The following is a 115,343-nucleotide window of genomic DNA, read 5'->3' on the forward strand; positions in this document are numbered from 1 at the left end:
CTCAATCACGGCAATGTGCTTACGCTGCCGCCGGCGGAAGGGGTCAAGTTGGCAACGGTATGCCTGACGATCGGCCCAATTATACTTGTCTATCCAATGGTTCAGAAGTATTTTGTCAAAGGTCTGACGCTCGGTTCGGTGAAAGGTTGAATATAAGAGGTTGTTCAAAAAGCCGTCTTTGCATGACGAAGCAGGATCATGAAGCGGATTCGACGTCGAATCTTGAATTCAGCCGGGCCAAAGCGTATGTTCCCGAAGCATGTTTCCTGCGGAAACCTTTCAGTTGCTCACGTAGCCTCCAGTAAGCTAACGGACACCATAAACGCTATTAGCCCGCTATGTGGTAGTTCCTGATTCTAACGGACCGAGGAGACCTTATTTCGGTCAAAAGCGGCTAAATGGCCGCCATGAGGGACCAATAAGGCCTCTGGAGTCCGTTACAGCGGGAAATAGCCGGGAAATGGGCAAATAAGGTCATTACGGTCCGTTACGCTGCCGCGCTACCGGGCGTCCCTAGCTTCATCCAATCTTCTTGGTCCTGAAAACCTGACTTTTTGGCACGCACTAAAGATGATGATTTGAAGGGAGTAATTTACATGGCCAAATCAAAACGCAAGTTCTTGGCGACGACGCTGCTCGGACTAGCCATCGCATTGTCCGGGTGCTCCGGATCCGGCGGGGACGCCTCCGCGCCGGGCGATTCCGGGGAAACCGGCGATCCGTCCCTTGAACCGGTCACTTTGGAGGTTGTCATTCCGGGGGCAAAGGGGGCTAACTATGACGAGGTGCTGACCGAAGTCAACAAGCGACTAAAAGCCGAAATCAATACGCAGGTTAAATTTACATTTGTCGACTTTGCCGATCTGAATCAGAAGACCAACGTCATGCTGGCTTCGGGAGAGAGCGTGGATTTGATGTTTGATGCCCCGTGGCTGCATTTGGACACGATGGCTTCCCAGGGCTATTACGAAGAATTAAGCGAACTGCTGGAGCAATACGGCCCCAACGTAAAAAAGACGAGGCCGCAACAAATGTGGGACGCCAACAAAATTAACGGCAACATCTACGGCGTTCCCTTGGGAAGCGCCTATACTCAACAGAGAGCGGTCTTCATCCGAAAGGACCTGAGGGAGCAGTTCAACTTGCCGCCCGTAAAGACGTATGAGGATCTTAAAACTTATCTCTATGCCGTTCGTGACGGTAAGTCCGGTATTACACCGCTACTCGCAGGCGCAGACGACGTCACCTACAGCTGGGTCAACTGGCTGATCCGTGACGATACCAGCATCAACATTCGTCCAACGAATTTTGCTGGAGCCAGTCTGATGCTGTATTACAAGGGCAACGATGGGAAGGTCTACAACTTCTTTGAAACCCAGGAACCTAAAATCTGGTCCGGCATCCAGGATGTCCGCAAGCTGTTCGTGGACAAAGTCATGTCGCAGGACGTTTTGACGAATAAAAGCAGTCCGGCAGAAATGCAGCTTCAGAATAAAGTGGCGGCTACGCCCCAAATGGCCTTTGGGGTTCCCCAATCGTTCAACGACCAACTGAAACAGGTCGTTCCGAGCGGCGAGCTGGAAGCCGTGCGTCTGTTTGACCTTACCCAAGGGAAAAACCTTTCCAATTTCAAGATGGATAACTTCATCTGCATTGTGAAGACAAGCAAGCATAAAGACCGCGCGATGATGTTCCTCGATTGGGCGAACAAGCAGGAGAATTATGATTTGCTGGAGCACGGCATCGAAGGCGTGAACTGGAAATCAACCGGCGAGCATCAATACGAAACGCTGAACAACGATGGCGGTATCATCTCGTTTCAGCTCATGTTGAATCCTACGTTAGAGCGGGAGTGGGCTGGTACGGACGAAGAGACTCAGAAGTACAGTCAATTCATTATGAAAGCCGACAACTTCACGAAGGACATCCTCACCGGCTTCACTTTCGATCCGACTCCGGTGAAGAACGAAGTGGCCCAGTTTGCGACTATTCAGGCCAAATACTATAGTGGATTATTTAACGGCGCGCTTGATCCGGACGAATACTTCGCCAGATTCAAAACGGAAGGCGAAGCGGTGCTCAAGCCAATCCAGACGGAGCTGCAGAATCAGGTCGATGCCTTCTTGGCAAAATAAAAGGGTTGCTTCCATTGAGACTAGCGACCCGTAAAAAAAGGACCGCTTCCAATAGGAAGTAGTCAGCCTGTTGAAAATCTTCAACAGGCTCTTTTATTATTTACGAAATGATGTGGAGTTCGTTTTATGTGGATTCCGGTTCGAGAACGATGCCTCTGTTCCCGATTTTGGTATCCTTACATCAATGGGGAGTGTCCCATGTGGAGCGAAAGCAGCTCAAAATGGCGAATAATGAACAAAAAGAAACGGACTAGCGTATGACTTTACGCTAGTCCGTTTCTTTCTGCATCGACTCGCAAAATATATCGAAAGTGATTACGAGGCATGTATAGATATTTTGACGAAATCGTCCTTGATAAGATTGGACCGCTTCGCATAGGAAGCGGTTCTTTTTGCGGGTCGTTGTTATTTTCTAACGGCTTCCGGTAAACGGGGCAGGACCGGAAATAACCTGACGGATCGTCGCGGCCAGGTGTTCGGCCATTTGCCGATGCTTCTTGACGGAGGGATGACCGCAGCCTCCCATGCCGTCTTCCGGCCGTTTAATGAGCGGGAATTCGACAAAATGAATATTGTCGTCGCCTTCTTCGTTGAGGCTTTTGACGAGAGCCTTCAAATGGGGAGCGGGATCCAGCGTCATCGGACCGATTGCGCAGAACAAAGGGGCCGATGGATATCTATCGCGAATAAAACCCGTCAATTTGCGATATTGTTCAAGGTAATCCGCAGGCTCGATGGGCGCGGACCAATCATTGGTTCCGAGATTAACAACTACCATTTCAGGATGAAACGGATCCATGGCTTGTTGATCGAGATCAGGACAGATGGTTTCCATGAAATAATCCGACATGCGGCCTTCTTGGCCACCGCCGAAATTCTGATAGCATCCCGTGCCGGACGCGCCCACAATCAAAGTTTCGGCATTCAAAAGTTGACCGGTCAGCGAGCTGTAAGCAAGCGCGATATTTTCGCGTGAAGCATCGCAGTCGCAGGGAATCTGCGCTTCGTTGCCAAAGCCGCACGTGATCGAATCACCAATGATGAGCATCCGATGGGGCAGAGGGGACGGCGGACTTAGAAAGGTCCCGTTCTCCGTAGTTAAATCAGTAAATTTAATGCTGCCGAATGCCGCTTCCGTACGTTTCTGCAGCGTTATGGTATGTGGCGAGTCCTCAAGGTCATCCGCAAGCTGGTACAGCCGGTTATCCGGATCGATTCTCATCACCCTTACCGGAAGATCGTCGATATAGACGTTAAGCCAGCTTTTCCCCTCTCCGTTGACATCCTCGATCTCGGCCGTTATTTCCCGTCCTTGAAAGCGCACGGTTATCGCACTTCCGGGAAGAAAACAGGAGATGCCATCCGGTTCTTGATGAAAGAGCCCGTGCCTGAGACTGGAAGACGCAAAGTCGAATTTCATAACGCATTCCTTCCTTTCATTGATTTATTTGAGCTGACAACGTTACCCGTAAGGATTCTCGCATGTAGACTCCCGAATCACCAAAGAAACGCCAGACAATATTTTCGTGTTTCCTCCAAGAGTTTTGCCTTGAATAACTTGGTGGAGTATATGCGCAGCGTTTCTGCCGATTTCCTCGAAATCTTGCCGGACGGTAGACAATCCGATCGAGAGGTTGCTGGAATGGTCCCAATCGTCGAATCCCATAATGGAAACATCCTGCGGAATTCTAATGCCGCGGTCCGTCAGCTTCTCGATCATTTCTATGGCAAGTTTGTCATTGCAGCAAAACAAAGCAGTAACATTCCGCTTCAAAATACTGTCGGCTAGTGCGTCATAGTCCACGCGGGTCAGCAAGTTATCGTCGGTTAACGGAAACTCTGCGTGACGCATGGCGCTGCAATAGCCGGCGAACCGCTCCTGCTCGGAATGAAGAAAGAAGTGATAGCTTGCGAACTTTATTTTGGTGTGCTTCAGACGGATCAGCTCCCGGGTAGCCAGGATCGCTCCGTCATAATTGTTGCATCCGGAAAAATAGCTGGGATGATCCACATTGTACCGGTCTACCAATAGATAGGGGATGTTATTTTGTTCGATGAATAGGTAGTTATCCTTGCTCTGGATCGGATCGAACGGATAAATCAAGAAGCCGTCGACTTTCCGGTCCAGCATTTTCTGAATGGATGCTTGTTCAACGGCCAAATTTTCGTTGCTCCATTCCACGATTAAGGAGTAATTGAATTCGGCGGCCACTTGCTGGGCGCCTTTGATGATTTTCATATACGATACATCGTAATTGTCCTCCGCCGATAAAATGAACGCGATCAAGTGACTCGAATGGTCTGCGGCTTGATCTCCATTTACAAAAGAGCCCTTTCTTTTGATTCTGGTGATTACGCCCTCGTTGGCTAGTTCCGTCATTGCTTTTCGAATCGTTATTCCGCTTACATGAAATTGTTTCATAAGATCTTCTTCATTCGGCAGCTTATCGCCAGAGCGAAGCTTGCCGACTTGAATCTGATGCAGCAGCGCTTGTTTTACCTTCATGTACTTCGGCTCGTTCACAAAAATTCTCCTCTTTTACAGACTGGTGCTTAATCACGGTACTTCAAATGATTTTATAAAAGTATACTTTATTAATGCATTGAAATCAAGGCTGATCTTGAACTTTATGCACATGTATACGTTATAAATTAAGGGAGTTTCATTGCTTTTGTAATTGACTGAAAGTATATCGATTGATAATATAAATATAGTTATTTACTAAATAAAGTATACTTTAATTTGCACTATAAGGATTTCGTTTGTCTATGCAAAAGCTGAAGGGAGGAATTATGTTGGAGTTTAGTTTTATCAAATATGCCAGGCTGATGGGGAGATTCGATCTGACCGAGAAAGAGAAGCCGAAATGCGGATGGGTCAACAGCGCGGTTTTTGTTGCCTTCCGAGGTACGGCCATCTCGATGACGGCTGAGGATTCCGACGGCCAGGATTATGTTGAAATCGTAGTGGACGGTGTCGCTCGTAATTGGATCAATTTGAAGAAGGGGGTACATGAATACATAATCGAACAGGGGCTGCCGGAGGGTGAACACACTTTAGAGATCCACAAGCGAACGGGGATCCTCACCGGAAGTATAGCATTTCATCATTTTTCTCTGCCTGACGGCGGAAGCTTCCTTGCCCCGCCCGCGGTAAAACCTGTCCGGCTTGAATACTTTGGGGATTCCATTACGGATGGAGCAGGGATCGGTCATCCGCATGTGCTCGCTGAAGCTCCGCATCTTGACGACGGATACATGTCCTATGTCGGGATCAGCGCCAGAATGTTGAATGCGGAATATCATACGATGGCCATATGCGGAATTGGCGTTTGGCAGGATGCGGTAGGGAACAAGCAAGGATTGCCGGAACATTTTTCGGGGACGCACGGCAAAGGGACGGCGCCATGGGACTTTTCCCGGTATATGCCTGATGGAATCGTCATTAATTTGGGCCAGAACGATTATTCTACGCCAATTGACGATGAGGCGTATATTGCCGCTTATATTGAATTCATTCAGGTAATCCAGGAAAAGTATAACAATCCCTACGTCTTTTGCTGTGTCGGAACCATGAATAACAACTATCTTGCGAGCGTGAATAAGGTCGTGTCCTATTTCAATCAAAGCGGAAACGGGAAGGTATTCGTAGTTGATCTGGGGTTGATTCATCCGGAGGTGGAAGGATGGGGCGGCCGATATCATCCCGGCTATCAGACGCATTACCGAATGGGATGGGAACTAGCCTCTTTTATATCCGCCAAGACCGGATGGGAATTGCTTAAGCGCCCGTCGATCGCCACGGAATGCGTGTTTTGAAATCGCTCGTTTATTGGGAAGGAAACTTGTGATATACGGCTGCAACAAAAAATATATTGAGTTCAATAGACTTGCCCCGCTGCTTTGCTATTACAAGAACCGGATCCCATAATGTCCGGTTCTTGTATGTAATGAATTGCCCATATTATTTTCTTCGGACAACAAAGGTTCGTGGCGTTAAACGTCATGAACCTTTTCTATTTTCGCTAATGATCCTTGATGACTCCTCATAATCCCAGACCAAAATGTATCCTACCCTTACAAAAATGATCGGACCATACAAAAAAGTGCGTACTACAAGCATATAAGAGCCTGATAACCTACATATAGGATTTTGCTGAGCGGTACGATCGAAATCGAATGTTACTGTTAACAATCCCGTATAGAATAATGATCACTCCTATCCACTGAGGCCAGCTTATGGCTTCTCCCAGCACTAAAGAGGACATGGTAACGACAACCGGCAATTCGGATGACGTAAGAATGGTTCCCAATCCCGAACCAACAAAACTTATTTCCATCGCATTGCTTCTGGTTGGTTCCGTGTTGGCTGCCAATATCCTATTTCAGGAACCCTTGGCGTTGTCATGGCAGGGAAGCTTTTGGGGAATGCTTGCGGCATTATCCTTTTCCACATTCGTTTTTTTGAGTGGGTCGATTGAAAAGGAGACCCCTCCCTCCTATTTTAAAAAGCGCACTTCTTTCCACGGGAGGCGCATTGACCGTATTTATCGTATTTCCGCCAACGTTGTTGTTTGACTTGGATGTACTTATGGGAATCATTCCTTATGGATTAGCTCTGGGCATATTCGGCGGTGTCCTTCCACCACTTCTGTATTCAATTGGAATGCGCTGCAAACGGATCATCGTATAACATTAGCGGTTTTTCGGTAAGATTTGGCCGGATAAGAACGACTCCATTCATTTAGGTATTGACTTTCTCGCAAGGTTAAGGATTATGATTCTAAAGGAAAGAGGGGATTATGAGCTGTTAGGAGGGGAATACGTGTCGAATATTTGCGAAAAATGCAGTGCCCATCTACCTATGGGGAATACATGTCAATCGATTTTTAACGAATTTATGGCACTTGAATTCACCGATCCTAGCTATGGACAGGTTCACTTTCTTACTGTTGCATCTTACATGGTTCAACATGAAGGCTATAGCGATGAAATGTATGTCTGGGTCCAAACCGCATTACGGAAACATCTGGAAGAAGGCTACGCGACGGAGTTGATTCGCCAAGATATGGCCAGAGGACCAGGGAGCACCAAGGGGATTCGAAGGCCAGTGAATGCGTCGCCTCTCCCCAAGGTGGCTTGGACCATGACGATTGCCGACGTGGCTGCACAGATGCATGACGCCGAAAGCTATTGTAAGCTCATTGAGCAGTGGGGGCGTACGACGCTTAAAGAGATGGGAGCACTTGTTTTATATGATGAATGATGCGAATCAGAACCAAGTCAAACGGCGTGCGGCTCTTTTGAGCAAAACCGATTGGTCAGCGCTGCCAGCATCTATTCTTGGAAGAATGCGCAAATTGCGGATTGCGGCGTACTGACTCTGACGCCTTTTAGGGGAAATACTCTCGATCGCGAAGTGGTGCGTTCAATCCGCAAGTATGCCTCTGATCAGGGATACGAACTTCAGTATCAATGTCTGCTCGATAACCAGGCGTCTACTACATCCAACATGCATTTTACGACCAAAGACTCTTCCGGCACCGGTGGGGTCTTTTTTGCGCTTATTTCTTGATTTTTTTAGTAGAGTTATATTGCACAAACTAAATGTAACATCCGGGGAATTGTGTATTTCAAGGAATATTGGATATAAGCGGCCAATCTAGGTTAAGGTCCTCATTAGTGTGATTACACTTGTGGGAAGCTGATTGTTGTTTTACATGCTGATTTGGTGTAAGACTAGTGTATGAAATGTGAGATATAGGAGAAGGTGACAATGGCAAATATTAATGATATCGCAAAGCGTGCAGGAGTATCCGTATCAACCGTATCAAGGGTGCTGAATCAACATCCTTATGTATCTGAATCGAAGCGGGCAGCTGTGCAGCGTGTGATTGATGAAATGGACTATACGCCAAATCGCTTAGCTGTCGATTTAATCCGAAAGGAAACAAGAAGTATCGGTGTGATCATGCCGTACAACAACAATCAAGCCTTTGATCAACTGCTTCATGGTGTACTTAATCGATCGGTTGAACGTGATTATTCCGTGATGGTTCTCCCTACAAAGTACGATCCTGAAAAAGAGCTTAGCTGCTTAAATATGCTGAAAAATAAACAACTGGATGGAATTATCATTACCTCTCGTTCGAACACTTGGGATGCCATTATGCCATATACCAAGTATGGGACGATCGTCGCATGCGAGTTTACGGATCATCCGGAGATTGGCTGTGCTTACATGGATCGATATGCATCTTATGTAGACACGTTTCAACTGTTAAAGGATAGAGGGCATTCACGAGTCGCTTTTACGACAGCAAGAGGAGAAGAGAGTAATAGTACACAGCTGACAATAAAAGCGTATCAGTATATATTTGGTGATCTGTCGCCAGCATACCATATCACGGATTGCTACAGCATTGATGACGGGGTAAGAGCAGCACAACAACTACTTAATATGGATCTTAGACCAACCGCTGTTTATGCGAACGGCGATGAGGTTGCGACAGGCATTTATCAGTATGCAAGGAGCATACAACTGGGGGTGCCAGAGGATCTGGCGATCATTGGCCAAGAGAATCAGCCCGTTGGAATTGGGCTGCACCTGTCTACGGTTGATCATCAATTGGTGAAAGTCGGTGAACAAGCCTTTGATCTTACAATTGAGAAATCAAAGGATAAGGTAGAGATTCCTTACCACATCATTATACGTCAATCGATATAGTTAGGAGCTCATCTTTAATAATGCTGATGGAATGGCGACAAATCCAAGGTTTTAGAAGAGTTTTAAAGCTTTGTCGATGGGCAAAACATGGTTCCATTGAAAGCCGCTATTTTAGCGGCTTTTTAATTTTTATCGATGCAGTTGCCAATATTCAACGGAAGTTAATTTAGTCTGATTTGATTTGATTTCGATATTCGAGAGGACTCATTTCATAAATCTCTTTAAAAGCAGCCCCGAATTTACTCTGACTTTTGTACCCCACCGCCAAGGCAATATCCCCGATGCTTTTTGAAGTCTTATGTAACATGGAAGCAGCCTGCCTGATCCGATATTCTTTCATATATGCCGCAATGGAAACGCCGTATACTCCTTTGAAAGTAGTCTTTAGTACAGTAGGACTGATACAGTATTGCTGAGCTAGTTCCTCAATCGTAAATCTTCGTTCAAAATCTTCTGTCATTCTCTTTTGAATCTGTTTGATAATATCAACTTGCTGCCTTGCATAAATCGTCTTTTGTGTCTCACTGGCTATATCAAAGTAATAAAGATATATTAACATTTCTAGTACTTTAAGCCGGAAATAAGTGGATTTGGCCTCGATAGGAACCGTGTACATACCACAGAAGATATGCTGAATCTCTTCCTTGGCCTGTATAAAAAAGCACTCATCGTTTACAAAAAAACGAGTAGCCATTCCTTGAACATCAATTGGAAGATCGGGCAAATAATCTGACAACTGTTCTGCCAACTTTTCCAAATCAATCGTAATGTTTATCCCTTTATAGTAGCCCAATGGAAGCTCAATGCAATCACTGTGGTTGCTCATTGTGTTCATGAACAAATCACCTTCGCCTATATATTGCAGGCACCCGTCCTTCATTTTACACTCGGCTCGTCCTTCTTGACAGTGATTTAGTTCCAGAATGTTACGTTTGGAGTGAAGTGTTGGTATAAAACGGCTCGCCTGAAAGTTTAAGCTAATGACTTCAACACCAGGCATTACAGCATAGACTGAGGCGGTACCTTTCCCATGCTTAGGATCCAGCTGGTAAACGATGTGGTCATGGTTCCGTGCTACAATCGTGCCTGTACTAAAATGTGAAAAAGCAGATGCTCCCATAGGTTGGCTTCTCCTCTGATTTTTATTTCTATACCCCATCTTAATATATACGAATTCAAATAGACAATTTCCTAGAGTCTTGGGTTTCCATTGGGAATCCATAGGCAGTAGGAGTTCGTTCAACCCAGTATCGCTAAAAATTATTCCAAAACGTCGAACTTTTAGCCCCAATAGATTCACTTTCCAAATTTTATTGAAAAAAACATTGGAGAGAGTATACTTTTAAACAATCAAACGATCATTTGATTGATATATAGTTTGATTGTTATAAAAAATTCGATATTTGAAGGGAGTAGTTTTTTTATGAAAAAAACTTATAAACTGAGCAATCTGGATTGTGCGAATTGCGCGGCGAAGATCGAAAATGGTATTCGCAAGCTGGCTGATGTGACCGAGGTTAAAGTTAACTTTATGGGGCAGAGGATGATTCTGGAGGCTCCGGATGATAAATTTAATGCCGTTCTTGAGGAATCCAAGAAGGTTATAAAAAAACTTGAACCGGATGTATCCATTGAGGCTTAAGCGATAGATGCAAGTTTCTCGATATGGTCCATAACGAATGAACAACGTTAGCCACATTCAAATTGCGCTATTTGATTCAGCAGTGGTTGTGATGATACAGCCGCTGCTTTTTCAAATAGGAGGAGGATAGAGACATGTCAAAAAAGGAAGTAAAACAGTTGGTGCGTATCCTTATTGCATCTGTTGGTTTCGTAGCGGCACTACTCCTAAAGTTAGAGGGCATCGCTGAATTTCTGCTATATCTCGCCACATATCTCATCGTTGGAGGAGACATCATCTGGAAAGCGATGAGAAATATTTCTCGAGGACAGGTCTTCGACGAGAACTTCTTGATGTCAGTGGCCACGATCGGGGCATTCTGTCTTGGCGAGTATTCGGAAGGGATCGCTGTTATGCTGTTTTATCAGGTCGGCGAACTGTTTCAATCCTATGCCGTTTCCAAATCCCGCAGGTCCATATCCGAACTGATGGATATTCGTCCCGACTATGCCAATGTGCTAAGAAATGGGGAATTGATACAGGTCGACCCGGAAGAAGTACAGGTTAATGAAATCGTTGTGGTGAAGCCTGGAGAGCGTATCCCTCTGGACGGTGTTGTTACAGACGGTTTCTCCGCAATCGATACATCAGCTCTTACGGGAGAGTCTGTTCCACGGGAAGTACATGCCGGAGAAAATGTGATTAGCGGCTGCATCAACCAAACCGGTAAACTGACAATCCAAGTAAACAAAGAATACGGCCAGTCTACGGTAGCGAAAATACTGGAGCTAGTTGAGAATTCTTCCGACAAAAAGAGCAAGAGTGAAAACTTTATCACAAAATTCGCTCGATACTATACGCCGATCGTTGTTTTCGCGGCGGTCATTTTGGCCATCATTCCACCGCTTATCACAGGTCAGTCATTTGGTATGTGGGTTGAACGAGCGCTGACCTTCCTTGTCATTTCCTGTCCCTGTGCTTTGGTTATTTCGGTACCGCTCAGCTTTTTTGGCGGAATCGGCGGGGCATCCAAATCCGGCGTTTTAGTGAAGGGAAGCAACTATCTTGAGGCGATGGCCAGAACAGAGATGGTCGTGTTTGATAAAACCGGTACACTGACAAAAGGCAGCTTCGCGGTCAGTGAGATGCATTCCGACAAAATGACAAGTCAGGAGCTATTGGAATTGGCAGCCTATGCGGAGGATTACTCCAACCATCCTATCGCACAGAGTATCAAGAAGGCATTTGGTAGAACCATTGACTCCACCCGGATCAAAGATATCGAAGAAATCGCCGGTCATGGTGTGAAATCTGTGATCGATGGCAAGGTCGTGTTGGCAGGCAATGCCAAGCTCATGAAACGTGAACGCATCTCCTTCAAAGAAAAGAATCTTGTAGGTACCGTAGTTCATCTGGCTGTAAACAAGGAATATATAGGATATATCCTCATTGAGGATGAAATTAAGGAGGACGCTGCGCGCGCTATCGCAGCTTTGAGATCGGCAGGAATCAAGCAGACCGTTATGCTGACCGGTGATGCCGATGCCGTGGGGAAAAAGGTTGCCGCAACGCTCAAACTAGACAAAGCCTATACCGAGTTGTTGCCAGCGGATAAAGTTGAACGAATGGAAGAATTAATGAAGGAGAAAAGCGCCAACGGAAAACTGGCTTTTGTCGGTGACGGCATCAATGACGCACCTGTTCTTGCTCGCGCCGATATCGGCATAGCCATGGGCGGCTTGGGTTCCGATGCGGCGATTGAAGCTGCGGATGTTGTGATCATGACCGATGAGCCATCCAAAATCGCCACCGTGATGAAGATAAGCAAAAAGACGCTCCGTATCGTCAAACAAAACATCATTTTTGCTCTGGGTGTCAAGGGAATTGTACTGGTTCTGGGAGCGCTTGGCATCACAACCATGTGGGGAGCAGTATTTGCTGATGTTGGAGTATCCGTCATTGCAATTATCAACGCAATCCGGGCACTCAACGTGAAAAAACTCAATACGCAAAAAACAGTAGCCCGAGAGCAAGGGGAGAGAGCGCTGGCTTAATGTTGAGGGGGGTGTTACCGGATAGATTCTGTGAGTAACACGCCTCCTTTTTTATCGATTGAGGTTGTGATCTGCAATTCCTTTCTTTGGACAAGTCATTTGAAAAAAATCATCGATCATTTGATGAACCAGTCGTGCTCTTTCATTGTCGGCGAGTGAATAATAAACTTCTTTCCCCGCACGTCTGCTTTTGATCAGTCCGTGAAGCTTCAGCAATTTCAAGTGATGAGAAACGGAAGCGGCACTTATGCCAAGAGCGGCTGAAATATTGTTCCCGCACTCCTCGCAATGACAGAGCAACCAAAGGATTCGCAAACGTGTGCCGTCGCAAAGCTGTTGAAAGACGGTGGCTCCGTCCAGAAAATATTCCACATCAGGCATTTGCTTTAAAGCATGGCTCATATCTTGTCCGTGGTCGTGAAGTATTTCCTTGTCTTTTTTCATGGACACTCCTTCAAATAAGTATTCATTTGATGAAACGATCAGTGTGCTCATTCTATTTTAGCCTATGGATTACCTGATATCTAGTCAAGGAATCCCGGGACTTTTACTTTCCATCACCGGTATATTCACGGTTATTCTCAAAAATATAGTTGACAATGAGAATCATTATCAACTATTATGTTAACTAGTAAACAAAATATGATCAACACATATGAAAAGGAGTGGCGATGAAATGACAGTGAGTCTGCGAATAGAACAATTGAAGGCGGCAGTTGAGGGTAAGGAAATCTTGAAAGGTCTGAGCCTTACGGTAAACGGGGGAGAAATTCATGTCGTGATGGGACCGAATGGAACAGGGAAGAGTACATTGGCCTCCGCTTTGATGGGGCATCCCAAGTACGAAGTAACAGAGGGGAGGGTTACGCTGAACGGAGAAGATCTGCTGGAGATGGAAGTGGATGAAAGGGCACGGGCAGGATTGTTTCTGGCCATGCAATATCCGAGTGAGATCACGGGAGTCACGAATTCCGATTTCATGCGTAGTGCGATCAATGCAACACGTGAAGAAGGCCAGGAAATCTCGTTGATCAAATTAGTGCGCATGATGGAAGCAAGCATGCAGACGTTGGAGATGAACCCTGAATTTATGCATCGTTACTTGAACGAGGGCTTTTCCGGGGGGGAGAAAAAGCGAAATGAAATTTTGCAAATGATAATGCTCGAGCCGTCATTAGTCATTCTGGATGAAATCGACTCCGGTCTGGACATCGATGCTCTGCGCATCGTTGCTGAAGGGGTCAATGCTTTGCGCAGTGCAGACCGAGGATTCTTAATTATTACGCACTATCAGCGACTCCTTAATTATATTAAGCCGGACTTTGTACATGTGATGATGCAAGGAACCATCGTAAAGTCTGGAGGGCCGGAATTAGCGGAGCGGTTAGAAGCAGACGGTTATGAGTGGATCAAAGAAGAGCTGGGTATTACAGAAGAAGCGGCGACGCCGGATGAAGAAGAGCCGTTTCGAATTCCGATGCAAACCAAGTCACCGCGTATCTGAAAGGGGAGAGCCGTAACATGACAATGAACAGTGCAGAAAACCAGGTATCAGGACAGCTTCAATATGAAGCAGAGCCGGATTGGTTGATCATGTCGAGGAAGAGAGGCATCAATGCCGTCAGCACCCTGCAACTGCCCAAGCTGGAAAAGACGAATCTGCAGCGGTGGCCATTACAGCAGTTAGGGATTTGCCGTAAGCCAGAGCAGGTGAGATCTTTCGATGAATTGCCGGAATCCATCAGGAAATGGGTGTACACGGACAATATGTTGGTACAGCGGAATTCGGGCCCATTAATTAAGTGCTTGTCAAAAGAACTTCAGAAGCAGGGAATTATTCTGACCGATCTGGAAACAGCAGCAAGGCAGTATCCGGAACTTGTAAAGCCTCATTTCATGCAAGCCGTGCAGACTGAAGAGAATCTGCTTACTGCGCAGCATGCCGCGCACTGGAGCGGCGGAGCCTTTATTTACATTCCTGAGGGGGTTCATGTAGAGACCCCGCTGCAGACGCTATTTTTTGTAGACGAATCCGATACGCTCTTTATGCCGCATGTTTTGGTGGTAGCCGAGAAGCGTAGTTCCGTAACGCTGGTGGAGAATACCATGTCCTCATTAGATAAGAGTGTGGCAGTGAATCAAGCCATTATGGAAGTATTCGTTGGCGAAGGTGCAGCAGTCAATGTCGTGTCATTGCACCAACTGGAAAGAGACGTGATCGACCTGACTTATCGGCGCGCAATCGTTGAACAAGACGGAAGTGTGAATTGGTTGAATGGCGAAATGAATTGGGGCAAGTCGATGAGCGATACGGCATCCATACTCAAAGGCGAAGGGGCACGTTCGGATATAAAATCAATCTTGGTAGGATCCGGCAATCAGACTATGAATATCACAGCCCGGACGGTCCATTTTGGCAAGAATTCGCCAAGCGATATGGTAATCAGAGCAGTGATGAGAGAGCAGTCAACCGCAATATTGAACGGGATCACCAAAATTGAGAAGGGAGCAAGCGGGGCGAACGGACAGCAGACGGAAAAAATATTGATGCTGCATCCCGAAGCGCGCGGCGACGCCAATCCGATCCTGTTGATTGATGAAGACGATGTGAAAGCCGGACACGCCGCCAGCGTCGGACAAGTCAATCCGGAACAGCTGTATTATATGATGTCCAGAGGCATTAGCCGCGTAGAGGCCGAGCGGCTAATCGTGTATGGTTTCCTCGCTCCCGTCGTGGCCGAAGTACCGCTGGAAGGTGTAGCCACTCAGATGCGAGCACTCGTGGAACATAAGCTGGGGCAAATCAAGGAACTAGATCAAGCAAGCATATCTGAATAAGGAGGATGACAATAAATGGCCAAGGAATTGATGGAGCTGGGAGAATATCAGTATGGCTTCAAAGATGCGCATCAAGCGGTGTTCCAATCCGGGAAGGGACTGACGCGTGAGATTGTTTCCACCATATCGGAGATGAAGGGAGAACCGGGCTGGATGCTCGACTTTCGTCTGAAATCGCTGGAATTGTTCCAAAGTATGCCGATGCCAGCATGGGGCGGCGATCTGCGAGCACTGGACTTCAATGATATTCAATATTATGTCAAGCCTTCCGAGAAGCAGGGGAAGACCTGGGAGGAAGTGCCGATTGAGATTAAGCAAACCTTTGACAAGCTGGGTATACCGGAAGCGGAACAGAAGTTTCTTGCCGGCGTGTCCGCCCAATATGAATCCGAAGTCGTGTATCACAGCATCCAGAAAGAGTTAGAGGAGCAAGGGGTCATCTTCACAGACACGGATACGGCGCTCCGCGAGCACCCGGATCTGCTGCGCCAGTATTTTGGCACCATTATTCCGCCGAGCGATAACAAATTTGCCGCACTTAACAGCGCGGTATGGTCCGGAGGAAGCTTTGTTTATGTTCCAAAAGGGATAAAATGCGAAGTCCCATTGCAAGCTTACTTCCGCATCAATTCGGAGAACATGGGACAATTCGAAAGGACGCTCATCATTACGGAAGAGGACAGCTTTGTGCATTATGTAGAAGGCTGCACGGCACCGATTTACAGCACGAATTCGCTACATAGTGCCGTTGTGGAAATCATCTGTAAGCGAAATTCCCGTGCGCGATATACAACCATTCAGAATTGGGCGCCCAATATTTACAACATGGTGACAAAGCGGGCGGTAGCCGAAGAAAATGCAACAATGGAATGGGTGGACGGCAATATTGGTTCGAAACTGACCATGAAATACCCTTCCGTATTGTTAAAAGGCCGCGGAGCCAGGGGTTCGGTACTCTCGATTGCAGTCGCTGGCAAAGGACAGCATCAAGATGCCGGGGCCAAAATGATTCACCTGGCTCCGGATACGACCTCGACTATCATATCAAAATCGATCAGCAAGCATGGTGGTAAAGTCACGTATCGCGGTCTGGCTTCCTTTGGACGCAAAGCTTCAGGAGCCAAATCGAACATCAAATGCGACACGCTCATTCTTGATAATGAGTCCACGTCGGATACGATCCCTTATAACGAGATCAAGAACGACAATGTCACGCTTGAGCACGAGGCGACCGTTTCCAAGGTATCCGAGGACCAGCTCTTTTACTTGATGAGTCGAGGCCTGTCTGAAGATGAAGCAACCCAGATGATTGTGATGGGCTTCATCGAACCGTTTACGAAAGAACTGCCTATGGAATATGCGGTTGAAATGAACAGGCTCATCAAGCTGGAAATGGAAGGCAGCATAGGGTAAGCTCTATCATCTATCCAGAATTATGGTTGCAACTGAGTTCATCAGAAAGGATGGGAGAGAGATGCATAAATTGGTTTTGATTAGACATGGAGAAAGTCTGTGGAACAAAGCGAATTTATTTACAGGCTGGATGGATGTAAACTTGTCGGATAAAGGCATTCAGGAGGGTTTACATGCCGGCAAATTACTTAAGGAAGAACAGTTCGTATTTGATGTAGCCTATACCTCATATTTAAAGCGAGCGATTAAAACACTAGATTATGTGCTGGAAGAAATGGATTTGCTGTGGATTCCTGTATATAAAACATGGCAGCTTAATGAGCGCCATTATGGTGCGCTTCAAGGTTTAAGCAAAACAACAACCGCTGAGAAATATGGAGAAGCGCAGGTTCAATTATGGCGCAGAAGCTATGATGTGCTGCCTCCTGCTTTGACAAAGGACGATGCCCGTTATCCAAGATACGATATTAAATATCGCGACATGGATGACGAGCTTATCCCGTTAACGGAAAGCCTCAAGGAAACGGTTGTTCGGGTTAGGGATTATTGGGATAAGGAAATTGCACCGCAGATTAAAGCGGGTAAAAATGTCATTATCGCTGCACATGGCAATAGTCTACGGGCATTAATCATGTTTCTGGAAAATCTCAGCTCAAAAGAGATTATTGATTTGAACGTCCCAACGGGTATTCCGCTTGTATATAATCTTGATGACCGACTATATCCGGTCGAGAGATATTACCTTGGAAGCGAGGAGCATCTCGAGAGTAAGATCAAGCAGGTTGCCGAGCCAGATAAGATTATGGAATAAGGGCAAGAATTGGATTGAAACTGTCGCTGATGTTGATCACGTTGTCGCAAGGCTCCGGTTGGGGATGGGGCTCGGCCCGTACACTGCTTTGTCTGGGAGGCGGGCTATTGGCGCTAGCACTGTTTCTTTGGCGCGAGATGTCAATCGACACGCCGCTTCTACAGCTCAAAGTATTTCTGAATCGGCGATTCACGTCGACGGTGATATTGCTGTGTATCGTGATGATCAACTTTTTTTCGGGCATGCTCCTCGTTCCCGTTTTCTTACAAAATGTTCAGGGACATTCGCCACTTGATTCGGGGATGATTCTGTTACCAGCTACATGTGCCATGGCGATTATGTCCTTGGTAGTCGGTCGGCTGTACAAAGTGGTTGGCCCCATGCCGCTACTGCTTGTTGGCGTACTGTTGATGGCCGCAGGAAATTTGCCGCTAGCGTGGCTGAAAATCGACAGCTCATCTGCATATACGCTCTTGTGGATGACGGTCCGCAGTCTAGGTCTCGCCCTGGTGCTGATGCCGGCGACGACGGCCGGGATGGAGGAGATTTCCCGCGAATATATCGGACACGCCTCCTCCATTCAGAACTGGCTGCGGAATGTATTCGTATCGTTCGGTGTGGCTCTATTCACCACGCTGCTATCTTCACGTACGGCTGACCACGCCGCAAGGCTGACCGATGGGGAAGTCGGACCGAACTTGGCCCACCTGTCCACAACGATGGGCATCAACGATTTGAACATTTTATCAACGCTTATTGTCGTGCTGGCACTACCATTTGTTTTTGCAATTCGCAAAGCGCGGCAGAAGGAACGGGGAATCGACAGAGCCTAAAGGAATCCCGTGCGTTAACCATCTCGTATCTTTGGTAGAGGAACGTTGCTCCCTGGTATCGGAACATGATACGATTGTTTCTCGATTAAGAATAATTTCTGTTACGGAAGGTGCGAGATGATGAATTCATTGGAGACGATCAAATGGCTGGTCCAGGATCAGGTTGTTCATATTGTGCATCTGAGCGAGCAAAGGATCGAATCGGAGCAGGACAAGATTTTTCGTTATGCACAAGAGCAGCAATTGGAGTCGATCCCGCGTCATTTGACTAGCGTACACGTGATCGACTGCATCGGCAACAACGAGCCGATTAACAATACGGCGCTTGCAGAGAAGATGAAATTGTCCAAGGCCGGCATTACGAAGATCAGCGCGAAGCTGTTGGAGGAAGGCTATATCCATCGAAGGCAACTGAATGATAATAAGAAGGAAGTCTACTTCAGTTTAACGGAGAAGGGCAGACGGGTTTTTGAGCTTCATCAACAACTTCACAAGCTGGAGGAGGAGAGGTTTATGCAGCTGCTTGAGCCGTTTAAGGAAGCGGAATTACACGTTATTCTGCGATTTCTGCAAAGCGTATCCTCGCATCGGGCTAACAAAGAGCAGGAGTAGGCGAGCGGCCACCTGGCGTTGGTAAGTGCCAGTGCCAATCGCAGGGCCACTGATCAATGGGAGCGTGATTGTCATGAGTATCGCCAACACATATTTAACTGTTGAATGAGATTTCTAGTCCTCCGACAGCCCGGATGTCTAATGATACAAAAGTGTTCACATTCCTATCGGACGACAAGAGCATGATATCTTGAAAGTCACATGAAATGTGGCTTTTTTTGTATTTAAGCATATCTTCAACAGACTTTAATCCGTATTTAAGTGCTATTAGGATGCAAAACGACGTGCAAAAGCCACGTGAAAGATTTTTTTAAAAAAAATTAAATGCTCGAACCGTACGTGAAATACTAAATTTGACTGATATGGAAGAGTCAACATTTGGACAAATAGCATCTTAATTCGGATTAGCGGAATGTCGGGGTGCCCAAGAGATCATCGGTGCAAAAACGGATTCTGAACTTAGGGATTGAACGGAGCGTGCACATTCGATTTCTTCCTATCACGAAGCATGTCGTTCCATTCGAAAACTAGGATGAAAGAACATGAATGGATTGACGAAATCCATCGTAAGCGTTGAAGAACCGAAGAAGATATGATATTCAACATTTGAACCAATGCCGGCCAATCTAAGGCCGGCATTGTAGTGTTCAAAAGTCGTCAGAATGTTTCTGTTTAGGCAGAAACACGCGGAAGTTAGCTATTTACAGAATCAATAACGCTGGCTAAAATGATCTTACTGATGCATCAGTTTAGCCATAAATCCCACTTAACCTATTTGAATTATAATTTTACTTGGAAACTAGGTTTTAAAAAAAGACAAAGGTGGTTTCTATGAGAAAACAACGATATTCCGGTTTTTTATGGTTAGGGTTATTGACGCTATTCCTAATTCTGTCTGCTTGCTCATCCGCATCTACCAACAACGAGCCGGAGGCATCGCCGCCGTCAACTCCCCCAGCGACTGCCTCCAGTGAGCCGGCTGAGGAGGGGACGGAGGGGCATTTACTAGAAGAGTCCTTGGCCGCAACCGATTTAAACAAGCTCCCGGACAGGGCGAAGCAGCGCAATGATGCGATTATCGTGACACTGGTGAATCCGAGCGGGGCCTTCACACCATACTTCACCCAAGTGGGCTATGACGGAAACGTTAACTCTGTCCTGTACACCCCACTGGTCCGTGTCGACACCGACGGTTTGCCGGTTCCGGGTCTCGCGGAGAAATGGGACATTTCCGAGGATAAGCTGACTTATACATATTATCTTCGCGAAGGACTGAAGTACAGCGATGGTTCCCCCATGACAACCGAGGATGTGGAATTTACATGGACCTTGCTTCATGATCCGTCTTATGACGGCCTCAACAGCGTGGTGGAGACGAAGATCAAAGGTGGTCAAGCCTACAAGGACGGTAAGGCGGATTCCATTGAAGGCATTCAAATTATCGATGAGCGAACCATTTCCGTGACGCTGGAAGAGACCAACGCAACGGCGTTGACAGTACTTGGTGGACCGATATTGTCCAAAGCGTACTATGGAAAGGATTATCGGTTCGGCAACCTGGATTATATTAAGAACCTGCACGCCAATCCGATCACGAACGGACCTTACAAGCTGGAGAAGTTCATTCCAGGCCAAGAAGTGCGTTTTGTCGCCAATGAACACTATGTGTTAGGCAAACCGAAGACCGAATACTTCATCTACAAGACCACGGAGGGAGACACTTGGCAGTTTATCGAAACCGGGGAAGTCGACTATGGCAGCTTTTCAGCTACGACAGATAACATCGAGAAACTGAAATCCCTTGGCTTCATAAACCTGATTCCATCCACGGCCAGTAACTACGGCTATAATCAATTCAATCTGGAGAGGGATCAATTGAAAGACAAGCGGGTTCGCCAAGCCTTGACTTACGGTCTGAATCGTCAGCTGATTTACGTGGATTCCAGGCAAGGGGCAGCGTCGATCGCCAACATTCCATCATCTCCGATTCTGTGGTCTTATACCGAGGAAGGCATCAACCCGTATCCGTATGATCCGGAGAAAGCAAAACAATTGCTGGACGAAGCGGGCTGGACGGTCGGCGCAGACGGCATTCGGGAGAAGGACGGGGTCAAGCTCCGTATCAACTATTTGGGATCGAAGAGCCCGAATACCGATATTTTCATTGCCGTCGCCAAAGAGAACTATAAAGAAATCGGAGTTGATTTCGTGCCTGAGCAATTCCCGGATTTCAACACGCTTGTATCCAAGGTCAATAACGGCGATTATGACATGGCTTCGTTCTCGACGACGATTATCAGTGATCCTTCGCAAGGGGTGGAGCGGTTCATCAAAGGAGAAACGAAGGGCTACGACAATCCACGCATCGAAGAGCTTTACGCCCAGGGTCTTGCGACTGGCGACGTCGAAGAGCGTAAAGCGATTTACCACGAAATGTTCAAAATATTGAATGACGAATTGCCGATCATGTTTACCAACTATACGAAATCAGTCATCGCAATCAACGGACGCATCGACGGTTTTGAGTTGAACCCGCTCGCGGGTATCGCATACAGTTTGCCGGGTTGGCATTTGCAATAAGCGAGCTGGCAGCTGGAGGGAAGATTAGACAGCTCTATCAAAGAAGGCATCTCCTGCCTGAACCCATCAGGCAAGGAGATGACTGATGAAGGAGAGAACATGAGAACCTATTTGCTCCGAAGATGCTTGTACATGCTCTTGATATTAATTGGCGCGTCCTTGTTAATCTTTATCTTGTATTCCTTAACGCCAGGCGACTATGTAGACAACAACTTGAGTTTGAGCGAGGAGCGCAAGGCGGAACTAAGGGAAATTCACGGGTTGAACAAGCCTGTCATTGAACGATACGTGAACTGGATGGCCAACATTTTCAAAGGCGATTTCGGTTATTCTTTGGCCCAGCAGCGCCCCGTCCTGGACCTGTTTCAGGATTACATATGGAACTCCTTTCTGCTGGCGGTGGTTTCGACGTTCTTCACCTGGTTCATTGCGGTCGTCGTGGGTGTTCTCACGGCCTATAAGCAATACTCGCTGCTGGATACCCTGGTGATGATCGGCATCTTCGCCGCGATGTCGATTCCTTCGTTCTTCATCGGGTTATTCCTTATCAAAGTATTCGCCGTCGATTTAAAGATTCTCCCGCCGGGTGGAATGATCACGACAGGGAGCCGGGCCGAGGGCTGGGACTATGTCGTCGAGGTGCTGCACCATATGCTGCTTCCGGCAGCCGTCATGATTTTGCTTGGCGTCGGGTCGCTCACCCGTTATTTCCGGAGCAACATGCTGGAGGTGATCCGGCAGGATTATGTCCGCACCGCCCGTGCAAAAGGGTTGAAGGAAAGAACGGTGCTGTTCCGCCACGCATTGAAAAACGCGATGCTGCCCGCGATTACGTTGATTGGCTTCGAATTGCCGGGCCTTTTCGGCGGCTCCATCATCATTGAGAAGATATTCAATTGGCCGGGCATCGGCCAGTTGTACATGCAATCTTTCACGGTGCGGGATTATCCGCTCCTCATGGGCTTTACCATGTTTTTGGCTATCTTGACGGTCGTCGGGACGCTCATATCCGATATCCTCTACCACGCTTCCGATCCCCGGGTCAGGCTTTAAAGAAAGGAGGAACTGCCTTTGTCGATTCCAACGACGGCAAGTCAAGCCGGAAAAGCCAGCCGAGGAATGGAGGTTTCAGACTCCTTATGGAAGCAATCCACTCGGAAGCTCAAGAAAAACAAGCTGGCCGTAACTGGCTTCGCCTTCATCGTGTTGATGTTTGTTGCTTGCTTTATCGGTCCCTTGTTCTCCCCATATGCGGATGGCAAAATCAATCCCGCCATGATGCACCAGCCCCCAAGCGGCAAGCATTGGCTGGGAACGGACCTGCTTGGCCGCGATGTGCTGACCCGGCTCTTGCAAGCAGGCCGAATTTCGCTCACGGTCGGCCTTGCGTCCATGGCGTTATCCATGACAATCGGGACGGTTCTCGGCGTCATTTCGGGTTATTATCGTGAAGTAGTCGATCAGTTGATCATGCGAACCGCCGATTTGTTGTTTACGATCCCGGGGCTTCCGATTCTCTTCATCATGGGGGCGTTGATGTCGGATTGGAAGGTTCCGACCGACTATCGGCTGTATCTGGTCATGCTCATGCTCAGCGTCATCGGCTGGCCCGGCGTGGCGCGGCTCGTCCGCAGCCAAATGCTGACCTTGCGGGAACGGGAGTATATGATAGCTGCCGACGTGCTGGGCCTCAGCGATAAGCGCAAGCTGTTTCGCCATCTACTGCCCAATGTCTTCCCGCTTCTGATCGTCATCGCCACACTTAGCATCGGAGGAGCGATACTGTCGGAATCGGTGCTCAGCTTCTTCGGGCTCGGGGTCATGCCCCCGACGCCCACTTGGGGAAATATGATCGATGCGGCCAACAACGTCATCGATTTTGAGAAACGGCCCTGGCTGTGGATTCCGCCAGGTCTGGCGATTTTTTTGACGGTCATTGCCATCAACATTTTCGGTGACGGATTGCGGGACGTTCTCGATCCTAAACAGAATACAAGCAGGTGAACGGATAATGAATTCATTAATCGAGGTCAATCATTTAAGCACTTATTTCGAATCCGGAACCGGAACGGTCAAAGCGGTGGACGATATCAGCTTTCGCATCCGCGAAGGCGAAACGGTATGCGTCGTGGGCGAATCCGGCTGCGGCAAGAGCATCACGGCCATGTCCATCATGGGATTGGTCGAAGGGCCGCACGGGAAAGTGGTGAACGGCCGGATCCAATTCGGGGACAAGGATCTTCTAAAGGTCAGCAAAGAAGAGATGCGCCGAATTCGGGGCAACGACATCTCGATTATATTCCAGGAACCGATGTCTTCCCTGAACCCGGTCATTACGATCGGCAAGCAAATCATGGAGCCGCTTATGCTCCATCGCCAAATGAACAAAAAACAAGCCAATACGCGGGCGCTCGAGCTGATCGAGCTGGTTGGCATTTCCCGAGGGGAACAAATCGCGGCTTCCTATCCCCATCAATTGTCGGGAGGGATGCTGCAGCGGATCATGATTGCGATTGCGATCTCGTGCAGCCCCAAGCTGTTGATCGCCGACGAACCGACGACGGCATTGGACGTTACCATCCAGGCGCAGGTACTGGAAACGCTGAGGGAAAGCAAAGAGCAATCCAATATGTCGATTCTGCTGATTACGCACGATCTTGGTGTGGTAGCCGAGATGGCGGATTATGTCATCGTCATGTACGCGGGGAAAATCGTCGAGGAGGGAGACGTCGAGGAAATCTTCGACCGTCCGAAACATCCTTACACGAAGGGATTGCTGAAATCCAAACCGATCCTCGGCCAGCGCTCGGACCTGTTGCACTCCATCCCAGGCCAGGTACCCAATCCGCTTGAACTGACGGAATCCTGCTATTTTCATGATCGCTGTGAAAGCTGCATGGCCATCTGCCGATCCCGGCAGCCGTCACTAAGAGAAGTGGAACCCGGTCACAGAACGGCCTGTTGGTTGTATGAAGAGGAGGTGCGGCATGAGTGAAGCATTGCTGGAAGTACGACATTTAAAAAAATATTTTCCCATTACCGCCGGGCTGCTTAATCGTAACGTAGGTCACGTCAAAGCGGTCGATGATATCAGTTTGACAATTCGGGCTGGAGAAACGTTCGGCCTGGTCGGCGAATCCGGCAGCGGCAAAAGCACGGTTGGGCGCACGATACTCCGGCTTCATGAGAAAACCAGCGGGGACATCCTGTACAAAGGTATCCCGTTTCACGACCTGCCCAAATCGGAGATGCGAAAGCTCAGGCCTAAAATGCAGCTTATCTTTCAGGACCCCTACAGCTCGCTTAACCCGCGTGTCCGCATCGGAGACGCAATCGGCGAAGCGCTGCTTGAACACGATTTGGCCGAAAAAGCCGAGGTTCGTGGTCAGGTGCTGGATGTACTGGAAGCTTGCGGCCTGTCTGCCTATCACTACAATCGGTTTCCGCACGAGTTTTCAGGCGGCCAGCGGCAGCGGATCGGCATTGCCCGCGCTCTGGTGCTGAATCCTGATTTCATAATCGCCGATGAGCCGGTGTCCGCGCTTGATGTGTCCATCCAGGCACAAATCATCAATTTGTTTCAAAAACTTCAGCATAACCGCGGATTAACCTATTTGTTCATTTCGCATGACTTAAGCGTCGTGGAGCATTTGTGCAATCGCATCGGGGTGATGTATCTCGGTTCCATGATGGAAATGGCTTCGCGTGACGAACTGTTCAGCCGTCCGCTGCATCCATATACCCAAGCATTGCTATCGGCGATCCCTGTCCCGGTACCAAGGCTGAAGCGGGAGAGGATCGTTCTCAAAGGGGACATTCCAAGTCCGGCTCAACCGCCTTCTGGCTGCAAGTTCCATACACGCTGCCCTTATGCCTTGGCGCAGTGTAAGGAAGTCGTGCCCGAGTTCCGCAACGTGGGGGATGATCATTACGTGGCATGTCATCTCGTTTGAAGCGGCACGCCATCTTCGGATCCTTATGTAACATATTGAGGATATGCCCGGGGGGCGTGTTCGGATGATGCGGAATGTTGTAAAATATGAGCGAAATGGCTGCTAGATACCGGCAGCCAGTCAATCATAAGAGGTCAAAGAAGGAGTGCAGCCCGGCAATATCTTTTATTCGTACAGAAGCCTGACCCTCTGCCATTATGCATCCAGGATCGAGCCGTATGCTGAGGCAGACGATGAGCCGTGACTTCATTTATACCGGCTTCTTCGCAGTCTGAGCGAGAAGAGCCGTTTGCGGATTGTGCACTTTTTGCGCAGCGAACCGCATACTTTTATCGAAGTGGTTCGACATCTTGGCATATCCAAAGGCATAACGCATAATCATATTTTCAATTTGCGCAGTGCGGGACTGCTCAACGTTCATTTCTTTTTTTCGTTAAAAATATCAAAATTGTAAAGGAGCGAGATAGCATGACTACATTAAATGAATATTTAGCACAAAAAAAAGCGGCGGCAGAGGCCCTGCGTTCTCAAGCGGAGAAAGACCCCAAGCCGAATACCTATTCGGCCAAGGTACAGGCGAAAGGCCGCAGTGGCGTTCGAGAAATACGTATACGCGACTTCCAAATTATCAGCGACAGCCCTGAGAATTATGCCGGATATAGCCTCGGTCCCTCATCACCTGAAATTCAGCTTGGTGTATTAGGCAGCTGCCTGACTCATATTACGTTGATTAAAGCTGCGGAACGGGGCATATCGCTGGAATCCCTTGAAGTCGAAGTCACGGGTCAGTTGCACCCGCTTGCCGGCAAACCGGGATACGAGGACATTCCCATATATCCGCATAATATCGAATATAACATTCACATCGTATCCGAAGAATCCGCCGAAACCATCGCCGAGCTTCATCAAGTGGTTGAGCGCGCATGCCCGATATACAACCTCCTAAAGTATCCGCAATCCATCTCCGGTGGATTAGTGCATCGCTCGCCTGCTAGCCAGCCAGAAGGTTCTTCCTTATAGAAATGAAGGGATAGATACATAGTCTTGACAAGTGGACACACAATTTGGATTGTGTGTCCTTTTATGCTATAACAGGGCACAGAAGACGATAGTTCAATAAAGACAAGAAGACAGCGCTAACGGGCAGTTATGTATAATAAAAAGACTTCAAGGTTTCATAATACAATTTTCCAAAGATGGTAGTATAATGGAGGAGAGTTGTTATTATTTCTTACCGCGTGCCTCTTCTGGCGTGCGGTATAATGATGGCTGCTGCAAGTGACACGGAGTCCACGCTAAGCCAACGGGCCCTGTCCATCGGAGGTGGCGTTAGATGAAAGATGTGGAAACAAGCGTAAGTAAAAAATACGTTTTATTATTGCTTATGCTTTCGCTGATAGTAGATTCAACATTGCTTTTAGTTAGTCTTAAACAATACTACTTAATCTTTGATACTTCTGGATTGAATAGTTTTATCGTATTTAATATAGTAGTACTAACTTTAATGTTATTAATATCAAAAAAAAGATTATATGGCTTCCTATTGTCATATTATTCTTTTTATTAATAGGTTATCGGATTGCTTTTTTATTTATGGAATGGGAATACGACTATGTGGATTCACCTAAAGGAACGGAAACTCTAATAATAAAGCACCGAGTAGCAACCTTAGGCGAAAGCCATTATTCATACGAATTTTATCAAAAGTCGTTTCCTTTTCTAATGAAAAAACTACCTGAAGAAGATGTAGGAATTACGGTTTATGATCATGATTCACATCCAAATGCTGAGAGAACATTAGGATTTGATCGTCCTGTATGGCTGAATGAAAAGGAAGTAGTCTTTGAATCAAAAGATGGTCGAAAGAAGATTACACTAAACAAATAATGAACAGGGTATTAATTAAGCGTTATTTTTCATCTGCCGAAAAAAAGAATACATGACATACGTTGATAAATTGTAAGATATTTATACGGCGGTGAAACGTATCATAAGTAGAATTGCTGATCATTATGCTAACGGGAGAGGTTAGTTCAATAGAAGACAAGAGAAGGCAGCCGTTTACGAGATCGGCTGCCTTTGTTCAACTAATGGGCAGGATGGTGCAGTAAAGGACACGAAGATGGTCCGATTACCGATTAGATAATGATCTAAATAGGTTTGCACAATAGTGATTTTAATGAACAGCATGAAAACCTGAAAATGGTAACAGAAACGCTGCCGGATGGAACGGCGATTTGTTACAGTTATGACGTGGTAGGTAAATCGTACGCAGAAGGTGGCACCAGCAGTGGGCAAGAGCAAACAACAACGTACACGCATAATAACGCAAATATGATAGTTCAGACTTAACTTAAAGCTTACTGCTTGGCATAATTCAGCCCTAAGTGATGAGCTTGGTTAAGCAGCATCTCATAATGCCTGGGATTGGAATCCAAAGTCTCGTATAAAAATTCTACCTTGGAATTGGATACACCGCAATAATCTGCAATTCCCACATTGAGAAGATGCGTCATCATTTCATCATAGTTACGCTTTTTCATCTGTTCTTTCGAAACGCCCGCCAAACCAATCCACAAGACATGCTGATGATGAAGCTGGTTCGAACCGTACGCAAACCCATTGTTCCATACCCGGTCAATATAACCTTTTAACATAGCTGGCAAATGCCACCACCAAATTGGAAAAATAAATGCCAAGGCATCATGCTCCTTCATTCGCCTTATTTCCATTTCTACCTGAGGGGAAAAGGACTGTTCCTCGGCTGACCAATCAGGTTCATCTACGCCTTTTAAAACAGGGTCAAAGCCAATCCCGTGTAAATCCAATATCTCATAGTCGTGGCCAGCCTCGGCAAGACCTTTTACAAAACGATCGGCAACCTTAAAAGTCAGGGAATCCTTTCTTGGGTGCGAAACAACGCTCAATACTCTCATGCCTGGATGTTCACTACCTTTCTTCACAGCTAACTCGTAGCCACGATCAATGGCTGATGCTATTATAAACAGTAACAAAATACTCTGGAAGTACGCACTTTCAAGTTCTATAGGATGATAGAGGTGCCATAGAAACATGGAAGTGCCCTAGAAAGATGCCCTAGAAACTTACCTGAATAACGGACTGAAATGAAAGAATCTTATGCTCCTAGCAAAAATACAGCCTTTTAACGGAGGAATAAGAGATGACTGAAAAGAGCAAAAATAACGTTCAAAAGAAGTATAAAGTTGGAGTGGAGGCGGCATTAGAAGTAATGGGGGGAAAATGGAAGCCTTTAATCATCTATCATTTGATGACTGGCCGGAAACGGACGTCTGAGCTTCGACGGTTAATACCCGACATTACTCAAAAAATGCTGACCACTCAACTAAGAGGCCTGGAAAAGGATGAGATTGTTGCAAGAAAGGTTTATAAAGAGATCCCACCTAAAGTGGAGTATGAGTTAACGGCCTACGGGTGGGGATTAAAGCCCGCGCTAGACTATTTATGCTATTGGGGAGAGGATCACCTGGAAAGGGTTTATGGTGACAAATCCAAGGTTTTGGAAGAGTTTTAAGGCTGTACAAAGCAGTGGTGAAAAAATAACATTGGACTGACCCCATGGAGTGGGATCAATCAAAACACCTTCAAGGGAATGCTTCAATAGAGACAACCTTGGAGGTGTTTTGATTTTTACAACAAGAGTGAGCTAATCGTTGAGCAGACCAAATTGTTCGGTCAGTGGATGTTAGATAGGAGTTTAGATTATTAAAACCAATATTTTGTGCATTAAGGGGTAGTACCAGCCTATTAGCTAAATGACTTTAGTCAATTTGATGTCCATCCAATGTACCCAATTCTTACCGTCGTTTGACAGCTCCCAACTACCTGTTAAGGTGTTGCTATCTTCACTAAACATTCCTGTGAATCGCTCCGATTTGCCCAAAATTGTCCAGGCACGGTCGATTAGGTTCGCTTGGTATGCACTGAAATTGCCTTGGTTGTCATATGAGTGTGTGGTGTACTTCTGACTGGAAGCATCATAGCCAATGATCTCAATAGCCTTAACCTCTTCTTTCCCCATATGACCATCAACATGATGAATAAGAAAATGACCCCCGGGCAACCATTCATAGGTATCTATTGCTTTCAACTGATCAGCTGGCCCAGACGGACTCGCTTTAATCACACCCTCTGTATTCCATTTCCCTACGAAGACATTCAAGCGTGCCATTGCAGGATCTGGTTTAGACGAATTTTGTGAAGTAAGGGCATCATCATTCTCTGGTTCACTGATATTGTTTGTTGCCATTTTGATTCTCCTTTCATGCTATGTTTCTTATATCATAGCATGTAACAAATGTTATGATTTCTTATCAATTGCTCATTTAATTACTCAGGGATAACAAATTACATATTAACCAGAACTGCCCTTTAGAATGCACAAAAGCGACCATTTTGTAGGAATTTCGCATAATCGTGACCACCTGCATGCCGCGTATCTTCTCCACCAAATGCCAAATCGGCGAAAAGTCTCGGCTAAACGGCCGGGGATTGTTTTACACTGCAACATAACCCAATGGCTCCTTTGGGCACAGCACCAACCACAAACAAAGAAAGGACATGGAATAAAACGGTTGCATCTTTCGTAATTTATATATTGAACATATTGAATGAAATGTGGTGATTCGGATGAGCTCTACGGAAAGAATACCTTTATATCAGAGGGTTCAAGAGTATATACGCAACTTGATAACGTCAAAAGTACTGAAGATTGGAGACCGTATACCAACGGAAAAGGAACTCATGGAGCGTTTCGGCGTAAGCAAGATTACTGTCGTTAATGCCTTGGCCGGTTTGGTTAACGAAAGAATCATAACCAGGGTGCCCGGAAAGGGGACTTTTGTAAGTGAGCCTGAATATGAAATGCCGGAAACATCTCCTAAAATTGCCGTAAAGCCTATCCATAAAACCAGTGGAGAAATGGGGACGCGGTTGATAGGCCTAATTCTGCCCAGCATTTATGACTATTTTACGATTAGACTTATACAAGGTATTCAGCAAGCGCTAAATGAAAACGGTTACCGTTGCGTTATTTATTTATCAGAGGGCAATCTTGATAAGGAAAAAGAGGCTATTAAGACATGTAGTAAAATCGGAGTGGAAGGGTTACTGATTTTCCCGGTTGACGAGGAATTATTCAACGAGGAAATATTAAGCATGAAATTTGCGGGGTTTCCGTTTGTTCTCATCGACCGTTACCTTCCTGGGGTGGAAACTCATTATATAGCATCAGACGGTAGGCTTGGCGTTAATATGGCTGTAAATTACCTGTGGGAACTGGGGCATCGCGAAATCGCCATATGCTCCGATTCGCCCATACAAACCGTCACCGTTCAAGAGCGGATCGATGGATATATGAATGCCTTCAAAGAAAAGGGATCACTCATAAACCCTGCCCACATCGTGACCGGTTTTGAAATCGGAAGTCTTGAGCAAGCTGAAACACATCCACTGTACCGCTATATCCAAAATCGAATGGCAACGGCCTATATTACGCTAAATGGAAGTCTTGGAGTGAAAATCAATCAGATTGCGCGTCAAGTTGGATTGAAGGTGCCTGAGGACATATCCATCATCAGTTTTGACGATCCGACTTCAATCATCGAAGGATACAGCACCTTCACACATGTTAAACAGTTTGAACGAGACATGGGCTACCGCGCGGCTTACACGCTGGTTGAGGTCATTAACAATGATGACGGGCAACAAGGAAAATACTTTAAAACCCTAGTGGAGCCGGAATTGGTGATTGGCGAGACGACGGGAAAAAACGTTTTCTCCACTTCGTGATATCAACACCCGTTTCCCCCTATATAGTAACCTAATTACGAGTCCGACGCGCTTTCTATTCAAAACCTGACAATGGAAGCGACGGTTCCCCGGGCTCTTCTATTACGTCAACTGCAACTTCCTCTCATGAAATCCTCCCATAATAAGTCCCAAATCCATAAAGAAATCCAGCAGAAGCTCTTCAAATCATTCACAGGTTGCTTTATTTCAATAAACATTTTTATCAAACAATTTCATAAGTATATATTGAATATAATGTATTTTTTCCAAGGAATAAACACACCTGAATATGGCCGACAGCCATCGATCATGCCCCAAACGACGCATCGTACGCCCAGGGAGCAGTGCACACGATGTACAAAATAAAATTATGGAATGATTCCTACACCATATTGAATATATTTAAACTGTAGAAATGAAACCGCTTGCAATGAAGGAGGGGAGACAGTCGCTATATACCGTCGAAACATCGAAAATTGGCTCTGTTCCTAAGCTATCGGGAATGGATTCGTAAAAATCCGATACGACGAAGTAGGAGGTGTACGGAGAATGGTACCAAAGGGTGTGGTTATCCACGGATTTGAGCAATTAAAGAAGAACAAGAAACTGAGTAGAATATGGTATTTCAGGCATATATATTTATTTTTGCTCCCTGCCATCATCTGGTTTCTGGTTTTTGCTTACTATCCGATGTACGGCATTTTAATAGCGTTCAAAGATTACAAATTCAATCTGGGAATATTGGGGAGTCCGTGGGTAGGCTTTAAATATTTCGAACAGTTTTTAAACGATTCCAGTTTTTACGATGTACTCCGAAATACGTTATCCATTAGTGCCCTTAAACTTTTTTTCGGATTTCCAGCTCCATTGATTCTAGCCTTAATGCTCAATGCCGTCATGCACAAAAAATTCAAAAGAGTGTTTCAAACGATTTCCTACCTGCCGCACTTCGTTTCGTGGGTCGTTGTTGTTACCTTACTTCAAAAAATCCTGTCTCCGAACGTAGGGCTTATCAATGACATTCGGTACCAAATGGGTTTGGATCCGATTTTTTTTATGGGAAAGCCGGAATTATTCTATCCACTGGTCATCATTTCTGACATCTGGAAAGGTATAGGCTGGGGTTCGATCATTTATTTAGCCGCGTTAACGAATATCGATCCGCACTTGTATGAAGCTGCGGAAATCGACGGGGCAGGTCGATGGAGCAAACTATTTAAGATTACGCTTCCATGCCTTGTTCCAACGATAGCCATACTGCTCATATTCTCCCTCAGCGGAATACTGAACGCGGGTTTTGACCAAATCTGGCTGATGCAGTCCCCGGCAACATTAAGCGTCTCGGAGATATTGGACACCTATGTCTTAAAAACAGGCCTCCAACAGGGGCAATTAGCCTATTCTACGGCCATTGGTTTATTCAAGTCTGCGATCTCGCTGCTGCTCATTGTTGCTGTCAATAATATATCCAGGCGCGTGAGCGACGTATCGTTATGGTAATCAGCTAGCGCTGAAGATGAGGAGGTGTGTGTATGGGTGCGAGAAGGCTGACGACAGCAGATAAAATGTATATGACGCTTAACTATTCGGTGCTGTTGTTATTCTGCGCTACAGCACTATATCCATTTATCTATTTTCTAGCCCTTTCCTTCAATGACGGCTACGATGCGATGAAGGGTGGAATCTATTTTTTTCCTAGAGTTTTTACATTAGAGAACTATGCGAAAGCTTTTAGCAACTCTTTAATCTTAAATTCGTTTTATATTTCCATTACCCGAACCCTTGTGGTAACGGTTGCCTCTGTGTTTTTGACGGCCTTATTAGCCTACGCACTTTCACGGAAAGGTTTGCCTGGAAGAAAATATATTGTATTCTTCTTTTTCTTTACCACCTTGTTCAGCGGAGGACTTATTCCGACTTTTATCCTGTTCCGGCAATTACACATCCTGGATACGTTTTGGGTGTTGGTGTTGCCGTCCCTATATAGTTTTTTCAATGCGATTATCATGAAAACCTTCTTCGACGGGATTCCTGAAGCTCTGTCGGAATCGGCCCGAATCGACGGAGCAAGTGAGTTGGCGGTATTTGCAAGAATCATATTGCCTCTTTCGATGCCGGTGCTTGCTACCATTGCCTTGTTTGTCGGAGTGGGCGTGTGGAATGACTGGTTTACCGGTCAGTTTTTCATCCAGAATGAAAAACTGCAGCCTGCAGCTACGTTCCTTAATAAGATGATCAGCGAAGCTTCTTTCCAGTCAATGACGTCGGGAAATAGCGGATCTGCTATTCAAAACATGACCCAGACTCAGATGGAACTGCGAGGAGTAACGCCGGAAGCCTTGAGGATGACTTTCGTCATCATTATTACGACCCCGATTATCTGTGTGTATCCATTTCTACAGAAATATTTTGTAAAAGGCGTATTGGTAGGCTCTCTTAAGGAGTAGTTGGTATAAAAGGTAAAGCCTTTTATATAAAAACTTCCAGTGGAAGGGGATTGTAGTATGAGGAGGAACAAGCGTAGGAGTGTTCTTGTTATGACACTAATCGCTTTACTGCTTTTAGTGACCATGACGGCATGCACGGGAAAAGGCGGAGGGGAAGATGCAGGCACGGTTGACACAGGTCCGAAGGAGCAAGGTAGTGAAGAAATAAAACCGGTAACCTTGACTTTTCTCAGTGCTTGGAACGGTGGCGGAGCCGGTTTCCCGCAGGATCAGAAGAATAATCCTGTAGCCCAAAAAATTAGGGAGAAAACCGGAGTAACGTTAAAACTGGAATCCATCACAACAAGCGAAGTAGAAAAACTAAACACCATATTTGCTTCCGGTACGGTTCCGGATATTGTTAACGCACCATTCTGGTCGACTACAGGAGGAGAAGGACAAGTCATCAAGAAAGCGGCCATGGAAGGACAGCTTCTGGATTTAACACCATATCTCGATAAATACCCGAATATTAAGAGACTTGTGACTACCGGGATTGCAAAGGATTTTGCCGAGTTCGATCTCAATAGTCCCGATTTTGAAGGCAAGACTTATCTCATTCCTACGGAGACCCCGGACGGCACCCCTGAGAGCATTCATAATTGGAATTACGGTCTTTTTGCCAGGGGGGATATCCTGAAAGCTTTAAATGTAAAAGCGGAGGATATTGATACGCAAGAAGAACTATATGATCTATTGGTCAAGATCAGAGATGGAGGTTTTAAGGATATTGGCGGGAAACCGGTCATCCCGGCCGGAACGATGTGGAATGGATGGGATTCCGGCCAATTCCTTGCCGGGTGGTCGGATTACACGATTTCGGACTTCCATCAAGTGGATGGAAAACTGATTCACTGGACGCAATCCAAGGACCATGAAGCTAAGTTGTTATACATGAGGAAGTTATTAACGGAAGGTTTATTTGATCTTGAAGCCTTTAACAATACGAGTACAACAGCGAATGAAAAGCTTACGACGGGTAAACTTGCCGTATTTGGAGCCCAGCCGATGTTAGATGATTTACAAAAAACGCTTTATAAGACGAATCCGGAAATGCAATATGAACTACTCGGGCCTATGAAGAATAAGAGAGGAGACATTCGAACGCAAGTGGAAAAACCCGGCCGTTCCGGTTTCCCTGCCCTATTCTTAAGCGCGAACATCAAAGATCCTGATGCGGCATTACGTTACATTGATTATGTCAACAGCGAAGAAGGCCGATTGCTTGCTTATTTCGGGATCGAAGGAACGCACTACACCATGGAAAACGGGTTACCCCGGTGGATTCCTGATGTGAAAAAACAATTCGATGATAACCCGGATCTGAAAAGAGACGCAGGGCTCAATTATCTTCCAGGAAGATTCATCGGGGCATTCTCCAATGATATTACTTGGCCTATGCCCGAGGATCAAAAAACGAAGTGGAAAAAGTTGGAGGAGAGTCTCTCAGCAAAAATGCCTATCAAAATTATAGACAAAGTAAGCGCCAACTACCTTGCAAGAGAGTGGCCCAAATATCAGGAATTTATAAGCAAAACCAGCAGTTTGAATTTCGATGAGGAATTTAAGAGAGCGTATTTTGCGGCGTCAGATCAAGAAGCTCTAGATATGCTTCATAGTGTTCAAGAAAAATTTAGAGCTGCCGGCGTGGAAGAAATGGCGGAGTTTGTGGCTCAAAAAGCTGCAGAACGAGATGATGTAGGGTTCTAAGTGAAGGAAGTTTATCCATGGGATGGTGTCACTGCCATCCCAGATCACTTTGATTAAAAGAATACGGAGGGAAGACGAATGTTGAACGTTGCGATGTTAAGTAAGTGGCATGTACATGCAGATGATTACGCAAGAAGGTTACAATCTCACGGTAACGTTAAACTCACAGCAGTCTGGGACGAGCAGCCTGAACGCGGAAGCGAATGGGCTGCCCAATTGGGAACGGATTTTGAAGCGGATTTGGACACGCTGCTAGAGCGGGAAGACATCGATGGCGTCGTGGTGGATGCCCCTACAAGCATGCATGCAGACGTCATGGTAGCAGCTGCTGAGGCCGGCAAACACATCTTTACCGAGAAAGCCATGGCTCTTACCGTAGCAGAATGCGACCTTATTTCTGCAGCGGTACGCAAAGCAGGCGTCAAGTTCTGCATTTCATTTCCCGCTCGCACAAGGCCTCACCAATTGTTTGCGAAGCAGCTGATCGATGACCATGTATTAGGGGACGTCACGCTTTTGCGCATCCGGAACGGCCACGACGGCGCATTGAACAATTGGCTTCCGGAATACTGGTACGATGAGAAGCAAACCGGCGGTGGAGCGATGATGGATTTGGGATGTCATCCGATGTACTTAGCCAGTTGGATGTTGGGTCAGCCCAAACGAATCACCTCCATGTTTCATTATTTCACCCATCGTGCAGTGGAAGATAATGCGCAGTGCTCCATTGAGTTCGTAAACAACGCGGTCGCACTGGTCGAAACAAGCCTTGTTACCTACAAAACTCCTTCTGCCCTTGAGATTTACGGTACGGAGGGCACCCTGATGATCTCAGATGATACCGTTAGAGTCATCTCGAAGAACCTCGATTTACCTTTTTCCGGATGGATTTCACCCAATCAACTCCCTAAAGAGCAGCCGCTTCCGATTATCCAATGGGCAGATGCATTGATTCATGACAAGCCAATGCCCTTTGGATTGGAGGACGGGACGAAATTGACGGAGCTATTGGAAGCGGCTTACATCGCGCATAAGGAAAACCGAACGGTAGAGTTTAAATAACGCGGGGGAGGGAATGCGATGAGAACCGTAAAAGTAGGGATCATCGGTTGCGGAATGATTGCGAACGGCAAACATATGCCGTGTTTGTCCAAGTTAGATAACGTACAGATGGTGGCCTTCTGCGACTTGAAGCCGGAAAGAGCCGAGGAAGCCGCGGAAAAATACGGCACGCAAGGCGCTAAGGTGTTTACCAATTACAAGGATCTGCTTGCTATGGAGGAGATTGAGGTCGTACATGTGCTAACACCGAACAGCTCCCACGCGACGATTTCTATTGATGCTCTTGAATGCGGCAAACATGTCATGTGCGAAAAACCAATGGCCGTCACAGGTGCGGAGGCCAAAGCGATGTACGAAGCCCACTCGCGAACAGGCAAGAAACTAACCGTCGGGTACCAGAATCGTTCCAACGCCAAAAGCCAGCTGTTAAAAAAGATGATCGCCGATGGGGAACTTGGAGATATCTATTTTGCAAAAGCTGTCGCTACCCGAAGACGAGGCGTACCTACATGGGGCGTGTTTCTAGATAAAGAGAAACAAGGGGGCGGTCCTATGATCGATATTGGAACCCACTCCCTTGATCTGGTCCTATGGTTGATGGATAACTATGAACCGGAGAGTGTCGTCGGCAGTGTCTTCCATAAACTGAAGCATACCGAAAATGCCGCGAACGAATGGGGAGCCTGGGATCCCAACGAATTCGAGGTAGAAGATTCGGCGTTCGGGTATGTGAAATTTAAAAACGGAGCTACGGTCATCATTGAAACAAGTTGGGCCCTTAACATTGCGGAAGGTGGTGGCAACCTGCTTTGCGGAACGAAGGGGGGAGCGGATTTTGCTAAAAATGAACTGCGAATCAATGGCGAGAGGGACGGGAGCTTGTTCCTGAATAAAATTGAGGTGAATCCGAATGCAAGAGAACTGTTCAGGGGAGATGAAATGACCGATTTCGAGTATGAAGCTAAACAATGGATTCACAGTATCGTGAACGATACCGAACCCTTGGTTAAACCGAGGGAAGCTATGATTGTTTCACAAATATTAGAAGCCGTGTATATATCCGCAGATACAGGCAAAACCGTTTATTTTGATTAGGAATAAGGACGTGAAATATAAAATCAGCCCCTTCATTTGTATGATTTACATTGTACCATCATAAAACAAATCTTGTGTCCGATGACAAGAACATATAGACATTGAAAGTCGCTAATTTAGCGGCTTTTTTGTTTTGCCGGTTTGATGGATCTAATCATTTTCCAATCGCGATTTCATTAAGCTAACTGGTAGGAAGAGGTAATAAATGAATATATCTATAATCCACCTTTCATCGTTGTCTTCTTTTCCAATATGATGATTATGTATGGCACAAGCAAATCAGAAACTGTATAACGGACAAATCGACAGGGGTGTTTACCTTAACCATTCACCTTGTAAAAAAACGATTGGAGGACTTCATAATGTGCGAAATAACAGCCGAAACGTTGACACCGATCATAAGTAAAATGCTCGGTACACCAATAATCTCCACCGATTTCCAAACCAAACCATTACATGGTGGTACAGTGGGGAATGTCCAGCTTGTAACAGGCAATGCCAAAACCACTGACGGCGGGACGTTGCCCTATAAAATCGTTTTAAAAACGCAGAAAAAATTTGAACGTTACGACGATCCCGATTCCTGGCGCAGGGAATATGATTTTTATAAATCCAATTTCGGCGCTCTGTTTTCTGAATCATTTCGTTGGCCTGAGTGCTATCACATCGAAATGAACGAAGAAGAAAACGAAACGCAGATATGGATGGAATATATCGACGGCATATCGGGTTTAGATTTGACTGGCGATATGTATGAACGCGTAGCCGAAGAATTAGGGCGGTTCCAAGGCAAGTTATATACTGAACAGCCAATCATTTTACAGAACTTGAAAAACCTGAGCAAAGTGGATTATATGAAGAACTTCTATCTTCGCTACCGGTCATGGAATAAAGTGTACGATTACATACGCTCCGACGATTGCGAAATCCCGAAACACCTATGTAACATGCTCATCGACATTGATGAAAACGCAGACGAAATTTTCAACCGTATAGAAAAGCTGCCCATCGTGCTGTGTCACAGGGATTTTTGGGTAACAAACATATTCTATTCAGACGGTAAAACCATACTCATCGACTGGGATACCACAGGGTGGGGCTATTTAGGTGAAGATATGGCAAGTCTTATCGCGGACGAAGCCGATATTGAAAACATGGTTGAATACTACCATAGATGTATCCCGGCGTATTACAAGGGCTTTTCGGAATATGCGGATATTTCACACATAACGGATAACTGCGTTTATGAGTTGATTCTACTTATGTTCGGATACAGGCTTGTTGAGTGGTATATGGACGCAGGATCGGGAAACAAACTTCAAGAAACGGAGGATGAAAGAACGCTGCACATTCATACCCTGCAAAAAATCTTTGAGATAAGGAATGAACAATGAGAATTGGAGGTATCATGAATCTAACAGACTATGGCTTTCTACCGCAAAATTATTCAATAGACATAGAGGGGACTTATGCAAGAGTTACCGCTGTGCATAAAGGGAGCTACAGCCTTGTTACCGAGTATGGTGAATGCACCGCAAAACTAAAATCGAGTGTTTATTTCAACAACTGTACTGAGGAATTCCCCACTACTGGTGACTTTGTAGAAATTCAATACAACACAGAGGGTGAAAGCCTTATTATAAAAACGTTAAAACGCAAATCCAAATTTGCGAGAAATGATTTATCCGGTCATGGGTCTGAGTATGTCAAAACCATTAAAGAGCAGACGGTTGCTGCTAATTTCGACTATGTATTCATCATGCAATCCCTTAATCACGATTTGAATCTAAAGCGATTAGAACGCTATTTAACTCTATCATGGCAGTCGGGCGCAGTACCTGTTGTGGTGCTGACGAAATCAGATTTAATAGAAGACTACTCTGCACAACTTACTTCAGTCAAACAAATTGCGATTGGCGTGGATGTTCACGCGATCAGTGCAAAAACGGGCTATGGCATTGACGGACTTGCAGACTATTTTAAAAAAGGAAAGACCGTTGTTTTTCTCGGATCGTCGGGTGCGGGAAAATCCAGTCTTGTCAATGCTTTGGCAGGCCAGAAGGTGATGTCTGTCAAAGAAATTCGAGAAGATGATAGCAAAGGAAGACACACCACCACGCATCGTCAGCTGATTAGATTGGACAGCGGCGTGATGGTTATTGATACCCCTGGCATGCGTGAGCTTGGTATGTGGAATGTTTCTGAAGGCTTGAGAGAGAGTTTTTCTGATGTAAAACAGTTTTTAGGACGATGCAAATTTTCAGATTGTAAGCACCAAAGCGAGCCTGGTTGTGCGATAAAAATGGCGATTGAGGACGGAAACCTTGCCTATGAACGGTGGGAAAGTTATCTAACTCTTAAAAAGGAAGCTGCGTTTGTTGATGATAAAGCTACTTATTTACGCAGTAAAGACCATCAGCAAGTAACTATGAAAGTATGGGAAAGGCAGAAGAGTAAGGAGACTCGTCGTACTAACGATAAACATTGATTTTACTGATAAGCAATACGAACCAAGTGAGAAAAAAGAGAGGGCCATCCCACAAAAGGATGGCCCTAAAATTTTACAGCTACAGTCAGGTGGAGACCCCTATCACAAGTAACATTATTGGATTAGGGCAATGCAGAAGTAAGAACGGTACCTCATTGAGATATTATTTGGCTGATACGGTGTCATATCCTTGACGGCGGGTAACCAGTATTTCCGGAAGTTTATACATCAAACTGGGTACGGTATCGACCTAGTGCAAACTCAATGCCTCCCATTACCAGTCCAATGAGCCAAGGGATCAAATAGTACATCAAACGAAATAATACAAGAACCGCAGCGTTTGTTTCAGGAGGGTATCCAAGGGCCTGAAGACCAAGCAGGGTAATGAGATCAAAACCGCCAATGCCGCCAGGTGTCATACTGACAAGACCAGTCGCTACGGCGACGGTATAAATGCCTAATGCCGTTCGAAGAGGAAATTCCGGAAGTAGAGTCGCCGCAATCGCCCAGAAGGCAACGCCTGCTAATAGCCACTCCACGACAGAGACACCTACAGCTGCAACGATTATGGACAGATTCATCTGGGGCAGATTGCGGTTCAGCCATTTGCTATAGAAGGGAGTCCGCTGAAAGAGCAGGTACCCCGGCAGATAAAGCGCGATCGCCCAGACAGCATACAAGGTCCAGCGATGAGATTGAATCACCGCATCGATCGGAAACAGCCCGGTCAAATCCCCCCAAGCCAGCAGCGAAACTCCCGTAATTGTAATAGTAGCCAGAAAGGCAATACAAGCTGTTATGGTTGGTATCGAAACTCCTCGCCCTCGGTATAGGAAGGTACGAAGCGCGGCACCAACGATCCCGGCAAATCCTATAACATTGTTTGACGTGTTAGCAATCCATGCATAGCGGAAAGTCGCCCAAATCCCGAGAGGAAGCTTGAAATGATGCCGAAGCAAAAACTCATAGACGCTAACCGATGCGACTGCGACTAGGGATAGAGACAATAGAAGGAAGATTCGTGTAAGGTCGAGATGCTTAAGGATATCCAGCGTGGTAGCCCAGTCAATCCGGCCCAGCTCAGACTTTCCCGCCCAAACAATCATTCCGAGGATGATCATAGGAATCAAGATCTTCACAATTTTCATGCGATATAATGTTGAGATGAGTTTTAAATTCCCCAATCGTGCAAACTGCTTTTTCACCTTTGCCATTTGCATTCTTCCCCTTACGTTTATCGTATATCTAGTATGCCCATAAGGACTCTCATTTAAAATCCGAAGCTAAGTATCAATTATCAATTCATACTTTTCTTTTAAAGCAAATGGGGTACACCGAAACTTAACTAAGGTCATCACGCTATATGAATAGCCGCTTTCAAGCAGCGTTTTTCTGGTTTTTAAATTTGCTGATAAGATTCCCCTAAAACAGTATCATTTTTTGACATAATTTAAAGTTATTATTTACCCATCAAGCGAAATGACAAATCATTGAAAACTCTAAGAAAAGGAAGGGATTGAATATGGCAAATTATACGCTAGAGGAAAAAGACAGCTTTATCGTTTTAGGAATTGGAACGGGACTCGTTTTTGTAATTAATAGAAATGAGGAGGGAAACAAATGAGTAAGATGATCGGTGTGGAAACGACCATGAAAGTAAATACCCAGCCCCACGGAAAAATGGTTGCTTATTGGTCAGTCACATTACTACTCGCAGCAGCTATTATGCTAAGTGGTATCGGACAACTGATGCAATTTGGAGGCAACCTCGATTTAGTTACGAATCTGGGCTACCCATTATACATATTGACTATTCTCGGGATATGGAAAGTGCTTGGAGCCATCACTCTCGTCGTGCCAGGTTTACCTCGACTTAAAGAATGGGTTCACGCAGGAATCTTCTTTTTGATGACGGGTGCGGCATTGTCTCATGCATTTGCTAACGATTATGGTGATTACGGTTTTAATCTTATCCTTCCGCTTTCATATGCTGCACTAAATATCTTTTCGTGGGCTCTACGACCAGCAAAGAGCCGCTTACACTAAAATACAATTGCAACATTTTGAATATTGCGATGTTACCACATGGTTGAATCAGTGGTCATGTCAGCCCTCCGGTAGAAAACCGGGGGGCTCTTTTTTGTTTCCAAAAAAGCAGGCAACAAGGCGCTCTATTCTTATCATAGACGTAAATAGGGCTGGCTGCGTGCGTCGTTCCTTTATGAAAGAGCTGGGCGGTCTGATCGTTGGCAGCGTGTTCGGGGGTGTCCTGACGGACAATCTTGAGAAAAACAACTCCCCCGCACCGGCCAGCAGCAAGCCGGAAGCTTCGTTGCAGGATGCGCTAATGTTCTTTAATCAGGAGCAGTTTAAAATGACCGAAGCGGCGGTCGAACGGATTTATCCCGAAGATGAGAACGGTCCTGGAGCCAAGGCGCTGGGCGTAGCCTTTTTTATTGATCATCAGCTTGCAGGTCCTTGGGGATATAATGCGCGGGACTATATGATGGGTCCTTTCGTCCAAGCCCAGGCAACGCAGGGAGAGCAGTCGCGCCTGAAACGCAACGAAATGTTCACGTTGGGTCTGGAGGGACTTAAGAGTTACTGCCAGCAAAAGTATAAAAAGGTTTTTACGGAACTTGAGGCTCAGCAGCAGGATGAAGTGCTGACCGTCATGGAAAAGGAGGATAAATTTCCCATGCGCGGGGTGACGAGCAGCAGTTTCTTCAAGATGCTGAGAAATTTGACGATCGAAGGGGTCTACGCGGATCCGCTCTATGGCGGCAACCGGAATATGAACGGGTGGAAGATGCGGAATTTTCCGGGCAACCAGATGAGTTATGCCCAGCAGATTACGAAGGAAGGGCTGGTTCAGATGAAGCCGAAGAGCCTGCAGGCTCACATGAGCGAATAAATTTCACAGATATAAGGGGACATCAGACGTGGGCAAATTACCTAAAGTACCAGTGGTTATTGTTGGAATGGGTTGGGTCGGCGGCATTATTGCGGCCGAACTGACCAAAGCGGGCATCCAGGTAGTCGGATTGGAGCGCGGAAAGAGCCGAAGCACAGAGGATTATTTCATGGATCATGACGAGCTCCGGTACGCGCGGCGTTTTGAACTAATGCAGGATCTATCCAAGGAAACGATCACCTTCCGCAATTCGGAGTCAATGAGGGCGCTGCCGATGCGCAGCTATGGCTCCTTTCTGCTGGGAGACGGGCTCGGCGGTGCCGGATCGCACTGGAACGGGCAGACGCACCGCTTCCTGCCGTATGACTTTGAAATCTACAGCCAGACGGTCGATCGGTATGGAAAAGGCAAAATTCCCACGGGCATGCAGCTGCAGGACTGGGGAATCACTTATGACGAAATCGAACCGTACTACGACAAGTTTGAGCAGGTAGCCGGCATTTCGGGGGAATCGGAAGCCAATCCGATGCTTGGCAAACGGTCCCATCCGTTTCCGACCCCGCCGATGAAGAAAACGCCGATTTTGCAGCGGTTCGAAGAGGCGTCGAAGAAACTCGGATACCATCCGTACATGATCCCTTCGGCAAACCTGAGCGAGAACTACAAAAATCCCGACGGCATATCCCGGGCAGCCTGCCAGTACTGCGGATTTTGTGAGCGGTTCGGCTGCGAGTACGGTGCCAAGGCGGATCCTGTCGTTACCGTCATTCCGACGGCGATGGCCACCGGCAAGCTGGAGGTGCGCACCTTCTCGAACGTGACCGAAATTCTCCATGACGGCAAAAAAGCGACCGGCGTGGTGTACATCAACACAGTGACCGGGGAAGAGGTGACCCAGCCGGCGGACGTGGTCGTTCTCGGCAGCTTCATGCTGAACAATGCGCGCCTGCTGTTGAACTCCAAGCTCGGGACGCCTTACAACCGGAAGACCGGACGGGGGACCATCGGCCGAAATTATGCGTATCAGGTCAACTCCGGACATGCGGTCGGCTTTTACGATGACGAAGAGTTCAGCACGTTCATGGGCGCCGGGGCGCTCGGGATGGAGTTCGACGACTTCAACGGGGATAATTTCGACCATTCCGATTTGAAGTTTCTGCACGGGGCTGGAATCCGGATCAGCCAGAACGGCCTACGTCCGATCGAGAACAATCCGGCGCCGCAGGGTACGCCGACCTGGGGCAAGAAGTGGAAGGAGACCACACTAAAGTATGCCAACCGGGTGCTGACTGTGGCGACGCAAGGGGCTAGCCTGCCCTGGAAGCACCATTACCTGGATCTGGATCCGACTTATAAGGACATTTACGGCAAACCGCTGCTGCGGATTACGTTTGATTTCGAAGATCAGGACCGAGAGCTGACGAAGTTTCTGGCAGCCAAGGCGGGCGAGGTTATGAAGGAAATGGGGCCTTCCCATGTGGAGATCAAGGACAAGCTGGACCCGTATAATATCGTTCCTTACCAGTCCACCCACAATACCGGAGGCGTCATTATGGGAGCGGACCCGGAAACGTCGGCCGTGAACAGTTACCTGCAGATGTGGGAAGCGGAAAATGTGTTTGTGGTGGGTGCTTCGGCATTCCCGCATAATAGTGGATACAATCCGACCGATACCGTCGGCGCGCTCTCCTACAGGGCGGCGGAAGGGATCCAGAAATATTTGAAACAGGGAGACATGCTTGTCTGAACGGGCAAGTCCTTCCATGCTTATGCGATTAACATGCTACTTCATGAGACTTCATGGGAAGGGAGGGATCGGCTATGCTTTCGACGATTGGAATACCGGGGCTGCTGCTGTTGCTGCTGCTCGCCCTGCTGCTGTTCGGACCGTCCAAGCTGCCTCAGCTTGGCAGGGCGGTGGGAGCGACACTTCACGAATTCCGCAACTCCGCTCGTCATCTGACGGAAGAGGACGAAGAGAAGCAGGACGCGGGGCGCCGCCAGGAAGATCACTAGGAATGGTTTGTTTGGTTCGAAGATGGCAACTTAATTATTTTATCTGGAGGGATTTGACATGAAAAAATGGATGTTGATTGGACTTACCTTGCTGCTGGTTGTGGTGCTGAGCGCATGCGGAGGCGGCGGCAGCTCGTCGGACGAGTCCTCGTCTTCAGACGGATCGGATGGTGTAAAAGAAATTAAGGTGACGGCGTCAAACTTTAAGTTCGAGCCTACCGAGATTAAAGTCAAAAAGGGCGAAAAAGTCAAAATTACGCTGGAGAACAAAGATGGAAATCACGGCCTGGCCATTCCCGATTTCAACGTTGACCTACAGCAGCCTGGCTCGACCGAATTTACCGCCGATCAAGTTGGTGAGCATGAATTCCACTGCTCCGTCATGTGCGGAGCCGGTCACAGCGATATGAAGGGGACCTTGATTGTTGAATAAATATGTATGCGGTTGAGACCGCCGGATTGCCGCCTGGATGACTGCGGGAGGCAGATCAAGAAAGCGTTGACCAGCCGGACCATAAAGGTTCGCGCTGGCGGCGCTTTTTTTGCATATTGTGAATTCAGCAATCTATGAGAATTGTCTGAATCGATGACATGATAGTTTTTAGGAAGAGATAATAAATGAATATATCTATAGTCGACATATCATCGTTGTCTTCTTTTCAAATATAATGTTTGTGTATTATTCAATAAATCGTCCACGCTCAGGACTGTGGTTGGATTCATGTTAGAAGATAATAAGTTCTTGACTATGACGTTAGGTCATAGTGCATAGTTCTCTATGAATACATAACTAGGAGTGAGAGAAATGAATATAAAATCACTGCGTTCAGATCATATTTATCAAAAAGTTGCCCAAGCTTCACCCGAGGAAAAGCTTGAATTATTCAGAAACGAAATGATGGCTCCCTTTATGAAACAATGGCAAATTCAACAGATTCCTTTTAAAGCTGAAGAGGCGAATGGTTTTGACGTTATTACGTTTAATAGTATGATGCATCGATCCCCTGATCAGATTACCCCTCAGATTTCGGCAGAGATCGAGCTGATTTCGTCCGAATCATTTTGGTTAGAGTGTGAGCATGCTGTGAAGAAAAGCCTGCATCTATTTGTAGAGCATGAAATTAACCTCCCCGTGTCCGATTATTTGTTTACCATTCAACTAGGGAATCCGGAAAACGGTGCCTTAGCAATAAACGAAGGATATAGCGGCTTTGGGGGCATTCCTGGGTTTATCTGGGTTACACTCTTGCCAAATGAGTACACGATTCCTCGAATGAAGGCTGCGCTGGCGCACGAATGCAACCATAATGTGCGATATCAATTTATTCAGTGGGATCACACGGTTAATCTGGGCGAGCTGATTGTAAGTGAAGGATTAGCTGAAAACTATGCTACGTTCATGTTTGGAGAAGAATTGCTCGGCCCTTGGGTAACGAAAACAAATGCAGAAACACTGAACAGGCGCATAAAGCCTGTGCTTAGAGAGCAATTGCAATTAACTGGGTTTGATCAATTTGCTCCGTATCTTTACGGTGACGAGATTGCAAAACTTCAAAACTTTAAACCGGTTAACATGCCTTATAGTGCCGGATACGCTTGCGGATATCATTTAATCCAATATTATTTAAGAAAAACAGGAAGAACGATTTTCGAGGCCACAATAACACCTGCTGCTCAAATACTAGACGAGGTAAAAGAATTTTGGAATGAAGAAACCATTATTAGTTATTAATGATTAAGCTAACGGGGAACGATAGCTTAATCAAAATAAGAAGGCAGCCGATCAATGTGATCAGTTGCCTTCTCGTTTTTTCGGGAAAAATGAACTGCGCACTAAAGCGGATAAGGAGGGGAAGGGTAACCTTCCATTGAATAATCGAGGCATAGGGACAGAACTTTTCTCTACTTCTCAACACGCCAATCTACCTTTTTCAAGATCAATACGATGGAGACCAGCGAGAAAAACAAGAGTACAAGCGAGTTCCAAGCGACAGACCCGGACCAACCCGATATCAGCACCTCCCGCATGGCCTCAGCTGCGTAAGTGGTTGGGAAGATATAAGAGAACCATTGCAAGATCACAGGCAATTGATCCATATCCACCATGACAGGCGTCAAAAACGAGATGAACATCATCAACGCCTGGACCAGCATATTCGTCAATTGATGGCTAGGCGACCAGAAGCCGATCAGTACACCCGCGCCAACCACGCTAAAGACGGTGAGCAGCAATACAGGGACAAGTCCCCAGCTGTAGTGGAATTGAATGCCGTAAGCAAGTTGACCAATCATCGCCAGGATAATAAAAGACGGTACGCACATGATCAAGCCGCGCAGCAGATTGGCGAAGATGAAGTTTACCTTGGCAATCGGCAGGGACGAATAGTACGTGAAGTGGCCTTGATGCTTCTGCCAAGATATCTCCTGAGCCATGGAATTGAGGCCCATGACGATTAAGCCGAAGAGCATATTTCCTGTAATAATACGGGTCATGACAGCCGGCGTTGGGTCGACCGTAAAGAATTTGAGAAACAACAGCGTCGTTAAAGGAAACATGCATGCCATGATGAAAATCCAAACCCATGCCTCGCGGATAATCGTGAATTGAATGCGGGCCAGGATCAGCCATTCCGTCATTCTGCGTTGGATTATGCTCTGCTGCTGGTGCCCTTGGAGAAAGACCGCTTCTTGCAGTTGCAAGTCATGACTTTGCATGGATGGTTTCATCTGTTCCATGTTAGACCACCTCCGTTTTGGCAGGCTGATCCTGTTCGTCATCGATATGGAAATAGACATCCTCAAGATTCGGCGGGACCAATGAATACTCTTCGATTGGTAACTGCTGCTCAGTCAAGACGTCAATCGCGTGGCTGGCATCTTGCTTCTCAATCAGTGTCCGGATTCGGTTTTCTCCTGTTTTGGTCCACTGTCCCAGCGCGCTTAAGCTTCGGCAAACATAATCGCTCTCGCCTAAGGAAGTCGTAATTTCCAGCTTCATCCGCTGATCGACCCTTTGTTTTAAGACACTGACATGATCGATGGCCAATAGCTTGCCGTGATTTACAACAGCTACTCTGTCTACGACCTGTTCGGCCTCCAGCACGTTGTGTGTCACCAAGATTACGGTTACTCCTTGGCGATTGCGTTCCTGAATCAGATCCCATACGAGCCTTCTCTTTTTAGGGTCCAGTTCATTGGTCGGTTCATCCAGGATCATGACGGGGGAAAAGCCGATCAAGCAAGTACCAATCCCGATTAAACGCTTCTGTCCGCCAGAAACGTTTTTCAAGAGCTTATGACGGAGGTCATGCATTCCAAAACGTTCCAACAATTCCTCTGTTTGGTTTACGGCGGACTCCTTCGTCAACCCCCGCAATCTTCCCGTAAAATACAAAGCTTCCCAGGTTTTTAAACTGGTCAGGGCGTGAGGCTCTTGCGAGTAGTAGGCCACCTCCTGAGCAACTCGCTTGGTTTGGGTCTGTACGCTGGTTCCTTTATAACGTACCGAACCTGAGGTGGGAGCAAGGTGGCCTACCATCTGCTTGATTAGCGTGGATTTTCCTGCTCCATTCGGACCGAGCAAACCGAGAATCTCCCCTTGTTGAACGTCGAAGCTTATGTTTTGATTGGCGATAACCTTTCCTTTTTTGTACGTTTTATTCACATGCTCTAATTGATAGATCAGCCTCATCATTCTTGCCCCTTTCTGCTCGTACTATGGTTTTGCTGCTACGTGTATGAACCCCGAGAGAGTATGTATTCTTTGACTGATCAATGCTGTGATTGAGCTGGTGCCTAAGTATACTTAACGGTAAATGAGCAGGCGTTAATATTAAGATACCGTATTGCTCTGCCAAGGAGTGACGGGCGACAGAATGGTTTTCGTCTCTGTCTCAAGACGGAGACGGCATGCTGAGCTCTAGATCCCAATATTACGATCACAAGATATATGTAACGCCATTCCGCGAAAAAGCGGGTGATGATAGTGAACGTACGCGGAGTTCATGCTTAGAGCGGAAGAAAACGAAAAGCTGGACAAAATCACGAATTGATTGTGAGCATATGAAGTTAGGGGAGGAAACCCATGAGCCTGCTCTGTCGTCATTGGAACAACATAGCTAAGAGGGGGCTCACCTTCGACTATATCTCCACAAAGCAAGTAGTGAATCGCCTCCCAGGATCTATCAATATCCAGTCCGGGATAATCCTCTATTTTCAAATTCTCCAATGCAATTTCGCCGGTAGCGATTTGCTGCACCAGTTTGTCATCAATAGCAAAGTAATATCCGTACATGCCCATGTTGTCACCCTTCTCCATTTTTAGTAGTGACTCTACTGAACTATCTAAATGTAACACCCGGAAATTGTGTATTTCAAGGAATATTGGATATAATCGTCAAATTTAAGTGTTTAAAGTAAAGTTTGAGGGTGCTGCCTCTATCTATTATTAGGATAAGGTGGAGGAAATGGTGTGAAATTGAGCACCGATTACTTAAGTAGAAATGTGATACAATCAAAAAAGTTTGGCCTTTCAATATGACAAGAAAAAGGGAGTGGAATAATGAAAAAGGGTTTGCTCATAGCTTCAGTTTTATTACTAAGTCTTGTGTCAGTAGCTTGTAACAACGATAATAGTGTATCGAATGAAGTGGGGATACAGGAAATTAAAGAAAAAGTCCATGCGTATAGTGTTGGTACCTTTGAGGATGTAACTGCATCTATTACATCACATGAACTAATTGTGACTGATAATGGTAAAAAGACTTCTTTTGACCTTCCAGAGAACGAATTTTTTGTTTCGATTGCACCGTTTGTTGAATACACACATGAATGTGCTATCCACAATTTAACGGGGTGCCAAGGCGAATTAGTAGAAAAAAACTTCGATGTGCTTATTCGGGATGAAGAAGGTAATGTGGTGATGGATGAAAACATTACTTCTTTAAAGAATGGTTTTATTGATCTATGGTTACCGCGAGATCGGACATATCAAGTGAAAATTGAGTATGATGGCAAAACAGTAGAATCTGAAATCGCTACTTTTAAAGATGACAATACTTGTATCACAACGATGCAACTAACATAACAAACAATAAAGCATTAAAGCCTGATCGTTCGGGCTTTTTTATTTTATGGGTATAGGTGGAATCAGGAACTTTTTCATAGGCCTCTTAATTTATGGTAGGAATGCTCAAAAAAGTAAAAGAATTTACCCCTCTGTTGAAAGATTATCTCCCTATCACAAGTGAAGGTTTAGCACTACTATAAGGGTAGGTTGTAAGAGATTCGAGAAAAGTTGTTGCGCAGCAACACTTTAGTCCATTACCGCTACACCCGGTTACACGGCATGATTTCCTCCCCTGCGCAGTACTGAACTGCCTGTATGATGAGCTGCTGCGATGTAAGTACAAGCCACGTTTTTTTGTTTCTGCTGTCAAGATATTCAATCAACTGGAACCGCACAAAGTATTAACCTGCCTAATTAGCATGACTCTCTCTCCAATAGCATGAGCATGCCCAATCAGCAATATTCCACACAAAAAGCATGAGCTGCCAGTCAACATGATCCCCTCACAATGGCATGAAATAACCCGCTCAGCATGATCCCACACATAAGCATGAACTTGCTTATTCCGTACGAAACAGCCACATTGGCACAAATTTGCCGCAGAATTTCTTTTTTGAACGGCTTGATTGCTCCAGATTGTTCTTTTTCGTTAAGACAGAGAAACAATGTAGGTTTGTTTGCATTCTGAATGTTCATTAAAAAAGAATAGTTGGAAAATAACGTTCGTTATAAAGAAGTTAGTAAGTTTTATTTTTCCAAAGACTACTCCACAAGGAGAGTGTATTCATGTTTAGAGAGATGCATAAGTCCAAAATTCACCGTGCTGTCGTGACGGAGGCCAATTTGAATTACGTGGGAAGCATAACCATCGATCAGGATATTTTGGATGCATCGGACATCCTGGAGAACGAAAAAGTGCAAGTTGTCAATATAAATAACGGAGCCAGGCTGGAGACGTATGTCATAACAGGTCCAAGAGGCTCGGGTATGGTTTGCTTGAACGGCGCTGCTGCCAGACTGGTGCAGCCGGGCGACCGCGTCATTATTATTTCTTATGCAATGATGGAGGAATCGGTAGCCCGGACGTATCGTCCGCATGTCGTCATTTTGGACGAGCATAATCGCATCGTAACGGAGGATTATCAAGAACTGCATTCCACAACGGTGTAATAAAAGACAGAACGGAGGGCTGCCGACTATGAGAACCATCCGTAATTTGTCCGGCGTATTGCTGGCGCGCAAGGAAAACGATGCGGGAATTTTATTTTGCGAAAGCGGTCAGGAGCGTTACTTGTCGTATGGCCAATTACTTGTATTGGCCGGAAGGGCGCTCCATCTGCTGCGCGAGCAGGGCCTTGAGCCAGGCGACTTTGCCGTTATGCAGACGGAAGATAACGAACGGTTTATCCTTCTATTCTGGGCTTGCGTGCTCGGCGGCATTGTCCCTGTACCTGTGACGGCGGCGCGTACGGACGAAGGACACAAAAAGCTGATCCAGGTATGCAAGCAGTTGGAAGCTCCGAGATTGCTCTGTGATGAGGAGCTTTGGCCGGGAATTCAAGGCTACGCTTTGAAGCACGGGGAGGCGGAGGCGCTGGCCCAGCTCGAGTCCGGTAGCGTGCCGGTTTCTGAGATATTTGCAGCGGCTGCGGATGCAGTTCGGCCCGAGGCTGAGTCATATGACGCAGCCGAGACGGACACCGCATTCATCCAGTTTACATCAGGTTCTACCGGAGATCCGAAGGGGGTCGTATTAACGCACGGCAATATTCTGTCGAACATGCGCGCCATTATCCTTGGGGCGCAGTCGACGGAGAGGGATTCTTCGCTAAGCTGGCTGCCATTGACGCATGATATGGGACTCATCGGTTTTCATCTTTCGCCCCTGTTTTGCGGCATGAATCAGTTGCACTTGCCAACCTCGACGTTTGTGCTTCATCCGATGAAATGGCTGGAACTTACGCATAAGCATCGGGTGACATGCCTCTCTTCGCCGAATTTCGGCTATGTACATTTTCTGCAGCATTGGAAGCCGGAAGGGGCGGCGGCATGGGATTTATCTTGCGTCAGGTTGATTTTTAACGGGGCCGAACCGATATCAGCCGCCCATTGCCGCGATTTTCTGGAGGCGATGAAGCCGTACGGGTTAAAGGGGAATTGCATTTTCCCGGTGTATGGGCTTGCGGAAGCAAGTCTGGCCGTGACGTTCCCGGGGACGGAAGATCACCTGAATACCGCCCTGCTTGAGCGCCAATCGCTCGCTGTCGGACAGCCTGTACGAATGGCCGCGCACGGGGATCATGCCGCGATCGAGATCGTCGAGCTGGGTTTCCCCGTACAAGAGTGCGAGGTGCGCATTTGCGACGAAACGGGAAACCCTTCGGCAGCAGGCAGCGTAGGCTTGATTCATATTAGAGGCCGCAACGTTACAAGCGGCTACTATAAGCGGCCCAATGTAAACAAGCAAACGATTTTCCCGGACGGTTGGCTGAATACGGGAGATTTGGGTTTCTTGCTGGAAGGGCGTTTATATGTGACGGGCCGCATGAAGGACGTCATTTTCGTCAACGGGCAAAATGTGTATCCGCATGACCTAGAGACGTTGATCAGTAGCCTGAAAGGGGCCGAAATCGGGAAAACGGCAATTGCCGCCGTTCAGGATCTGACGACCAAACGGGATGCGATCGCCGTTTTTATTCAGCATCGCGGCAAGACCGGCGGATTTGTACCGCTGATGGCTGAGGTGAAAAAACTGCTGAACAGATCGGCCGGTCTGGACGTTGCTTTTATTGTCCCCATTCGGCGAATTCCGAAAACGACCTCCGGTAAAATCAGGCGCTACGTATTGGCGGAAGCGCTGCGCGAAGGCGAGTTTGCCGAAACGCTTGCCGAGTTGGCTGAGCTGGAAGCGGCGGCCACGCTTAAGCGGTGTGATGCGGAAGGCGGCGATGCCTTGCGCGGGGATGTCGGCTTGGAGCCAGCCATGGAGACGGAAGAGCGGATCATGACCATCTGGCGCGAGGTGTTGAAAAAGGATTCCATAGGCCGGAAGGACAGCTTTCTCGAACAAGGAGGCAATTCGCTCAAGGCGGCTTATGCCGCCGCCAGGCTGCAAGAGACGTTTGGCGTCGAGCTTACCCTTACCGAGCTGTTTTTGCATGATACGGTGGGTTCGCTGGCCGCTTTGCTGGAGCAAAAGGCCCAGGAGGGCGAAGGAACAGCCGCCGCCGTCCCTCCGCTGGTGTCCAAAGCAGAGGAGCGGACGGTTTATCCGGCGACCTCGACGCAAAAGCGACTGTTCATTTTGGAAGAGCTGAATCCGGGGCTGCTGGGCTACAATCTGCCGTTTGCGGTCCAGGTGAAGGGCCCGCTCGATATTGAACGATTCCGCGCGGCGTGGCAGGCGCTGATTGAGCGGCATCCGGCGCTGCGGACGTCCTTTTATATGGAAGATGGCAATGTGATGCAGCGCATTGAGCAGGCGGTTGAGCCTCCGCTTGCCGTCGTTGACGGAAGCAGCTGGCCGGCGTCTGTGCTGACGATGCGGCAGCGCAGCTTCCTGCAGCCGTTTGATCTGGAGCAAGCACCGCTGCTGCGCATGGAGCTTGTGCTGCTTGAGCGTGAGTCAAGTGTGCTGCTGCTGGATATGCATCATATCATTACGGACGGAACGTCGATGGGCATTTTGATGTCCGATCTTACGAGGTTTTATGAGGGGAACGCGCCGGAGCCGTTGTCCATTCATAGCGGGGATATAGCGCTGTGGGAGGAAACGGGCCGAAGCGGCGGCTGGCTAGAGCGTCAGAAGCTTTATTGGCATGAAATCTTTCGGGATGGTGTGCTGTCTCCGGCGCTTCCGTCCCCCCGTCCAAGGCCGCAGAAGCCAAGCTACCGCGGGGCAATTGAGCGCTTCGAGCTGGAGCCGGAGCTTGCCTTATCGCTGCGGGCGTTAGCTAGACGTGAGGGCGTAACATTATACACCGTCCTGCTTTCGATTTATTATGTGCTGCTGGCGAAATATACGGGCGAATCCGACATCGTTGTCGGCACAGCAGCTGCGAGACGGGGGCGGCCGGAGCTGCAAAGCGTAGTCGGGATGTTCGTCAACATGGTTCCGATCCGCCTGCGCGGGCAAAGCGATTTGCGCTTCGATCAATGGCTGATGCAGGTCAATGGGGAGGCGCTTGCGGCTATCGGCAATGGGGATGTGCCTTATGAAGAAATAGCCGAGTTGGCGAATGTGAAACGGGAATATGGGCGGAATCCGCTGATTGATTCGGTGTTTACGCTGCAAAATATGGAGCTGCCCGAATGGCGGGGCAAGAATGTCGTTTATGCACCCCAAGCGATGGACAGCGGCTCGGCCAAGTTTGACCTGACTTGGGAGTGCGCGGATAACGGCGTTAGTATCGCATTTACGCTGGAGTATGCGCTGGATTTGTACGATGAGCGTGCCGCCCGACAATTGGCTCGGCATTATGTAGCGCTGGCCCGGGCAGTCGCCGCGCAGCCGCATGCGGCGCTTGGCGAGCTTGAACCCATCGATGCGCAAGAGCGGGAACGGCTGCTCCGGCGTGGACGTTCATTCGCCGCACCGCCGCAGGAGCTGTCGCTGCACAGGCTGTTTGAACGGCAAGCGGTGGAGACACCGCAGAAGATTGCCGTTGAAATGGGCGAGAGGGCGTATACCTACGGCGAGCTGAACGAACGTGCCAATCGGTTCGCGCGCGCGCTTGTGCGGCGCGGCGTTGCGCCGGGGGCAAAGGTGGCTCTGCTGCTCTTGCGTTCGCCCGATATGATTACGGCGATATTGGCTGTGCTGAAAGCGGGAGCGGTCTATGTGCCGATTGACCCGCAATATCCCGAAGAACGGATTTTGTTTATGCTGCAGGATACAGAAGCGCGGGTGATCGTGACTGCGGCTGCGATGATGGAGATGGTCGCACGGCTTGCCGGAGACAGCATAGATGTCGTCGACATGGATGGACTCGATACAAGATGGGACGGCGAGTCCGGCCATAATCTGGACTTTGATGGCTCGGCAGACGATCTCGCTTATATCATGTACACGTCCGGATCGACGGGCAAGCCGAAAGGGATTATGACCACGCATCGCAATGTGTCCCGGATTGCTGTCCATACCGATTATGTAAGCATTTCGGAAAACGATGCGCTGTTGCAGCTTTCCAACTATGCCTTTGACGGTTCAACGTTCGATTTGTACGGAGCGCTGTTGAACGGCGCGAAGCTGACGCTGGTCGGAGAGGAAGAGGTTGCCGACGTTGTGCGACTGGCCGAGCTGATTGAGGGCAGAGGCATTACCGTATTCTTTGTGACGACGGCGCTGTTCAATACGCTGGTCGATCATGGGCTGGAGTCGCTGCGCGGCGTGCGCCATATTTTATTTGGCGGAGAGCGGGCTTCCGTACCGCATATCCGCAAAGCGCTCCGCGCGCTTGGATCGGGCGTGCTGCTGCATGTCTACGGCCCTACGGAAACGACGGTGTTCGCTACCTGCTACAGGGTCACAGAGACATGGGACGGACGAGGAACGGCCACCCTACCGATCGGCACGCCGATCGCGCGTTCGGAAACGCTGGTGCTGAATGAGCAGGGCCGATTGCAGCCCGACTGGGTGCCGGGCGAGCTGTGGATTGCGGGCGAAGGTGTCGCATCCGGCTATGTGAATTTGCCGGAACAGACGGCTTCGAAGTTTAGGCCGCATCCATTCCGGGAAGGCGAAACTGTGTACGGGACCGGCGACCTGGTGCGCCGCCTGCCTGACGGGAATTTGGAGTTTCTGGACCGGATCGACAGCCAGGTCAAGCTGCGGGGTTACCGGATTGAATTGGGCGAAATCGAAAGCAGGCTGCTGGATTGCGCGGGCGTCAAGGAAGCGTTTGTGGCGCTGATCGAGAATGACGGCGCGCCGTATTTATGCGCTTATATCGTTGCGGAGCAAACCGAAGGGCGGGCAAGCGTTCGGAGCCAACTGACTGGCAAGCTGCCGGCATTTATGATTCCCGCCGCGTTTGTGCAGTTAGAGAAACTGCCGCTAAACGCTAACGGCAAGGTGGACAAAAAACGTCTGCCTGCGCCGGAGCGCGCAATCTCTTATGAAGCGCCCGCCACAGAAACGGAGATCATCGTCGCAAGATTGTGGCAAGAAGTACTTCATGCGGAGCAAGTTGGCGCGCTTGACCATTTCTTTGAGCATGGCGGCCATTCCCTGAAGGCGGCCGCATTGACCTCGGCAATCTACAAGCAGTGCCGGGTGCGTATGCCGCTTCAGGAAATTTTCAAACTGCCGACGGTCAGAGAGCAAGCATCCTGGATTGACAGGGCTGCCAAGGAAGCGTACGAACCTGTTGCGGACGCGCCGAAAGCCGCATCCTATCCGCTCAGCCCGCCGCAGCGGCGCATGTTTTTGGCGGAAAGCATGGCTGATATCGGACTAACCTACCATATTCCGCTTGCGCTTAAACTGTCGGGCGCGGTGGGTGAGACCAGAATCGAACCGGCGCTTCGGAAGTTGATCGAACGGCATGAGCCGCTGCGGACCTCCTATCATTGGATTGACGGCGTTCCGGCCCAGATCGTGCACGATTCGGCCGCCTTTGTTCTGCAAACGGCGGAGCTCGCGGAGACGGCGCTTCCGGAATGCTTGAGCGAGTTTTTCCGGCCGCTTGAGCTTGCCGCAGCGCCGCTGCTCGCCGCATGTTATTGCCGGCCCGAATCGGAGGGAGCGGAGGCCTATCTCCTGCTCAACATCCACCATATCGCGGCGGACGGTATATCCGTCAAGCTGCTCTTGGAGGAGTTGACCGCTTTGATCGACGGCGCGGAACTTGCGCCTTTGGCTTTGCATTACAAGGATTATGCCGTTTGGCAGGAGCGACAGTCCGGCTCGGAGCGGGCCAGGGCAAGCCAAGCGTTTTGGACGGAGCAGCTTGCAGAGCCTACGGCGCCGCTCGATATGCCGCTGGATCGGCCACGCGGCGACCGTCAGACATTTGCGGGCGATACGTATACCTTCCAAATTCCCGCGGCACTCGCGGCACGGCTGAAAGAGACGGCCGCAAGCGCCGGAGCGAGCATGAACAGCCTGCTTTTTGTGGCTTACGCGCTGTTGCTCAAGGGAACGACGCATCAGTCGGAATTTGCAATCGGTTCTTTGGCGGCAGGCCGGACGCATCCGGACACGGCCCGGATGATCGGCATGTTCAACCAGTTTCTGCCGATTCGGATGCGGGTGGCGGACGAGCTGCCGATCCTGGCGTTTGTCGGTGAGACACATGGGCGTCTGCTTGCCGCATACGAGCATGGCGATGTCAGCTTCGAGCAGATGATGGAAGCGGCTCGGTATCCGCATGACCCGTCGCGCAACCCGCTGTTCGATACGATGCTGATCGTTCACAACCAGTTTGAAGACGAGAAGCTGGCGGCGCGCGGCGACGGCTGGAGCATGGAGCCTTTGCCCGTCAGCCACGGAACATCCAAGCTGGACTTCAAGCTTGATCTGTACAGCGATGGCGAAGGCGGTCTGCGGGCGGAGCTGGAGTACAATACGGGATTGTTCCATAAAGACACGATGGAGCGATTGGCAGCGCGGCTGCTTTACATTTTGGAGCAAACGGTCGCCAGCCCCGATTTGAACTGCGGCGACGTCGCCATGGCGACGCCTGACGAAGAAGCCGCCTTTGCGGCATGGAATGATACGGGACATTCGTACCCGGCGGAGAAGACGATTCACGGATGGTTCGCGGAGTCCGCACGGCGGTGGCCGGACCTCCCGGCGGTGCGGTCTGCCGAAGGATCGCTGACGTACGGGGAGCTGAATGACCGCGCCGAACGCATGGCTGCCGTGCTAAGAGGCAAGGGGGTTGCGGTCGAAACGATTGTGCCGATTGCCGCTCAGCGCTCGTTGTCCATGATGATTGCGATCATAGCGGTGCTCAAGGCGGGAGGGGCCTATTTGCCGATCGACCCAGAGCATCCACACGAGCGGATCCGCGGTATTCTGGAGGATAGCGGGGCCAGGCTTCTTCTGGCGGGGACCAAGTGGATTCATACGCTCCCGGCCTTCCATGGAGAAGCGCTCGATCTGGACGCGCTTGCGGCTGCCGCCGTTTCGGAGCTGCCGAAGGTCGAGGAAGAAACGGACCTGTCGCCTCAAGCGGGCCCCGAGCATTTGGCGTATGTCATTTATACGTCAGGCTCCACCGGCAAACCCAAAGGCGTTATGGTGGAGCACCGCGCGGCGATCAACCGACTGAACTGGATGCAGACGGCTTATCCGCTGAATGAGCGCGACGTTATTTTGCAAAAGACGCCGATTACGTTCGACGTTTCCGTATGGGAGTTGTTCTGGTGGAGCTTTGCTGGCGCTTCGCTTTATTTGCTGGAGCCCGGTGGGGAGAAGGAACCGTCGGTCATGCTGCATACGATTAAGGAGCAGGCGATTACGGTTATGCATTTTGTGCCGTCTATGCTGGGCGTCTTTTTGCCCTATGCGGCGGACAGTGGCAGAGGCGGCGAGCTTTGTTCCCTGCGATACGTATTTACGAGCGGCGAAGCGCTCAAGCCCGCGCATGTCACAGGTTTTTACAGCCAGATGGAGCGCAGCGGCGGAGGGTGCCGGCTCATTAATCTGTACGGCCCGACGGAAGCGACGGTCGATGTCAGCTATTACGATTGCCCGGACGCTGGGGCGGGTACGATTCCGATCGGCAAGCCAATCCATAATATCCGGCTCTACATTGTGGACGAGCGGATGAGACCGCAGCCGATCGGCGTGTCCGGCGAGCTGTGCATCGCGGGTGCCGGTCTTGCGCGCGGATATCGCAACAGGCCGGATTTGACGGAGCAAAGCTTTGTTAAGAATCCGTTTACCGCAGGAGATAAGCTGTACCGTACCGGCGATCGCGCAAGGTGGCTACCGGACGGTAATATTGAATATTTGGGACGCTTTGACCATCAGGTCAAGCTGCGCGGTCTCCGCATCGAATGCGGCGAGATCGAGCACGCACTGCTCTTACAGGCGGAAGTTCGCGATGCCGTGGTGACGGCAGTGACGGACCATGCCGGAGAGCCAGCTCTTTGCGCATATCTAGTGACAGCGGAAGGGGAGGCGCCGGAGGAAGCGAGCCTTCGGGCTACACTTAAGGAACTGCTGCCGGAGTATATGATTCCTTCGTATTTCATTGCTATGGAAGCGTTTCCGCTAAGCCCGAGCGGCAAAGCCGACCGCAGCCGCCTGCCGCAGCCCCGGTTCGCTGAAGCTGCGGCAGGCGGCGAGGCGCCGAATACACCGACGGAGCAGCGGCTGGCCGAGCTTTGGCGAGAGGTGCTCGGTCTGGCCGCAAGCGGGTCGGGCGACCTGGCGGCGATCGGGAGAGAAGCCCATTTCTTCCAATTGGGCGGCCATTCCTTGCGAGCCGCGCAGCTTGCGGGCTTGATTGAACAGCGTTATGGAGCGGCGTTTGCGATGAAGGATGTGTTCGACGCTCCCCTGCTGAAAGAAATGGCGGCCCGCATCGACAACGCGGCTCCCAAGCGGGCCGTGGTTATTGCCCGGGCGGAAAGCCGGTCGTTCTACCCGTTGTCGCTCGCGCAGAACAGGCTGTTTGTGCTGCAGCAGCTTTATCAGGACAGCACGGCCTACAATCTTCCGCTTGCTCTGAATCTGACGGGCAAGCTTGATCAGGACAGGCTTCGCGAGGCGATTCAAGGGCTGATTGACCGCCATGAACCGCTGCGCACCAGCTTTGACTGGGCAGATGGCAAGCCGGTGCAGCATGTCCATGAGCGGGTTTCGTTTGAACTCGCCGTCCATGCCTTGACGGATGCGGCAGATTTGAATACATTTGCGCGTGCGGTCGTCCGCCCGTTCGATTTGCGAAAGGCTCCGCTAATTCGGGCGTTTCTCGCGACGGACGGCGAAAGTCGGCATACGCTGCTGCTGGACATTCACCACATCGTCGCCGACGGCGTGTCCATGAATGTGATGGCGCGCGATTTCGAGCAGCTGTATCGTGGGGGCTCCTTGCAGCCGCTGCCCATTCACTATAAGGATGCCGCCGTTTGGCAGCAGGATTGGATGGCTTCGGAGGCGAGAGAGCAGCAGGAGCAATATTGGGCGTTCCAGCTAGCGGGTACGCTTCCTGTGCTGCAACTGCCGATCGATTATCCGCGTCCCCCTGAACAAAGCTTCGAAGGTGCCAAGCTTGCTCTGCCGATTCCGGCGGAGCTTGTCGAGGGGACCTCGGCGGCGGCAGAGCAATGGGGCGTTACGCCATTCCATATATGGCTTACCGCCTACCATACGTTATTGCATCTGATGACGGGGCAAGACGATCTTATTGTCGGCACGCCGATCGCAGGCCGCTTCCATCCCGCAACCGAGTCTCTAATCGGCATGTTTGTCAATACGCTGCCGATTCGAAGCCAGCCATCCGGCGAACTGCCGTTCAGAGCGTTCGCCGAGCAGCTCAAAGAAATTGCGCTTGCGGCGCTGGACAACAGCTTGCTCCCGTTTGAGCATATGGTGACAATGCTGGATGTGCCGCGTGACCTGAGCCGCAATCCGCTGTTTGACACGATATTTGTGATGCAGCATATGGAGGCCGGACAGACGGCGGCGGACGCCTTGCAATTCGAGGTGCAAGTTCCGGACAATCGCGTATCGAAGCTGGACTTGACGTTTGAGATTGCGGATCATGGCGCAAAAGGCGCAGCTTTGACAATCGAATATAGGGCGGCGCTGTTTAAGGAAGACAGCATACGCAGAATGGCGGAATGGTATTTCCGTATTGTCGGCCTTGCACTGGCGGAGCCGGGGCGACCGCTCGGAGGGATCGGGCTGCAGGGCGCCGCAGAGGCACAGAAGCAGAGCGAAGCGTTCAATCGCACGGCAGCGCCGTATGCAAACGGCGATACGGTAGAGGTTTACCTCGAAAGGCAAGCGGCGGAAACGCCACAGGCGGTTGCGGTTGCGGCGGAGAACGGAGCATTGACGTATGCGGAATTAAACCGGAGGTCGAACCAGATGGCGCAGACGCTCAGAAAGCAAGGCATCAAGCGCGAGGAGCGCGTGGCCGTCGTGATGGATCGCAGTCTGGAGATGATGATTTCAATCTTTGGCGTGCTGAAGGCGGGCGGAGCTTATGTGCCTGTTACGCCGAGCTTGCCGCCCGATCGAATCCGCTACATGCTGGAGAATTCCGGAGCCAAGCTTGTCTTGACGAAGGGCAAAGCCCCGGAAGGTCTGGAGACGTCTCTGCCATTTACGGACGTTCATGAGGTGATGACGCAGGAGCGGGACGACTTCCCTGTAGAGAAGCTGCATGATTCACGTTCGCTTGCTTACGTGCTGTATACTTCGGGATCGACCGGACAGCCGAAAGGCGTCATGATCGAGCATCATTCCGTCGTCAACCGGATCGGCTGGATGCAGAAGCAATACGGACTGGACGCAAGCGGAGTCGTTATGCAGAAAACGCCGATTACTTTTGATGTATCGGTCTGGGAGCTGTTCTGGTGGAGCTTTGCGGGAGCCAAGCTAGTCCTGCTGCCTCCGGGCGGCGAAAAGGACCCCGCGCTTATGATGGATACAATCGCGCGGCATGGCGTAACGACGATGCATTTTGTGCCGTCCATGCTGCACCTGTTCTTGGAGGATCCCGGCTTGCTGCGCGGCGATGCCAGGCTGGAGAGCCTGCGTCATGTGTTCGCCAGCGGCGAAGCGCTGACTGCGGATCAGGTGCGGAGGTTCCGCGAGCGGATCGGAGTTCCGTTCAATGCCAGGCTTGTGAACTTGTACGGCCCGACCGAGGCGACGGTTGACGTTTCCTATTACGATTGCTCTGACGACGATAATTCGATCAACGATATTCCGATCAATATACCGATTGGCAAGCCGATCGACAACATCTCGCTTTATATCGTGAGCGAATCGATGAAGCTCCAGCCTGTCGGCATTGCCGGGGAACTGTGCATATCCGGCGCGGGCCTTGCGCGGGGGTATATCAGCCGGCCCGATTTGACGGAAGAAAAGTTCGTCGATAATCCATTTGCGGCAGGTAGTCTGATGTATCGGACAGGAGACCTTGCCAGATGGCTGCCTGACGGAACGATCGAATATTTAGGTCGAATCGACCATCAGGTAAAAATAAGGGGCCAGCGCATTGAATGTGGGGAAATCGAGCATGTGCTGCTCGGTCATCCGGCGGTCTCGGAAGCGGTGGTTATTAAGCGGGACGCCACAAGCGGAAGCGAATATTTATGCGCGTACATCGTTGGCTCAGAACCTGTAGACCATCAGGAACTGCGGGATTTTGCAGCGCTGCGCCTGCCGGATTATATGGTTCCGCAGGCCGTGGTGGAACTGCCAGCCATGCCCCTGTCTCCAAACGGCAAAACCGACCGGAAGGCGCTGCCGGAGCCGGAGCCGGAGCTGGCGGCGGGTAGGGCCACTCCGTTTGTCGAAGCGGCAAGCGATATTGAACTGGCGATTGCCACCGTATGGCATGAAATTCTGAAAAGAGATGACTTCGGCATCCATCATCGTTTCTTCGATGTTGGGGGAGAATCGCTGCTGCTGGTGCGGGTGCATCAACGGCTGGAGGAGTTGTATCCCGGCGCACTGGGCGTAACGGATTTGTTCACCTACCCGACGATCGCATCGCTTGCGGCTTATCTGGAGTCGAGAAATCGGGAGCTCGCCAGCTGGAGCTGGAGCGGTCTGTCGGTGGCAGACGACTGCGTCTGCAATGGTTATGCCGCAGAGCGTATCGGCAGCGTTCAGTTCCAACTGGACACGCTGGTATCGGAAGGACTTACGGAACTTGCGGCATCCCGCTCGGTAACGGTCGAAGCCGCGGCGTATGCCGTATATCTATACTTCTGGCGCGGCAAGTCCGGCATGGACCGGCTTGTGCTTCCGGCAATGACGGACAACGGGCTGATTGCTCCGAAGGAAATCGACTTTGGGGAGGTGCGGGATTTCGATACGCTGCTGCGGCATGCTGCCAAACGGGTGAACGCGGGAGAATGTTATAGCCCGCGGCAAATCAGAAAGCAGCCGCAAGCCGAAGCCGGATTTGCCTTGTTCCCATTATTTGCAGGAGCAGCGTTGCACGGGTTCAAGGAGCGGGAGGCGCTATTGGAACGATTCGATGTTGTGCTGTATATGAGTGGTGCTGCTGCCGCTGCCGCACCACGAGGGGCGGAAGTGCCAGAGCTTGGCGGGGTATGGACGTACGACGCCCGGCGCCTCAGCAAGGAAGCGGTGCTGGATTGGGCTTCCGCTTATCTGGAGCTGCTGTCAAGCGTGGTCGAGCAATATCGCGTCGCAATAGGAAGCGCCGAATCGGGGACGTAGCATGGGCCAAGGCGGGCTTAGCCTGACCCTGAGAATACATCTGATAGAAGGAAGAAAGGGGCATTCCTGTGAAAAAAGTGTTGATCATGATAGGTAATATCGCTCTTTATCTCGGGGTCTTTTATGCGCTGCTCTATCTGCTTCGCTCTACTTACAATTACGAAGTGACGCTGTCCTTCGCCAAGTTTCTGGATCGCAATCCAGCCATGTTTATGGCTGTTCTGTTCACGTTGATTACGCTTGTTTATTTGCTCATCTTTCGTATCAAAGGATGGATATGGCCCCATGCGGAAAAAAATCTGTTTCGCGCGTCGGGCTTTAAACGGCTGAAAGCCTCACGCGTCTTGTTAATGATTGGCTTGGGTCTTGCCGGAAGTTTGTTCAGTATCGGCCTGATCGTCATTGACGATATTGCGCGGCAATTTCCGTCCATTCCCGCGCTTGTCAACGATACGATCAGGGGGGATTCGATCTGGTATGTCATTCTGGGCGCCGGTTTGATCGGCCCGGCCTTTGAAGAAATATTGTTCAGGGGTCTCATTTTCAGCGAGCTTCGCAGGGTTATGCCGGTATATGTGGCCCTGGTGCTGCAAGCCGCAGCATACGCCTACTTCCAGCCGAGCCTGGCGCTTTCGGTCATCAGCATCGGTTCGGGCCTGATTTACGGGTCACTGTATCTGCGCACCGGGTCGCTGTGGGCGCCTATTCTGGTACAGAATACGACCATGGGCACAATCTTTCTGTTTAAATACATCGGGTTCTACGAATGGTTTGGCAAGCTGGGCGATGTTTCGCTGTATATTATTACAGCGCTCTGTCTGGCTGCGTTGATTGGAGGTACCGTCTATGTCTGGCGGACCTCTGGCAGCGGCGGCATCGGCGCACGCGCCGGTCAAGCTCTGACGGCTGACACGCCGTCAGCAGCACAAAAGGGGGGCTGACCGCATGAAGGCGTGGGGAATGATGCTGGCTCGCGTGGCTGTTGTTATCGGCCTGTATTTTGCATGGTTTTTTACCGTAACGACATTATTTTTCGGTTATGTGTACCCCAAAAGCACGTGGTTTGAACAGAACACGGTAACCGTCATTATTTTGAACGATATGGTGGGTTTGCCGCTCATGCTGCTGGCCTGGAGGCTTTTATTCAAAGAAAATCTGTTTAAGGCGGCTAAGTTTCGCGTGATGGGCGGCAAATCAGTAGCGATCGCTTTATGGATCGGGCTTGGAGCCGGCCTGTTTACGGTCGCATTCTCCCGTCTTCCCGCCATTGCATCGGACAAGTACCAGTTCCGCGAATTGTTTGATTACCTGAACCGCGCGGAATGGTATGTATTTCTGGTTTTCCTGATTCTCGGAAATATTTACAAGGAGACGTTGTTCAGAGGCATTCTGATGAATGAGTTCAGACGCGTACTCCCGGTTTGGATCGCAATTGTGATTCAGGGCGTGTTGTATGGGGCGTTGTTCTTTTTCGGAGACATTCCGCTGTCGCTGTACGGTTTTCTCGGCGCGGTTATATTTGCGCTCTTGTATGTCTGGTTTAAATCAATTTGGGCGCCGATTGCCGCGCAAGTCGCCTGTCAGGGCAGCCAATACCTGCTTTGGCATTACGGGCCGGAGACGACGGACGTCACCGTCATGTCGGTTGTGATGGCTGTGGCGGCCGCCATGATTGCGGTTGGCATATTCCTTGCGGTCAAGCATCGCACTTCGATCTCCTCGACGCTGTCTTCCGAGGCGGTGACGCCATTGTGAAGGGACTGCGAATAGCGGGAAATACCGTCTTATATTTGGTCATTTATGCGGCGGTCGTGATGCTTGTCAATCAAGTCCTCTACAACTGGGTCGGCGATCCCGGGCTGAAAGACTGGATCAAAGGCAATTCCGGCATTGTGCTGATTGTATCCAATATCATCGTGCTTGCCGTCTATATTCCACTGCTTCGCTGGCAAAAAATTTCGCTGAAGGATTTAGGATTAGTTCCTGCGCGGGCCGGATCTTTGCTGCTTTCCGCCGGGACAGGCGTCTGGCTCGGCTTGTTTATCAGCGCTTTTACCCGTCTTCCGTGGGTAAAAGCGACCTTTCCTCCCATTTCGGATTTGGTCGCTTTTGTCGCTGGCGGCAGCCTGATCATTTTTGTGTTCGGCAGCTTGCTGCTGGGGTCTTTGCTGGAAGAATGGCTTTTCCGAGGAATGCTGTTCCATACGCTGCGTCAACGTCTTTCGGTTCCGTGGACAGTTCTGCTCCAGGCCGTATTGTTCGGAACGGTATTTATGAATGTGACGGTCGGCGCATTTGCGGCGCTAGGTGCGATCGTATACGGCGCCGTTCGCGCCGGGTCGTATTCGCTTTGGGGGTCGCTTGCGGCTCATGTGTGCAGCACAGGCACTTTGTATATCGTGCTGCAATGGGCGGGCGATTGGCAGTCCGGTACGCTTGGATTACTAGCCCTGATCAGCGGACTCGGCATCGCGGCGCATATGTTGCTGCTGCTGCGCGGGATTGGCGGAAGGGCGGACAAAGAACAGGCCGTAAGCAATTCCATTACTAACTAGGAGGTAAGGGCGCCATGTTTCAACTGGATTTGCTGGATACCAAAAAAGACACATCCGGGCGGAAGGGGCGGAGCGGGGGATCCGTCTCCAATGTTTCCCTCAAGGATATTGCGATTGTCGGGATATCCGCCAAGCTGCCGCGCGCGGAATCGCATGAAGCATTCTGGGAGCTTCTGCGGAGTGGTAAAGATCTGGTAGGCGGGTTTCCGGATTCCCGCAAGGAGGAATTGAAGCCGTATTTGCGCCGCATGGAGGCGCAATACGGCTCCGTTTCCTTTTTTGACGGGGCGTATATCGAAGATATTTCGGGTTTTGACTATTCTTTTTTCCGGCTTTCGCCCAAGGAAGCCTCGCTGATGAGTCCAGCGCAACGCCTGTTCCTGCAGACGGCCTGGGGAGCGCTTGAGAATGCAGGGTACGGCGGAGCTGCGCTGCATGGTTCGCGCACCGGCGTCTTTATGGGCTATAACGGGGACGCGCTGCATGATTACAAGCGAATCATCGAAGCTTTGGACCCGGATGCCTTGTCCATGGCGGCGCCAGGCAATCTGAGCTCCATGATACCGAGCCGGATTTCGTATTTGCTTAATTTGCGCGGACCGGCGATCAGCGTGGACACCGCCTGCTCCTCCTCACTGGTAGCGGTCCATCTGGCATGCCAATCAATTCGCAGCGGTGAATGTGAGGCGGCGATTGCCGGCAGCGTCAAAATTAACGTGCTGCCGCTTGATACCGGTATACGGCTTGGCATCGAGTCAAGCGACAACCGGGCCAGAACATTCGACGACTCGGCAGATGGAACTGGCATTGGCGACGGGGTGATTGCGCTGCTGCTTAAGCCGCTGTCGCGTGCGCAGGAGGACGGCGACCCTATATATGCTGTCATCAAAGGCAGCGCGATGAATCAGGACGGCAGCTCGGTCGGCATTACCGCCCCGAACGCCCTCGCTCAGGAGGACGTCATTGTGCGCGCCTGGCAGGATGCGGACATTGATCCCGAAACCTTGACGTATATGGAGGCTCATGGCACGGGAACCTCGCTGGGTGACCCGATCGAAATCGACGGGCTGACGCGCGCCTTCCGGAGATATACCGATAAGCGGCAATTTTGCGCCATCGGCTCGCTGAAAACCAATATCGGCCATCTCGACCATGCCGCCGGCATTGCAGGGCTGCTCAAAGCGATCCTGTCACTTGTCCACAAGCAGCTTCCGCCAACGCTTCATTATCGCTCGCCCAACCGCAACATTCCGTTTGTGGATTCGCCCGTTTATGTCAATGACGAATTGACGCCATGGGAGACGAACGGCGAAGCAAGAAGATGTGGAGTAAGCGCGTTTGGCATGAGCGGGACCAATTGCCATGTTGTGCTGGAGGAGGCTCCTATCGGTACACCATCGGGTCATTCGGACAGAGCGGAGCTGTTCTGCTTGTCAGCGCACAGCATGACGGCGCTGGAGCGGCTCGTGCTGCTGATGCGGGACTGGGCTCAGGAGCATCGCGGTGATGAGAACCGCAGCCTAGCCGATCTTTGCTACACCTTGGCCGTTGGCCGGGGAGCCCATCGGTATCGCCTGGCGATTGCGGTAAGCGGCTGGGAGGAGCTTGTCCACACCTTGCATTCCGTTGCCGAAAGCGGCCTTAACGGCCTTGCGCTGCCGAACGTCCTTTTCGGGACAGCCGACTCAGCTCCGGTCGGGAATATGAGACAGCAACCCGGTTCAAATGAACGGGAATTGGAAGCGCTGGAGCTGGGCCAACGTTACGTGGGCGGATACGAGATCGACTGGAAGGCAATCTTTCGGGGACAACGCTGCCATCGGCTGCCGCTTCCGACGTATCCGTTCGATGCTTATCGTTGCTGGGTGGAGGAGACGCGGGCTGGAGCAGCGCTTCATATGCCATTTGCGGCCTGGAGCGGATATTCGCTCGGTGGAGATATTCCCGAGGAGCTTGGGCAAGAAATGAACGAGACGTTTGCCAGATGGCAGGCCGTGCTTCAGCGGAGCGGCGGGATGACGAGTCAGAGTCGCCGCGGCGTTACGTTAACCGGGGAGCGCTCCCGCCTGGAATGGGAGCAGCATGTCGCAGATGTTTGGGGAGAGCTACTGGGTTATGACGAATTGCCTGCGAATGCCGGGTTTTATGAGCTAGGCGGAGATTCCATTATTGCGCTCAAAATAGTAAACCGGGTCAGCGAGCTTGTGGGCGTACGCATTCAGGCGGCGGATTTGCTGGGACATGCGGATCTGCCTTCGTTCACAGCGCTGATCGAGCAGCGTCTCAGGGAGAGCGGCGCGGTGACAGCGCAAAGAACAAGCGCAGGGCATGATCGACAAGGGGCAGGCGTTGGGATCGGCGAGAAAGAGGCGAACGGCGGGCAAGCGGTAGCCGGCACCATTGACGGGAAAATGGCGGACGGTACTCGTGACGGGCAAGCGGCGGCTGGAGGTGTTGACGGATCAAGAGTAACCAGAGTGCAGGACGGGCCATTGACCGGCCAAGTGTCCGACTCTTTGTTCGGCGATACGCTGGAGCCGATTCCAAAGGCGGCTCCGCAAGAGCATTATCCGGTTTCATCGCCGCAGAAACGTATGTATTTGCAACAGCAGGCGATGCCGGATGATCGCAGCTATAATTTGCCCGAATTGTTGCACTTGGACGGGGCTATTGATGCAGATCGGCTGGAGGCCGTCCTGCAAGCCATTGTAGAGCGTCACGAAACGCTTCGCACCACCTTCCACGTCATCGACGGAGAGATCAGACAGCGTGTTCACGACGCCATTTCTTTCCGCTTGATTCGCATGGAGGCCGATGAAGCGGAAGCGGACACCGTGCTGCAAAGCTTGTTCCGGCCGTTCAGGCTCGATACGGCTCCGCTGCTCCGCGCAGCTTTGCTGACGCTGGGGCCGGAGCGCCATGTGCTGTTTCTTGATATGCATCATATTGCATCCGATGGCATGTCGGCGGGCATTCTTTTGTCCGACCTGATGACTTTATATCAGGGAGGTTCGCTGCCGCCGCTGCCGCTGCAATACAAGGATTATGCGGTATGGCAGGAGAGCAGACCGCTCTCTGGGAACGCCGAACGGTATTGGCGCGAGCAATGCCGGGAAGACTGGCCGACGCTTGCGCTTCCAACCGATGCCCCGCGGCCGCTCGTCAAAGGCAATCGCGGCGAAACGTTCGACGTCTACGTCGAGGCCGGTTTGACGAAGGCTGTGCACAGCCTAGCGGTCGAATCGGGTACGACTCCGTTTATGGTGCTGCTATCGGCATATTACACGTTCCTCGCCCACTATACAGGGGCCGAGGACATTGCCGTCGGCACGCCGATTGCTGGACGGAACAGGCGCGTGCTAGAAGCGATCGCGGGCATGTTCACCGGCACGCTGGCGCTGCGCGCTTATCCGCGTGCGGACAAGCCGTTCAGAGCCTTTTTGTCCGAAGTGAAAGAGATGGCGACCGGAGCTTACGCCCACGCCGATTATCCATTCGAGGAAATCGCGCAATGGGTGGACAGAAGGGACGCCAGCCGGAGTCCGCTGTTTGACACGATGTTCATCATGCAAAACCTGGGTATTCCAAACGCTTCGTCTGCGGGATTGTCGTATCGTCACCAACGCTTTGAGCATGGCACGGCCAAATACGATTTAATGATTCAGGCTGTGGAAAATGGTGCGGAACTGCGGCTTGTCGTGGAATATAATGCCGATTTGTTTCGCCGCGCGACAGCCGAGCGATTCATGCGGCATTATGTGCAGCTGCTTCGCAGCGTGACGCTCCGTCCCGACGCCACACTTGGCGAAGTGGAGATGCTGACGGAGGAGGAGCGCCTGCACATGCTGGCGTTGGGGAGACGCGAAGCGGACTTCCCGCCGCCGCGCTGTCTGCATGATTGCTTTAAGGAACAGGCGCTGGCCGTTCCGGAACTGCCGGCCGTAGCTTGCGGCGGTGAATCCATGACCTATCGGGAGCTGGATCTCCGTACCGATGCGCTGGCGCGAACCTTGCGCGCCAAAGGTGTGGGACGCAGCAGCGTAATCGGCATCATGGCGGAGCGATCCATTCCCATGCTGACCGCTATGCTCGCCGTTATGAAAGCCGGAGGCGCTTATCTGCCTGTAGATCCGCATTATCCCGAGGAGCGCATCCGCTATATGCTGGAGGACAGCGGCGCGAAGCTGGTATTCGCGGACGGCGCGCGTTCCGCAGCCGCGGCCATCGTGTCGGCCACCTTGCAGGTGCTGGACATTGCGGATGAGACGCTGTTCTCCGGCGGAGACGATGCCGTCGCCGCATGGCCGCCGGACGCCGCTGATCCGATGTATGTCATCTATACCTCCGGTTCTACGGGTCAGCCGAAGGGCGTCATGGTGCCGCACCGCAGCTTTTACAATTTCGGACATTCGCTCAGGACGTTTTTTGACGGACAATACGGCGAGGGAGACAGATGCCTCAGCCTCACCAATATTTCGTTTGACGTCAGCGTAGCGGAGCTGTTTATGCCGCTTATGTTCGGGGCGTGTACGGTACTTTACCCGGAGCCGAAATTGCTTGATCCGCGGCGAATTGCCGAGGTAATTGCGGAAGAGCGGATTACATTTGCTTATTTGCCGCCGTCTTTGCTGAAAGAAGTTGCGCGGCTGCTGGAGCCATCGGCTTCCGCGATTACGCTAGACAAAATGCTCGTTGGGGTAGAGCCGATTAAAGACGAAACGCTGGAGCTGTATACGAAGCTTAATCCCGGGATGCGGATTATTAACGGCTACGGCCCGTCGGAGGCGACGGTCTGCTCCAATATGTACACATACAAGCCGGGTGCTTATCGCGGCGGCTATGTGCCGATTGGCGGGCCGATGCACAATGTCGAAATTTATATATTCGGCTACGGCGGCCAGCTTGCCCCTATCGGTGCAGCCGGGGAACTGTATATTGCCGGCAGCGGACTTGCCGGCGGTTATGTGAACAAGCCGGATATGACAGCCGAACGCTTTTTGCCGCATCCGTACCATGAGGGCCGCTTCATGTATCGAACCGGCGATATCGCAAAGTGGCTGCCGGACGGCAACGCGATGTACGTGGACCGGGTCGACCAACAGGTAAAAATCAGAGGCGTGCGGATTGAAATGAACGAGGTTCGCTCGCAATTGATTTCCCTTCCCGAGGTGGAGGATGCAGTTGTGGTCGCCCGCGAGCAGGCAAGCGGCGACAAGGAGCTGTGCGCGTATGTGGTCGCTTCGGACAAGCTCCCTTCGCGGGAATGGCGAAGAAAGCTGAGAGACAAGCTGCCGGAAGCGATGATACCGGCCTATATCGCGGCGATTGACGCGATACCGCTGACGCTGAACGGGAAAGTGGACCGGCGCGCCTTGCCGGAGCCGGACTTCGGGCTACGGGAGCGGGGAAAGCCGGAGCTGCCGCGAGACGGGATGGAAGAGCGCGTCGCCGCCATTTGGGAGGAAGTGCTGGGAGATACGGCCGGACCAATAGGTATTCACGACGACTTTTTCGAGGTTGGCGGCCATTCCTTGAAGGCTGCCGTGCTGGCGGGCAAGCTGCAGCAGGCGACGGGCACCCTGGTTCCACTTAGCCTGATATTCGAGCTTACCTCCATTGCGGAAATAGCCGCCTGGCTGAAGGAGCGGGACGGTGCCGCTGTGGCGGCCGAGCCGATTCCGAAGGCGGAGCGCCGCGATTGGTATCCGATGTCGCGCGCCCAGCGTCGCCAATATATGATGCAGATGCTGGCCGGAGACGCCACCATGTATCATGTGCCGTTTGCGCTCCGCTTGCAGGGCAGGCTGGATGCGGCGAGGCTGGAAGACGCGTTTACGGCGCTGATCAGCCGCCACGAAAGCTTGCGGACGACCTTCCATATGACTAAGGACGAGTTCAGGCAAATGGTTCATCCACCATATGCGTTCAAACTGGAGGTGCTGGACCCTGCAGCGTTGTACGGTGCCGAAGCACTGCGGGGAGCACTGTCAGACGGCGCCGAGGTGACCAGGCTGATGGAAGTGTTTCAGTGCCCGTTCCATCTGGACAAGGTGCCTCTGCTGCGGGCGGGGCTATTGCGACTGAATGAGGAGGATCATCTGCTGTTGCTGGACGTTCATCACATTATTACAGACGGCGTATCCTCCGGTTTGCTGGTGAATGAGTTGTCGCAGTTGTATGCCGGACAAGCGCTGCCGGAACTGCGAGTGCAATACAGCGATTATGCGGTGTGGCAGGAAGCTGGATTTGCAAATGGCGCATATGAGGAACATAAACAATACTGGATGGAAATCTTCGAAGGCAAGCTTTCTGTGCTGGAGCTGCCGACGGATCGGCCGCGGCCGTCTCTGCCGAGCTATAAGGGCCGCCGCCATTCGTTCCGGCTGGACGCGCGGACAACGGCGGAGGCGCGAAAGCTGGCGCGGGAAGCAAAGACGACACTGTATACGGTGCTGCTGGGCGCTTTTGCCGCGATGCTGGCCAAATACAGCGGGCAGGCCGAAGTGATTGTGGGCACCCCCGCCGCCGGCAGGGAGCATGCCGATACACATGGCATGATCGGCATGTTCGTCAACACGCTGGCACTGCGGACCAGACCGGAAAGAGACAAGACGGTAAGGGCCTATATGGCGGAGCTGCATAATCATGTCGTAGAGGCGCTTTCGCACCAGACGTATCCATTCGAGGAGCTGCTCGAAGAGCTGAAGGCGGATAGGGACAGAAGCCGCAATCCTTTGTTTGACGTTATGTTTGTCTTGCAAAATATGGACCGGACGGTGATGGAAGCTGACGGCCTCGTCTTTGGCGAGATGCCGTTCGAGACGGGGACAAGCAAGTTCGACTTGACACTGGAAGCGGTGGAGCGGGGAGAGGAAATCGAGCTTCAACTGGAATACGCAACGGATTTGTTTTATGAGGAAACCGCGCGCCGCATGGCGGAGAGCTATACCGTACTCGTACGGGAGATGTACAGATCGCAGGGTCGCACGGTCGGCGAGCTTGAGCTGATGAGTGAAAGCGAGCGGGAGCAATTGCTGGCACTGTTGACCGGAGGAGGCACGGTACAGGTCGCTAGCAGAGAGGGGAGCAATGGTAGGATGGAAACTCGAGCCGAGAAAGTCACGACGGACCAGCAAGGAGAGGCGACGGCTTCCTCGCAAGCCACGACGGAATGGACGGGGTTTGTCCAGGAGGTGGAGCGCCAGGCGGCGCGCACGCCGGATGCGGCGGCGATTCAATTCGGCACGGAGACGGTGACGTACGCCGAGCTGAACGAACGCGCGAATCGGCTTGCCCATTCCTTGCGGGCGAAGGGTGTGGGGCCTGAGCGCATTGTCGCACTGATGGCGTCCCGCAGCCCGCTGCTGCTTGTCGCCATTTTGGGGATTCTGAAAGCCGGAGGCGTATATGTTGCCATTGATCCCGCTTATCCGAAAGAGAGGATCGACTGGATGCTTGAGGATTGCGGCGAAGCGCTTTTGCTGACGGAAAAAGCATATGCAGGAGTCGTAACGAGAGCCGTTGCCGAGTGGTATCTGGACGATCCGGAGCTGTATGCGGCTGACAGAGGCAATCCGGAGTTAGTCCATAAGCCGGACCATTTGGCGTATGTGCTGTATACGTCGGGCTCGACCGGGCGTCCCAAAGGAGTGATGATCGAGCATCGCGGGCTAGCGCATTTCATCAGCGGCTTCCGAGAACGGATTCCGTTTGAGAAGGGCCAGAGCATCCTGGCGATGGCATCGGTCTCCTTTGATATTTTTGTCGTTGAAAATCTGCTTCCGCTCACGCTGGGTATGCGGATTGTACTCGCGAGCGAAGAGGAACGGGGCGACGCTGCCTTGCTGCAAGGCCTGATCGACACGCACGGCATCGATGTGTTGCAAATTACGCCGTCGCGCTTCAAATGGTGGATGAACCAGCGAGGCGAAACGGACGGTTTGCAACAGCTGCGTATTTTGATGATCGGGGCGGAGCCGCTCACGGCCGATGTGCTCGGCAGGCTGCGCGCCGCTACCGGAGCCAGATTGTTTAATTTGTACGGTCCGACGGAGACGACGGTGTGGACCTCAATTCGGGAAGTGACCGAAGGCGAGGAGATTTCGATCGGTACGCCGATCGAAGGTTCCCTCATGATGGTGCTTGACGAAGGACTGAAGCTGCAGCCGACAGGCGTGACGGGCGAAATTTGCATCGGCGGGCCGGGCGTCGGGCGCGGGTATCTCAGCCATCCCGAATGGGATGTCGCTTTTGTGCTGAATCCGTATGCGCCGGGCGAACGCATGTATCGCACGGGCGACCTTGGGCGCAGGCTTGAAAATGGCGAGTTCGCCTACGCGGGACGCCGCGATTTCCAGGTAAAAATCAGGGGCCACCGGATTGAAATCGGTGAAATTGAGCAGTTGCTGCTTCGCCATGAGCAGGTGAAGGAAACGATCGTTACCGCATTTGAGGAAGAGGATGGGGAATATGCGCTTTGCGCGTATGTCGTCATGTTGAACGTCGCAGCAGCAGATGCAGAGCAAGACGACGCCACGCCATCCGGCCGATTGACCGCGCAGCTGCGCGAATTTCTCGGGGACAAGCTGCCTTCTTATATGGTTCCGGCCTTCATGGTCGTTCTGGATGCGATTCCGCTTACGCCAACGGGCAAAATCGACAGAAGGGCGCTGCCGGCTCCGGGACCAGCCGACACTGGCACACGAGAGCTTGTTCCACTGTCGACGGATACCGAGCGCAAGCTGGCGGAGATTTGGAAGGAACTGCTCGGTACGGATGCGATCAGCGCCAAGGACAGCTTTTTCGATCTTGGCGGCCATTCCCTGAAGGCGGCGGGCATGATCAGCCGCATTGCGGAACGCTTTGGCATCCAAATGCCGCTGCGTGATATTTTTATGAACCCTACGCTTGAAGGTTTAGCGGCCCATCTGGACACTAGCGGAACCGTGGCGGCCGCACGCATTCCGAAGCAGCCGGAGCGCGAGCATTACCCGATGTCGAGGGCGCAGCGCCGCCAATTTATGATGGGGCTGATCTCGAGCGAGGCAACGATCTACCATGTGCCGTTCGCCGTGTATATGCAAGGCAAGCTCGATGTGGAGCGATTGGAGGAAGCTTTCCTTGCAATAATGCGCCGCCATGAATCGCTCCGAACGACGTTCCATCACGAGGAGGACGAGTTCCGCCAGCGCGTGCATGCGGAGCCGGTATTTACGCTGGAGCAGGGTGCCAGGCTGAGAATGGCGGCGGGCAAGCTGCTTGCGGAAGGCGGAGACGAAGGATTATTCGGCGGCATCAGCGCGCTGATGGAGCGCTTTATCCGTCCGTTTGATCTCGGCAGTCTCCCGCTGTTCCGTGCCGGATTAATTCCGCTTGGCGAGGAGCGCCATTTGCTGCTGCTGGACTTGCATCATATTATTACCGACGGCGTTTCCGTCAGCGTCCTGCTGCAGGAACTGACCACTTTGTACGGCGGCGGCGAGCTGCCAGAGCTGGATATCCAGTACCGGGATTACACGGTATGGCAAGAAGAACAAATCGGCAGCGAGGCCTATATGGGGCATGAGCGCTACTGGCTGGAGGCGTTCGAAGGGGAACTGCCAACGCTGGAGCTCAAGACTTCCTTGCCAAGACCGGAACTGCAAATCTTCAAGGGCAGTCTGATCAACTTCAGACTGGATGAGGAGCTGACGCTCCAGATCAAGGCGTTTGCGCGCGAGCGCGGCACGACGTTGTACACCGTTCTACTCGGGGCTTATGCGATGCTGCTGAGTAAATGGAGCGGTGACGAGGATATCATTATCGGCACACCGGTAGCAGGCCGCAATCATGCGCAGCTGGAAGGGCTGATCGGGATGTTCGTCAATACGGTCGCGATTCGCAGCTTCCCGGAATCGTACCGGACCGTTGGCGACTATTTGACCGAGCTGCATGAGGATGTGCTGCGGGCGCTGGAACACCAGAATTACCCGTTTGAGGATTTGGTGCAAAAGCTGGGAATCGAACAGGACCGCAGCCGCAACCCGCTGTTCGATACGATGTTTATTTTGCAAAATATCGATCGCGTCGCTTACCGTTCGGGCGGCATTGACTTCGATCCCAAGGAATTCGATCCGGGCGTCAGCAAATTCGATTTGACGCTTGAAGCGGCGGAGCGGGATGGCAAGATCGGCTTTACGCTGGAATATGCGACAAGTCTTTTTCGCGAAGAAAATGCCTGGGCGCTGGCGGATGATTATACGGCGATCATACACGCGCTGGTCGAAGACGGAGCAAAGAAAAAAATCAGTGCTGTGCTTGCGGCAAGCAAGCTTGCTTGAACCAAAATTCTGAGCCTAAGGGGGCGGCGAACCATGAAGCTGTCGATGAAAAGGAAACCGTTTAACGAGTTTTGGATGAACTGCATGCTGAACCAGGCCTTTTCCATAGCGGTGTCCGAGGATCCCAGCTACAGGGATGCGGCGTATTTGAACATTTACCGGTACTTTCCTTGGGAGGCTGCAACCGACAAAGACTTCCGCTATCCGACTATTGACACGCTCTATTATATGGACGATCCGGCCAGATTCCCGCTGTCGCAGGTGATCCGCTATATCGAGCCCGGTCATTTCCGCAGCATGGAGACGGTGCCGGATGAAATCAGGGCGATGCTGGAGGGCGGACGCAACTTGAGCGTAAACGTCGATTTGTATGACTGGCTGCCGGGCAGTATGGCCTGGAAAAGGTTCCATTGGTATCATTATTCGCTGTTTAACGGATACGACAAGGAGCGCGGCGTCTTCTACGTCATTGACGATACGCTTGCCGGCTACGAGGAGCACGAGGTGCCGGAGGAAAGGCTGCTCAAGGCGTACGGCAACTCGGAATACAACGTGAACCCGAGCTATTTGGGGCCTGCCTTCTACGTATACAACTTGCAGGAAAAAATTCAGCCCTACGAGTTGAAGCTGACTGAAGTGGTGGAAAATGCGGAGCGGCTGGCGAGGGAGCTTGGCGAGTTCTCCATAGAGGGCATGTGGAATGTAGATTCCGACCCGGAGAAGAAGCAAGCTCATTTGACCTATGGCCTTGTCGGCGTCAACATCATTTGCAACCGGCATATCGCCAACACGTCGCTGCTCCGCTCCATGCGGGAGAAGGGGCTGATCGGCGAAGCGCTGCATGAGTCGCTGTCCGGTCAGCTTGGCGCAGTGAGGGACGGATGGGATCTGGTGAAGGACCGCTTTGTGACGGGGGACTTCGAACGCGGCAGAGAGCTGGCGCTCGCGGACGATTTGTTCGCGAAGGAAAAAACGTTCTGGACCACGCTTGTCGCCAGCGCGTAAAAGCCGCTTGCGTCAACATGTTACCCGGGAGGCGGGCGTTATGACGATATCTTTAATTTGTTTGCCATATGCAGGGGGCTCCGCTCAAGTGTACAAACGCTGGACGAACCGGCTGCATCCCGGCGTGCGTCTGGTGCCGGCCGAACTGGCGGGCAGGGGAAGCCGCATGGACGAGCCGTTCTATGCGGACGCGGCGGAGGCCGTGCGGGATTTGCTGCCGCTGGTAAGGGAGACGGCGCTTGGCTCCGACTCCTATGCTTTATTCGGCCACAGCATGGGCAGCCTGCTCGAGTATGAGGTGCTGCATGCGCTGCGGGAAGAAGGATTCCCGCTGCCTGCGGCAGTCTTCCTCTCCGGCAGAGGGGCGCCGCATAACGAGCAGAAGGAGGCTCGCCGGACCCATCTGCTTCCGGATGACGAGTTTCTCGAGGAAGTGAAGCGGCTCGGCGGCATGCCGGACGAGCTGTTCCGGCATCGGGAGCTGCTGGATATGTTTATGCCGATCCTAAGAGCCGACTTCAAGCTTGTCGGCGAATACGAGCATCGGATGCGGCCGCCGCTGCCGCTCCGGCTCACCATCTTGAGCGGTAAAGATGACGGCTGCGTTAAAGGCCCGCTCGGCGAATGGGAGCGGTATGCGACGGGAGGCTGCGAGCTGATGCTGTTTGAAGGCGGACATTTTTTCCTGCATGAGTGGGAATCCGATGTTGTAGCAGTGATAAACAAAATGCTGACCGAGGCGCCTGCCCCGATCTCACCCGTAAGGAGCGTGATGGAAGATGCTGAACAAACATGCAATATGGTTTCCCGGTCAGGGATCGCAGCGCGTCGGGATGGGAAAAATGCTGAGCGAGCGGTATCCGGTTGTCAAAGCGACGATGGAGGAAGCGAACGAAGCGCTGGGCATGCGCCTTGACAGCCTGATGTATGAGGGACCGACAACGGAGATGACGAGGACGGACAATGCCCAACCCGCTATTCTTGCGCTTGGTGTGGCAATGTACCGCGTCTACAGTCGTGAATGGTTATACCTGCCTGCGATGGCAGCCGGCCACAGCCTGGGCGAGATTACCGCTTTAACCTGCGCGGGAGCCATAACGTTCCCGGATGCGCTCAGGCTCGTACGCCGCCGCGGCGAGTTGATGCAAGGGGCCGCCGCTGCGGGGATCGGCACAATGGCCGCCGTGAACGGGCCGAGTCCTGATGTTGTCGCCAAAGTATGCTTGGAAATCAGCGCAGGCTGCACGGACGGAAGCCGTATTGTTGTGGTATCGAATATGAATTCAGAGCGGCAAACGGTGATTTCGGGCCACAAAGAGGCTGTCCATGAAGCGTCCGAAAGACTGTCCGCCCATGGGGCCGCAGTCATTCCGCTGCAGGTAAGCGCGCCGTTCCATAGTCCGTTGATGGCGCCGGCGGCGGCGCAATTTGTCGAAGTGCTGAGCCGCGTCTCGTTTGGAGAAATGGATTTTCCCGTCGTTTCCTCCTTGACAGGTCTGCCATACAGAAATACGGCGGAGATCGCGGGTATGCTGGCAAGGGGATTGACGGACCCTGTCAATTGGCCGGCTGTCCTTGCCTTTCAGAAAAGTATTGGCGTTGCCTCTGCCGTAGAACTGGGTCCGGGCAATGTATTGAAACGGCTGGCGCCAGCGGACGGACTGCGTGTATTCGCTTTTGACGACCAGGAGGATGAAGCGCATCTGGTTGCCGCAAGCCGGCAAACGAACGCTTATTCGATTGATCTGCTGAATCGTTGTCTGGCTATCGCCACTTGCGTCCGCAACCGCAACTGGAACGCGGCTGAATATGAACAAGGCGTCGTTTCGCCTTACCGCGGCGTGCAGCAGTTGGTCGATCGGCTGCGGGAGACGGGAGAGCAAGTGGCGGAAGCGCATGTTCGGCAAGCGCTGGCGATGCTGGAATCGGTGTTTCGCACCAAAGGCACGCCCGCCGATGAGCAGGAGCGGCGGCTTGCAAGACTGCAGGGTGAGTTCGGTCTGCGCGGCTTGCCAGGCGTTTCTCCTGCCGACCGGCCATACGCGGGCAGTCCATTATAGTGCGTGTTCAAAAAGGTCGGTTTTCAGCACCGAGAAGGTTGGATAAAGCTAGGGTCAGAGGAGCGGAACGTACGTAGTGGGTACGTGAGCACCGGAAGGCCCGGCTGAATTCAAGATTCGATGTCGAATATGCTTTCAGTGTTACTTCGTGTTAGATATAGGATTTATAAGTTATCAACGGAGTTGATGAAATTCTATATCGCAAGAAAACCTACCATTGAATCGCGGTCGCTCAGCCTTGAATTTGCCTCGATTGGTTTTCTTATCAAAAGCGGACTTTTTGAACAACCTCTTATTAGGAAGGAGCGGGGTCATGGGGATCCGGCTGAACAATGACGAGTTGGATCAAGATGGAGTCAAGCGCCCGGAAGAGCTGCCGTCTCCCGTGGAGATTTTGCAGTCATTGATCCGCTTTAATACAACAAATCCGCCGGGTGAGGAAGCCGCATGCATCATGTATATCCGGCAACTGCTTGAGGATACGGGCATTGAGACGCGGACCTGTTCGCTTGATCCGGCCCGGCCCAATCTGCTGGCCAGGATAAAGGGCAGCGGGGAGGCACCGCCGCTGCTGCTGTACGGGCATGTCGATGTCGTTGGCACAGGCAAGCAAGACTGGAGCCGCGACCCGTTCGGGGGCAACATCGAGGGCGGCTTCGTCTGGGGGCGGGGCGCTCTTGATATGAAAGGCGGCCTGGCGATGCTCGTATCGGCTTTCCTCCGCGCGCATGTACGCAAGCTGCCGCTGCGTGGCGATCTCATTCTGGCGATTGTCAGCGACGAGGAAGCAGGGGGCGAATACGGGGCTTCCTTCCTGGTAGGGCGGCATGCCGATTATTTTGCGGGCGTCAAGTATGCGCTAGGCGAATTTGGCGGCTTTGCATTTCATGCCCTAGGGAAAACCTTTTATCCGATTATGGTGGCGGAGAAGCAGCTCTGTTGGCTCAAAGCGACGATTCGAGGAGATGGTGGCCACGGCTCCATGGGCAATCCGGGAGCCGACTGTATGGCGCAATTGGGGAACATGCTTCAATCGCTTAGCAGGAATAAGCTGCCGATACGTGTGACACCAGCGGCGCGGTTGATGATTGAAAGCATGGCCGCCGCACTGCCGCTGCTGCCGGCGCTGCTGCTGAGAGGGCTCGCTGCGTCCCCGGCTGTGCGGCCTCATCCTGAAGCTGCTGGGGGAAAAGGGCGAGACGTTCGCCCCGCTTCTGCGTAATACGGTCAGTGCGACCGTCGTTCACGGCGGCGAGAAAATCAACGTTCATCCAAGCGAAATTACGGTTGAGCTCGACGGCCGAACGCTGCCGGGTGTCACTCCGCAGCAATTTATGGACGAGCTGCGCCGATTCGCGATTCATGATTCGATCGGGCTGGAGGTGCTGCGTCATGACCCATGCGCCGAAGCTCCAGACATGGGGATGTTCGATTTGCTGTCCGACGTGTTGAAAGAAGCGGATAAGGAGGCCGTTCCGGTGCCGATGCTGCTGCCCGGAGGAACGGACGGAAGATGGTTTGCGAGGCTCGGCATCCAAACCTACGGTTTCCTGCCAATGCCACTGCCACTGCCCAAGGACATGCAGTTTACCAAACTGATTCATGCGGCTGATGAACGCATTCCTGTAGAAGCGGTCAGGTTCGGCACGGATGCGATTTACCGGGTGCTGGAACGGTACGGAGCGATGCCATGATGCCTTTTAAAACGTTTTGAATATTCGCAAATTTACAATTTTATTAGCGCTTGAAATGCAAATGGCCATTTCAAGCGCTTTTTTTGCATAGCTTTTCAAGATTGTGAGCATGGACACATCGTTATTTCTATGAGTTGCCAACAACAGCTTTTGCACGATTGGAGTTATAGATGATGGCAAAGGATTCAACGTTGAAGAATGTTCACAAAAAAGTTTAGTTTTATCTATTGTAAATAGCTATGTAGAGGATAAACTTAAGGGAGCATGCAATTTGAATCTACAGCGTGTGAAACAAACGTTTCATTCACGTTTAAAATGTAATAGAGGACTACAAAGGCGTAGTCTTACTAAAGCAAAGAGGCTTAAGGTTATAGCATTCCTACTTGTTAGGAAGCGGTATAACTTTAGGCCTTTTTGTGTTTATTCTCTGGTATGGGAGATGAGGAAATGGCAAAAATTTGTTTCACACCTCTTTTAGTCGAGAACAGAATCGATGTTCAAAAGTGTATCACGGCTGTAATGGTTGCTATGCTCATTGCAAGTAAAATGGTTCCAAAAAACTGCACCTAAGAAGTAGAGGAGGGTACCCATGAGTATCGATAAAAAGATGATTGAAGAGATGGTTCGTAAAGTCATCATGGAAAAAGTAGGGGCTGATGCTATTGAACAGAACGTTCATAGAGGTCCTGGAGGGATTACTTCTATTAAAGTGCCAAATATGAAAGTAACAGAAGAGGATCGTCTCGATACAGGCAACCCTAATGATATCGTCTATTGTAAAGATCTTTTTTCGCTAAAGGAAAGTCCAAGACTTGGCTGCGGTATCATGGAGATGAAAAAAACAACCTTTGACTGGACACTTAACTACGATGAAATTGATTATGTGATTGAGGGACATCTGGACGTTATCATCGATGGTACAAAGGTGTCAGCTGGACCAGGAGAAGTGATCCTGATTCCAAATGGAAGCAGGATTCAATTTTCTGTGCCAGAATATGCACGATTTATCTATGTAACATATCCGGCTAACTGGGCAGAACAAGCGTAATATTCTAATTTCTACTCGCCGGAGAAATCCGAAACCGAAACCGCCGCAACAGTAATGTACGTATACTCCGGGCTCCATGGTTTCAGAACCGGGGCTTTAGCGATGCCCCGGTACCAATTTCGAGCGGACTAGCTGCCAGAATAATTCCCGACCGGCGGGCAGGATCTCCTGATACAATCCTTGTATTCTGCGGGATGATGTCTAATGAGACAAATGTGACCACATTACGAACAGTACTAAAGCCTGATTCTCTGGGCTTTTTTTTATACCTATTGTAGGATTTTGACACAAAATTGGGTGCATTGTGGAGGACCTTTGTCGATTAGGAGTTTCAACGAAGAAGGTTATCAACCTGAGCTGCGACATTCGAATTTATTTACTAACAAAGCAGAAGCTTATAGCGTGGTCACGTCCTATATTGATTATTATAACGAGCGTTGTATTCAGTCAAGCATCGGAGTATCAACCATCACATCTCTTTGGTGATCAACTTCGAGTCTATTGCACTTACAGCAAATCGTATTTTTTAAGCTATTCTTGGTCCTCCGTATTTATTTTTCAATCTAGCACTTGTTTAATGAAACATAACTACATCTTTCACGTATATCCCTTTAGTTCTATATTTTAACAGAGAAAACGATAGAGAAACCTATAGACTATCGTAGTAGAGGTCACGTGTATGTCGGTTTTGAAAAAACGAAAGTGGATTTTATGGTTGTCAGCTTTAGTCCTTATTGTTGCAGTTCCAATATCAATTTTCATGCAAATAATCATTCATTCTAATGTACCAGAACTTGCAGAAGGAAGCATTGAGCAGCGTTATGCACAGCAAGGAAGCTATCATGTAAAGGTAGAAGAAGTTAAGAGTACGAGTGGTGAGGCTTTATTTAGAATTTACTATCCAGCATTTCAAGGAGACGAATCCTATCCTATTATTTCTTGGGGGAATGGAACAGATGCCACGCCAGATCGTTATGATGAGCTCTTAACTCATCTTGCTAGCTGGGGATTCATTGTAATAGATTCCTATAGCAAGACAACAGGAACAGGCCAAGAAATTGTGGAGGCTATTGATTATTTAAAAAATGAAAACCAACTAGCAAACAACTTGTTTTATCAAAAAATACAAATGGAGCATATTGGTGTAGCTGGACATTCTCAAGGGTCTACTGGGGTTATCAATGCTCATACCAACTATAAAAGTGGATCGTTGATTAAGACGGTTGTATCCATCGCTCTCCCGGATTTGAAGCATTGTGATCCAGAAGATGTGTACGATACAGCACGTATTACCGTTCCTTTCTTCATTATGGGCGGTACACGAGATTTTCTAATCTCACCGGTATCAACGAATCAATTAGCCTTGCATAGTACTAACGCAAGCACGCCTGTTATGATGGGGATGGCAAAAGGTGCAGCTCATACAGCGATTGAAGGTAATGGTGGCAATCATAGGGGGTACTTGACGGCTTGGATGAGATATCGGCTGTATGATGATCAGGAAGCCATGAAGGCATTTCATGGGGATTCTTCCGAGATGATGAATAATACAAATTGGCTGGACGTTATACAAGCAAATATGGATGATAAAAAAATCGTGCAATAACAAAAGAACGGCATTTTTGCCGTTCTTTTGTTGATGTAGTCATTGAACTAACGGAGGCGATAGTTTAATTGATTTAGGCTGAAGCGACAAATGTCGGAGGACAAGAAAATTGCTGAGAGACAAGAACATAAGCCGATTACCAATTAGATAAGTATTTTAGTCATGCCTTTTGCAACACACGCGGTGCAGTCTGAGAAGTTACCATTAGATATCGTTAAAGAATTTCTTCATCAGAAAAATATTGGAGTAACAGAATACTACACTGTACCAACTTCCCAGCAGATTACGCTAACAGACATATTAGTACATAGATGTCAGGATTTTGCATAGGAGTGTAGTTCACCATCAAATACTAATCTTATGGAAAAGAGTCTAGATAAACAATATACTAGCTATAAAGTTATTTGTTGAGGTGAATATCAAATGGATGAAGTCGATGAATCAAAACAAATTGTATTACAAATCGGCGGTGCCTTGAAAAAGTACAGAAAAGAAAAAAACATGAGTTTAGACGACTTAGCGGAATTAACTGGCGTAAGCAAACTTACTCTGGGGAATATCGAACGTGGCGATACAAATCCAACTTTGGCGATTATATGGAAAATTTCAAAAGGCATATCTTTACCGTTATTGGCTTTGTTCAAATCAGAAGACCCTGTTAGTTTGTATCGAGCAGGCGAAGGACTGCGGTTTTCTAATGATCAAAAAAATTGGATCATTGAACCAGTCTTTAAAAGCAACGATATTGAAATGTGTCGGGCTTACTTACAGCCAAATAGCTCTTATCACCCTGAAGGTCATCATGTGAATACAACTGAAATTGCAACAGTAATGACGGGTTCCATTGATATTCAACTCAATGGAGAGATTTACACATTGAATCAATATGATACGATCAGTTTTCGTGCAGATTCTCCTCACTCTTATACGAATCATACGAATAGTGAAACAGTGCTCCATATATCCTTAAAATATGGTTTCTAAAAGCCGGAAATTCCACTTATTCAATACAACTCCGAATTCCATGACGGGAATTCAGAGTTGTATTTTTGTTTTTAGATGAGATCATGTATGTTATGAAATACTTCTTGTTAAAAATAATATATTATAATATACTTTTATTGTTCGCGCGGATGTTATAGCATAGTTTTTTCAATCAGCAGGAAAGAAATAATATGTCTGAATTTAAGAAGGAGAAATGAAGAATGCCGAACAAACAAAATAAAAAAGCCGTACCATCCTCTATAGGGCTGATCATTCTCGGCATTATTGTTATTGCAGCTAATTTACGTACTCCCTTAACCTCAGTTGGTCCTTTAGTGAGTCTCATAAGGGATGACGTTCATATTTCAAATACATTAGCAGGTCTGATAACAACGGTCCCCTTGCTTGCCTTTGCTTTATTATCGCCTCTCGTACCAAAATTAGGACGAAGATATGGGGTTGAACGTATCATAATGATCGCTCTAATCCTTCTGACTGTTGGTATTGTAATACGTTCTTTATCTGGCGCAGCTAATCTGTTTATTGGGACAGCAATTCTTGGATTCGCAATCGCCGTATGTAATGTATTATTGCCAAGTATAATCAAAAGGGATTTCCCAAATAAAATTGGCTCCATGACAGGTGTTTACTCCATTTCAATGAATTTATGTGGAGCAATCGCATCGGGAATCAGTGTACCGCTAGCCGTGAACGCAGGTCTAAAATGGCAGGGAGCATTGGAAATATGGGGGATTCTAAGCTTTGTATCGATCCTCTGTTGGTTACCCCAATTAAGAAATCAAACGAAGCAAACAGCCACGACGAGTCAACAGATGGCCAGCAACGATGTGAATGTTTGGCGATCCCCGCTTGCCTGGCAAGTAACCTTGTTTATGGGTATACAGTCTATGGTTTTCTATGTGTTGATCGCATGGTTGCCTGAAATTTTAAAGCAGCAAGGAATTGACTCCAGCCAATCAGGATGGTACCTCTCGATCATGCAGTTAGCTATGCTTCCATTCACCTTTATTGTTCCCGTTATTGCTGGGCGCATGTCTAACCAACGTTTGTTAGTGGTCATCACAACCATTTTGCTTTTGACAGGAACGCTCGGACTTCTTTACGGAAGCTCCCATATCATTCTGTTGTGGATCATCATACTCGGAATTGGTGGAGGCTTCGCCTTTAGTTTGTCCATGATGTTTTTCGGGTTACGTACTGAAAATGCGCATCAAGCAGCGGAACTGTCTGGCATGGCGCAATCGATCGGATATCTTCTTGCCGCAATCGGTCCTGCCCTTATAGGATACCTGCATGATGCGACAAACAGTTGGAACCTGCCACTTTTCATTCTGCTTGGCGCTTCGGTTTTACTCTTTTTAGTCGGTATAGGAGCAGCAAGAAACCGTTTTGTAGGCAGCCGAAATAGCTACGAGCTGCTACGGAAAGGACGATAAATATGTTTGATAAAATTATTGTAGCCATTGATAAAGCTGAAATAACGAACAAACTCCTCGAGGCAACCATCGAAATAGCCCGAAACAAACAAACTCAAGTTACTTTGGTTAATGTCAGCCAGGAATATGTGTCGAATGGCATGACATATGTGCCAGAGAATTTCTTGGAAGAAATATTGAACGAAATGGAGAAAGCGAGTTTGGAACAGCTGCAACAAGCCAAATCTAAATTAAAATCTGCGGGGATTAATCCGGAAATCGTTCATCTTAAGGGAGATCCTGCACATGAAATATTAAATTATGCAAGGGATACCGAGCAGCAACTTATTATTATCGGAAGCCGTGGGCTAAGGGGCATAAAAGAAATGATGCTAGGAAGTGTCAGCCACAAGGTTTCGCAGCTATCAAGTTGTCCAGTCCTCATTGTACATTAACTCCTTTACGGAACTGCAGAAATGATGCATTGTTATACTAACGGGGAACGTTATAGTTGAATCATACAGCGGCATTCTAGGATATTTGTGTCCTACAATGCCGCTGTTTCTGTATCCCTTTTGATTACTTGTCCGATTAGATGGTTATCTAATGTCTGGTGCGATTGCTCCTTATTAAGGTAACGGGCAGGATAGTTCGAATCATAATCGACCTCCAGACCGCTTTTGTCAGACGACAAAGCACATAATAAGCAGGGAGCAAACCACCGACAACACTGCTCCCTGTTTTGATGGCATTCGGCTAGAGCAATCGACTGCTTTTTACAAGCAATTTGGTAGGATTGTCGCTTACTTGTTTTTAATTTTAACCCATCCCTAGAAGGTCCTTAACGACTATGTTAAATTCTTTAACCAGGCAGCAAGTGCCTCGCCAATTTCTTGAGGCGAATCTTCCTGGGGATAATGAAGTCCACGTACGGTGATCTCCGTTTGCATTGGCTAATTACGACAAAACTCAACATGAGATGTCGGCAAAGTGCCCGGATCACAGTTGACAAAGAGTTTCGGGACGGAGCTCTCTGCCAGAATCGCCCATACCTATGAGGTCAGGAGCAATGCAACGACCGAAATCTTGAGCATAAGGAAGAATTTCACGCCAGAGATAAGAGGAAGTAGGGTTGCCATGTAGGAAGACAATCGGATCGCCACTTCCTTCGTCTACGTAGGACATCTCTAGACCAAGCACTCGCTGATGCTTTTTTTCATAGGGAAAAGATGGTTTAACCATTCAGAATTTCACGAGCAAATTTTTCAAGTGTTTCGGGTTGCGCGAAGCATCTTGTAACAGAGAAGAGCGCAGCACCAACTGAATCTAGTGCTCCATCGACCACGATTCCAGCTGTCCAGGAAAGTCCGGAAACGGAAGCTCCTCCAGTAGCAAGATAGACCCCACATCATGGGCATTGATGGGAGCGGCCATCGTTCATTGTGGCGAGCATGATGCTACTGATGACGATCAGTGCATGCGGAGGACCGCAGGACCCGGCAGCGAATCAGGTGAATCGATTGTTAGTGGGCGACTATAAGATTGACAGGATCCTGAAGGAAATTACTCATCATGGACAGGACCGTAACGGGCTAGTTTAACAACAGCTGCATACCATCTCCCTACAGGAGATGATTCCGATGGTTGTGAAAATTAGTGCTGTGTTTCGAGTGCTCCACTCTTCGGAAGCGAGATCTCGTTACCAGTTATAACGTACTAATAACTTTGGTTTTTTTGTCCCGTATTACAAGAGACAAAAGTATTGGATCCAATGATATCCGTAGTCGTAGTTAGGACAATGGATATAAGGGTGAAGTTGAAAAATAGAACTATTGCCTTAATTATCCATAACCCAATATCCAAGTAATGATAGAAGAATACGCAGGGATAGGAGACTGATAATACTGAATCTATTAGAGTAATGGCGTAATTTTGTGGAATTCTGCCAGGGACAAAAATGTGTGTATGTCTCTGTTCTTAATCGATTTTTGTTTGTAAAAACGTATCCTGCTTTTTTGAATAATATAGTTTTAATAGGTAGTTAAGTGAAGTTAAGTGAAGTTAAGTGAAGTAGAGTGAAGTCGACGAAAAGCAAAAATTAGTAAAGATTAACTATCATGACCTAGAGTTACATGATGGTTATCTATATCATCAAAACGATTCTAGAAAGACAATATTGAACAAAAGACCTATCGATTTTCATTTGGAAACAAGATACAGTAATTGTAAAACGAATACATAATATGAACACGATTTACAATTTAATGCTAGTTTTGTACGACAATAGCAAACCCACCGAAAGGTGGCGACGCAAAGCTATAGGGGCTAATGCGGGATCTACTGTGATCGCGATGCCAGCCAGTTGCCGAATACGACGGGAGACCTCCGTTTTATTCATTTGAAGAAAGGGGGTTTTTTGACGTTCCAAAAAACAAAGGCGAGCTTCGCTGTAAGAAGAAACTAAGTTTGGGGCTATACGAGGCCATAGTCATATTGGCTCAGGAGGGGGGATACTTCTTCATCGCAGAATGCGAAGAGGATTCTTCTGTTCGTTATCAATCAGACATTAATGAATCGATAATCCGGGAGTTGATGGTCATGGAACAAACGACATGTGAAGTATCAATTGACGAATTTCCGTGGGGGGGATGGACCAACGATGAAGGAAGCCGGGTTAGTTTTTGCCTTGATTCTGCAACGACCCGAAAACTCTATCAACTTGCGTTCAATTTCGGAATAACTGTGGATATGGCACTAATGGCTTGTTATGCGATCCTGCTTGCCAAATATACCGGCGAGGATGACCCTGTAATTGGGTATTCGTTGGAAAGCCAGATGCTTCCTATACGATACTCTCCTACTGTACATAAGCCATTAGATAAGTTTCTGATAGAAGTCAAGCATACCACGATGCAAGCACTCGAAGATCGGAATATGCGTAAGAATCTGAGCGGCAATCCGTTCATCAAAGCGGCGTTTACTTGGCAAAACGCCAATACTACTCCTTTGAAATCTGATCAGTTGGGGACGTTTGAGCTTGCTTTGACGGCTTTTAAGAAGGAATCTCTCATGATACACCTTGATTACGCGACCCGCTTGTATAGAAAGGAAACGATTGAGCAGATGGGCGACCACTTGAGCCGTATTGTGCAGGAAGTAGCCGATTTTCCCGAGAAAGTGATTGCCGATATACGTTTGTTGTCCGAAGAAGAGGAGAGACAGATTCAGGCTTTCAGCGGAATTAAGACGGACTATCCTTCCAGCAAAACGGTCCATTACTTGTTTGAGGAACAGGTCAGCTTAACCCCCGATCGCCCAGCGGTCATGACCGCGGACCATCAGATATCCTATCGGGAATTGAACGAACACGCGAATCAGCTTGCAAAAGCACTACAGGATCACGGCGTAAAGCCGGAGAGCGTCGTTGGCATTGTCGCGGATCGGTCTGTCAGTATGATCGTCGGGCTTACAGCCATATTGAAGGCGGGCGGCGCTTATATGCCCATCGAAGCCGATTCTTCGTGCGAACGACTCGAATATATGCTCGAGGACAGTCGGGCGGGATTTTTGCTGGCCCCTTCCAGTTGGAAGCCTGACTTTGCATTTGAAGGAAAAGTAATTTATTGGGACAACGCGCAGCTTTATCTTGACAGCTGTCCCCATACGATATCTGAAGTAACCTCGCAAAGTCTAGCGTATATCATCTATACTTCTGGATCAACGGGGACAGCGAAAGGTGTCATGGTTGAACATTGCAACATCGTAAGACTGGTCAAGAAGACCAATTATTTCAATTTTTCCGTGGATCATCGAATTTTGCAAACCGGCGCAATTGCATTCGATGCGTCAACCTTTGAAATTTGGGGATCCCTTTTGAACGGATCTACCTTGTTTTTGATGAAGAACAAGGATCTATTAGACATTCACAAATTGAAGGAAACCATCATCGGCTACCGCATCACGGCTTGGTTTCTGACTACGGCTTTGTTCCATAATCTGGCCGAACAGGATCCTGACGTCTTTTGTACGTTGAACACCTTGCTAATCGGCGGAGAAGCGTTATCGCCGAAGCACGTAAACGCCGTAAGTAAGACCTGTCCCGATCTGCGGATGGTCAATATATACGGTCCGACGGAAAACACGACATTCTCCACTTATTTCCCGATCGAACGTGAATTCGAATCCGCCATTCCGATTGGCAGACCAATATGCAATTCCTCCGCTTATATCCTTGATAAACAGTTGAAGCTTCAGCCCATCGGAGTAGTGGGAGAGCTTTGCGTCGGAGGGGACGGTGTCGCGCGGGGGTATTTAAACCAGCTGGAATTGACAGAAGCCAAGTTTGTGGAACATCCGCTCCTCGGGGAAAGGTTATATCGAACGGGGGATATGGCCCTGTGGCTGCCGGATGGCAATATCGAAATTATCGGACGAATCGACGATCAAGTGAAGATCAGAGGGTATCGCGTGGAACCGAGAGAAATCGAGACTCGACTGCTGGAACACAACGGAATCTTGAAAGTCGCGGTAGCCGTCAAAGCCGACGAGAGTGGCAATCCGATAATATGCGCGTATTTTGTTGCGAAACAGGTTTTGTCCGAAACGGATGTCAAGGCGTATTTAGCCCGAAATTTGCCTGAATATTTCCTGCCCTCTCTTGTGGTACAGATGGAAAGTTTGCCGCTTACCCCTAACGGGAAAGTCGATAAAAAAGCTCTGCCGGACCCTGATCTTCTTCGTCCGATGCTTGTCAACTGAGACGAACCGCTAAACGAAACGCAGCAAATGCTCAAAAGGATCTGACTGGACAAGGATGCCGAGAGAATCGAGAACGCATTTGACTCATAATTAATGTCGGAAGACAAGAACGTAGTCTCATTAAAATCCGCTTTAAAAGCGGATTATTTATTTATGTCAAGTTATTGTCATTAATTGATGACAAGAATCTGACCCCATTCCCGAAAGAGTAGTAGTTTTAATGAAATTCCTTGTGGCGCATATGTTTGAATTTATGGGCTAAGGAAATGCAAGAAAGGTGCATGAGGATTTTATGAAAGAAATTTGCGTGTAACGAAACATAGCTACATCTTTTACGTATATCCATTCAGTTTCATACTTTAACAGAGAAGACGATAGAGAAATCTATAGACTATCGTAGAGGTCACGTGTATGTTGGTTTTTAAAAAAAGAAAGTGGATTTTATGGTTGTCAGCTTTAGTCCTTATTGTTGCAGTTCCAATAACCATTTTCTTGCATATAATCATTCATTCTCATTTACCAGAACTTGCAGAAGGAAATCAATTAGCCTTGCATAGTACTAACGCAAGCACGCCTGTTATGATGGGGGTGGCAAAAGGTGCAGCACATACAGCGATTGAAGGCAATGGTGGCAATCATAGGGGGGACTTGACGGCTTGGATGAGATATCGGCTGCTTGATGATCAGGAAGCCATTAAGGCATTTCATGGGGATTCTTCCGAGATGATGCATAATACAAATTGGCTGGACGTTATACAAGCAAATATGGATGATACTACATTCGTTCATCCATAACAAAAAGACGGCATGTTTGGTGATATCCCATGTGGTAGACAACGAAAAAAAAGACATCTGGTAAGATGTACTTAGACGTTAGTGTCGGAGGACAAAACATTGTCCCATTAAAAGTCGCTATCTTAGCGGCTTTTTCTTTTAAGGGTACAAGTTCTTGTCTTGAGCCGAGGACAAGAACTTGGTCCGATTACCGATTTGACACATATCTTATTAAAATTCTACAGCTATTTCATTAAGCTAACGAGCAGAATTGCGAATATTCCATTATTTGGTGTAGTATATGGAGTGAAAAGGACGGGACGAACGGATATAGAGTGAAGAGTGAGAAAGGAGCGAAAACGTGAGGATGTATTCTAAAAGCAATAGAATATTAATTGGTGTGTTTCATGTTGGAGGAAAGTAATAAAAAGGATGTTAAGTGTTACGCCTCCACAATTCATGGACACCGCTCTGTCCGTCAGGGAAGAGTCCAGTTGAAAAATTACGTATAACTGAGGGGGATATGCCAGGAAACTCGCTATTTTAGCGGCTTTTTTGTTTTATCGGTACAAGTTATTGTCCCGATTGCGTAATGTTTAATATTTCCACCTGCGGAGCACTAAATCAATCCCGATTACCAAATAGTTACTTTATTTCTCGGCGTCATCCGTGAGATTGAATAATACGTCGTTTACGTGAGCCGTGTCGTGATGCTCGTGGTAGACTGCGATTTTATCGCCTCGGCGCTCAAAGAGAAAATGATAATGGTTCTGATAGTGTCGTCCACTCTTTAACTTCATTGTCGAGTAGGCTTACACTGCCACACGGTCCCCTTGCATGGTCCAACCTGTAGGGACGATCTGAAGTGGACCGTCAGTAATGTTGTCCAGTGGGGTTAGCATCAAGCGGAATTCATCCTTGGAGAAAAAACAAAGATAGAGTTTCTTACGATGTACAGGGCAAGCTTCTGTACAGTCTAACATTGGTGATCTTGGTCTTGTTAATATGCACTTAAGGGCGTGACACCGATTGCTACAGTGAAAATTGGTGATTTGCCACAAGTTTTTCGTTTACCCTATCGGTATGAAGAATGGGCAATATGAGGATAAATTTAAACTCCTTCACAGGAGCTTGAGCAAAGAGTAGATAAATTACACCCTTGACATGAATTGGTTATTATTCAATAATTATATACAACCAATTACTGGTAATATATCTTTCGTTTCTGTTTAACCATACATCAACTTCGATTGTCTTCATGACACTCCGCTAACACGACTCCAATTTTGACGAAACTAGATTATGCCTATATATAGATTCCTCCATATTAAGACATGATTACTATCCCCTCCGTGGCTTCACCCATAAGCGTACCTACTTGGTTTTGATCTCTACATCGTTGCGCACTATGAATGTCAGCATTCATCAGCAGTTTACATAGCTGATTCTATATAGTAGAGCAGAGTTGCTCACGTTTAATTTCCCCTTCCCAGATTTCTAACCCGCTTGTCTTTACGCTTCTCACAATGTGATTAGGTATTGTTTTTCATGACTTTGTACGAGTATATAAGCTCTAAGGAGTTTGTATAAATCGGCTTAAAAAGGAGCGGATGCCCGCACGATAACGGTTATGCACAGCTTTGAGAGGATCATTTTCAAGAGAGGAGGCAGCTCAAAAGATCGCGACAAAGATGGTGTCGAAAAACGAAAGGCGCATCATGACCAAACCAAATCATGGGAGGTAATGTGATGATGTTTCAAACCCGTTCGGATTCCCGTTTCATCTTGCGATTCATGCTGATTGGCGGCGGATTGCTGCTCGTATTCGCTTGTATGTTCGCGTTCTCGAAGACCGTGTCAGCCCACGGATATATTAATGATCCGGCCAGCCGCGCGATCCAGTGTAAAAACGGATTGAATACCAACTGCGGCCCGATCATCTATGAGCCTCAGAGCCTGGAGGGGCCGAAAGGTTTTCCTGCTGCCGGACCCCCTGACGGCAAAATCGCCAGCGCCGGCCTTGCCGGCTTCGCTCAGCTTGACCAGCAATCAGCTACGCGCTGGAACAAGGTGAACATGACGAGCGGCACCAACAACTTCACTTGGATTTTTACCGCTCGTCATGCCACGACAAGCTACCGTTATTTCATCACCAAGCCGGATTGGAATCCCAATGCACCGTTGACTCGCGCCCAGTTTGATCTGACTCCGTTCTGCACGATTAACGGGAATGGCCAGCAGCCGCCGGCCACGTTAACCCATACCTGCAACGTGCCGCAAAGAGACGGTTACAATGTCATCCTCGGCGTATGGGATATCGCGGATACCCAAAATGCCTGGTACATCGTCATCGATGCCCAATTCGGTCCTGGCGACAGCATTGCGCCTACGGCGCCGACTAATTTGGCCGTCAGCAACGTTGGCACAACGACGGCCAAGCTGACTTGGGGGGCCTCGACGGACAACAATGCCGTCACGGGTTATGAGGTGTACAACGGTGTCAATGTCATCGCCACCATACCTGCCAATCAGACGAGCGCCAATCTCACCAATCTATTGGCAGGCACGACTTATAACATAGTTGTGAAGGCGTTCGACGCTTCCGGCAATCGATCGCCGAGCAGCAACAGTGTCCAGTTTACGACCACGCAGTTACCGGTTGACGTGACGCCGCCGACCAATCCGACCGGCCTGCATGTGATGGGCACCCCGACGTCGACATCAGTCACGTTGATGTGGAATGCATCCACAGATGATTCCGGCATCGCTGGTTACAGGATTTACAACGGCAGCACGGTGATCACTACCGTCACTGGAACGGCAACCGAGAAGGTCATTACCGGTTTGTCGCCGAACTCGCAATATACGTTTACGGTTCGCGCTTACGACCCGTCGAACAATGAATCTGGCGACAGCAATGCCGTGACAGTGTCAACGCCTGACGGGCCGAGTGCAACGCCATGGGCGCCAAATACCGCTTATGAGGTCAATGCGCTTGTATCCTATGACGGCAAGGTGTACAAATGCATCCAGCCCCATACCTCCTTGCCGGGTTGGGAGCCGAGTAACGTGCCCGCACTCTGGCAGCTACAACCGTAAACGCGTGCTTTAGATGAGCAGGAAGCCCGCCGCTTGCAAAGAGCGGCGGGCTTATTTTTCATGGTTGATTCAATCGAATAGATTCCATCAATACTCTACCATACTGATACTACCAGTGCGAAATATAAGACTAGAAGGGGGGCGGTAAAGTCCAAACCGCTCCCTGCGATGAGCAATGAGCATCGACTTAAAATAATCAATTAAATCAACTAAAACTCCATGCTTTGGCATGGAGTTTTAGCTTTCCTTATACAGGGATATCGCATCTGATTAACCTAGCTGCTGCGAACCATTGAACCATACGGATTTGATCGACAAGGTATCCGAAATATTAGTGGTCGGATCACCGTTTACGAGAATAAGATCAGCGCGCGCACCTTCGGTAATACGACCGCGATCGTGAAGACCAAAGCAACGGGCCGGTTTGATAGTAGCCGACTGAAGAGCTTCGATCGGAGTGAACCCGGCCTTCACCAGCAGTTGCATTTCGTGGTGGACACTGGCCCCATGAGCAAGACCGCCAAGGTTCGGAACTGGAACCGGCGCGACATCCGTCCCTACCAGAATATCAACTCCGGCACGGTGAAGATCCATCACATTCAGAAAGCTGTTTTCCATATTACCTTGCGGAAACGTATTGAAGCTTGAGTTCAAAATATCGATCCAGTCCGGACTTAATTTGGAATGAACACGTGGATCATTCGCCAATTCCGATGCTGGATTTCCAATAATCGATGAATTCAACACCAAGCACGGTATAACAAATGCGCCTGAACCCGCTATGGACTTCACTAAGTCGGATGTGTACTCGGGTCTGTCGATAAACAAATGGCCTAAACCGTCGACTCCAAAATCGATAGCTTCTTGCGATGAAAGAGCCGTCAAGACGTGGGCAATGACCAGCTTATCCAACTTGTGGGCTTCTTTCACGGCTGCTTTTAAAATCTCGTCGCTTAGTACAGGCAGGCCAGGTGCCCCCATGACCGTTCCTTCTTCAATCATGACCTTAATATAGTCGGCTCCATTCTCCACCTGGGTATGCACATGCTTAATCGCTTCTTCCACCGTCGTCACTTGCGGGATTTCTTCGTGATCGTGAGCGTATGCCGCCAACATCGCTTCACGGTCTTCCTCGGATAACTTCTCCAGCTCCTTCAATACGAATTCCGGTATTTCATCTCCATCGGGCAGTAACTCATCTGGGTGTCCACCTGGAGCGCTGATCGCTGTGCCGGCAGAACGGACGTCAGCGACGTCATTTACATTTTTCAACTGAATCTCGCGCCCTCTTTTAGTAAAATCGCCGTTCATTTCGAGTTCTGTTGTAACCCCGAATTTTAAGGCATCTCGTAATCCGCCGATTGAGGTGTGGACATGTGCATCAATCAGACCAGGCATTAGAGTCCCATTTTCTCCATCGATAATCGTTGCATCGGCCGGAAGCTCTCCGCCCACTGAAATAATGGATTCCCCTTTAATGACAACATGTCTGGGTGCAATAATTTGATCTCCATCAAAGATACGTACATTTGTAATCGCCGTAACTTGTTCCAACGCAGCATTTTGAGTTATCTTCTCCATTTGAATTCCTCCCATATGTTTGTCGTTCAACAATTCGGAGTATAACAGTTAGAAAACTAACTGTCAACAAACTAATATTTGTTTGACAAGCCTATAGGATCACTGTATAGTTTAGTTGCTTACAATTAGTTTTCTAACAATCACAAGGGGGGGACGATCATGCAATCCCGAAAGGATACGCCTTATCTGGATTTGTTTCAGATTATCGGTCTTAAGTTAAAGAAAAGAGCGGATGAGAGTATAAAAGAACTGGGGTTAAACGCTCAACAAGGAAAAGTAATCGACTTTATTTACGAGAACCAACATAATCATATTATTCAAAAGGACCTTGCAGATCGGTTTCATCTACGTGGGGCCAGCATTACAAGCATGCTTCAAGGTCTAGAGCAAAAAGGGTTCATCGAGCGCAAAATCCCGGCCAATAATGAACGGCAAAAAAATATATATGTATTGCCAAAAGCGATTGAACTGATTGAAGACTTTCAAGACTCATTCCAAAAGGTGGAGGAAGAAATCGTTCAAGTCCTTACCGATGAGGAGAAACAAGTCTTAAAGAAATTGTTGATCAAAATCAATGAGCGCATATAAAGAAGATGATCCCAATGAAATTATGGAGACATTTTCAAAATATGCTTGTCCCAATTTTATACGCTTACGACGAGGAAAAACATATAGAAGCCAAGGGGTGTCGAGGGACAAGAATATTATCCCATTGGAAGTCGCTAGTTTAGCGGCTTTTTTGTTTTATCGGTACAAGTTCTTATCCCGAGTCGAGGACAAGAACATGAGCCTACCGATTACCGATTAGATAAGTATATCTAACTATGTTTCCATGCAGTTTCATTAAGCTAACAGGCAGGAATGTGACGTTAATGATCGCCCTTTATTCTTTTGCCGCGAAAAAAGGAGCGAACAGCATGGATAGATGGACCTGAAGACCGCAATAAAGCTGCAACTAGGGGGGGCTTGCGGTGTCCGGGCTGCGCTTATTCTAAAATGTTGTATAGAAGCCGCCGATCGCGCTAAAATGGCTATAAATGAAACGCTTCAAAAAACCGGAGGCTTCACCGTGACGATTAAAAGGATTGACTTGTCCAGGAATGCGATAGATTTATACGAGCAGAAGCATACGGGCGGACATCTTGTGTCCGAGCACTATCACCAGACGCACCAGCTGCTGTTTGTGCTGGAAGGCGAAGGAGCTATCCGGCTGGGGGGGGAAGTACGGAAGCTGGCGGTCGACGATACGGCGCTGATCGTGCCGTATTCCGTCCACTCGGTCATGTCTGACTCCAGGCTGACCTTGCTAGTGTTGGCGTTTGATGAGGTGGTGCTCGATCCGGATATGAGGGCGCAACTGCTCCACGCCTATTTCCCGGCTTCCTGTCTGATGAAGCCGGGATTGTTTGCCGCGAGCGAGATGCGGCAGCTGCTGAGGAAAATGCTGTTCGAGCAGTCCAGGGAGCAGTCGCCGCTCGTTCGGCTTTCGCTCAAAGTACAGCTGTCTCAGCTGCTGCTCTTGCTGGTTCGCTCGGCCGGAACGGAGGCCGCTGGAGCGGGCTCCAGCTCTAATAGGCTGCGCGCCGAGAAAATCCGAAGCTATATCGATTCGAAGTATTTTGATCCGCTGACCGCGGGGGACATCGCCTCCAAGCTGGGCATCAGCACGCGGCACGTGAACAACATCTTCAAGGAACGGTACGACTTGACGCCAATGCAATACTTGACCGAGGTGCGCATCCGCGTCGCCCAGAAGCTGCTGGCGGAAACGGGCAAAGACATTATTTCGATCTGCTTCGAGGTCGGCTACGATTCCGTGTCTACGTTTTACCGGACGTTCAAAGCGGTCGCCAAGCTGTCGCCAAAAACGTACCGGGAACTGAACGCGCCCGAGCAAGCTGAGTAGCAGGGATCCTTCCGTCAAACGGACAGCGAGCGCACAAATGTGGGATCAAACGAACAAGATAACGATCAAAGGACGACCAGCCGATTGATTGAAACATATTTTCCCCTTCATCCCCCATCGGATAAGCGCCGGCAGGGGGTTTTGTTTTTTGCTCGAATAATTCGCTTCCAAAATTGAGAATCGTGTTCCCGTAATCGTAAGAAAAGCGGTTTCGCATCGACTACAATACGGTTATACGAAGCGAAGGGAGCGATGAATGTGGCAGTTCGCAACATCGGCATTATTATGAACGGCGTTACCGGACGGATGGGAACCAACCAGCATTTGATCCGTTCGATTCTTGCGATTCGCAAGCAAGGGGGCGTCGCGCTATCGAGCGGAGACGTCATCATGCCCGACCCGATTCTGGTCGGCCGGCAGGAGAGCAAGCTGCAGGCGCTGGCCGCCGCCCACGGCGTCGAACGTTGGAGTACCGATCTTGAAGCATGTCTCGCCGATCCGTACTATGAAATCTATTTCGACAGCCAGACGACGGTGCGCCGCGCCGAAAGCATCAAGCAGGCGATCGCCGCGGGAAAGCATATTTATTGCGAGAAGCCGACGGCCGTCGATTTTGAAGGGGCGCTTGAACTGGCCCGCATCGCCGCTGAGGCCGGGGTGAAAAACGGCGTCGTGCAAGACAAGCTGTTTTTACCAGGATTGCTCAAGCTGAAGCGCTTGATCGACTCGGGCTTCTTCGGACGCATCTTGTCCGTGCGGATGGAGTTCGGCTATTGGGTGTTTGAGGGCGACTTGCAGCCGGGTCAGCGCCCTTCGTGGAACTACCGCAAGGAAGACGGCGGAGGCATTATCGTCGATATGTTTGCACATTGGCGCTATGTGCTCGAGAATTTGTTTGGGGAAGTGAAGGCTGTTTCCTGTCTTGCCGCTACGCATATTCCGAAACGTCTGGACGAGCGGGGCGTTCCATACGACTGCACGGCGGACGATGCGGCGTACGCCATGTTTGAGCTGGAAGGCGGCATTATCGTGCAGGCTAACTCGTCCTGGGCGGTGCGCGTAGATCGAGACGATCTGCTCACGGTTACGGTCGACGGCACCGAAGGCAGCGCCGTGGCGGGCTTGCGCGACTGCAAGACGCAGCATCGGGTCAACACGCCGAAGCCTGTATGGAATCCGGACATTCCGAATCCGTTCCAGTTCCACGACCAATGGGTGCAGGTCCCGGACAACACGTCGTTCGACAACGCGTTCAAGGTGCAATGGGAAATGTTCTTGAAGCATGTCGTCATCGACACGCCGTTCCCATGGGATCTGCTCGAAGGTGCGAAGGGCACCCAGCTTGCCGATCTCAGCTTGCAGTCGTGGCAGGAGCGCCGCTGGATCGACGTGCAGAAGCTGAGCCTGTAAAGGAGGGGAGTACAGATGACCCAATCGCTGCTACTCCCCCGCGCAGGGGGAGCGTTGTATGAATATACTCCGGGCAAAGCAGGCTCGTTCTCCGTGCCGGCCAAGCCGTTTACGGGCCGCATCGCCTTCTCGGCCGCCCATGTCGTCTGCGATCCGTTTGCGGACGCAGATCCGCTGCATCATTCGCAGATTGATTGGAACTCGACGCTCGCCTACCGGCACCATTTGTGGTCGCTCGGTCTGGCCGTGGCGGAAGCGATGGATACCGCGCAGCGCGGCATGGGCCTCGATTGGAACCCCTCGAAGGAGCTTATCCGCGCTTCGATCGCGGAAGCGCGCTCGGTTGGCGGCAAAATCGCCTGCGGCGCGGGAACCGATCATCTGCTCCCGGGACCGTCGGTCACGATATACGACGTGGAAGCCGCCTATGAAGAGCAAGTCGGCTTCATCGAAGGCGAAGGCGGTCAAGTCATTCTGATGGCGAGCCGCGCGCTTGCCGCTTGCGCGAAAGGGCCCGAGGATTACGAGCGGGTGTATGGGCGCATTTTGGGACAGGTGAAACAGCCGGTCATCCTGCATTGGCTAGGCGACATGTTCGATCCCGCTCTAGCCGGCTATTGGGGCTACAAGGACGATCTGGACGAGGCGATGGACGTTTGTTTGCGCGTCATTCGGGCAAACGCGGACAAGGTCGACGGGATTAAAATCTCGCTGCTCGATGCCGGTAAAGAAATCAAGATGCGCCGGCTGCTGCCGGAAGGCGTCAAGATGTACACCGGCGACGACTTCAACTACCCAGAGCTGATCAAGGGTGATGAGCAGGGTTACAGCCATGCGCTGCTCGGCATATTCGACGCGATCGCGCCGGCTGCCGCCAAGGCGCTTCATGCGCTCGACGCGGGCGATCTGGTCAGTTATGGGGCGATTATGGAGCCTACCGTCGCCTTGTCGCGCCATATTTTCCAGAGGCCGACGTACGCCTACAAGACGGGAATTGTGTTCATGGCCTACTTGAACGGCCACCAACCGCATTTCCGCATGATCGGGGGAGCTGAGGGATCGCGCTCGATCGTCCATTTGGCCGAGCTGTTCGTGCTTGCCGACCGGGCAGGGCTATTGGCCGATCCGGAGCTTGCCGCCGAACGGATGAAGCCTGTCTTGGCGCTAGCGGGTATTCGGCCGTAATCATTTATAGAGATGTTTGAAATCCGGGAGGGATCAGTATGGAACCGCTTCATTCCATAGACAGACTCAGCTTGAACCAGATTACGACCGATCGGCTGAATATGCGTGAGGCCGTGGAAGCATGCGTTCGCGCCGAAGTGCCTTGGATCGCGCTGTGGCGGCATAAAGTGGCCGAGACCGGCCTGGCCGAGAGCAAGCGGCTTGTGCGGGACGCGGGCCTGCGCGTCTCCAGCCTGTGCCGCGGGGGTTATTTTCCGGCGGCCACCGCGCCTGCGCGCAAAGAGCGGTTGGACGACAATCGCCGCGCTGTTGAGGAAGCGACCGAGCTCGGCACCGATGTGCTCGTGCTCGTTTGCGGACCGGCGCCAGACCGGGATATCGATTTCGCCCGCAAGACGGTCGAAGAAGCGATCGCGGAACTTGTGCCGTTCGCCCGCTCGCACGGAGTCAAGCTCGGCATCGAGCCTTTGCATCCGATGTACGCCGCTGAACGCTCCGTCATCAATACGCTGGCGCAAGCCAACACGCTCGTGGAGCAGCACGACCCGCAAGACGTCGGCGTCGTCGTCGATGCGTTCCACGTCTGGTGGGACCCCGAGCTGTACGCGCAAATTGAGCGGGCCAAGGGGCGTATACTCGGCTTCCACGTCTCCGATTGGATCGTGCCGATACCCGACCTGCTGATGGGCAGAGGGATGATTGGGGACGGCGTTATCGAGTTGCGCCGGATGCGTCATGCCGTTGAAGCGGCCGGTTACGTGGGGGCGATCGAGGTGGAAATCTTCAACCGGCAGGTATGGGATATGCCGGGAGACGAGGCGCTCACGCTCATCAAGGAACGTTATTTGCAGCATGTATGAATTATAAATTTGCAGCTTTGGCGGGCTGGAGAATCGTTCCCGGCTCGTCAAGGCATAGCTTTGGAGGGAAGGAATGTGAAGATTTGTCGCACCGCGCTGATCGGGATCGGGGGATTCGGCGCTGAACATGTGAATATCATGCAGAAGCTGGTCGAAGAGGGTAGCCTGCAGGTTGCTGCTTTTGCGGAGCCGAATGTCGGCGCTCATCAGGAGTCTTACGGCAAGCTGACCGCGCTTGGGGCCGTCCATTATATGGACTACGTGCAGATGCTCACGCTGCATCCAGATATCGATTTCGTCGTAATCGTCACGCCGATCTCCTCCCACAAGCCGATGTGCATCCAGGTGATGCGGATGGGCTTTCACGTGCTGGTGGAGAAGCCCCCGGCGGTAACGATCCAGGACTTGGACGAGATGATCGCGGTGCAGATGGAGACCGGGCGCTTGTGCCAGGTGAACTTCCAGAATACGTCTGGCCAGGCGTTCCGAACGCTGCTGGAAAGGATCGGCTCCGGTGTGCTCGGGCAGGTGGAGCATGTGGTCGGCATTGGCATGTGGAAACGGCTTCGCTCTTACTACGATCGAACCCGCTGGGCCGGCAAACTGGTCAGCGACGGCCAGTATGTGCTGGACGGGACGTTCAACAATCCGTTCGCCCACTTGCTGCACCATAGCTTGCTGGCGGCCGGAGGAAGCGCCGCAGACTTGTACCCGGAATCGGTGCAGGCCGAGCTTTACCACGTCAATGACATCGAGGGGGACGATGTCTCCTGTATTCGCGCCGTTATGGCTAACGGTGTGAGCGTTCATTTTTACGCCATGCTTTGTCACGAAGTAAGCGAAGTGCCTTCGATTGCCGTGCACGGAACGCGAGGGGAAGCGCATTGGAATTACCAGAACAAGCTGACAATTCGCGCACAGGACGCCGAAGAGGATTTGGCGTTTGGTCCGACCGATTTGATGTGCAGCATGTATCTGAACCTGATGGAAGCGATTGAAACCCCAGGGAAACCACTCTTCTCGCCGCTCAAGGCAAGCCGAAGCTTCGTGCTGGTATCCAACGGCGCCTATGAGTCGGCTCGCGTCGTTCGTGCCATCCCCGGCCGATTCGTGACCGAGCGGGAGGATGGAGATTCCACGGTACGCTTGCTGCCCAGCTTGTCCGAGAAGATGAGAGACGCGGCAGCGAAGCGGCAACTGTACAGTGAATATCCGCTTCCTTGGGCGACGCCGACCCGGCCGTTCCGGATGGAGGGCTACAGCCGATTCGAGCTGCCTGCCACTATGTGCACAAATAACGAAAGACCGACCTATTAGAGGCGTTCCTTCAGGGACAATGTTACATGTATTAAAAATTTATTTTATGTATTTTTGGAGGCAAGCTACCTATTTAAATGAATCAGGACCAAATGGTCTCTGGTTCTTTATTTTGTTTACCTGACTAATTCCTCACTCTACAGTTTACATACAACTACCTTTTTAAGTTATTACCAAATTGATTTAAGGGAGTACATTTTTTTATTTAATCCTGAAGGTAAAATGATAAACATGAGAGCTCCTTATTACAGTCGGAGGGATGGGAAAAATGAAAGCGGTTTTAGACAGCTCCCGAAAGTACGGTGCAACAAAAAGGAAAAATAACTTTCTGTACTATATCAGAAGAGACGGTCTGTTATATTTTCTTTTGCTGCTGCCTATGGCGTATATCCTGATTTTCAAGTATGCACCCATCTATGGCCTTGTGATGGCATTCCAAGATTACAACATTTTTGAAGGAATTAGAGGGAGCGAATGGGTAGGACTGGACGTGTTCCGGTTTATTTTTGAGCAGGACAGCTTCTACCGTGCATTGAAGAATACGCTGGTCCTGAATGTTCTGGATTTGATCGCGGGTTTTCCTGCCCCCATTCTTCTGGCGATTTTGCTCAATGAAGTAAGACAAGCAAAATTCAAGAAAATGACCCAGACCGTGTTGTATCTGCCTCATTTTTTGTCCTGGGTTATTATTGGCGGTATGGTCTATCTGATGTTTTCTAACGGCGGCATGATCAACAATTTCCTGTCGGGCTTTGGTTTTGAAAGAATCGAGTTTCTGTCGCAGAAAACACCTTGGTTGATTACTTATATTACCGTTGGCGTATGGCAAAATATCGGATGGGGCACCATCATTTATTTGGCGGCCATTACCGGAATCAATAGGGAGTTGTATGAGGCCTCCGATATTGATGGCTGCAGCAGGCTTCGCAAAATGTGGCATATTACACTGCCTGGCATTAAGTCAACCATCAATATTTTGTTGATTCTCCAAATAGGCAGAATGGTTTCTATCGGATTTGACCGTCCCTTTGTGATGGGGAATTCACTGGTTAGCGATTACTCTGATGTTATCAGTACTTTCGTGTATAGAGTTGGTATTAGTTCGGGTGATTTCTCCCAGGCAACGGCGGTAGGATTGTTCCAATCCGTGATCGGCCTGATCCTGCTGTTATCTGCAAACTTTGTTGCGAAAAAATTAGGCGAGGATGGGATATGGTGAGGGTGGCGAGCAATAGGGGCAAGATGAAAAAAATGACTGTAGCGGATATTGCCATCATTGTATTTATCGTGGCATTGTCCTTCACATGTATCGTACCGTTTCTGTACATGATTGCGCTTTCTTTCAGTTCCAACGAAGCGATTATTTCTCAAAAGGTCGGACTGTGGCCAGTAGACTTCACAGCAGAAACGTACAAAACCATATTGAGCGATATGGATATGCTTTATACGCTTGGATACAGTATTGTGCTTACGATATTTTACACTTTGGTATGCATGTTCCTGACCATATGTGCAGCGTATCCGTTAACGAAGAAGCGGCTGAAGGGAAGAAACTTTATTTTGACGGCGTTGGTCTTCACCATGTATTTCAGCGGCGGTTTAATTCCCTCTTATATTCTGGTTAAAAACTTGGGCATGATGAATTCGGTTTGGAGCCTGGTTTTGCCGGGTGCCATGAGCGTGTTTAATATGATCATCCTAAAAACCTTCTTCAGCAATCTTCCGGAGAGCCTGGAGGAATCAGCAGCCATTGACGGGTGTTCTGATCTGGGCATTCTCATCAAGATTGTGCTCCCCCTTTCGTTGCCATCGATCGCCACATTAAGCCTTTTCTATGCGGTGGACAGATGGAATGGATTCCAGGATGCGCTGTTCTACATTACGAAAAAAGAGCTGTACCCTATGCAGATGAAGCTATACCAGATCATATCGGCCAATCAGCAGTTGGATAGCCAACAAGGAGGAGAAGGAAGTGTCGGCTCCTATATTGTCCCTGAATCTTTGAAAGCGGCCAGTGTCATGTTTACAACGATTCCGATTTTGCTGATCTATCCTAAACTGCAGAAGTATTTCGTGGATGGTGTGATGACTGGGGCTATCAAAGGTTGATGGGGAAACAGATTATGATGAAGGGGGGATCCCGGCCTCGCGGATGATTTAAGAGAATCAATCACAAGAACGAAAGGGTGGTTAAAGTGTATAAGGGCATAAAGAAGAAAGCAGCAATTCTATTTAGCACAGTGCTTCTAGCCGTAGGAGTGGCAGGCTGTGGTGGCGCAGGCCATAACAATGGGGAGACGGTATCAAAAGGGTCCAACGCATCGGAAACGGGCTCCGGTTCCCCAGTAACCTTGACAGTGGAAGTGTTTGACAGAGGTATTCAGGGACAACCGGACTTGAACAACAACACGTGGACCAAATATGTCAACGAAAAATTCGGGAAGCCTAATAACGCCATTGTAAAATTTGTTCCTGTCCCCCGTTCCCAAGAAGTCGACAAGCTGAATGTGTTGATGGCTGCCAACGAAGCTCCTGATATTTCCTTCACCTATGACGGGAATACCGTAACCCGTTTCGCAAAAAGCGGTGGCCTCTATACACTGGATGAATTGTTGGAGAAGCACGGCCAGCAATTAAAGTCTTATCTGGGCGAGAAAGTTCTTTCCTACGGGAAATATGAGGGCAAACAAATCTCGATCCCAGGTAAGCGGACTCTGATTGCTTGGAACGGCATGTTTATTCGCAAGGATTGGCTGGATAAGCTGGGAATGCCTGCTCCAACGAATCGGGATGAATTATATAATACCCTCGTTGCTTTCCGTGACAAGAACCCGGGTAATGTGGATGGTGTCATTCCGTGGGCAACAGCGGCTTCCGGCATGAACTACACCTTTGGCAACCTGATTCCTTCGTTCTGGGGTCCGATGTCGGAGGAGGAATTCGTTACCACCACCAATTGGCTAAAGCCCGGCACTAAGGATGCTTATAAATGGCTGAACAAACTGTACAATGAAAAGCTGATCAGCCCCGACTTTGCGCTGGATAAAACAACCAAACAAGCGGATGCCGATGTGACCAATGGCAAGGTAGGCTTCTACGCTGCCAACTGGGATTATCCACTTTCACAAAAAATTCGTGAACCACTGAAGCAAAATGCACCTGATGCCAACTATGTTGCTGTAGATACCTTCAAAAACGACGAGGGGAAATACCTGAAAGAGATATACAATGAAAACGGGATTTTCTCATTCATCCCGAAAAGCAGCAAGAATGCGGAGCTGGCCATAAAGTATCTGAACTGGATGGCTGATCCGGAGGTGTTGTTCTTCCTTCAGTTTGGTGAAGAAGGCGTCAACCATAAGCTTGTAAACGGCATCCCGCAAGGGATTGCGCAAACCGGCGAAAATATGCAGACGAGCAATCTGAATATGGATTATACACTAATTGTAAACGGTGCAGAGCTGGGCGATACCGAAAAGAATGTCCGAACGTACGCAGCAGCCTTAGCAGCCGGAGATCAGAGCTATGAAAAACTGGCTGTCGATTCATACAAAATCAATACGACGGATGGTTATACAGGCTTCTATTACGGCGTCTCGAACGAAGCTAGTATCAAGTACGGCAAAACGTTGGGTGACTTGAACAAGCAGATGAGTGACAGGCTGGTCGTTGCCAAGCCGGCAGAGTTCGACGCCTTGTACGAGAAGCTGGTGAAAGAATATATGGACGCCGGCGGTCAGGCTGTTCAGGATGAGAATATAAAGAATTATAGAGATATCAAAGCACAGAGCAAGTAATCCATGGCATAAGGATAAACCAGTCTGTGGTTTATCCTTATTTCGTTGCTGTTCCCGAATAATTTTGCTATTATTCGGGGAAATCCATATGTTCAGGAGGATACCCATGTACAAGGTCATGATTGTAGATGATGAGCCGTGGGCAATTAAAGGAATCCGCAACGCCTTCGATTGGGATAAATATGGATTTGAAATTATCGGACAATTTAAAAGCGCTTACAAAGCATGGGATGCCATAAAAGCGGATAAACCCGATTTGGTATTTACGGACATCCGTATGCCTGAGATATCCGGACTGGATCTGATGAGGAGGGCTAAAGTAGAAGGGCTGGACATTGAGTTTGTCATCGTAAGCGGATATGCGGAATTTGAATACGCCCAGAAAGCGCTGCGCTACGGCGCTCTGGATTATTTCCTGAAGCCTCTGGATATCGATAAGGCTGACCCCTTCATCGCGAAGCTGGCCATGCACTTCTCCAGGAGAAGCACAGCACGCAACCAACTCCTTCTGGATGCAATGACCTCGGCGAAAGAGGACGAGATAAAGAGCTTCCTACCGCTTCCCGATGATGCAGCTGTGTACTATTATCAGGTGTTGACCATCTATTTCGAGGGAGAACATAAAAATATTAGGAACCTGCTTTCCTTGGAGGGAAAGCCTGTTCATGTTGTGGAAGTTGAAGCTGGAGCCCGAAAAATACTAGTTGTCCTGATGACGGAGCATAGGGCTTGTCTGGAAGGACATTCGGATAAGCGGGTTCTGAATAAGACAGGTATCCATGTTATGGGCGTCAGCAGCATCTCTAATCAACTAAAGCACATGAGCAAGCTGATTAAAGAAGCAGACCTGTCCGCTTCCCAGGTTTTTCTTGAAGAAGCTGGGGGCGTCGTTCACTACGAGCCGAAGCTTCATCTGGTGAAGCCATGTATCGATGAAATCCACCACATCCTTCAAGGAAATCAATTTGACGATGTGGAAGCGTACATTAAAGGGCTGCAGGCATATTTCAGGGATCATCATCTGGGCATGTCTGAGGTTGTCTACCTGTGGAATCAAGCCGTCGGGATCCTTATAAAAGCATATTCTGAGGAATTGAAGGATATGGAACTGGAATTCCTGAATTATTCCGAGATCAAGGAACGATTTGAACACTTTGAGTCGCTATGCAGCTTTTTACATGAGGTTCTCGACTCCATCAGGATAGGAAACAGTCGCTCTTTGCAGGAAGGGGACATCCAGTCCTGCTTCAACAGGATGATAAATTATATCAACCATCATTTTGAGCAGAAATTGTATTTGAAGGATTTATCTGCCCAATTTTTCATTAACCAGGTGTATTGCTGTCAATTATTCAGAAAAAATCTGGGCAAAACCTTCTCTGAATATGTGTCGGAGCTGAGGATCAAGAAAGCCCGTGAGCTCCTTAAGCGGACGGATCTATCCATTGAAGAAGTGGCCATTAAGGCCGGGTATGTCGATTATTATTATTTCAATAAAGTGTTCAAGAAGCATTGCGGGATGACCCCCACCAAATTCAGAAAAAGTTGATATGAACGGAGCGGCGGGCCATGAAGATCAGTAAACTGAAATTGAAGCATCAGATATGGCTTATCTTTTTTTTCTCAATCATCATATTTACTGTCATGGAATTTTATTATTATTATAGTTTCTCTAATTTAACCCAGAAGAGAGCCGCCCATTACAGTAACCAGATGATAGAACAAACACGCCGCAAAATTGATTCTGCATTTAGTGATATCAGGGTCAGCACCAGCATTGCGGTCAATAGCAGACGGGTTCAGGAATTTTCTGTAGTGGATGATGATTACAAAAGGGCGTTTAATAGCGGTCCAAATGCATTGGATCTCATGGAATATATGAGATCCTTTAATTCGTACGTGGACGGAATTGTAATTAATGATATTCGGGGAAGACGGCTTTACAGTTTGGCATCAGCAAGCGGAGATATTTTTTTTCTCAATCGTTACGATACCTTTATCCAGAAGTATAAGGAAGATCCTTCGCTGCGGGACAAGGGGATGTTCACCTCGATTCTAAAAGACGACAGAACAGGAACGGAACAGTTCTTTTATATAGCGCCGATTGTGGAGGCCATCGGGGGAATCTATTTCTCCCAAATTACGGGTTACTGTACCGTTTTGCTCAATATGGACAAAATGCAGGGGCTTGTGGAAAATACGGAATTAACGCCCAACTCTACCTTGTACATTCTGAATAGCCGGGATGAGGTGATTGCTTCCACCAATTCCAATGCCCGAGGTGCGTTATTCAGGGAAGTTCTGTCTATGGATAAGGGGATCCTGCTTAAAGGGGTCAAAACAACTATCGATGGGGAAGATATTCTTGTCCAGGTTAAGGATTTGGAGCAGGCAGACGGGTGGCGGGTTGTGAGTATGATTCCAGTGCAAGAGCTTACTGCAGACATGAACCCTATACGGAAAGTCAGCATTATCGTGGGGATTGGGATGATTCTAAGCATGCTTATCATGGGCAGTTTCTTTATGAACAATCTGATGCGTCCGGTGATGGGACTTGTTCTGGATATGAAGAGAGTGGGGAGCCGGGACATGGGCTTCCGCATTAAAGTCCGGTCTACCAATGAAGTAGGCATGCTGGCCTGCGACATTAACCGGGTAATCAATGAAAGGGAAGAGATGGCAAGAGATATGATCAATACCCAGGCCAGATTATATGAATCTGAGTTGAGTCAGAAACAGGCGGAGTTTGCTGCCCTGCAAAGCCAGATCAACCCTCATTTTCTCTATAATACGCTCAATTGCATCAGCAGCATTGGATTGGAATACGGAAGCAGAGAGATCGCGCAAATTGCATCTTGCATGTCCAAAATATTCCGGTACAGTATAAGAAAAGATGATCTTGTGCGGATAAGGGAAGAGCTGGACTGTATTCAGGCTTATATGAACATTATCGCCATCCGGTATGAAAATAAATTTATCATCGAGATCGATGTGGACGAGGGACTCCTGGAGATGCAAACCCCCAAGATGATTCTCCAGCCCATTGTGGAGAATGCGGTCTATCATGGGCTTGAGCGGATGGATCAAGGGGGCAGGCTTCAAGTTACCGGGAGCATAGATGCGCACGGGGACGTATGCTTCCAAATCACGGATACCGGGAAGGGAATGGACCCGGAGCAATTGGCTTCCCTTCAGGCTAAGCTGGGCATGGCATCCCCGGAACCTACACCAGATGGCCAACCTGCTACAAGCATCGGACTTTCCAATATCCATAACAGGCTCCGGCTATTGTTTGGAGAGGGTTACGGGATCGCCATACAAAGCCAGTTCGGCCATGGGACGACCGTGACCGTGAGGATTCCAAAGCTGTTAAACAACCGCAAACCTTCTGAAGAGTAAGGTTATGTCGATAGCCGGACACACTACAATATAATGTTTTTCTTCAGGACACAACCCTTAATTGGGGATTGTGTCCTTTTTTTCTTTGAATTCCCGGCGATAACAATCAGACGTTGAGAGGGTTAAGTATAATCCGAAGGTCAAGACAATTTTTCTAAAACGGTTACCAAAACAATTTAAGATAGTACATTTTTTAAATTTTCTCTGAAAGTAGAATGAGGACATGGCTGAAAAAATCAATGACAGGGGGATGGATGAAGTTGAAAGCGGTTTTATGGGATAGGAAAAGATTCAGGTATTTGCTGTTTTGTCTCGCTGTGCTGCTGATGCTGCCGCAATGGAACGGAGCGGCTATGGCGGCAGAGCCGATGCCCGATGCGAAAGATTCGATGTCGGCGTCGACAACGGCGGTGTCGGAGGTGTCAAATTTCTATAATACGATTATGCAGGTAGGAGCCGACCCTTGGGTTTACAAGCATACGGACGGCTATTATTACAACGTCTTTGTCAACGCCAGCGGCATCATGATCCGCAGATCGATGACCATCACCGGCATTGAAGCGGGCGAGAGGAGCCTAGCCTGGACACCGGTTAAGGGTACAATGTACAGTTCCAATGTTTGGGCACCCGAAATGCACTATCTCAAAGATATCGATGGCAAATACAAATGGTATATTTACTTCGCGGCTGACAACGGAACCAACGCAAACCACCGCATGTATGTGCTGGAGAACGCCAGTGAGAGTCCGATGACCGGAACCTGGGAGTTCAAAGGGAAAATAACAGATTCCACGGACCGCTGGGCGATTGACGGCACTGTGCTGACTGTAAATGAGAAACACTATTTCATCTGGTCCGGATGGGAGGAAACGGATGGGAGTTTTCAAAATCTATATATAGCGGAAATGAGCGATCCACGGACCATCAGCTCGCAGCGGGTATTGATTTCGACGCCTGACCATGATTGGGAAACGTCCCCGGGCAGGATCAACGAAGGTCCCCAAGTCAATATACGCGGTAACACCATCAACTTGGTCTATTCCGCAAACGGAAGCTGGACAGACAGTTACTGCCTCGGACTGATCACGGCCAAGATTGGCGATGATTTGATGAACCCAAGCTCCTGGGTAAAACAGGACAATCCGATTTTCTCCAGCGCCAACGGCGTTTATGGCCCGGGTCACCACAGTCTCACCACTTCTCCCGACGGCAGTGAGGACTGGATTATCTACCATTCCGCCCGCTGGCCAGGATCAGGGTGGACCCGCAATGTCCGAGCGCAGAAATTCATCTGGAACGCAGACGGAACGCCAAACCTGGGAGAGCCCGTCGATCCAAACAAACCGATTGCCAAGCCTTCAGGGGAGCCGGCACGTCAGCGCTATGAGGCGGAAGCAGCCCTGTTGGTGAAAGATCCCAGCGGCGGAACCGGCCCCGGCGTTTGGTGGGAAGGTACCGCTTCCGACGGGAAGAAGATCGCCAATATCAAGAACGCCAATGATTATGCCCAGTTTACAGTCAACGTGCCAGAGGCGGGATTTTATGTGCTGTCTGTGCGCAATGCCAACGGCTCATCGAATGGGGTGGAGGCTTCACATATCTTGTCGGTTAACGGCAGTTCCGGCGCCCGTTTGAACATCGTCTATTCCGGCTGGAATCGTTGGGGAGCCTCCACGGTGAAAGTCTATCTTAAACAAGGCAACAATACCATCCGTTTCTCGACGGGTGCCAACCTTGCCGAAATTGACAGCATGGATATATTCAAGCTTGATGTTGCGTCGGAAATTCTATTCGATTCTCCGGGGTACACGCTGGGGTTAGGTGAAAGCCGCAGTTTGCCCGTGTATACGGTAACAGGCACTACCTATTCCCCTGTGGACAGCGGAGTTTCCTTCAGTTCTTCCAACAAAGAGGTCGCTGATATTGATGGGATGGGGGTCAAAGGACTCAAGGCAGGCAGCGCCTCGATCACCGCGACATATAACGGAAAGACGGCCACAGCCACGGTTACCGTTACCGCTGAACCTAAGTCTGTGCAGTCCATTGCCATCAGCGGATTGAACAACATCCTGACCAGCGGGCTGACAGGGCAACTGCAGTTAACAGCTCGCTACAACACCTATGAAGTCCAGGATGTGTCGGCTGACGCCACGTACTTCAGCAGCAAACCAGACGTGGCCAAGGTTACGGTCACCGGTCAGGTATATGACACTGGGCCGGGGGATACGGTGATTACAGCCGTATACGGCGGCAAGGAAGCAAAATTCAACTTAACAGTAACACCCGATCCGTCTCAGGTTCCTCAGATTATTTCTCAAGTAAAAACTCCCTCCGGAGTGACACCGAGGCTGCCCGGCGTTGTTGACGTCAATTACAAGGGTGAGATAAGCATCGCCGAGGTCAGCTGGAAGCTGGAAGGAATACACTTCAACTCACTTGGCACGATTCAGGTGCCTGTCATATTAACACTGAATGGCGAGAAGATTCCTGCTGCCGTTTCCGTAGAAGTGATCCCGGGATGGGGTCTTGATGAGATTGTAGATAACATGCGCAGCAGGATAGTCGGTTTCTCTTATCCGCTGGGCGAAGGCTTGGGGACCTATAGTCAAGATGCGTATAATGCTCTCTTGGCTGAGCTGGATCATGCGGAAGAGATGTCTGTAGACCCTGATCTGCGTGAAGAGCAGTTTGAGGAGGCGCTGGATCGCCTTGCTGAAGCGGAAGTAGCCCTGCTTGGCTCACTTAACCTTACCGAGGATGGCGTGACCTATAACGCCTACCGGGATTTCTCCGGCGATGAGACGGGCAAGTACCCTTACGGCATTACCATCGAAGCTCTAACCAATGGCGCTACTGCCACTGTGCAAGAAGAGGACGGGAATAAGTTCCTTCGACTGACCACAACCGCTGTTGCGGGCAAGGCAAATTTGTTCCTGCCGTTTGCAGGCGAGGTCAAGGCAGAAGCGGATCAGCGCATCGTCATCGAATATCGTGCCAGATTAAACAGCAGCTTTCAGTACGCCAATGGTGCCATGGTGAGAAATGACAGCGGCACCGGCAATTATTCCATGGTCACAGCTTTTGATACGGGTAAAATCATCGTACAGAATGGGGGGTCCAAGAAGCCGGTCAAGAACACTTCATACAATACATGGTACAAAATTAAAATGGTGGCAAACTGGGACGCCAAGACTTATACCGTTTATATTAACGATGATCCTGTTCCGGCGGCCACCGACTTCCTCTTCCGCCATACAGGCGGCAGTAAGTTGACCGGCCAGCTGTTCGGCATCGACGGCTACGCTAACGCTTCAATCGACTTCGACGATTTCAAAGTCATGGTTACGGGAGGATCGAAAACTGCGCCGATCACATCCGCGGCTCTTTCGCCAGAAGTTCCGAATGGACAAAATGGCTGGTATACGCATCCGGTAACGGTAAGTTTGTCAGCAAAAGCTCCACGGGATAGCGTTGCAAAAATCGACTACAGTCTGGACGGCGGGACAACTTGGCAAACCTATACGGCACCAATCACATTCAGCCAAGACGGCACTTACACAGTTACCTATCGTTCGGTTGATCCAGCAGGGAATGAGGAGATGGCGAAAGCCGTCAGCTTTAAGCTGGATACGAAAGACCCGACTATAGAAGTTGTCATTCCTGGAGATGGCGGCACCTATGAAGATAGCGAGGATTTGACCCCTTTAGTGACTACGCTGGATACGGCATCAGGGGTCGACAACAGCAAGACGACGGTGACGCTGGATACGTATTCCTATCCGATCGGCACCACGATCCCACTCTTTTCATTGCCGCTAGGAAGGCATGAGCTTGTGGTGTCTTCAGTTGATCTAGCCGGGAACTCAGGCAATAAAACCGTTGTGTTCTATACCGTAGCAAATATCCATTCGCTAAAGGCATTAGTGACGCGTTTTGCCGAGAGCAAGGAGATCGATAATGCCGGAATTGCCAATAGCCTGCAGAAAAAATTGGAGAACGGCAATTTGAACAGTTTTGTTAACGAGGTGCAGGCGCAAAAAGGAAAACACATATCGAACGATGCGGCAAATTATTTACTTAGGGACGCACGCTTCTTGTTGTCCCGGCAATAATGAGAAGGAAGTATCAAGCCCTGGCGTCTAAATGAAAAGCTAACGCAAACGGGAAAGGGAATCGCCAAAAAGGACGCGAGCGAATACGCGTCCTTTTTTTTCTGTACGCGAAAAACAAAAAAATCTATAGAAAAACCTAGAGATTCTTAAGGTATGCACCGGAGGGACTGCGATACAGTATAAACATCATCGAAAAGCAATTAACCAAGAAAGAAGGTTAGAACATGCCAACAACACCTGCGACCGCCGAAACGGACAGTGTGCCGATGGCCAAACAAGCTTTTTACGAGACCAAGAGGTTTCGGCAGAATATTCCGCTGTTCCTCATGCTCGTACCGGGGATCCTGTATTACGTGATATTCCGGTATTTTCCTATGGGCGGGCTTGTGATCGCTTTCAAGGATTACAATTTCCGCGATGGCATTTTGACCAGCCCTTGGGTGGGACTCAAGTATTTCAAGATTTTATTTCAGTCCGACGCTACGCTGCAGATCATCTGGAATACCCTCTCCTTAAGTATTCTGAATCTGATCTTCGGTTTTCCCGCGCCGATCATTATCGCCATCGCGCTGAATGAGGTTCGAAAAAGATGGCTGAAGCGCTGGATTCAAACGATTATTTATCTTCCCCACTTTCTGTCATGGGTGATCGTAGCAGGGCTGGTTCTCACCTTGTTTTCGATCGACGGCGGCACCGTTAACAAGCTGCTGGAGCAATGGGGAATGGAGCCGGTGCCGTTTCTGTACCGCATCGAATCCTGGGTTACGATCTTTATCGGCTCCGGGATGTGGAAGGAAATGGGGTTCGGTGCC

At 49.5% G+C, this 115,343-nt stretch carries 84 protein-coding genes, 2 pseudogenes and 1 riboswitch (2 of these 87 cut by a window edge); of the genes and pseudogenes, 73 read left to right on the plus strand and 13 right to left on the minus strand.

Annotated elements, in window-relative coordinates:
• Window positions 1-150: the final stretch of a carbohydrate ABC transporter permease gene (locus tag AB4124_RS17120; RefSeq protein ID WP_441973609.1), read on the plus strand. 762 nt of this gene lie to the left of the window's left edge; only the last 150 of its 912 coding nucleotides appear in the window; its start codon lies beyond the left edge, outside the window; the stop codon is at window positions 148-150.
• Window positions 151-596: 446 nt separating this feature from the next.
• Window positions 597-2,135 (plus strand): extracellular solute-binding protein, encoded by a 1,539-nt coding sequence (locus tag AB4124_RS17125; RefSeq protein WP_441973610.1) that lies wholly within the window; start codon window positions 597-599, stop codon window positions 2,133-2,135.
• Between the two features lie 412 nt (window positions 2,136-2,547).
• On the opposite strand, the gene AB4124_RS17130 is transcribed toward AB4124_RS17125, so the two are convergent.
• Entirely contained in the window at window positions 2,548-3,555 is a 1,008-nt protein-coding gene (locus tag AB4124_RS17130) for a GDSL-type esterase/lipase family protein (protein WP_441973611.1), read from the minus strand.
• Window positions 3,556-3,597: 42 nt separating this feature from the next.
• Window positions 3,598-4,659 (minus strand): GntR family transcriptional regulator, encoded by a 1,062-nt coding sequence (locus AB4124_RS17135; RefSeq protein ID WP_441973612.1) that lies wholly within the window; start codon window positions 4,657-4,659, stop codon window positions 3,598-3,600.
• Between the two features lie 269 nt (window positions 4,660-4,928).
• Here AB4124_RS17135 and AB4124_RS17140 point away from each other — a divergent pair, with 269 nt between their 5' ends.
• Window positions 4,929-5,954, plus strand: a complete 1,026-nt coding sequence (locus AB4124_RS17140) for an SGNH/GDSL hydrolase family protein (RefSeq protein ID WP_430112226.1) — start codon at window positions 4,929-4,931, stop codon at window positions 5,952-5,954.
• Between the two features lie 320 nt (window positions 5,955-6,274).
• Here AB4124_RS17140 and AB4124_RS17145 read toward each other — a convergent pair whose 3' ends face one another.
• Entirely contained in the window at window positions 6,275-6,448 is a 174-nt protein-coding gene (locus AB4124_RS17145; RefSeq protein WP_441973821.1) for a hypothetical protein, read from the minus strand.
• Here AB4124_RS17145 and AB4124_RS17150 point away from each other — a divergent pair.
• From AB4124_RS17150 to AB4124_RS17170, 5 genes are all read left to right on the plus strand, one after another.
• Window positions 6,375-6,713 (plus strand): hypothetical protein, encoded by a 339-nt coding sequence (locus AB4124_RS17150; protein ID WP_430112541.1) that lies wholly within the window; start codon window positions 6,375-6,377, stop codon window positions 6,711-6,713. The two genes, AB4124_RS17145 and AB4124_RS17150, sit on opposite strands and share 74 nt — an antisense overlap.
• The gene (locus AB4124_RS17155; RefSeq protein WP_430112224.1) at window positions 6,673-6,828 is read left to right on the plus strand and encodes a hypothetical protein; all 156 of its coding nucleotides are present in this window, start codon (window positions 6,673-6,675) and stop codon (window positions 6,826-6,828) included. The genes AB4124_RS17150 and AB4124_RS17155 overlap by 41 nt, the downstream gene beginning before the upstream one ends.
• A gap of 132 nt (window positions 6,829-6,960) precedes the next feature.
• Entirely contained in the window at window positions 6,961-7,401 is a 441-nt protein-coding gene (locus tag AB4124_RS17160; RefSeq protein WP_441973613.1) for a DUF5946 family protein, read from the plus strand.
• 510 nt (window positions 7,402-7,911) lie between these two features.
• Window positions 7,912-8,862 (plus strand): LacI family DNA-binding transcriptional regulator, encoded by a 951-nt coding sequence (locus AB4124_RS17165; protein ID WP_076321443.1) that lies wholly within the window; start codon window positions 7,912-7,914, stop codon window positions 8,860-8,862.
• A gap of 20 nt (window positions 8,863-8,882) precedes the next feature.
• A complete protein-coding gene (locus tag AB4124_RS17170) occupies window positions 8,883-9,032 on the plus strand; it encodes a hypothetical protein (protein ID WP_441973614.1) in 150 nt (49 codons plus the stop codon).
• On the opposite strand, the gene AB4124_RS17175 is transcribed toward AB4124_RS17170, so the two are convergent.
• Window positions 9,029-9,982: a helix-turn-helix domain-containing protein gene (locus tag AB4124_RS17175; protein ID WP_441973615.1), complete on the minus strand. Its 954-nt coding sequence runs from the start codon at window positions 9,980-9,982 to the stop codon at window positions 9,029-9,031. The genes AB4124_RS17170 and AB4124_RS17175 overlap by 4 nt on opposite strands.
• Before the next feature lie 303 nt (window positions 9,983-10,285).
• On the opposite strand from AB4124_RS17175, the pseudogene AB4124_RS17180 reads away from it, so the two are divergent.
• Window positions 10,286-12,537 (plus strand): annotated as a pseudogene (locus AB4124_RS17180) (heavy metal translocating P-type ATPase).
• A gap of 51 nt (window positions 12,538-12,588) precedes the next feature.
• Here the strand turns inward: AB4124_RS17180 and AB4124_RS17185 are convergent.
• On the minus strand, window positions 12,589-12,981 hold the full coding sequence (locus AB4124_RS17185) for an ArsR/SmtB family transcription factor (protein ID WP_441973616.1): 393 nt from the start codon (window positions 12,979-12,981) through the stop codon (window positions 12,589-12,591).
• A 232-nt stretch (window positions 12,982-13,213) separates the two neighbouring features.
• Here AB4124_RS17185 and sufC point away from each other — a divergent pair, with 232 nt between their 5' ends.
• The 14 genes from sufC (at window position 13,214) to AB4124_RS17255 (ending at window position 27,464) form a co-directional block, all read left to right on the plus strand.
• Entirely contained in the window at window positions 13,214-14,041 is an 828-nt protein-coding gene (sufC, locus tag AB4124_RS17190; RefSeq protein ID WP_441973617.1) for a Fe-S cluster assembly ATPase SufC, read from the plus strand.
• A gap of 17 nt (window positions 14,042-14,058) precedes the next feature.
• Window positions 14,059-15,375 (plus strand): Fe-S cluster assembly protein SufD, encoded by a 1,317-nt coding sequence (gene sufD, locus AB4124_RS17195; RefSeq protein ID WP_441973618.1) that lies wholly within the window; start codon window positions 14,059-14,061, stop codon window positions 15,373-15,375.
• A gap of 15 nt (window positions 15,376-15,390) precedes the next feature.
• Window positions 15,391-16,788, plus strand: a complete 1,398-nt coding sequence (sufB, locus tag AB4124_RS17200) for a Fe-S cluster assembly protein SufB (RefSeq protein ID WP_441973619.1) — start codon at window positions 15,391-15,393, stop codon at window positions 16,786-16,788.
• Between the two features lie 61 nt (window positions 16,789-16,849).
• Window positions 16,850-17,599 carry a 2,3-diphosphoglycerate-dependent phosphoglycerate mutase gene (gene gpmA / locus AB4124_RS17205; protein ID WP_441973620.1) on the plus strand — a complete coding sequence of 250 codons (750 nt, stop codon included), beginning with the start codon at window positions 16,850-16,852 and terminating at the stop codon, window positions 17,597-17,599.
• A 14-nt stretch (window positions 17,600-17,613) separates the two neighbouring features.
• The gene (locus AB4124_RS17210) at window positions 17,614-18,432 is read left to right on the plus strand and encodes an MFS transporter (protein WP_441973621.1); all 819 of its coding nucleotides are present in this window, start codon (window positions 17,614-17,616) and stop codon (window positions 18,430-18,432) included.
• Window positions 18,433-18,549: 117 nt separating this feature from the next.
• Window positions 18,550-19,044: a MarR family transcriptional regulator gene (locus tag AB4124_RS17215; protein ID WP_441973622.1), complete on the plus strand. Its 495-nt coding sequence runs from the start codon at window positions 18,550-18,552 to the stop codon at window positions 19,042-19,044.
• Between the two features lie 831 nt (window positions 19,045-19,875).
• Complete coding sequence (locus AB4124_RS17220; protein WP_441973623.1) at window positions 19,876-21,624, plus strand: ABC transporter substrate-binding protein; 1,749 nt, start codon at window positions 19,876-19,878, stop codon at window positions 21,622-21,624.
• Between the two features lie 99 nt (window positions 21,625-21,723).
• Entirely contained in the window at window positions 21,724-22,677 is a 954-nt protein-coding gene (locus tag AB4124_RS17225) for an ABC transporter permease (protein ID WP_441973624.1), read from the plus strand.
• Window positions 22,678-22,743: 66 nt separating this feature from the next.
• A complete protein-coding gene (opp4C, locus tag AB4124_RS17230; RefSeq protein ID WP_441973822.1) occupies window positions 22,744-23,628 on the plus strand; it encodes an oligopeptide ABC transporter permease in 885 nt (294 codons plus the stop codon).
• Window positions 23,629-23,635: 7 nt separating this feature from the next.
• Window positions 23,636-24,619, plus strand: a complete 984-nt coding sequence (locus AB4124_RS17235) for an ABC transporter ATP-binding protein (RefSeq protein WP_441973625.1) — start codon at window positions 23,636-23,638, stop codon at window positions 24,617-24,619.
• Complete coding sequence (locus AB4124_RS17240; RefSeq protein WP_441973626.1) at window positions 24,612-25,577, plus strand: ABC transporter ATP-binding protein; 966 nt, start codon at window positions 24,612-24,614, stop codon at window positions 25,575-25,577. Before AB4124_RS17235 ends, AB4124_RS17240 begins: the two co-directional genes overlap by 8 nt.
• A gap of 271 nt (window positions 25,578-25,848) precedes the next feature.
• The gene (locus tag AB4124_RS17245) at window positions 25,849-26,031 is read left to right on the plus strand and encodes an ArsR family transcriptional regulator (RefSeq protein ID WP_441973823.1); all 183 of its coding nucleotides are present in this window, start codon (window positions 25,849-25,851) and stop codon (window positions 26,029-26,031) included.
• Between the two features lie 14 nt (window positions 26,032-26,045).
• Window positions 26,046-26,597 (plus strand): OsmC family protein, encoded by a 552-nt coding sequence (locus tag AB4124_RS17250; RefSeq protein WP_441973627.1) that lies wholly within the window; start codon window positions 26,046-26,048, stop codon window positions 26,595-26,597.
• Window positions 26,598-27,191: 594 nt separating this feature from the next.
• Window positions 27,192-27,464: a hypothetical protein gene (locus AB4124_RS17255; RefSeq protein WP_441973628.1), complete on the plus strand. Its 273-nt coding sequence runs from the start codon at window positions 27,192-27,194 to the stop codon at window positions 27,462-27,464.
• A gap of 473 nt (window positions 27,465-27,937) precedes the next feature.
• On the opposite strand, the gene AB4124_RS17260 is transcribed toward AB4124_RS17255, so the two are convergent.
• Window positions 27,938-28,513 carry an NAD(P)H oxidoreductase gene (locus AB4124_RS17260; protein WP_339273539.1) on the minus strand — a complete coding sequence of 192 codons (576 nt, stop codon included), beginning with the start codon at window positions 28,511-28,513 and terminating at the stop codon, window positions 27,938-27,940.
• A gap of 245 nt (window positions 28,514-28,758) precedes the next feature.
• Here AB4124_RS17260 and AB4124_RS17265 point away from each other — a divergent pair, with 245 nt between their 5' ends.
• Window positions 28,759-29,130, plus strand: coding sequence for a winged helix-turn-helix transcriptional regulator (locus tag AB4124_RS17265; RefSeq protein ID WP_215157267.1), 372 nt, complete (start codon window positions 28,759-28,761; stop codon window positions 29,128-29,130).
• 237 nt (window positions 29,131-29,367) lie between these two features.
• Here the strand turns inward: AB4124_RS17265 and AB4124_RS17270 are convergent, their stop codons facing one another.
• The gene (locus tag AB4124_RS17270) at window positions 29,368-29,865 is read right to left on the minus strand and encodes a DUF1579 family protein (RefSeq protein WP_379406121.1); all 498 of its coding nucleotides are present in this window, start codon (window positions 29,863-29,865) and stop codon (window positions 29,368-29,370) included.
• 380 nt (window positions 29,866-30,245) lie between these two features.
• Between AB4124_RS17270 and AB4124_RS17275 the strand changes: the two genes are divergently transcribed.
• From AB4124_RS17275 to rsgA, 8 genes are all read left to right on the plus strand, one after another.
• On the plus strand, window positions 30,246-31,406 hold the full coding sequence (locus AB4124_RS17275; protein WP_441973629.1) for a GntR family transcriptional regulator: 1,161 nt from the start codon (window positions 30,246-30,248) through the stop codon (window positions 31,404-31,406).
• A 549-nt stretch (window positions 31,407-31,955) separates the two neighbouring features.
• Window positions 31,956-32,906, plus strand: coding sequence for an ABC transporter permease (locus AB4124_RS17280; protein WP_441973630.1), 951 nt, complete (start codon window positions 31,956-31,958; stop codon window positions 32,904-32,906).
• Window positions 32,907-32,938: 32 nt separating this feature from the next.
• Window positions 32,939-33,853 carry a carbohydrate ABC transporter permease gene (locus AB4124_RS17285; protein ID WP_441973631.1) on the plus strand — a complete coding sequence of 305 codons (915 nt, stop codon included), beginning with the start codon at window positions 32,939-32,941 and terminating at the stop codon, window positions 33,851-33,853.
• A 90-nt stretch (window positions 33,854-33,943) separates the two neighbouring features.
• Window positions 33,944-35,602 carry an extracellular solute-binding protein gene (locus AB4124_RS17290; protein WP_441973632.1) on the plus strand — a complete coding sequence of 553 codons (1,659 nt, stop codon included), beginning with the start codon at window positions 33,944-33,946 and terminating at the stop codon, window positions 35,600-35,602.
• A 78-nt stretch (window positions 35,603-35,680) separates the two neighbouring features.
• Complete coding sequence (locus AB4124_RS17295) at window positions 35,681-36,664, plus strand: Gfo/Idh/MocA family protein (protein ID WP_441973633.1); 984 nt, start codon at window positions 35,681-35,683, stop codon at window positions 36,662-36,664.
• An 18-nt stretch (window positions 36,665-36,682) separates the two neighbouring features.
• On the plus strand, window positions 36,683-37,759 hold the full coding sequence (locus tag AB4124_RS17300) for a Gfo/Idh/MocA family protein (protein WP_441973634.1): 1,077 nt from the start codon (window positions 36,683-36,685) through the stop codon (window positions 37,757-37,759).
• Between the two features lie 362 nt (window positions 37,760-38,121).
• A complete protein-coding gene (locus tag AB4124_RS17305) occupies window positions 38,122-39,153 on the plus strand; it encodes an aminoglycoside phosphotransferase family protein (RefSeq protein ID WP_441973635.1) in 1,032 nt (343 codons plus the stop codon).
• 14 nt (window positions 39,154-39,167) lie between these two features.
• A complete protein-coding gene (gene rsgA, locus AB4124_RS17310; protein ID WP_441973636.1) occupies window positions 39,168-40,247 on the plus strand; it encodes a ribosome small subunit-dependent GTPase A in 1,080 nt (359 codons plus the stop codon).
• 221 nt (window positions 40,248-40,468) lie between these two features.
• Here the strand turns inward: rsgA and AB4124_RS17315 are convergent, their stop codons facing one another.
• Window positions 40,469-41,461: a lysylphosphatidylglycerol synthase domain-containing protein gene (locus AB4124_RS17315; protein WP_441973637.1), complete on the minus strand. Its 993-nt coding sequence runs from the start codon at window positions 41,459-41,461 to the stop codon at window positions 40,469-40,471.
• A 406-nt stretch (window positions 41,462-41,867) separates the two neighbouring features.
• Here AB4124_RS17315 and AB4124_RS17320 point away from each other — a divergent pair, with 406 nt between their 5' ends.
• The 6 genes from AB4124_RS17320 (at window position 41,868) to AB4124_RS17345 (ending at window position 46,909) form a co-directional block, all read left to right on the plus strand.
• The gene (locus tag AB4124_RS17320; protein WP_076321417.1) at window positions 41,868-42,293 is read left to right on the plus strand and encodes a DoxX family protein; all 426 of its coding nucleotides are present in this window, start codon (window positions 41,868-41,870) and stop codon (window positions 42,291-42,293) included.
• Between the two features lie 94 nt (window positions 42,294-42,387).
• Window positions 42,388-43,161, plus strand: coding sequence for a gluconate 2-dehydrogenase subunit 3 family protein (locus AB4124_RS17325; protein WP_441973638.1), 774 nt, complete (start codon window positions 42,388-42,390; stop codon window positions 43,159-43,161).
• A 67-nt stretch (window positions 43,162-43,228) separates the two neighbouring features.
• Window positions 43,229-44,908 (plus strand): GMC family oxidoreductase, encoded by a 1,680-nt coding sequence (locus AB4124_RS17330; protein ID WP_441973824.1) that lies wholly within the window; start codon window positions 43,229-43,231, stop codon window positions 44,906-44,908.
• A gap of 74 nt (window positions 44,909-44,982) precedes the next feature.
• Complete coding sequence (tatA, locus tag AB4124_RS17335; RefSeq protein ID WP_339264954.1) at window positions 44,983-45,177, plus strand: twin-arginine translocase TatA/TatE family subunit; 195 nt, start codon at window positions 44,983-44,985, stop codon at window positions 45,175-45,177.
• A 58-nt stretch (window positions 45,178-45,235) separates the two neighbouring features.
• On the plus strand, window positions 45,236-45,610 hold the full coding sequence (locus AB4124_RS17340) for a cupredoxin domain-containing protein (protein WP_441973639.1): 375 nt from the start codon (window positions 45,236-45,238) through the stop codon (window positions 45,608-45,610).
• A 372-nt stretch (window positions 45,611-45,982) separates the two neighbouring features.
• The gene (locus tag AB4124_RS17345; RefSeq protein ID WP_441973640.1) at window positions 45,983-46,909 is read left to right on the plus strand and encodes a DUF2268 domain-containing protein; all 927 of its coding nucleotides are present in this window, start codon (window positions 45,983-45,985) and stop codon (window positions 46,907-46,909) included.
• Between the two features lie 170 nt (window positions 46,910-47,079).
• Here AB4124_RS17345 and AB4124_RS17350 read toward each other — a convergent pair whose 3' ends face one another.
• The 3 genes from AB4124_RS17350 to AB4124_RS17360 all read right to left on the minus strand — a co-directional run bounded on the left by AB4124_RS17350 (window position 47,080) and on the right by AB4124_RS17360 (window position 49,477).
• Window positions 47,080-47,913, minus strand: coding sequence for an ABC transporter permease (locus AB4124_RS17350; protein WP_441973641.1), 834 nt, complete (start codon window positions 47,911-47,913; stop codon window positions 47,080-47,082).
• Window position 47,914: 1 nt separating this feature from the next.
• On the minus strand, window positions 47,915-48,871 hold the full coding sequence (locus tag AB4124_RS17355) for an ABC transporter ATP-binding protein (protein ID WP_441973642.1): 957 nt from the start codon (window positions 48,869-48,871) through the stop codon (window positions 47,915-47,917).
• Window positions 48,872-49,096: 225 nt separating this feature from the next.
• The gene (locus AB4124_RS17360; RefSeq protein WP_441973643.1) at window positions 49,097-49,477 is read right to left on the minus strand and encodes a DUF1877 family protein; all 381 of its coding nucleotides are present in this window, start codon (window positions 49,475-49,477) and stop codon (window positions 49,097-49,099) included.
• 261 nt (window positions 49,478-49,738) lie between these two features.
• Between AB4124_RS17360 and AB4124_RS17365 the strand changes: the two genes are divergently transcribed.
• From AB4124_RS17365 to AB4124_RS17450, 18 genes and pseudogenes are all read left to right on the plus strand, one after another.
• Window positions 49,739-50,263, plus strand: a complete 525-nt coding sequence (locus AB4124_RS17365) for a CueP family metal-binding protein (protein ID WP_379406139.1) — start codon at window positions 49,739-49,741, stop codon at window positions 50,261-50,263.
• A gap of 768 nt (window positions 50,264-51,031) precedes the next feature.
• Window positions 51,032-51,415, plus strand: a complete 384-nt coding sequence (gene panD / locus AB4124_RS17370; protein ID WP_339264943.1) for an aspartate 1-decarboxylase — start codon at window positions 51,032-51,034, stop codon at window positions 51,413-51,415.
• A gap of 28 nt (window positions 51,416-51,443) precedes the next feature.
• Window positions 51,444-63,626 (plus strand): amino acid adenylation domain-containing protein, encoded by a 12,183-nt coding sequence (locus AB4124_RS17375; protein ID WP_441973644.1) that lies wholly within the window; start codon window positions 51,444-51,446, stop codon window positions 63,624-63,626.
• Between the two features lie 68 nt (window positions 63,627-63,694).
• Window positions 63,695-64,567, plus strand: coding sequence for a CPBP family intramembrane glutamic endopeptidase (locus tag AB4124_RS17380; protein ID WP_339264939.1), 873 nt, complete (start codon window positions 63,695-63,697; stop codon window positions 64,565-64,567).
• A 4-nt stretch (window positions 64,568-64,571) separates the two neighbouring features.
• Window positions 64,572-65,381: a CPBP family intramembrane glutamic endopeptidase gene (locus tag AB4124_RS17385; RefSeq protein WP_441973645.1), complete on the plus strand. Its 810-nt coding sequence runs from the start codon at window positions 64,572-64,574 to the stop codon at window positions 65,379-65,381.
• On the plus strand, window positions 65,378-66,181 hold the full coding sequence (locus AB4124_RS17390) for a CPBP family glutamic-type intramembrane protease (protein ID WP_441973646.1): 804 nt from the start codon (window positions 65,378-65,380) through the stop codon (window positions 66,179-66,181). Before AB4124_RS17385 ends, AB4124_RS17390 begins: the two co-directional genes overlap by 4 nt.
• A 14-nt stretch (window positions 66,182-66,195) precedes the next feature.
• Complete coding sequence (locus AB4124_RS17395) at window positions 66,196-76,500, plus strand: amino acid adenylation domain-containing protein (RefSeq protein WP_441973647.1); 10,305 nt, start codon at window positions 66,196-66,198, stop codon at window positions 76,498-76,500.
• Between the two features lie 33 nt (window positions 76,501-76,533).
• On the plus strand, window positions 76,534-77,505 hold the full coding sequence (locus tag AB4124_RS17400; RefSeq protein ID WP_441973648.1) for a hypothetical protein: 972 nt from the start codon (window positions 76,534-76,536) through the stop codon (window positions 77,503-77,505).
• A gap of 40 nt (window positions 77,506-77,545) precedes the next feature.
• Entirely contained in the window at window positions 77,546-78,421 is an 876-nt protein-coding gene (locus AB4124_RS17405; protein ID WP_441973649.1) for a thioesterase II family protein, read from the plus strand.
• On the plus strand, window positions 78,339-79,565 hold the full coding sequence (locus AB4124_RS17410) for an ACP S-malonyltransferase (protein WP_441973825.1): 1,227 nt from the start codon (window positions 78,339-78,341) through the stop codon (window positions 79,563-79,565). The genes AB4124_RS17405 and AB4124_RS17410 overlap by 83 nt, the downstream gene beginning before the upstream one ends.
• A gap of 313 nt (window positions 79,566-79,878) precedes the next feature.
• Complete coding sequence (locus AB4124_RS17415) at window positions 79,879-80,787, plus strand: M20/M25/M40 family metallo-hydrolase (protein WP_441973650.1); 909 nt, start codon at window positions 79,879-79,881, stop codon at window positions 80,785-80,787.
• A pseudogene (locus AB4124_RS17420) lies at window positions 80,780-80,860 on the plus strand (hypothetical protein); the annotation flags it as partial. The gene AB4124_RS17415 and the pseudogene AB4124_RS17420, both read left to right, overlap by 8 nt.
• A gap of 39 nt (window positions 80,861-80,899) precedes the next feature.
• Window positions 80,900-81,259, plus strand: coding sequence for a M20/M25/M40 family metallo-hydrolase (locus AB4124_RS17425; RefSeq protein ID WP_441973651.1), 360 nt, complete (start codon window positions 80,900-80,902; stop codon window positions 81,257-81,259).
• Between the two features lie 589 nt (window positions 81,260-81,848).
• Window positions 81,849-82,307, plus strand: coding sequence for a cupin domain-containing protein (locus AB4124_RS17430; RefSeq protein ID WP_076321401.1), 459 nt, complete (start codon window positions 81,849-81,851; stop codon window positions 82,305-82,307).
• A gap of 679 nt (window positions 82,308-82,986) precedes the next feature.
• Window positions 82,987-83,913 (plus strand): poly(ethylene terephthalate) hydrolase family protein, encoded by a 927-nt coding sequence (locus tag AB4124_RS17435; protein ID WP_441973652.1) that lies wholly within the window; start codon window positions 82,987-82,989, stop codon window positions 83,911-83,913.
• Between the two features lie 423 nt (window positions 83,914-84,336).
• Complete coding sequence (locus tag AB4124_RS17440; RefSeq protein ID WP_430112161.1) at window positions 84,337-84,897, plus strand: helix-turn-helix domain-containing protein; 561 nt, start codon at window positions 84,337-84,339, stop codon at window positions 84,895-84,897.
• Between the two features lie 221 nt (window positions 84,898-85,118).
• Window positions 85,119-86,354 carry a CynX/NimT family MFS transporter gene (locus tag AB4124_RS17445; protein ID WP_430112159.1) on the plus strand — a complete coding sequence of 412 codons (1,236 nt, stop codon included), beginning with the start codon at window positions 85,119-85,121 and terminating at the stop codon, window positions 86,352-86,354.
• Window positions 86,355-86,356: 2 nt separating this feature from the next.
• Entirely contained in the window at window positions 86,357-86,788 is a 432-nt protein-coding gene (locus AB4124_RS17450) for a universal stress protein (RefSeq protein ID WP_430112158.1), read from the plus strand.
• A 544-nt stretch (window positions 86,789-87,332) separates the two neighbouring features.
• On the opposite strand, the gene AB4124_RS17455 is transcribed toward AB4124_RS17450, so the two are convergent.
• Complete coding sequence (locus tag AB4124_RS17455; RefSeq protein ID WP_076321396.1) at window positions 87,333-87,575, minus strand: alpha/beta fold hydrolase; 243 nt, start codon at window positions 87,573-87,575, stop codon at window positions 87,333-87,335.
• Window positions 87,576-87,775: 200 nt separating this feature from the next.
• Between AB4124_RS17455 and AB4124_RS17460 the strand changes: the two genes are divergently transcribed.
• The 4 genes from AB4124_RS17460 to AB4124_RS17475 all read left to right on the plus strand — a co-directional run bounded on the left by AB4124_RS17460 (window position 87,776) and on the right by AB4124_RS17475 (window position 94,964).
• Window positions 87,776-87,934 (plus strand): hypothetical protein, encoded by a 159-nt coding sequence (locus AB4124_RS17460; protein ID WP_179090588.1) that lies wholly within the window; start codon window positions 87,776-87,778, stop codon window positions 87,932-87,934.
• 674 nt (window positions 87,935-88,608) lie between these two features.
• Window positions 88,609-88,703: riboswitch (cyclic di-GMP riboswitch) on the plus strand.
• A gap of 228 nt (window positions 88,704-88,931) precedes the next feature.
• A complete protein-coding gene (locus tag AB4124_RS17465; protein WP_441973653.1) occupies window positions 88,932-91,091 on the plus strand; it encodes a non-ribosomal peptide synthetase in 2,160 nt (719 codons plus the stop codon).
• Window positions 91,092-91,502: 411 nt separating this feature from the next.
• The gene (locus tag AB4124_RS17470; RefSeq protein ID WP_441973654.1) at window positions 91,503-91,886 is read left to right on the plus strand and encodes a hypothetical protein; all 384 of its coding nucleotides are present in this window, start codon (window positions 91,503-91,505) and stop codon (window positions 91,884-91,886) included.
• 1,731 nt (window positions 91,887-93,617) lie between these two features.
• Complete coding sequence (locus AB4124_RS17475; protein ID WP_430112512.1) at window positions 93,618-94,964, plus strand: lytic polysaccharide monooxygenase; 1,347 nt, start codon at window positions 93,618-93,620, stop codon at window positions 94,962-94,964.
• Between the two features lie 270 nt (window positions 94,965-95,234).
• On the opposite strand, the gene AB4124_RS17480 is transcribed toward AB4124_RS17475, so the two are convergent.
• The gene (locus AB4124_RS17480; RefSeq protein ID WP_441973655.1) at window positions 95,235-96,545 is read right to left on the minus strand and encodes an amidohydrolase family protein; all 1,311 of its coding nucleotides are present in this window, start codon (window positions 96,543-96,545) and stop codon (window positions 95,235-95,237) included.
• A gap of 159 nt (window positions 96,546-96,704) precedes the next feature.
• Here AB4124_RS17480 and AB4124_RS17485 point away from each other — a divergent pair, with 159 nt between their 5' ends.
• The 13 genes from AB4124_RS17485 to AB4124_RS17545 all read left to right on the plus strand — a co-directional run.
• Window positions 96,705-97,133 carry a MarR family winged helix-turn-helix transcriptional regulator gene (locus AB4124_RS17485; RefSeq protein ID WP_430132389.1) on the plus strand — a complete coding sequence of 143 codons (429 nt, stop codon included), beginning with the start codon at window positions 96,705-96,707 and terminating at the stop codon, window positions 97,131-97,133.
• Window positions 97,134-97,614: 481 nt separating this feature from the next.
• Window positions 97,615-98,451, plus strand: coding sequence for a helix-turn-helix domain-containing protein (locus AB4124_RS17490; protein ID WP_441973656.1), 837 nt, complete (start codon window positions 97,615-97,617; stop codon window positions 98,449-98,451).
• A gap of 258 nt (window positions 98,452-98,709) precedes the next feature.
• On the plus strand, window positions 98,710-99,861 hold the full coding sequence (locus AB4124_RS17495; RefSeq protein ID WP_076322136.1) for a Gfo/Idh/MocA family protein: 1,152 nt from the start codon (window positions 98,710-98,712) through the stop codon (window positions 99,859-99,861).
• A gap of 15 nt (window positions 99,862-99,876) precedes the next feature.
• On the plus strand, window positions 99,877-101,046 hold the full coding sequence (locus AB4124_RS17500; protein ID WP_076321388.1) for a dihydrodipicolinate synthase family protein: 1,170 nt from the start codon (window positions 99,877-99,879) through the stop codon (window positions 101,044-101,046).
• A 38-nt stretch (window positions 101,047-101,084) separates the two neighbouring features.
• On the plus strand, window positions 101,085-101,906 hold the full coding sequence (locus AB4124_RS17505) for a sugar phosphate isomerase/epimerase family protein (RefSeq protein WP_441973657.1): 822 nt from the start codon (window positions 101,085-101,087) through the stop codon (window positions 101,904-101,906).
• 75 nt (window positions 101,907-101,981) lie between these two features.
• Window positions 101,982-103,223 carry a Gfo/Idh/MocA family protein gene (locus AB4124_RS17510; protein WP_441973658.1) on the plus strand — a complete coding sequence of 414 codons (1,242 nt, stop codon included), beginning with the start codon at window positions 101,982-101,984 and terminating at the stop codon, window positions 103,221-103,223.
• A 268-nt stretch (window positions 103,224-103,491) separates the two neighbouring features.
• Entirely contained in the window at window positions 103,492-104,442 is a 951-nt protein-coding gene (locus AB4124_RS17515) for an ABC transporter permease (RefSeq protein ID WP_441973659.1), read from the plus strand.
• Window positions 104,436-105,332, plus strand: a complete 897-nt coding sequence (locus tag AB4124_RS17520) for a carbohydrate ABC transporter permease (protein ID WP_145018965.1) — start codon at window positions 104,436-104,438, stop codon at window positions 105,330-105,332. The genes AB4124_RS17515 and AB4124_RS17520 overlap by 7 nt, the downstream gene beginning before the upstream one ends.
• An 86-nt stretch (window positions 105,333-105,418) precedes the next feature.
• The gene (locus tag AB4124_RS17525; protein WP_430112140.1) at window positions 105,419-107,020 is read left to right on the plus strand and encodes an extracellular solute-binding protein; all 1,602 of its coding nucleotides are present in this window, start codon (window positions 105,419-105,421) and stop codon (window positions 107,018-107,020) included.
• A 106-nt stretch (window positions 107,021-107,126) separates the two neighbouring features.
• On the plus strand, window positions 107,127-108,569 hold the full coding sequence (locus tag AB4124_RS17530) for a response regulator transcription factor (RefSeq protein WP_430112138.1): 1,443 nt from the start codon (window positions 107,127-107,129) through the stop codon (window positions 108,567-108,569).
• Between the two features lie 20 nt (window positions 108,570-108,589).
• Window positions 108,590-110,419 (plus strand): sensor histidine kinase, encoded by a 1,830-nt coding sequence (locus AB4124_RS17535; RefSeq protein ID WP_441973660.1) that lies wholly within the window; start codon window positions 108,590-108,592, stop codon window positions 110,417-110,419.
• A gap of 254 nt (window positions 110,420-110,673) precedes the next feature.
• The gene (locus tag AB4124_RS17540) at window positions 110,674-114,531 is read left to right on the plus strand and encodes a family 43 glycosylhydrolase (protein ID WP_441973661.1); all 3,858 of its coding nucleotides are present in this window, start codon (window positions 110,674-110,676) and stop codon (window positions 114,529-114,531) included.
• A 224-nt stretch (window positions 114,532-114,755) separates the two neighbouring features.
• A protein-coding gene (locus AB4124_RS17545) for an ABC transporter permease (RefSeq protein ID WP_430132412.1) crosses the window boundary here: on the plus strand, window positions 114,756-115,343 show its 5' portion. The gene runs 369 nt beyond the window's last position; only the first 588 of its 957 coding nucleotides appear in the window; the start codon lies at window positions 114,756-114,758; its stop codon lies off the right edge, out of view.

The sequence above is a fragment of the Paenibacillus sp. 2KB_20 genome (assembly GCF_052115765.1).
Classification (GTDB): Bacteria; Bacillota; Bacilli; order Paenibacillales; family Paenibacillaceae; genus Paenibacillus_AQ.

Excerpts from the sequence above, each read along its gene's own strand:
- AB4124_RS17125 (WP_441973610.1), top strand. The coding sequence starts at position 597 with ATGGCCAAATCAAAACGCAAGTTCTTGGCGACGACGCTGCTCGGACTA.
- AB4124_RS17130 (WP_441973611.1), bottom strand. The coding sequence starts at position 3,555 with ATGAAATTCGACTTTGCGTCTTCCAGTCTCAGGCACGGGCTCTTTCAT.
- AB4124_RS17140 (WP_430112226.1), top strand. The coding sequence starts at position 4,929 with ATGTTGGAGTTTAGTTTTATCAAATATGCCAGGCTGATGGGGAGATTC.
- AB4124_RS17150 (WP_430112541.1), top strand. The coding sequence starts at position 6,375 with ATGGCTTCTCCCAGCACTAAAGAGGACATGGTAACGACAACCGGCAAT.
- AB4124_RS17165 (WP_076321443.1), top strand. The coding sequence starts at position 7,912 with ATGGCAAATATTAATGATATCGCAAAGCGTGCAGGAGTATCCGTATCA.
- AB4124_RS17170 (WP_441973614.1), top strand. The coding sequence starts at position 8,883 with ATGCTGATGGAATGGCGACAAATCCAAGGTTTTAGAAGAGTTTTAAAG.
- AB4124_RS17175 (WP_441973615.1), bottom strand. The coding sequence starts at position 9,982 with ATGGGAGCATCTGCTTTTTCACATTTTAGTACAGGCACGATTGTAGCA.
- AB4124_RS17185 (WP_441973616.1), bottom strand. The coding sequence starts at position 12,981 with ATGAAAAAAGACAAGGAAATACTTCACGACCACGGACAAGATATGAGC.
- sufC (WP_441973617.1), top strand. The coding sequence starts at position 13,214 with ATGACAGTGAGTCTGCGAATAGAACAATTGAAGGCGGCAGTTGAGGGT.
- sufD (WP_441973618.1), top strand. The coding sequence starts at position 14,059 with ATGACAATGAACAGTGCAGAAAACCAGGTATCAGGACAGCTTCAATAT.
- sufB (WP_441973619.1), top strand. The coding sequence starts at position 15,391 with ATGGCCAAGGAATTGATGGAGCTGGGAGAATATCAGTATGGCTTCAAA.
- gpmA (WP_441973620.1), top strand. The coding sequence starts at position 16,850 with ATGCATAAATTGGTTTTGATTAGACATGGAGAAAGTCTGTGGAACAAA.
- AB4124_RS17215 (WP_441973622.1), top strand. The coding sequence starts at position 18,550 with ATGATGAATTCATTGGAGACGATCAAATGGCTGGTCCAGGATCAGGTT.
- AB4124_RS17220 (WP_441973623.1), top strand. The coding sequence starts at position 19,876 with ATGAGAAAACAACGATATTCCGGTTTTTTATGGTTAGGGTTATTGACG.
- AB4124_RS17225 (WP_441973624.1), top strand. The coding sequence starts at position 21,724 with ATGAGAACCTATTTGCTCCGAAGATGCTTGTACATGCTCTTGATATTA.
- opp4C (WP_441973822.1), top strand. The coding sequence starts at position 22,744 with ATGGAGGTTTCAGACTCCTTATGGAAGCAATCCACTCGGAAGCTCAAG.
- AB4124_RS17235 (WP_441973625.1), top strand. The coding sequence starts at position 23,636 with ATGAATTCATTAATCGAGGTCAATCATTTAAGCACTTATTTCGAATCC.
- AB4124_RS17240 (WP_441973626.1), top strand. The coding sequence starts at position 24,612 with ATGAGTGAAGCATTGCTGGAAGTACGACATTTAAAAAAATATTTTCCC.
- AB4124_RS17250 (WP_441973627.1), top strand. The coding sequence starts at position 26,046 with ATGACTACATTAAATGAATATTTAGCACAAAAAAAAGCGGCGGCAGAG.
- AB4124_RS17260 (WP_339273539.1), bottom strand. The coding sequence starts at position 28,513 with ATGAGAGTATTGAGCGTTGTTTCGCACCCAAGAAAGGATTCCCTGACT.
- AB4124_RS17265 (WP_215157267.1), top strand. The coding sequence starts at position 28,759 with ATGACTGAAAAGAGCAAAAATAACGTTCAAAAGAAGTATAAAGTTGGA.
- AB4124_RS17270 (WP_379406121.1), bottom strand. The coding sequence starts at position 29,865 with ATGGCAACAAACAATATCAGTGAACCAGAGAATGATGATGCCCTTACT.
- AB4124_RS17275 (WP_441973629.1), top strand. The coding sequence starts at position 30,246 with ATGAGCTCTACGGAAAGAATACCTTTATATCAGAGGGTTCAAGAGTAT.
- AB4124_RS17280 (WP_441973630.1), top strand. The coding sequence starts at position 31,956 with ATGGTACCAAAGGGTGTGGTTATCCACGGATTTGAGCAATTAAAGAAG.
- AB4124_RS17285 (WP_441973631.1), top strand. The coding sequence starts at position 32,939 with ATGGGTGCGAGAAGGCTGACGACAGCAGATAAAATGTATATGACGCTT.
- AB4124_RS17290 (WP_441973632.1), top strand. The coding sequence starts at position 33,944 with ATGACACTAATCGCTTTACTGCTTTTAGTGACCATGACGGCATGCACG.
- AB4124_RS17295 (WP_441973633.1), top strand. The coding sequence starts at position 35,681 with ATGTTGAACGTTGCGATGTTAAGTAAGTGGCATGTACATGCAGATGAT.
- AB4124_RS17300 (WP_441973634.1), top strand. The coding sequence starts at position 36,683 with ATGAGAACCGTAAAAGTAGGGATCATCGGTTGCGGAATGATTGCGAAC.
- AB4124_RS17305 (WP_441973635.1), top strand. The coding sequence starts at position 38,122 with ATGTGCGAAATAACAGCCGAAACGTTGACACCGATCATAAGTAAAATG.
- rsgA (WP_441973636.1), top strand. The coding sequence starts at position 39,168 with ATGAATCTAACAGACTATGGCTTTCTACCGCAAAATTATTCAATAGAC.
- AB4124_RS17315 (WP_441973637.1), bottom strand. The coding sequence starts at position 41,461 with ATGGCAAAGGTGAAAAAGCAGTTTGCACGATTGGGGAATTTAAAACTC.
- AB4124_RS17320 (WP_076321417.1), top strand. The coding sequence starts at position 41,868 with ATGAGTAAGATGATCGGTGTGGAAACGACCATGAAAGTAAATACCCAG.
- AB4124_RS17330 (WP_441973824.1), top strand. The coding sequence starts at position 43,229 with ATGGGTTGGGTCGGCGGCATTATTGCGGCCGAACTGACCAAAGCGGGC.
- tatA (WP_339264954.1), top strand. The coding sequence starts at position 44,983 with ATGCTTTCGACGATTGGAATACCGGGGCTGCTGCTGTTGCTGCTGCTC.
- AB4124_RS17340 (WP_441973639.1), top strand. The coding sequence starts at position 45,236 with ATGAAAAAATGGATGTTGATTGGACTTACCTTGCTGCTGGTTGTGGTG.
- AB4124_RS17345 (WP_441973640.1), top strand. The coding sequence starts at position 45,983 with ATGAATATAAAATCACTGCGTTCAGATCATATTTATCAAAAAGTTGCC.
- AB4124_RS17350 (WP_441973641.1), bottom strand. The coding sequence starts at position 47,913 with ATGGAACAGATGAAACCATCCATGCAAAGTCATGACTTGCAACTGCAA.
- AB4124_RS17355 (WP_441973642.1), bottom strand. The coding sequence starts at position 48,871 with ATGATGAGGCTGATCTATCAATTAGAGCATGTGAATAAAACGTACAAA.
- AB4124_RS17360 (WP_441973643.1), bottom strand. The coding sequence starts at position 49,477 with ATGGGCATGTACGGATATTACTTTGCTATTGATGACAAACTGGTGCAG.
- AB4124_RS17365 (WP_379406139.1), top strand. The coding sequence starts at position 49,739 with ATGAAAAAGGGTTTGCTCATAGCTTCAGTTTTATTACTAAGTCTTGTG.
- panD (WP_339264943.1), top strand. The coding sequence starts at position 51,032 with ATGTTTAGAGAGATGCATAAGTCCAAAATTCACCGTGCTGTCGTGACG.
- AB4124_RS17375 (WP_441973644.1), top strand. The coding sequence starts at position 51,444 with ATGAGAACCATCCGTAATTTGTCCGGCGTATTGCTGGCGCGCAAGGAA.
- AB4124_RS17385 (WP_441973645.1), top strand. The coding sequence starts at position 64,572 with ATGAAGGCGTGGGGAATGATGCTGGCTCGCGTGGCTGTTGTTATCGGC.
- AB4124_RS17395 (WP_441973647.1), top strand. The coding sequence starts at position 66,196 with ATGTTTCAACTGGATTTGCTGGATACCAAAAAAGACACATCCGGGCGG.
- AB4124_RS17400 (WP_441973648.1), top strand. The coding sequence starts at position 76,534 with ATGAAGCTGTCGATGAAAAGGAAACCGTTTAACGAGTTTTGGATGAAC.
- AB4124_RS17405 (WP_441973649.1), top strand. The coding sequence starts at position 77,546 with ATGACGATATCTTTAATTTGTTTGCCATATGCAGGGGGCTCCGCTCAA.
- AB4124_RS17410 (WP_441973825.1), top strand. The coding sequence starts at position 78,339 with ATGGGAAAAATGCTGAGCGAGCGGTATCCGGTTGTCAAAGCGACGATG.
- AB4124_RS17415 (WP_441973650.1), top strand. The coding sequence starts at position 79,879 with ATGGGGATCCGGCTGAACAATGACGAGTTGGATCAAGATGGAGTCAAG.
- AB4124_RS17425 (WP_441973651.1), top strand. The coding sequence starts at position 80,900 with ATGGACGAGCTGCGCCGATTCGCGATTCATGATTCGATCGGGCTGGAG.
- AB4124_RS17430 (WP_076321401.1), top strand. The coding sequence starts at position 81,849 with ATGAGTATCGATAAAAAGATGATTGAAGAGATGGTTCGTAAAGTCATC.
- AB4124_RS17435 (WP_441973652.1), top strand. The coding sequence starts at position 82,987 with ATGTCGGTTTTGAAAAAACGAAAGTGGATTTTATGGTTGTCAGCTTTA.
- AB4124_RS17440 (WP_430112161.1), top strand. The coding sequence starts at position 84,337 with ATGGATGAAGTCGATGAATCAAAACAAATTGTATTACAAATCGGCGGT.
- AB4124_RS17445 (WP_430112159.1), top strand. The coding sequence starts at position 85,119 with ATGCCGAACAAACAAAATAAAAAAGCCGTACCATCCTCTATAGGGCTG.
- AB4124_RS17450 (WP_430112158.1), top strand. The coding sequence starts at position 86,357 with ATGTTTGATAAAATTATTGTAGCCATTGATAAAGCTGAAATAACGAAC.
- AB4124_RS17455 (WP_076321396.1), bottom strand. The coding sequence starts at position 87,575 with ATGGTTAAACCATCTTTTCCCTATGAAAAAAAGCATCAGCGAGTGCTT.
- AB4124_RS17465 (WP_441973653.1), top strand. The coding sequence starts at position 88,932 with ATGGAACAAACGACATGTGAAGTATCAATTGACGAATTTCCGTGGGGG.
- AB4124_RS17470 (WP_441973654.1), top strand. The coding sequence starts at position 91,503 with ATGTTGGTTTTTAAAAAAAGAAAGTGGATTTTATGGTTGTCAGCTTTA.
- AB4124_RS17475 (WP_430112512.1), top strand. The coding sequence starts at position 93,618 with ATGTTTCAAACCCGTTCGGATTCCCGTTTCATCTTGCGATTCATGCTG.
- AB4124_RS17480 (WP_441973655.1), bottom strand. The coding sequence starts at position 96,545 with ATGGAGAAGATAACTCAAAATGCTGCGTTGGAACAAGTTACGGCGATT.
- AB4124_RS17485 (WP_430132389.1), top strand. The coding sequence starts at position 96,705 with ATGCAATCCCGAAAGGATACGCCTTATCTGGATTTGTTTCAGATTATC.
- AB4124_RS17500 (WP_076321388.1), top strand. The coding sequence starts at position 99,877 with ATGACCCAATCGCTGCTACTCCCCCGCGCAGGGGGAGCGTTGTATGAA.
- AB4124_RS17505 (WP_441973657.1), top strand. The coding sequence starts at position 101,085 with ATGGAACCGCTTCATTCCATAGACAGACTCAGCTTGAACCAGATTACG.
- AB4124_RS17515 (WP_441973659.1), top strand. The coding sequence starts at position 103,492 with ATGAAAGCGGTTTTAGACAGCTCCCGAAAGTACGGTGCAACAAAAAGG.
- AB4124_RS17520 (WP_145018965.1), top strand. The coding sequence starts at position 104,436 with ATGGTGAGGGTGGCGAGCAATAGGGGCAAGATGAAAAAAATGACTGTA.
- AB4124_RS17530 (WP_430112138.1), top strand. The coding sequence starts at position 107,127 with ATGTACAAGGTCATGATTGTAGATGATGAGCCGTGGGCAATTAAAGGA.
- AB4124_RS17535 (WP_441973660.1), top strand. The coding sequence starts at position 108,590 with ATGAAGATCAGTAAACTGAAATTGAAGCATCAGATATGGCTTATCTTT.
- AB4124_RS17540 (WP_441973661.1), top strand. The coding sequence starts at position 110,674 with ATGAAGTTGAAAGCGGTTTTATGGGATAGGAAAAGATTCAGGTATTTG.